This is a genomic window from Streptomyces sp. NPDC002537, assembly GCF_053594975.1.
The window spans coordinates 1-114,909 of the sequence record NZ_JBSFWT010000007.1; the positions used below are offsets into that span (position 1 = coordinate 1).

Below are 114,909 nucleotides of genomic sequence, written 5' to 3' on the forward strand. Positions count from 1 at the left end.
GCCCGATCCTCTCCGCCTCCTCGTACTTCATGAAGTCGCCGCCGGTGCAGTACTTCGACGACGAGGCCCGTGAGAACGTCGAGAAGTTCATCAAGGGCGAGGTCGAGCGCTAAAAGCACTCGGCATCACGGAGCGCCGGGCGGAACGCCGCACAGTGCTCCGGAACCGCCTCGTTGCGTCTGTGGGCCCCGGGTTGCGCACCCGGGGCCCACGCCGTGTGTGAGGCTGGGCGCCATGCCTGTTGTGCGCGATCTGCGCGTCCTGCTCCAACTCCGCGACTTCCGGCGCCTGCTGACCGTCCGGCTGCTGTCGCAGGGGGCCGACGGCGTCTACCAGGTGGCACTCGCCGCGTACGTCGTCTTCTCCCCCGAGAAACAGGCTTCCCCCACCGCCATCGCCTCCGCGATGGCCGTCCTCCTGCTGCCGTACTCGTTCCTCGGACCCTTCGCCGGGGTCCTGCTGGACCGCTGGCGGCGGCGCCAGGTCCTGCTGTACGGCAATCTGCTGCGCACCGGGCTGGCCACCTGCACGGCACTCCTCGTCGTCGCCCGCGTCCCCGACTGGCTCTTCTACGCCTCCGCTCTGTCGGTCACCGGCATCAACCGCTTCGTCCTCGCCGGGCTCTCCGCGTCCCTGCCCCGCGTCGTCGACTCCCACGACCGCCTGATCACGGCCAACGCCCTCTCACCGACCGCCGGTACGCTCGCGGCGACCGCGGGTGGCGGTCTCGCCTTCGCCGTCCGGTTGGTGGCCCCCGAGGGCACCAGCTCCGATGCCCTGGTGGTGCTCCTCGGCGCGGTGCTCTATCTGGGCGCGGCTCTCTGCTCCCTGCGCATGCCCGTCGGCCTGCTGGGACCGGACACCTCCGCGCCCACCGCCGCCTTGCGCATGACGCTCCTGTCCACCGCGGGCGGCCTGGTCGCCGGGCTGCGGCACCTCGCGGAACGCCGTACCGCCGCGCGCGCTCTGACGGCGATGACCCTGATGCGCTTCTGCTACGGCGCCCTGACGATCACCGTGCTGATGCTCTGCCGCCATGCCTGGAGCGGGAACGAGTCCGACGGGCTGGCGCTGCTGGGTCTCGCCGTCGCGGTCTCGGGGGCGGGGTTCTTCGCGGCGGCCGTGGCCACCCCATGGGCCGTGACCCGGCTGGGGCGGCTCGGCTGGATCGCCGTCTGTGCCGCCGCGGCGGCGATTCTGGAACCCGCGCTCGGGCTCCCCTTCGAGCGCGGCCCCATGCTGATCGCGGCCTTCGTCCTGGGCCTCACCACTCAGGGCGCGAAGATCGCTACGGACACGGTGGTCCAGGCGTCGGTCGACGACGCCTTCCGTGGCCGGGTCTTCTCCCTCTACGACGTCCTCTTCAACGCCGCCTTCGTCGGTGCGGCGGGCGTGGCGGCCCTGATGCTGCCGCCCGACGGCCGCTCCTCCGTCCTGGTGGTGATCGTCGCCCTGATCTACGCGGCGGTCGCCGCCTTCATGACGGTGGGCCTTCGCCGCCGGTGAGCGGGGAGCGCGAAGGGGCGGTGTTTCACGTGAAACACCGCCCCTCGGCCATCTCCGTCGCCGGTGTTTCACGTGAAACACCGGCCCGGCACATCAGCCCTGCGTCGCCCACCAGTCCCTGAGAGCGGCCACGGCGGCGTCCCGCCCCATCGGGCCGTTCTCCAGACGCAGCTCCAGCAGGTGCTTGTACGCCTGACCGACCTGCGGGCCCGGACCCATTCCGAGGATCTCCATGATCTCGTTGCCGTCCAGATCCGGCCGGATCGAGTCCAGCTCCTCCTGCTCCTGGAGCCGGGCGATGCGCTCCTCCAGGCCGTCGTACGCGCGGGACAGGGCGTTCGCCTTGCGCTTGTTGCGCGTCGTGCAGTCGGAACGCGTCAGCTTGTGGAGCCGCTCCAGCAGCGGGCCGGCGTCCCGGACGTAGCGGCGTACAGCGGAGTCGGTCCACTCGCCCGTGCCGTAGCCGTGGAAGCGCAGGTGCAGCTCAACGAGCTTGGAAACGTCCTTCACCAGCTCGTTGGAGTACTTGAGCTTGGTCATCCGCGCCTTGGTCATCTTGGCGCCCACCACCTCGTGGTGGTGGAAGGAGACCCGCCCGTCCTTCTCGAAGCGACGGGTCCGCGGCTTGCCGATGTCGTGCAGCAGCGCGGCCAGGCGCAGCACCAGGTCGGGGCCGCCCCCCGGCTGATCGAGAGGGGCTTCCAGGTCGATGGCCTGCTCCAGGACGGTGAGCGTGTGCTCGTACACGTCCTTGTGCCGGTGGTGCTCGTCGCGCTCCAGGCGGAGGGCCGGGAGCTCCGGAAGGACGAGACCGGCGAGACCGGTGTCGACAAGGAGCTTCAAGCCCTCGCGGGGGTGGTCGGAAAGGATCAGCTTGTTGAGCTCGTCGCGGACCCGCTCGGCGGAGACGATCTCCAGGCGCCCGGCCATGTCGGTCATGGCGGTGACGACCTCGGGGGCGACCTCGAAGTCCAGCTGGGCGGCGAAGCGGGCGGCCCGCATCATGCGCAGCGGGTCATCGGAGAAGGACTCCTCCGGCGTGCCGGGGGTGCGCAGGACTCGCGCGGCCAGGTCCTCCAGGCCGTTGTGCGGGTCGATGAACTCCTTCTGCGGGAGCGCGACGGCCATCGCGTTGACCGTGAAGTCACGACGGACGAGGTCGTCCTCGATGGAGTCGCCGTAGGAGACCTCCGGCTTGCGCGAGGTCCGGTCGTACGCTTCCGACCGGTATGTCGTGACCTCGATGTCGAAGTCGGACTTGCGGCATCCCACAGTGCCGAAGGCGATGCCGACCTCCCAGACCGCGTCGGCCCACGGCCGGACGATCTTCAGTACGTCCTCGGGGCGGGCGTCGGTGGTGAAGTCCAGGTCGTTGCCGAGCCGGCCGAGCAGCGCGTCCCGCACCGACCCGCCGACCAGGGCAAGCGTGAACCCGGCCTCCTGGAATCGGCGGGCGAGATCGTCGGCCACGGGGGACACCCGCAGGAGCTCGCTCACGGCACGGCGCTGCACGTGGCTGAGCTCGTTCGTCGACGACTGGAGCTGGCTGTCATTGTTGGCGTTCGGCACAACAGAACAGGGTACGTGGCCGCGCGCCCGCGAGCCTCCCGGTTACGGGCGCACGGCACCAGACCATACAAAGCGGCGCAGCCCGGACATCGGGCCGCGCGGACGATCTTGCAGAGCGGTCCGCGGCACTTCGCCACAGCGGGCCTCGTTACCATTCGTGGACGCATAACCGACGACCACTGACGACGACGAGGGACGGGCGAGCGCGTGGCCGAGGCGGCAGAGTTCCAGGGGACGACCTCCGCTGCTGCCTGCCGGTGGTCCCGGCACATCGCCATGGTGCTCGTCGGTGTGCTGCTGTTCATGGGGCTGGTACAGCTGCCGTCGGCCCCCACGGCGCACGCCGAGTCCGGCGGCTCCCGCACGGTCGACGTCTCCATCGGCTCTGTGACGCCCGTCGCACCGACGCAGAACGACACGATCACGGTCTCGGGCACGGTGACCAACAACGGCGGCTCGACGGTCACCGACGCCCATGTGGGCCTGCGGGTGGGCCCACAGATCAACAGCCGCAGTGACATCGACGACATGGCCGTACGGTCCGGCTTCTCGGGCACCGACGGCTCCGAGATCGGCAACCACACCCAGAAGATCGACAAGCTGCCCCCGGGCGTCAGCCGCGACTTCAGCATCTCCCTCCCGGCGAAGGACCTGGACCTCAGCCGGGACGGCGTCTACCAGCTGGGCGTCTCGCTCTCCGGGCAGTCCTCGGACCAGCCGTACGAGCGGGTGATGGGCATCCAGCGGACCGCGCTGCCGTGGCAGCCGTCCGCGGTCGAGGGCAAGAAGACGCAGCTCACGTTCCTGTGGCCGCTCGTCTCCGCGACCCGTCTGACCGCCCGTACCGAGTCCGACCAGCAGCAGACGCCGATCTTCCCCAATGACGACCTGGCCGCGGAGCTCGCGCCGGGCGGCAGGCTCCAGCAGCTCGTGGCGCTGGGCAAGAACCTGCCGATCACCTGGGTGATCGACCCGGACCTGCTCGCCACGGTCGAGGCCATGACCAAGAGCTACCGGGTCGACGGCCCGGACGGGAAGAGCACCCCGGGCAAGGGCCAGGCGGTCGCCAAGCAGTGGCTCAGCCAGCTCCAGACCGCCGTCGCGGGCGACCAAGTGGTCGCCCTGCCCTTCGGCGACCCGGACCTCGCGTCGCTCGCGCACCACGGCAAGGACGTCTCGGGCACCCTGAGCCACCTGCAGTCCGCCACGGAGCTCGCCGCGACCACCGTGGACACCATCCTCGGGGTGAAGCCGCGCACGGACTTCACCTGGCCCATCGACGGGGCGGTCGACTCCTCGATCATCGACGTGGCGACCTCCGCCGGCGCCCACAACGTCATCGCCCGCAGCGACAGCCTCCGGGAGTCCCGGACCTCGTACACCCCGACCGCGGCCCGCCAGATCGGCGGCGGCAACACGGCCGTGGTCGCGGACGCCCGGCTGTCCACCGGCTTCCAGGGCGATCTGATCCGGGCCGACGACGCCTCGCTCGCCGTGCAGCGGTTCCTCGCCCAGAGCCTTCTGGTGAACAAGCAGGCCCCGGACGACGAGCGCAGCATCGTCGTCGCGCCGCAGCGCATGCCCACCACCAGCCAGGCACAGGCGATGGCGGCGGCCCTCGGCGGCCTCACGGACAATCGCTGGACGCAGCCCATCGACCTGGGGGACGCCGCCAAGGCCAAGCCCGACCCGGCCGCCAACCAGCAGGTGCCCGGCACCGGCGCCTACCCCGACTCGCTCCGCAAGCAGGAGCTGGGCACCGACGCCTTCGAGGAGATCCAGAAGACCCAGGAGGCCCTGGACAGCTTCAAGGTGATCCTCACCTCGCAGGACCGCGTGGTCACCCCGTTCGGCAGCGCGATCATGCGGGAGATGTCCAATTCCTGGCGCGGTGACGCCCGGGGGGCCGCGGAGTTCCGCAACGCCGTGCAGTCGTACCTGTACCAGCTCAAGCGCCAGGTGCAGCTCATCCCGAAGTCCGACGCGACCCTGTCCGGGCGCAGCGCGACCATCCCTGTGACGGTCCGCAACGGCCTCCTGCAGGGCATCTCCGGACTGCGCCTCGTCCTGGAGTCCAGCAGACCGAACCGCCTCAAGGTGGGCGAGGCCCAGCAGGTAAAGATCGACGGCGGCCACAACCAGTCGGTGAAGTTCGAAACGACGGCCAATGCCAACGGTCCGGTCCAGGTCACGGCCCGGTTGTACACGGACGAAGGCCAGCCCTACGGCGAGCCGATGACCTTCACTGTGCATGTCACGTCCATCACCCCTATGGTGCTGATCGTCATCGCAGGTGGCGTACTCCTTCTGGTTCTCGCGGGCCTCCGCATCTACATCCAGCGCAAGCGATCCGCCGCTGGTGGGACGGAGAACGGGGGAGACTCCGGGACCGACGGTCCGGGCGACGACAGCCCCGGACGGCCGGATGCCCCGGTTCCGGACACCGGGTCGGAAAGCACTGACCCATCCGGCTCAGGTGAGAAAGTGGACCGTTGACGTGTAGTGGGGCCGGTCGGCCGCGGACGATGAGGTGGGGTAGCGATGAACGCGCCGTACGACGGTGACCGCGGGCAGGGCGCGGGTGGTGAGCAGCGGGGCGCGTACCCGCCGCCCCCGCCCGTCCCGGACCCGTCCCGCCAGGGCCCGTACGCCCGGGACCCCTACCTCCGGGACGCGTACGCCTCGGATCCGTACCCCGAGCACGACCCGGCCGCGCAGGACCCGATGAACGACGCGCTGTACGACCGTGCCGCGCACCCCTCACCGCCCGGCACCTACCAGAACACCTTCCCGCTCCACCAGCAGCAGTCCACGCCGCAGCAGGGCCCGGACCCGCGACTGTGGGCGGGTGCACCGCAGCAGCCCGAGGCTCCCGCGCGCCCGTACGGTGACGAGCCCACGACGCAGTTCCCCGGTGTCGGCGGCCCCGTCGGCCAGGACGCGGCGGAGGAGCGCCCGGAACGGGACGCCTTCGCGCACCTCTACCGGGACCAGCAGCAGCCGTACGAGCCGCAGCGCCCGGCCGGCCAGCCGATTCCGGGGCCCGGCCAGTACGCGGCCCAGTCGCCGCAGGTCCCGCCGCTCCCGCAGCCCCCCGCGACGGAACCCGATCCCGAGCAGGAGGCTCCCGCGGCCCCCGCGAAGGGCGGCGGCAAAGCGGCGAGCATGCTGAAGTCGAGCGCGGTGATGGCCGCGGGCAGCTTCGTCTCCCGCATCCTGGGCTTCGGCCGCAACCTCGTGATGGCGGCCGCGATCGGCGTCAGCACCCTCAACGACAGCTACCAGGTAGCCAACACCCTGCCGACGATGATCTACATCCTCGTCGGCGGCGGCGCGCTCAACGCCGTGTTCATCCCGCAGCTGGTGCGTTCGATGAAGAACGACGAGGACGGCGGCGAGGCGTACGCCAACCGGCTCTTCACCCTCGTCGTGGTCCTCATGGGCGCCATCACCACCGTCTGTGTGCTGGCGGCACCGGTGGTGGTCCGGGCGATGATGCCCGACAATAGCTCCAGCCCCGGCCAGCTGGACGTCGCGGTGGCGTTCGCCCGCTACTGCCTGCCCACCATGTTCTTCATGGGCGTGCACGTCGTCATCGGGCAGATCCTCAATGCCCGCGGCAAGTTCGGCGCGATGATGTGGACCCCGGTCCTCAACAACATCGTCGTGATCGCCACCTTCGGCGCCTTCATCTGGGTCTACGGCGGCTCCATCACGAGCGGTGTCAGCGCCGCCAACATCCCCTCCGAGGGCGTCCGCCTGCTCGGCCTCGGCACCCTGCTCGGCCTCGCCGTACAGGCGCTGGCCATGTTCCCGTACCTCCGTGAGACCGGGTTCCGGCTCCGGCTGCGGTTCGACTGGCGCGGCCACGGCCTCGGCAAGGCCCTGGGTCTCGCCAAGTGGACGTTCCTCTTCGTCCTCGCCAACCAGCTCGGCATGGTCGTCCTGACCCAGCTCGCGACCCGAGCGGGCGCTCTCGCCGCGAAGTCGCACCACGACGGCACCGGCATCACGGCCTTCAACTTCGCCCTGCAGCTCTGGCAGATGCCGCAGGCCATCATCACGGTCTCGGTGATGACCGCTGTCCTCCCCCGGATCTCCCGCGCCGCCCACGACGGCGACGTGGCCGCCGTCCGCGACGACCTCTCGCACGGCCTGCGGACATCCGCCGTCGCGATCGTGCCCTGCGCCTTCGCCTTCCTCGCGCTCGGCGTGCCCATGGCCACGCTGATGTTCTCCACCTCCGGGACCGGCGGCGCCACGAACATCGGCTTCATCCTGATGGCCTTCGGCATCGGGCTCGTCCCGTACTCCGCGCAATACGTGATCCTGCGCGGCTTCTACGCCTACGAGGACACCCGCACCCCCTTCTACAACACCCTGATCGTCGCCGGCGCCAACTCGCTGGGCGCCGTCATCAGCTACCTCGTCCTGCCGGCGCGCTGGGCCGTGGCGGGCATGGCCGCTTCGTACGGCCTGGCCTACGCCGTCGGCGTCGTCGTCGCCTGGCGCCGACTGCGTACCCGGCTCGGTGGCGATCTGGACGGCGCGCGCGTTCTCCGGACGTACGCCAGGCTGGCCGGTGCGTGCATCCCCGCGGCCCTCATCGGCGGGGCCATCGCGTACGGGATCGGTCAGGTTCTCGGTCGTGGATTCGCCGGTTCGCTCGCAGCTCTGATCGGTGGTGGTCTCATCCTGATCGGCGTCTTCTACATCGCCGCGAAGCGGATGCGCGTCGAGGAGCTGACCGCCATGGTCGGTATGGTCCGCGGACGGCTCGGACGCTGACCGGAGCACAACCATCGCCCGCCGCCGCGTGTCGTGCATAGCGCCGGACTGTGGGCACAATTGTCTTGGCTGTGGACAGGGTGCAACGGATGGGGAGGCGGGAACGACGGTGGCGGAACGGAGCACAGCTGCCGTCGACGTGGCAGCCGGCAGCGACAGCAAGCCGCTGACCGCCAAGGCGGGCAAGGCCACGACCGACGGTGCGCAGGCCGCGAGCAGCACCGGCACGCACAAGGACGCCTCGCGCACGGAGGCCCAGGGCACCACCCGCGATCCGAAGGCTCCCGAGCTCCACAGCGGCCACAAGCTCGCCAAGCGGTACCGCTTGGAGGAGTGCGTCACCCGTCTGGAGGGATTCAGCAGCTGGCGCGCGGTCGACGAGAAGCTCCGTCGTGCGGTCGGCGTCCACATCCTGCCCGCCGACCACCCGCGGGCCCGCCCGGTGCTCGCCGCGGCCCGTTCCGCCGCCCTGCTCGGTGACCCCCGCTTCGTCCAGGTCCTCGACGCCGTCGAGGAGAACGAGCTCGTCTACGTGGTCCATGAGTGGCTGCCCGACGCCACCGAGCTCAGCTCCGTGCTCGCGGCCGGGCCGTTGGAGCCGCACGACGCCTACCAGCTCGTCAGCCAGGTGTCGCAGGCGATGGCCGCCGCCCACCGCGAGGGCCTCGCGCACCTCCGTCTCCACCCCGGCTCCGTCCTGCGGACCGAGACCGGCCAGTACCGCATCCGCGGCCTCGCCGTCATGGCCGCCCTGCGCGGAATCTCCTCCGAGCACCCCCAGCGCACCGACACCGAGGCCATCGGCGCCCTGCTGTACGCCTCGCTGACCCAGCGCTGGCCCTACGAGAGCAACGCCCACGGCCTCCCCGGCCTGCCCAAGGGCACCGGCCTCATCGCACCCGACCAGGTGCGGGCCGGAGTCCACCGCGGTCTCTCCGAGCTCGCGATGCGCGCACTCGTCAACGACGGGGCCACGGCGTCACGGCAGGAGAAGCCGTGCGCCACCCCGGAGGAACTGGCCAAGGCGGTCGCCGCGATGCCCCGCATCCGGCCGCCGGAGTCGTCCTTCGCCATGCCGCCGGGCGGCTACCAGCGCACGACATACCAGCAGGGTGCGTACGGACAGCCGCCGTCACGCAACGGCCGGCCCCAGCCCGCACCGGTGCCACCACCGCCCCCGCTCCAGAGCCGCACAGGAAGGGCGCTCAAGTGGTGCGTCTCCGCACTGCTCATCGCGGCGCTGGGCCTGGGCAGCTGGCAGCTGGCGGACACGCTGCTGAAGGAAGGGGACTCCTCCGGCGGAACCCACTCCCAGTCGGGCGACGGACCGGGCGACAAGAAGCCGGACATAAAGAAGCTGGAGATCAAGGACGCCACGGAGTTCTCTCCACTCGGTGACCCAATTCAAGGGGACAAGGTCTCGAGGGCCGTGGATGGTGATCCCAAGACAGCATGGATCACTAGCCAGTTCAAGACGCATGCCAACTTCGGCAACCTCGACTGGCGCCTACAGGGCAGCGGCATCATCGTCGACCTTGGCGACATCAAGAACGTCTCCGGCGTCGACGTGACCATGTACAGGCCGGGCCAGACCGTGGAGGTGCTCGGCGCCGACCCGTCGGCCTCGATGCCGTCCAAGCCCAAGCTCGACGACTTCCCGAAGCGAATCATCAAGCTTGACCGGGTCGGAGAAGAGCTCAAGGCAAACGCCGACAAGCCGGTGAAGACCCGCTACGTGTTGATCCATATCACCGAGCTGCCGCCCGAACAGCCTGGGGGCGGCACCTACCGAGGCGGCATCTCGGAGATCAGGGTCCTCGGCAACTAGCAGCGCTCCGAGCCCAGGGGGAGGGTCTCGACGTTGGACGACGTCACACGCGACGACAAGAGCGACGCCGATCTCCTCGCCCTGCATGTGAACGGCGACTCCGACGCCTTCAGCGAGCTGGTGCGTCGCCATCGCGACCGCCTCTGGGCAGTGGCCCTCCGCACGCTCGGCGACCGGGAAGAAGCCGCGGACGCCGTGCAGGACGCGCTGGTCTCCGCCTACCGGGCCGCCCACACCTTCCGCGGACAGTCCGCCGTCACCACTTGGCTGCACCGCATCACCGTCAACGCCTGCCTGGACCGGGCGCGCAAAGCCGCCTCCCGGCGCACCGCACCCCTCGCCGAGACCGAACGGCTTGAACAGCTCCTCGAACCCCATGAGTCCGCGGCCGCGCCGGCCGAGCGCGGCGATCTGCACCGCGAACTGCTCCAGGCACTGGCCACCCTCCCGCCTGACCAGCGCGCGGCGCTCGTCCTCGTCGACATGCAGGGCTATCCCGTCGCCGAGGCGGCCAAGGTACTGGACGTCCCCGTCGGCACCGTGAAGAGCAGATGCGCTCGGGGCCGGGCCCGGCTGCTGCCGATGCTCACCCATCTGCGCCCGGATGGCGTGGGTAACCCACCCCTCGGCGGGGGAAGGAACCGGTCGCAGGGGGCGTCCGTCCCACCACCGGCAGGACAGAGTGACGCAGATCCAGTGAAGGGTGGAGGTGGGCGAGCGTGACTTCGACGACCGGCACGGATGAGCACCCGGAGGTCGCCGAGATCTCCGCGCTCACCGATGGGCTGCTCTCCCCGTCACGCACCGCGGATCTGCGGGAGCATCTGGCGGACTGCGGCCTGTGCGAGGACGTACGGAGCTCCCTGGACGAGATCCGGACCCTACTGGGCACGCTCCCCGGCCCGGTCCGGATGCCCGAGGACATCGCGGGCCGCATCGACGCGGCACTCGCCGCGGAAGCGCTCCTCGACTCGACCACAGGCTCCGCCCCTGGCGCCGACGACACGGACTCGCTCGTTTCACGTGAAACGAGCGCAGCCGAGCCTGTTTCACGTGAAACCGCGGCACGCTCCGCGGAAGACGTTTCACGTGAAACCACGATGGCCGCCCACCCCCGTGTTTCACGTGAAACCAACGACCGGCGTCCCACCTCGCGCCTTCGCGCGGCGACCGGCCCTGGTCGGCAGGCGCCGTCCCCTCAGCGGACCCGGCCGGGCCGCTCCCGACACTGGCCGAGGCCCCTCCTCGGCGCCGCCTGCGCCATTGCCGCACTCGGGGCCGGCGTCTTCTTCCTCCACCCCGGGAGCAGCGGCGGACACCAGAACAGCCCTCAGGCGGTCCAGGAGAGTCAACAGCCGGACGTCCTCGCCTCGGGGGATCTCAAGACCCGGGTGCACGAGCTGCTGAAGACGCCGTTCAAGGCCACCGAGTCCCGGGGCAAGAAATCGGAGAATTCTTCCGAGACCACGATGCGCGACTTCGGCGCCACGGCCCCCGCCTGTGTCCAGCAGGGCATCGGCCGCTCGGAGCAGGCCTTGGCCGCCCAGCCCGACAGTTACAAGGGGGCGGCCGCCTACCTGGTGGTGCTGCCCCATCCCGCCGACTCCTCGTTCGTCGACGCCTACGTCGTCGCTTCGGCCTGTGTCTCAGCGGCTCCGCCCGCGCCCGGGGAGGTTCTGCTGAAGCGGACGCTGCCGCGTTCCTGAGCCGCTCCGGACCGAGCTGTCGCCTGTCGGGAATGCTCGCCCCGTAGGATCCGTTGGGTGGGGTGAAACCTCGCAAGGACCCGAGACAGCAGTCGGCAGACAAGGAAGACTCCCGTGAGCGACGTCCGCAACGTGATCATCATCGGTTCCGGGCCCGCGGGCTACACCGCCGCGCTCTACACCGCCCGCGCCTCCCTGAAGCCGCTGGTCTTCGAGGGCGCCGTGACCGCCGGCGGTGCGCTGATGAACACCACCGACGTGGAGAACTTCCCCGGCTTCCGCGAGGGGATCATGGGCCCCGACCTGATGGACAACATGCGGGCCCAGGCTGAGCGCTTCGGCGCCGAGCTGATCCCGGACGACGTCATCGCGGTCGACCTGAGCGACGAGATCAAGACGGTCACCGACTCCGCCGGTACGGTCCACCGTGCCAAGGCCGTCATCGTCACCACCGGCTCCCAGCACCGCAAGCTCGGGCTGCCCCGTGAGGACGAGCTCTCCGGCCGTGGTGTCTCCTGGTGCGCCACCTGCGACGGCTTCTTCTTCAAGGACCAGGACATCGCCGTGATCGGCGGCGGCGACACCGCGATGGAAGAGGCGACCTTCCTCTCCCGCTTCGCGAAGTCCGTCACCGTCGTCCACCGCCGTGACGCACTGCGCGCCAGCAAGGCCATGCAGGAGCGGGCCTTCGCGGACCCGAAGATCTCCTTCGTGTGGGACAGCGAGGTCGCCGAGATCCACGGTGACAACAAGCTCTCCGGCCTGACCCTGCGCAACCTCAAGACCGGTGAGACCTCGGAGCTCCCGGTGACCGGCCTGTTCATCGCGATCGGCCACGACCCCCGCACCGAGCTGTTCAAGGGCCAGCTGGACCTGGACGACGAGGGCTACCTCAAGGTCGACGCCCCCTCCACGCGCACCAACCTGACCGGCGTCTTCGCCGCCGGTGACGTCGTGGACCACACCTACCGGCAGGCCATCACCGCAGCCGGTACCGGCTGCTCCTCCGCACTCGACGCCGAGCGCTACCTCGCGTCCCTCTCGGACGCCGAGAGCGCCCGGGAGCCCGAGAAGACCGCCTGACCCCGCCCCACCCCCGCAAGAAGAGATTTAAGGAGACCTCCGTGGCTCTCAAGGCCGTAACCGACGCTTCCTTCGACGAGGACGTTCTCAAGAGCGACAAGCCCGTCCTGGTGGACTTCTGGGCAGAGTGGTGCGGTCCGTGCCGCCAGATCTCTCCCTCCCTGGAGGCGATCGCCGCCGAGTACGGCGACCAGATCGAGATCGTCAAGCTGAACATCGACCAGAACCCGACGACCGCCGCCAAGTTCGGCGTCATGTCGATCCCGACGCTCAACGTCTACCAGGGTGGCGAGGTCGTCAAGACGATCGTCGGTGCCAAGCCCAAGGCCGCCATCGAGCGCGACCTGGCCGAGTTCATCTCCGCCAAGTAAGCAGCAACCGCTGTTTCACGTGAAACAGGCCCGCCCTCGGTCGAGGGCGGGCCTGTTCGCGTATTCGCCTCGGCCACTGCTACAGCGGGCGAAGGGCAGGTTCCTTCTGTACCGCGCCGAGCAGCCGGTCCAGCGCCAGCTCGACGTCCTCCTTCCAGGAGAGCGCCGTACGGAGCTCCAGCCTCAGCCTGGGATAGCGGGGATGCGGCCGTACGGTCTTGAAACCCACCGCGAGCAGATGGTCGGCGGGCAGCACGCACGCCGGCTCCTTCCAGTGGGCATCGCCGAATGCCTCGATGGCCTTGAAGCCACGCCGGAGGACATCCTTGGCAACGGTCTGCACCATCGCCCGCCCCAGCCCCTGGCCCTGGTGGACCGGAGCGAGCCACGCCGTCATCAACTGCACCGCATCGGCGGCGACAGGACTGGTGGAGAACGCACCCGAGCGGGGCACATAGGCGGGCGGCGCATAGAGCACAAAGCCCACCGGCGCCTCATCGACGTAGACCACTCGACCGCAGGAGCCCCAGTCCAGCAGAACCGCGGAGATCCAGGCTTCCTTCTCCAGCTCCGGGCGGCCCGCCTTCAGCGCGGCTTCACCACTGACGGGGTCCAACTCCCAGAAGACGCAGGATCGACAGCGTGCGGGGAGATCCGGGAGGTTGTCCAGCGTGAGCGGTACGAGCCGACGCCCCATGGAGCCAAATCCTCATTTCCGTCGCGTGCCACACTCCGGGCGGCGCTCAGTGCGCTCCGCTCCCTGAGAAGACTGCCGACGAATCCGCCGACTGCCCCCAGGCCAAGGCCCGTTGCCAACAGTCCGGTCCGGCTCACCGTTCGCATGGACCCGCCCTCCGTGAACCATGTCCAACGTGGATGCGCCATACCCAACGCATCGTATCCGGGCATGGTTGGAGCGAACAGCGGAGAAAGGCAAAGGGCGGGTTGTGTTCCACGTGAAACACAACCCGCCCTGAGGACATCCGTCCCGACCCCTATCCGGCGCCGTGCGCATCCTCGGTGGCGAGCTTCTGCTCCAGCACACGCCCCTCGCCCGGGGCGAGCGTGCCCAGGATTCGCTCCAGATCCTCCATCGAGGCGAACTCGACGACGATCTTGCCCTTCTTCTGCCCGAGGTCGACCTTCACCCTGGTCTCGAAGCGGTCCGACAACCGCGAGGCCAGGCTGGTGAGCGCCGGGGAGACACGCGCTCCGGCACGCGGCCCCTTGGCCTTCGCCGAGCTCCGGGGACCGGAGCCCATCAGGGTCACGATCTCCTCCACGGAGCGCACCGACAGGCCCTCGGCGACAATACGACGCGCAAGGTTGTCCTGCTCCTCCGCGTCGTCGACCGACAGCAGCGCACGGGCGTGCCCGGCGGACAGCACGCCCGCCGCGACCCTCTTCTGCACCGCGGGCGACAGCTTCAGCAGCCGCAGCGTATTGGAGATCTGGGGCCTCGAGCGCCCGATCCGGCCCGCCAGCTCATCATGGGTGCAGCTGAAGTCCTTGAGCAGCTGATCGTAGGCAGCGGCTTCTTCAAGGGGGTTGAGCTGGGCGCGGTGCAGATTCTCCAGCAACGCGTCGAGAAGCAGCTTCTCGTCGTCGGTCGCCCGGACGATGGACGGGATCTTCTCCAGTCCGGCCTCCCGGCACGCCCGCCAGCGCCGCTCGCCCATGATGAGCTCATAGCGCTCCGGGGCCAGCTGCCGTACGACGACCGGCTGGAGCAGCCCCACCTCGCGGATGGAAGTGACCAGTTCCGCCAGGGCGTCCTCGTCGAAGACCTCGCGGGGCTGCCGGGGGTTGGGCGTGATGGAGTCCAACGGCAGCTCGGCGAAGTGGGCGCCGGCCGCACTCTCCACGTCCGCCGTCTCGACCGGGGCGGACGACACGGCTTCCGTTTCACGTGAAACGACGATGTCCTCCGCGGACAACGGCGTCACCACCGGTGCGGGCATGCCACGCTCGGCCGTCAGTACCGGCACCGCGGTCGGCGACGTCGTACCGTGCCCCGCCGGTACCGCGTTGTCCGTGTTCTTGGGTGCCGCCGGAATCAGCGCACCGAGCCCACGGCCCAGTCCCCTACGTCGCTCACTCACTGCAGCCCCTCCGACATGCTGTGCTGGTCCTGCTGTTGCTGACGGCCCACCATATGGGCCTTGCTTCCGTCGTAATGCACGCCGACCCCCCGCAGTGCGATCTCCCGGGCGGCCTCCAGATAGGACAGCGCCCCGCTGGAACCCGGGTCATAGGTAAGAACGGTCTGCCCATAACTGGGCGCCTCGGAGATACGCACCGACCGGGGGATGCTGGTGCGCAGCACCTCATGGCCGAAGTGGCTGCGGACCTCGTCGGCCACCTGGGAGGCCAGCCGGGTCCGGCCGTCGTACATCGTCAGCAGAATCGTCGACACATGGAGCTTGGGGTTGAGGTGCCCCCGCACCAGCTCGACATTGCGCAGCAGCTGCCCCAGGCCCTCCAGCGCGTAGTACTCGCACTGGATCGGGATCAACACCTCGGCACCGGCGACCAGCGCATTGACGGTCAGCAGACCGAGCGACGGCGGACAGTCGATGAGGATGTAGTCCAGCGGCTGCTCATACGCCTGGATCGCCCGGTCCAGCCGGCTCTCCCGGGCCACCAGGGAGACCAGCTCGATCTCGGCGCCCGCCAGGTCGATGGTGGCGGGCGCGCAGAAGAGCCCCTCCACATCGCGCACGGGCTGCACCACATCGGAGAGCTTCCTGCTGTCGATCAGGACGTCGTAGATCGACGGGACGTCGGCATGGTGATCGATGCCCAGCGCCGTCGACGCATTGCCCTGTGGATCGAGGTCGATGACCAGCACGCGGTTGCCGTGCAGCGCCAAGGAGGCCGCCAGATTCACGGTCGTGGTGGTCTTGCCCACCCCGCCCTTCTGGTTGGCGACCACCATCACCCGGGTCTGCTCCGGCCGGGGCATCGGGGCCGGTGGCGTTTCATGTGAAACGGCCTCCCCGGCAGCCAGAGGGCCTGGTTCAGCCCCTGGATCGGAGTCGGCGGGACGGGGACCGGGGACCGGGTCGGCCATCGGCCCCGCGATATTGGCGTCGGACCGCAAGGATTCACTCTCCTCGACATCAGGCTCGCAATAGACAGAGCCTGCCATGCTTTCGGGGTCGTGAACCAGCGAGGCCCGTTCTCCTGTGGATGAATCCACTGCGCCTGTGGATGAACGAGGATCCAGGGTCGTCCGATGGTCGCGCGAGGTGCCTTCCTCCACGCGCCCACGACCGATGATTCCCAGTAGCAAGGAGCGACGTTTCACGTGAAACACGATGCACCGGACGCTCCGCTATGGGACTACGACACTCCGTTATGGATAGTTTTGCCAGCTTGTATGGAGCATTGCGGGGCCGCCGACGCACGGCGGCCCGGCCCGGTTCTCAGCGGCGGCGACGCGTCGCCCGGCCCGTACGGGCGGCCTTCGCCCGCTTCGCCGCGAAGCGCACACCGCCGGGGCTCTCCCCGACCTCGACCCGGACGACTGTGGACAACGGATCGACGATGCCCTCGCCGACCTGGAGCACCGAGGTGCGGACGACCCCGAGCTTGCTCAGCGCCGCTCGGGCCGCCTGGAGCTCTTCCTCCGCCGTGTCGCCCTTGAGGGCCAGCATCTCGCCGTACGGGCGCAGCAGCGGCACGCCCCAGCCGGCGAGGCGGTCCAGCGGTGCCACCGCTCGGGCCGTGACCACATGGACGGGCTGCACCTTGCCGAGCATCTCCTCGGCACGGCCCCGGACGACCGTCACATGGTCGAGCCCCAGCAGCTCGACGACCTCCTGGAGGAACGTCGTCCGGCGGAGCAGCGGCTCCAGCAGGGTAATCTGGAGGTCGGGGCGCACCAGGGCCAGCGGGATGCCGGGCAGTCCCGCACCGGAGCCCACGTCGCACACCGAGACGCCGTCGGGCACGGCCTCGGAGAGCACCGCGCAGTTCAGCAGGTGGCGCTCCCACAGCCGCGGCACCTCACGGGGGCCGATCAGGCCACGCCGCACGCCCGCGTCCGCGAGCAGTTCCGCGTACCGGACGGCCTCCGGCAGGCGGTCGCCGAAGACCGCCCGAGCCTCCGGGGGCGCCGGGGGGAGCTCCGCTGCCTCATCCACGGGGGAACCGTCCTTCCGTACGACGTCTCTGAGAGTCAGAGTCTGAATATCAGGCTGACAAGGATCGGCCCCGCCTGCGAGCAGACGGGGCCGTACCCACTGGAAGTGGGATCGAGGATCAGGCCGGGAGGACGACCACGCGGCGCTGCGGCTCCTCGCCCTCGGACTCGCTGCGCAGGCCGGCGGCGGCCACCGCGTCGTGGACGACCTTGCGCTCGAAGGGCGTCATCGGGTCGAGCTTCACGGACTGGCCGGTGCTCCTGGCCTCCTCGGCGGCCTTGGCGCCCACCTGGGCCAGCTCCTCGCGCTTACGGGCCCGGAAGCCCGCGATGTCGAGCATGAGGCGGCTGCGGTCACCGGTCTCCCGGTTCACCGCCAGCCGGGTGAGCTCCTGGAGCGCCTCCAGGACCTCACCGTCGCGGCCGACCAGCTTCTGGAGGTCGCGGCTGGTCGAGTCACTGATGATCGAAACGGCAGCGCGGTCGGCCTCGACGTCCATGTCGATGTCGCCGTCGAGGTCGGCGATGTCCAGCAGCCCCTCGAGGTAGTCGGCCGCGATCTCGCCCTCCTGCTCCAGGCGGGACAGGGTGTCGGTGCCCTCGGCGGCGACCTCGGTGGTCTGACGCTGCGTGTCCGTCACGGTGGACTCCTTCATTACTTCTTGGACGGGTGCTTGGGCCGCTGCGGGCCCTTGCGCTGCCCGGACTTGGCGTTACGGGAAGAACCGCCGCCCTGCTTGGGCTTGGCGTCCTCGGTCTCCTGCTTCTCCAGCGAAGGCGAGGACTTCTTCTCGGCGTCGCCGGTGGGCTGAGGAGTGCTCGCGAGCTGGCGCTTGGCCTTCGGCTGCCGCTTGGGCTGCTGCCGGTTGGAGCGGGCCACCTCGGCGGCCTTCTTCGCCTCGACCTCGGCCGGGTCCTCCTTGAGCTTGCCCTTGGCCTTCAGCCGCTCCTGGCGCTGTGTGAAGGCGATGCTGCCCGGAGTCGGATTGCGGCGGATGACGAACATCTGCTGACCGAGGGTCCAGACGTTGGTGGTCAGCCAGTAGACGAGGACACCGACCGGGAAGTTGATGCCGAAGACGGCGAACATCACCGGGAAGACGTACATCAGCATCTTCTGCTGCTGCATGAACGGCGTCTTCACCGTGAGGTCGACGTTCTTCGTCATCAGCTGGCGCTGCGTGTAGAACTGCGACAGCGACATCAGCACGATCATGATGACCGTGACGACCCGGACGTCGGTCAGCGTGGCGTTCAGCGCCTCGACCTTCGACGCGGAGTCCATGAACTTCACGGACAGCGGGGCACCGAAGATGTGCGCCTGACGCGCGCTGTCCAGCAGCGGCTTGTCGATGACGCCGACGGTCTTGCCCTGCGCGATGTGGTTCAGGACCTGGTACAGCGAGATGAAGAAGGGCGACTGGGCCAGAATCGGGAGGCAGCTCGAGAGAGGGTTGGTGCCCGTCTCCTTGTAGAGCTTCATCATCTCTTCGGACTGGCGCTGCTTGTCGCTCTTGTAGCGCTCCTGGATCGCCTTCATCTTCGGCTGGAGCGCCTGCATGTTCCGCGTCGCCTTGATCTGCTTCACGAAGAGCGGGATCAGGCAGATGCGGATCAGCACCACCAGCGAGACGATGGACAGACCCCACGCCCAGCCACTGTTCTTGTCGAAGACAAGGCTGTACAACGAGTGGAACTGGACGATGATCCAGGAAACAGCGGTATAGAGGGGACCGAGGATCGTGTCCACGAATCAGGCTCCTTGGGCGTTGGGCTGAGTCTCGGGCTGTGCGGCGGATCCCATGGCGGGATGCCCACCCAGTCGGCTCCTCAGCCGCTGGTGCCAGACCGGACGCTTCCGGGGAGGGACGTGGTCGACGCCACCGAGCGACCACGGGTTGCAGCGCAGGATGCGCCAGGCCGTCAGCGCCGTTCCTTTGACCGCGCCGTGCCGGTCAATGGCCGTGTAGCCATAGTGCGAGCACGACGGGTAGTACTTGCAGACCGGACCCAGGAGTGGGCTGATGGTCCACTGGTAGAGCTTGATCAACCACAGCAGCGGATACTTCACTGTGCGCTCCCTCCCGGGCCTCGGCCGGGGTTCCGGGGGACGTCCCCCGGGGGACCGGAACAGCGCGGCGCCCCTCCCAGCAGCCGCTGCAGTGCGGTGTCGAGGTCGCGAGCCAGCTGATCGTGGTCCGCCTCGCCCGCTCCGGGCAGGGCCCGTACCACCACAAGGCTACCGGCGGGCAGGAGATCCAGCCGGTCACGCATGAGGTGGCGCAGCCTTCGCTTCACCAGATTGCGGACGACGGCGACGCCGACGGCCTTGCTCACGACGAAACCCGCACGCGCCTGGGGAGCAGTCTCCCCAGGTGTGTGCGGGTCCGTGGCGATACGTAGGTGGACGACGAGGAGCGGGCGACCTGCCCGGCGTCCTCGGCGAACCGCGGTCGCAAAGTCCTCGCGCCGCCTCAGCCGAGACTCGGAAGGCAGCACGTCATGGACCTTGACGTCGGGCTGGTCAGGCCGACAGGCGGGCGCGACCCTTGCCACGGCGGGACGCGAGAATCGCGCGGCCGGCACGGGTACGCATGCGCAGGCGGAAGCCGTGGGTCTTCGCGCGACGGCGGTTGTTCGGCTGGAAGGTGCGCTTGCTCACTCGGGGGCTCCAGAAATGAATCGTGTGATGGCGGGACATCGCCTGGCTGTCACCGTGCGCCCACGAGAAGCTCGCAATACGCCCGAGTGCACCGCTTCATGACCACGATCCTCGGCGGAACGCGGCCGTTGCCCATCGGAGGCAGGCGGCAGCAGCCATCGACAACTCGACCTGGTCACGGTACGCGCGGCTACGCCATTCGGTCAAACCGGCAGTGCACCAGGAATACACCGTAGCCTCCCACAGGCCGGGGAGGTGCCATGCCCCGCCTCATGGCACATTTGTACACAGCCCTGTGGACAACGACTTGAACCGCAGACCGTGGCCTGACTACCGTGGCTGAACTCTGGAACCTTCCCGCCCGTCCCGAGAACCACACATTCGTGGGACTCAAGGGCGCCCCCCGCTGACCTGAGAGAGCGTGCCCTGTGGCTGACCTGCCTGCCGATCTTGCCGCAGTGTGGCCGCGCGTGCTCGAACAGCTCCTGGGCGAAGGCCGGGGCGTCGAGGGCAAGGACGAGCACTGGATCAAGCGCTGCCAGCCCCTCGCGCTGGTCGCCGACACCGCGCTGCTGGCCGTGCCCAACGAGTTCGCCAAGGGCGTGCTCGAGGGCCGTCTCGCGCCGATCGTCAGCGAGACCCTGAGCCGGGAGTGCGGCCGCCCCATCCGTATCGCGATCACGGTCGACGACTCCGCCGGCGAGCCGCCTCCGGAGCGCCAGCAGGCCCCTCAGCAGTCGCGCTACGAGGAGCCCGCCGGCCCGCAGCACGCCCCGGGCCAGGGCCGCGACGCCTACGAGAACCGTGACGCACGCGACACCTACGAGGGCTACGACAGCCACGGCGGCTACGAGGGCCAGGGCTACGGCCGCCAGGCGCCCGCCGACGAGCTGCCGTCCGTACGGCCCGCGTACCCCGACTACCAGCAGCCCCGCGCCGAGCCGGGCGCCTGGCCGCGCCACCAGGGTCCGGCCGCGCCCGACCGCGGCGACTACGGCTGGCAGCAGCCGCGCCTCGGTGGTTTCCAGGACGGCGAGCGCGACCCGTACGCCTCGCAGCACGGCCAGCAGCACTCCCCGTACGAGCAGCAGCAGGACTACCGGGCCCCGCAGCCCGAGCGCCTTCCGTACGAGCAGCAGCAGCGCCGCGAACTGCCCGAGAACCACTCCCGGGGCGGCGGCCAGGGCGGCCCGGGTGGCGGCTCCGGCCCGCTCCCGGCGAAGTCCTCGTCCGCCTCGGGTGCCGCCGAGCCGACCGCGCGGCTGAACCCGAAGTACCTCTTCGACACCTTCGTCATCGGCGCGTCCAACCGCTTCGCCCACGCGGCCGCGGTGGCCGTCGCCGAGGCTCCGGCCAAGGCGTACAACCCCCTCTTCATCTACGGCGAGTCGGGGCTGGGCAAGACCCATCTGCTGCACGCCATCGGGCACTACGCGCGCAGCCTCTACCCGGGCACGCGGGTGCGCTACGTGAGCTCCGAGGAGTTCACCAACGAGTTCATCAACTCCATCCGCGACGGCAAGGCGGACGCGTTCCGCAAGCGCTACCGCGACATGGACATCCTGCTGGTCGACGACATCCAGTTCCTCGCGAGCAAGGAGTCGACGCAGGAGGAGTTCTTCCACACGTTCAACACGCTCCACAACGCGAACAAGCAGATCGTGCTCTCCTCGGACCGGCCGCCCAAGCAGCTGGTGACCCTGGAGGACCGGCTGCGGAACCGCTTCGAGTGGGGCCTGATCACGGACGTGCAGCCGCCGGAGCTGGAGACGCGCATCGCGATCCTCCGGAAGAAGGCGGTCCAGGAGCAGCTCAACGCGCCGCCGGAGGTCCTGGAGTTCATCGCCTCCCGCATCTCGCGCAACATCCGTGAGCTGGAGGGCGCGCTGATCCGGGTCACCGCGTTCGCGAGCCTCAACCGGCAGCCCGTCGACCTCGGGCTCACCGAGATCGTCCTCAAGGACCTGATCCCGGGCGGTGAGGACGCCTCGCCCGAGATCACGGCGCCCGCCATCATGGCGGCGACCGCCGACTACTTCGGGCACACGGTCGAGGACCTGTGCGGAGCCTCGCGCAGCCGGGTGCTGGTGACGGCCCGGCAGATCGCGATGTACCTCTGCCGGGAGCTCACGGACCTGTCGCTGCCGAAGATCGGCGCGCAGTTCGGCGGCCGCGACCACACGACCGTGATGCACGCGGACCGCAAGATCCGGGCACTGATGGCGGAGCGCCGTTCGATCTACAACCAGGTGACCGAGCTGACGAACCGCATCAAGAACGGCTGAGAGACGGCCTCTGCGGGCCGCTCACGCACCTCTGAGGGCGCCTCGGGAAGCCTCCCGGGGCGCCTTTCGGCATCTCCGGGACGGTCGGGCGACGACAGCGGGCCGCCACCCGACCACCGCCCCTGTTCGAATACGGAGGCGATGGTGCCGGTTCTCCACAGATTTCCGGCCGACCGGCTGTCCACACCCTGGGGACTGCGAGTTTGTCCAGATCCTGTCCACAGTGGAGCCTGTTGATAGGCCATCAGGGGAGGTCAGCGGCATGTGGATTTGTGGCTGACGGGATTCCACAGCCTGTGGACAGACGATTCACCCACAAGGGCGCCTCCCGGTTGTCCACCGGCCGCCCACAGGGAAGTGGATGTTGTACACAGCCTTTCCACACCCCTGTCCACTGTTCGGTAACGAAACCCCCCTGCTCACCGCCCTGAGTGAAAGGCGTCACACGAAGTTGCCGGGTTGGGCTGTGGGGAACCTGGGTAAAGCTGGGGACAGCGCTGGGGAGAAGTGGGACCCGCCTGTGCACGGGGTGTGCAGAACTTTCCGCGGTCCACAGAAGACCCCGCTTTTCCACCGTCCCCACCCACAGGCCCCGTGGACAAAAAATCCGGGCTGACCTGGGCAAAGGCGGTTTTCCACTGTTTCCACAGGCCCTACTACTACGACCACAGAGATCAACCGGGGAACTCGTTTGGAAGTGGGTCCTGTGCACAACTCGGCCGCGGGCCGCGCCACGCCATCCGAGCCGACTTGACCCCGAGGCGCACCGACTGTCAGCGACGTGCGTCAGACTGGTCTCCGGCAAATCGGCCGACGACGTAGCCAGCAGGGCGAGCCAGCAACAAGCAGGAGGCGGTTCCGGTGAAGATCCGGGTGGAGCGCGATGTACTCGCGGAGGCAGTGGCCTGGGCGGCCCGCAGCCTCCCGGCCCGTCCGCCGGTGCCCGTCCTCGCGGGCCTGCTGCTGAAGGCGGAGGAGGGCTCCCTGAGCCTCTCCGGCTTCGACTACGAGGTCTCCGCACGCGTCTCCGTCGACGCGGACGTGGAGGAGGACGGCACCGTCCTCGTCTCCGGCCGCCTCCTCGCCGACATCTGCCGTGCACTTCCCAACAGGCCTGTGGAGATCTCCACCGACGGAGTGCGCGTCACCGTCGTCTGCGGCTCCTCGCGATTCACACTCCACACCCTGCCTGTGGAGGAATACCCGGCGCTGCCCCAGATGCCGACCGCCACCGGCACCGTCCCCGGCGAGGTCTTCGCCGCGGCCGCCGCCCAGGTCGCCATCGCCGCGGGCCGCGACGACACGCTGCCCGTCCTCACCGGTGTCCGCATCGAGATCGAGGGCGACACCGTCACCCTGGCCTCCACCGACCGCTACCGCTTCGCGGTCCGCGAGTTCATGTGGAAGCCCGAGACCCCGGACATCTCCGCAGTCGCCCTGGTGCCCGCCAAGACGCTGCTGGACACCGCGAAGTCGCTCAGCGGCGGCGACACCGTCTCGATCGCCCTGGCCGGTTCCGGCGCGGGCGAGGGCCTCATCGGCTTCGAGGGCGCCGGTCGCCGTACGACCACGCGACTGCTGGAGGGCGACCTCCCGAAGTACCGCACGCTCTTCCCGACCGAGTTCAACTCCGTCGCCGTGATCGAGACCGCCCCCTTCGTGGAGGCCGTCAAGCGCGTGGCGCTCGTCGCCGAGCGGAACACCCCGGTGCGGCTGAGCTTCGAGCAGGGTGTGCTGATCCTGGAGGCGGGCTCCAGCGACGACGCACAGGCTGTGGAGCGCGTGGACGCCCAGCTCGACGGTGACGACATCTCGATCGCCTTCAACCCGGGCTTCCTGCTCGAGGGCCTCTCCGCGATCGACTCGCCGGTCGCCCAGCTGTCCTTCACCACGTCCACCAAGCCGGCGCTGCTCAGCGGCAAGCCCGCGGTCGACGCCGAGGCGGACGAGGCCTACAAGTACCTGATCATGCCGGTGCGGCTCTCGGGCTGAGTCCGGGTTCCCGGGGCTCCCGCGCCGCCTGTCGGCCGGGAGCACGAGGGTCGCCCCTCGCAAGGCCGCGCTGTGCCGGTGCGACTCTCCGGCCGAGGCCGCCCGACGGATCGCGAAGCCGGGCCGGGCTTGGCTGCCCGCCCGGCTGACCTGCGGAAACTCGGGGAACGAGCGGGTCGGCCGACCACAGCCGACCCCCTCTGCGCCTGAGCGCCCGAGCCCACAGGTGTGCACGGACCCTCGGGCGTAGGCTCGGACCCAGGCACGTTTCGCAATCAAGGCATAGAGGATCACCCATGGAGCTCGGTCTCGTCGGTCTCGGCAAGATGGGCGGCAACATGCGCGAGCGCATCCGCCGCGCAGGCCACACCGTCATCGGATACGACCGCAATCCTGACCTCGGGGATGTCCACAGCCTCAAGGAGCTTGTGGATTCCCTTCCGGCCCCGCGCGTCGTCTGGGTCATGGTCCCGGCCGGCGCCGCGACGCAGTCCACCGTCGACGAGCTCGGTGAGCTGCTCTCCCCCGGCGACATCGTCGTCGACGGCGGCAACAGCCGCTGGACGGACGACGAGAAGCACGCCGAGGAGCTCGCGGCCAAGGGCATCGGCTTCGTGGACTGCGGCGTCTCCGGCGGCGTCTGGGGCCTGGAGAACGGCTACGCCCTGATGTACGGCGGCGACGCCGCGAACGTCGCGCGGGTCCAGCCGATTTTCGACGCGCTCAAGCCCGAGGGCGAGTTCGGCTCCGTCCACGCGGGCAAGGTCGGCGCGGGCCACTTCGCCAAGATGGTCCACAACGGCATCGAGTACGCCATGATGCAGGCCTACGCCGAGGGCTGGGAGCTGCTGGAGAAGGTCGACTCCGTCACCGACGTCCGCGAGGTCTTCCGCAGCTGGCAGGAGGGCACGGTCATCCGTTCCTGGCTGCTCGACCTGGCCGTCAACGCCCTGGACGACGACGAGCACCTGGACAAGCTGCGGGGCTACGCCGCGGACTCCGGCGAGGGCCGCTGGACGGTCGAGGCGGCGATCGACAACGCGGTGCCGCTGCCCGCGATCACCGCGTCGCTCTTCGCCCGCTTCGCGTCCCGCCAGGACGACTCCCCGCAGATGAAGATGATCGCCGCGCTGCGCAACCAGTTCGGCGGCCACGCGGTCGAGAACAAGTAGCAACAAGCAGCAGCCGGGAGAGGTCGGCGCCACCCATGCATGTATCGCATCTGTCGCTGGCCGACTTCCGCTCGTACGCCCGGGTCGAGGTCCCGCTCGACCCGGGCGTCACGGCCTTCGTCGGGCCCAACGGCCAGGGCAAGACCAACCTCGTCGAGGCGGTCGGCTATCTGGCGACGCTCGGCAGCCACCGGGTCTCGTCCGACGCCCCCCTGGTGCGGATGGGCGCGGACCGCGCGATCGTCCGTGCCGCGGTCGTCCAGGGCGAGCGGCAGCAGCTGATAGAGCTGGAGCTCAACCCGGGCCGCGCGAACCGCGCCCGGATCAACCGCTCCTCCCAGGTCAGACCCCGCGACGTGCTCGGCATCGTGCGCACCGTCCTGTTCGCCCCCGAGGACCTGGCGCTGGTCAAGGGCGACCCGGGCGAGCGCCGCCGCTTCCTGGACGAGCTGGTCACCGCGCGCTCGCCCCGGATGGCGGGCGTGCGCTCCGACTACGACCGGGTCCTCAAGCAGCGCAACACCCTGCTGAAGAGCGCCGCCATGGCGCGTCGGCACGGCGGCCGCGGCCTGGACCTCTCCACCCTCGACATCTGGGACCAGCACCTGGCCCGCGCCGGCGCCGAACTGCTGGCGCAGCGCCTCGACTTGATCGCCACGCTGCTGCCGTTGGCCGACAAGGCGTACGAACAGCTGGCGCCCGGCGGCGGCCCGGTCGCGTTCGAGTACCGCGGCCCCGCGGCCATCGAGGGCGCCCACACCCGCGAGGAGCTGTACGAGGCGCTGCTCGTCGCGCTCGCGGAGGTCCGCAAGCAGGAGATCGAGCGCGGGGTGACGCTGGTCGGCCCGCACCGCGACGAACTGCTGCTCAACCTCGGCAGGCTGCCCGCCAAGGGCTACGCGAGCCACGGCGAGTCCTGGTCGTACGCGCTGGCGCTCCGGCTGGCCTCGTACGACCTGCTGCGCTCCGAGGGCAACGAGCCGGTCCTGGTGCTCGACGACGTCTTCGCGGAGCTGGACGCCCGGCGCCGGGAGCGGCTGGCCGAGCTGGTGGCGCCGGGTGAACAGGTGCTGGTGACCGCCGCGGTGGACGACGACGTCCCGGGCGTGCTGGTGGGGGCGCGGTACGCGGTCTCGGAAGGCACGGTGGAACGCCTGTGAGCGACGACCGGGAGAAGCCGAAGACCCCCGAGCCCTCCGGGGTGGATCTGGCGCGGGTGGCGCTGCGCGCCGCGAAGGAGCAGGCGCGGGCGCGGGGCAACGCGGTGCAGCAGAAGAAGCAGGCGCGCCGCGGCGGTCTGCGCTCCGGCGCGCGGGCGGACGGCCGGGACCCGCTGCCGCTGGGCGCCGCGATCAACCGGCTGATCACCGAGCGCGGCTGGGAGACGCCCGCCGCGGTGGGCGGGGTGATGGGGCGCTGGCCGCAGATGGTGGGGCCGGACATCGCGCTGCACTGCGAGCCGCAGAAGTACGACGAGGACGCCCGGGTACTGACCGTGCAGTGCGACTCGACGGCGTGGGCGACCCAGCTGAGGCTGCTGGCGCCCACGTTGGTGGCCCGGCTGAACGAGGACCTGGGCCAGGGCACCGTGAAGACGATCAAGGTGCTGGGGCCGGGCGGTCCGGGCCGCCGGTACGGACCGCTGCGCGCTCCCGGGAGCACCGGTCCGGGCGACACCTACGGGTGATCCGGTGCGTCGCGCTGACGTCTGCCGGGGCCGTGCGGGTGGCCTGGGCACTCGTGTCGTACGGGCGATTTGTGCTGCCAGTTGACCGAGCGGCCGCTCACGGTAGCGGGCGGTTGACAGCCGGAAGCGCTGAGTGCCGCTGTGAGCCTCTTGGGGGCCGGGCCTACATATAGGGAGTCGGCTGATGCCGGTTCAGGGCGGCACATGAGGACTCAGGCACCGCCAAACCCCCATTCATGTCAGTGCTACCGGTAGACTGGTGACAATCCCGCCGGTTCGCGGGACACGTCGACCAACGCAGAACGACGCAGCCGCTCCTGCCTGCCCCGGGTGGGGTCTCCCCGCCGTAGGCGGGGGAAGGCCTGTGCTGTGCCAGAAAGGGCGCTTCGTGGCCGATTCCGGCAACCCCAACGAGAACATCCCTTCCATGAGCGAGGACGCCCCGATGGGCGTCCCCTCGGCTGAGACGTCGTACGACGCCAGCGCGATCACCGTTCTGGAAGGTCTGGACGCGGTCCGCAAGCGGCCCGGCATGTACATCGGTTCCACCGGTGAGCGCGGCCTGCACCACCTCGTGTACGAGGTCGTGGACAACTCCGTCGACGAGGCCCTGGCCGGCCACGCGGACACCATCGACGTGACGATCCTCCCCGACGGCGGCGTCCGCGTCGTCGACAACGGCCGCGGCATCCCGGTCGGCATCGTCCCCTCGGAGGGGAAGCCCGCCGTCGAGGTCGTGCTGACCGTGCTGCACGCGGGCGGCAAGTTCGGCGGCGGCGGCTACGCCGTCTCCGGTGGTCTGCACGGCGTCGGCGTCTCCGTGGTCAACGCACTGTCGACGCGTGTCGCCGTCGAGGTCAGGACGGACGGCTTCCGCTGGACCCAGGACTACAAGCTGGGCGTCCCCACGGCCCCGCTGCAGAAGAACGAGGCGACCGACGAGACCGGCACCTCGGTCACCTTCTGGGCCGACGGTGACATCTTCGAGACCACCGAGTATTCCTTCGAGACGCTGTCCCGGCGCTTCCAGGAGATGGCGTTCCTCAACAAGGGCCTCACCATCTCGCTCACGGACGAGCGCCAGGACCACGTGGACGAGGAGGGCAAGCCTCTCACCGTCCGCTACCACTACGAGGGCGGCATCTCCGACTTCGTCACGTACCTCAACTCCCGCAAGGGCGAACTGATCCACCCCACGGTGATCTCGTTCGAGTCCGAGGACAAGGAGCGGATGCTCTCCCTCGAGGTCGCGATGCAGTGGAACACCCAGTACAGCGAGGGTGTCTACAGCTTCGCCAACACCATCCACACCCACGAGGGCGGTACGCACGAAGAGGGCTTCCGCGCGGCGCTGACGGGTCTGATCAACCGCTATGCGCGCGACAAGAAGCTGCTCCGCGAGAAGGACGACAACCTCACGGGCGACGACATCCGCGAGGGTCTGACGGCGATCATCTCCGTCAAGCTGGGCGAGCCGCAGTTCGAGGGCCAGACCAAGACCAAGCTGGGCAACACGGAGGCGAAGACCTTCGTGCAGAAGGTCGTCCACGAGCAGCTCACGGACTGGCTGGACCGCAACCCCAACGAGGCGTCGGACATCATCCGCAAGTCCATCCAGGCGGCCACCGCCCGGGTGGCGGCCCGCAAGGCGCGCGATCTCACCCGCCGCAAGGGCCTGCTGGAGACGGCGTCGCTGCCGGGCAAGCTCTCCGACTGCCAGTCGAACGAGCCCGCCAAGTGCGAGATCTTCATCGTCGAGGGTGACTCCGCCGGTGGTTCGGCCAAGTCCGGCCGCAACCCGCAGTACCAGGCGATCCTCCCGATCCGCGGCAAGATCCTCAACGTCGAGAAGGCCCGGATCGACAAGATCCTGCAGAACACCGAGATCCAGGCGCTGATCTCCGCGTTCGGCACGGGTGTGCACGAGGACTTCGACATCTCGAAGCTCCGCTACCACAAGATCATCCTGATGGCGGACGCCGACGTCGACGGCCAGCACATCAACACCCTGCTGCTCACCTTCCTCTTCCGCTTTATGCGCCCCCTGGTCGAGGCCGGTCACGTCTACCTCTCCCGCCCCCCGCTGTACAAGATCAAGTGGGGCCGGGACGACTTCGAGTACGCCTACTCCGACCGCGAGCGCGACGCGCTCATCCAGCTCGGCCGGGAGAACGGCAAGCGGATCAAGGACGACTCGGTCCAGCGCTTCAAGGGTCTCGGTGAGATGAACGCCGAGGAGCTGCGCGTCACCACCATGGACGTCGACCACCGTGTGCTCGGCCAGGTCACCCTGGACGACGCCGCGCAGGCGGACGACCTGTTCTCGGTGCTCATGGGCGAGGACGTCGAGGCACGGCGCTCCTTCATCCAGCGCAACGCCAAGGACGTCCGCTTCCTCGACATCTGAGCCCTGTCGGCCCACGAGAAACAGCCGCAGCGCGAAAGGACTTTGAACAGCAATGGCCGACGAGAACCCTGAGACCCCCACCGCCCCCGTGCCCGAGGTGACCCCCGAGGGCACCCCCGCCCCGCTGGAGGGCGTCGGGATGCGTGTCGAGCCCGTCGGGCTCGAGACCGAGATGCAGCGCTCGTACCTCGACTACGCGATGAGCGTGATCGTCTCGCGTGCGCTCCCCGACGTGCGGGACGGCCTCAAGCCGGTGCACCGCCGCGTGCTCTACGCGATGTACGACGGCGGCTACCGGCCCGAGAAGGGCTTCTACAAGTGCGCCCGCGTCGTCGGTGACGTCATGGGTACGTACCACCCGCACGGTGACGCCTCCATCTACGACGCCCTCGTCCGCCTGGCCCAGCCGTGGGCGATGCGGATGCCGCTGGTGGACTCCAACGGCAACTTCGGCTCCCCGGGCAACGACCCGGCCGCCGCCATGCGTTACACCGAGTGCAAGATGGCGCCGCTGTCCATGGAGATGGTCCGGGACATCGACGAGGAGACCGTCGACTTCCAGGACAACTACGACGGCCGCAACCAGGAGCCGACGGTCCTGCCGTCGCGCATCCCCAACCTGCTGGTGAACGGCTCCGCGGGCATCGCGGTCGGCATGGCCACCAACATCCCGCCGCACAACCTGCGCGAGGTCGCCGAGGGCGCCCAGTGGTTCCTGGCCAACCCCGAGGCCACGTCCGAGGAGCTGCTCGACGCGCTGATCGAGCGGATCAAGGGCCCCGACTTCCCGACCGGCGCCCTCGTGGTGGGCCGCAAGGGCATCGAGGAGGCCTACCGCACCGGCCGCGGTTCGATCACCATGCGCGCGGTGGTCGAGGTCGAGGAGATCCAGAACCGCCAGTGCCTGGTGGTCACCGAACTGCCCTACCAGACCAACCCGGACAACCTCGCGCAGAAGATCGCCGACCTGGTGAAGGACGGCCGGATCGGCGGTATCGCCGACGTCCGCGACGAGACCTCCTCCCGTACGGGCCAGCGCCTGGTCATCGTCCTCAAGCGGGACGCGGTCGCCAAGGTCGTCCTCAACAACCTCTACAAGCACACCGATCTCCAGACCAACTTCGGCGCGAACATGCTGGCGCTGGTCGACGGCGTGCCGCGCACCCTGTCGCTGGACGCGTTCATCCGCAACTGGGTCACGCACCAGGTCGAGGTCATCGTCCGGCGCACCCGCTTCCGGCTGCGCAAGGCGGAGGAGCGCGCCCACATCCTGCGCGGTCTGCTCAAGGCCCTCGACGCGATCGACGAGGTCATCGCGCTGATCCGGCGCAGCGACACGGTCGACGTCGCCCGCACGGGCCTGATGGGCCTGCTGCAGATCGACGAGATCCAGGCGAACGCGATCCTGGAGATGCAGCTGCGCCGCCTGGCCGCCCTGGAGCGCCAGAAGATCATGGCGGAGCACGACGAGCTCCAGGCGAAGATCGACGAGTACAACGCGATCCTGGCCTCCCCGGAGCGCCAGCGCGGGATCATCAGCGAGGAACTGACCGCGATCGTCGAGAAGTTCGGCGAGGACCGGCGTTCCGCACTGGTGCCCTTCGACGGTGACATGTCCATCGAGGACCTCATCGCCGAGGAGGACATCGTCGTCACCATCTCGCGCGGCGGCTACGTCAAGCGCACCAAGACCGACGACTACCGCTCGCAGAAGCGCGGCGGCAAGGGCGTCCGGGGCACGAAGCTCAAGGAAGACGACATCGTCGACCACTTCTTCGTCTCCACCACGCACCACTGGCTGCTCTTCTTCACCAACAAGGGCCGGGTCTACCGCGCCAAGGCGTACGAGCTGCCGGACGCCGGCCGGGACGCCCGCGGCCAGCACGTGGCCAACCTGCTGGCCTTCCAGCCGGACGAGAAGATCGCCCAGATCCTCGCCATCCGGGACTACGAGGCGGCGCCCTACCTGGTGCTGGCCACCAAGTCGGGCCTGGTGAAGAAGACTTCGCTCAAGGACTACGACTCGCCGCGCTCCGGCGGTGTCATCGCGATCAACCTCCGTGAGACGGAGAGCGGCGGTGAGGACGAGCTGATCGGTGCCGAGCTGGTCTCCGCCGAGGACGATCTGCTGCTGATCAGCAAGAAGGCGCAGTCCATCCGGTTCACCGCATCGGATGAAGCGCTCCGGCCGATGGGCCGCGCGACGTCGGGCGTCAAGGGCATGAGCTTCCGCGAGGGCGACGAGCTGCTCTCGATGAACGTGGTCCGGGCCGGTACGTACGTGTTCACCGCCACCGACGGCGGCTACGCGAAGCGCTCGAAGGTCGACGAGTACCGGGTGCAGGGCCGCGGCGGCCTCGGTATCAAGGCGGCCAAGATCGTGGAGGATCGGGGCTCACTGGTCGGCGCGCTGGTGGTCGAGGAGACCGACGAGATCCTCGCCATCACGCTCGGCGGTGGCGTCATTCGCACCCGGGTCAACGAGGTGCGGGAGACAGGCCGTGACACCATGGGCGTTCAGCTGATCAACTTGGGCAAGCGCGACGCCGTCGTGGGTATCGCGCGAAACGCCGAGGCCGGTCGCGAGGCTGAAGAGGTCGACGAGTTGACCGACGCAGCCGAGGGCGACGGCCCCCAGACGACCGCGGGCGCGGAGCCCCAGGTCGAGGACACCGAGGAGTAAGTCGTGAGTCGAGCCACGGGCGCCGCGGCAAGCGGTGCGGGTGCCAAGCCCAGAACCGCCGCCCCTGCCGCTGATACCACCGGCGCCCGTGGCTCCGGCACGCCCGGGGCCGACTCCACGTCCAAGGGGGGGACTGTGACGGACACCCGCGACCCGAAGCCCTACCACCCGCCGAAGGCGTACGAGCCGCCGGCGGAGGGTTCCGCTTCGGGTTCCGGTTCCACGAGCTCCAAGGGGTCGAAGGAGGGCAGGGCGGCGAAGACCGCCAAGCCCGTGGCCGAGGAGACCGAGAAGGGCACCGCCGAGGAGACTCCGGCGCCCGCGCCCAAGGCGGCGAAGGCCGCCAAGGCCGTCAAGGACGTCAAGAGCGCCGCGGCCCCCGAGGGCCCGGCCAAGGCGCCGCAGGCCGCCCAGCGGGCCGGGGAGGCCCCGCAGCAGGCACGGGTGCCGCGCCCGGCGGGTCCCGCGGCCCCCGCGCCCGCCGCCCGCCCGGCGCCGCGCACGCGCAAGGCACGGCTGCGGGTGGCCAAGGCCGACCCGTGGTCGGTGATGAAGGTCAGCTTCCTGCTGTCCATCGCGCTGGGCGTGTGCACGATCGTGGCGGCCGCCGTGCTGTGGACGGTCATGGACGCCATGGGCGTCTTCTCGACCGTCGGCGGCACCATCAGCGATGCCACCTCCAGTGAGGGCGGCGGCTTCGACCTGCAGTCCTTCCTGTCCCTCCCGAACGTCCTCCTCTTCACGACGGTCATCGCCGTGATCGACGTGGTGCTGGCGACCGCGCTGGCGACCCTGGGGGCCTTCGTCTACAACCTGTCGGCGGGCTTCGTCGGCGGTGTGGAGCTGACCCTCGCCGAGGACGAATAACGGTGATCGGCACCGGGGGCCCGGACGATTTTGGGACTGGGCCCCAAGTGCGCTAATCTTTCGGTGTCGCGCGGGGCTATAGCTCAGACGGTTAGAGCGCTTCCCTGATAAGGAAGAGGCCACAGGTTCAAGTCCTGTTAGCCCCACCGCACGATCGGCCCGGACGGAGAATTCTCCGTCCGGGCCGATCTGTTTTCCGTGGTGGGGGAGTTGGGCCCGGCCGGTCGCGGAAAGTGGACCCGGCACAGGTCACCGATCGGTATCGGCCGGTGTGTATCATCGGCCACCAGAGGTCCCCTTACGTCAAGGAAAGACGAGGTCGCGCGGTGAAGAAGCTCCTCCTGGTCGCACTGGCCGCCATCGGCGGGCTCCTCGTGTACCGCCAGATCCAGGCGGATCGCGCCGAGCAGGACCTGTGGACGGAGGCGACCGACTCCGTGCCCGCAGGTTCGGGTGTGTAAAACAAAAGAGTCCTGAAGCAGGGTCCCGGCCGCCGACGCGGCCGGGACCCTGTTTTTGCTTGTGCAAATAAAATGATTGCGAACGTGAATCAGCTCGCGGTCAGCGCCCAGATGCCGATCGCGAGGCAGAGCAGCGCGACGATCAGCACGGGAACGGCGACCTTCGCCGGGGGCGGCGGGACCCTGCGATGTGCCGCCGCTGGCGGGCGGTGGAGGCGCGGTACGGGCGTGGGCGGGTGCGTGGGCGCCGGGGGCACGTAACCGGGCAGCGGCCGGTGGGTGGGCGTGGGAGGCGTCGCCCAGGTGCCTTCGAGGTGTGCGGCGGCTCCGGTGCTCCCAGGGCCGCCGTCGCCTCCGGCGGCGCCTCCGCCGTCGCCTCCGCCGTCGCCTCCGGCGGCGCATGTGGGGCCGTCGGGGCCGAACCCCGGTGGCAGGGGCCCGAGATGGTCGAAGACCTCGATCGGTTCGTCGGCCGGCCCCGGCCCCGTCATCAGCTCCAGGGCCTCCGCCAGGGCCTTGCGCGCCCCCGTGGCGGTACGGAACCGCATGCGCGGATCGGGCTGCAGCAGCCCCGCGAGCACCTGCCAGAGCGGTTCCGGTACCTCTTCCGGTGCGGTCGGCGTGCCCTGTTCCAGGAAGCGCTGTACGAGGGCCTCCGCGTCGGGTTTGCAGCCCGTCAGGAGGTACAGGGCCATCAGCCCGACGGCGAAGAGATCCGCGGGGAAGTCGGGTTCGTCGCCCAGCATTTGCTCGGGGGCGAAATAACCGGGCGTGCCCATCACGTAGTTGGTGTCCGTGAGCCTTGGCTCGCCCTTGCGCATGGCGATGCCGAAGTCGGAGAGGCGTACGTGCGGGCGGCCCGTACCGGTCGCCTCCAGAAGGACGTTGGCCGGCTTGATGTCCCGGTGCACCACACCCTCCGTGTGCACCGCGGACAGGCCCGACAGCAGCTGGTCGAGCACCGTGCACACGAAATGCGGCGGTAAGGGGCCGTAGTCGCCGATGAGGTGGGCCAGCGAACCGCCGCGCACCACGTCCATGGTGAACAGCACCTTGTCGTCGTCCGCGGCCCAGCTCCTGGGCGCCAGCACATGGGGATGGTCGATCCGCATACCCTGCTCGCGGACGAACCTCAGCAGGGTGTGGGCATCGCTCTGCTGAAGCACCTTCGCCGCCACGTAGCGCCGCCTGCGGTGGTCCCAGGCCCGCCAGACGGCGCCCACCCCGCCCCGCCCGATCGGGTCGACCAGCTCGTACCGCCCCGCGAAGACCTCACCCATCGCGTCGGCGTCGGTCAGTTCTGGTGCGCCTCGTAGTGGGCGACCGCCTCGGCGGTCCGCCCGGCGCCGTAGACCCGCAGGAATTCGGCGAGTTCGGGGTGGGTCGGGGCGAGGGTCTGCGCGGCGTCGATGATGTCCCCGGCGCCCGCCACCGAGCGCAGCAGCGACTGGATCTCCCGCACCACGCGCCGCACGGTCGGTGCGCCGCTGCTGGCCGTGGTCTGCGTGGAGTTGAGGACGGAGCCGCCGGAGCTCTTCTTGACCTCCTCCATCCGGTCGGCGGCCTCGGCGGCGCTCACGCTGCCGTCGGCGACCTGGCCCGCGAGTTCCTGGAGGGCCTGCACCCGCTGCACCACCGCCGGGTTGCCGATCTTCGCCCGCTGACCGCTCATCAACTGCGAGAGCATGGGCGCGGACAGCCCGAGCACGGAGGCGAGCCGGGCCTGGTTGAGCCCGAGGTCGTCGATGAGACGGCGGAACAGCGCCCCCAGGGGCTCTCCGTACCAGCTCCGCTGGAGCTCCCGTGCGCGGGCGGTGGCTTCCTGCTGTGCTGCGTCCATCTGGCTCTCCCCTTCGCTTCGCTGCCGCGAATCTTGCGGTGCATCCTACGGAGAGTGCCGGGCCCCGGCGATACCCGGTCGGGAAAGGGTGCCGGTACCGGGTATCCTGAGCGGCGAAGGGGCCTTAGCTCAGTTGGTAGAGCGCCGTCTTTGCATGGCGGATGTCAGGAGTTCGAATCTCCTAGGCTCCACAGGAAAAGCCGCAGGGCGGGAGATCATCGATCTCCCGCCCTGCGGCTTCTGCGTTGCCGAGCGACCGTCCGCGCTGGTCCGCGCTGGTCCGTGCCGGTCGTCGCTGGTCAGCGCTGGTCGTCGCGGTCCTCCAAGGCGTCCTCCGCGAAGTCCTCCCGGTCCTGCTTGGCCTGTACCTCGGGGTCGAGGTCGCCCGCGCTGCCGTCCACCGAGGCCAGCGGGGTCCGGTCGGCGACCTCGGTCGGGGCGGGCGGCTCGACGAGCCAGTCGGGGTTGGCCTGCTTGTCCCACCACCTCCAGGCGGCGTACGCGCCACCGGCGAGCAGCCCGAGCAGAGCGAACCGCTTGGCGAACCGCCCCGTACGGGAGCGGCGGTCGCGCCGGGTCACCAGCTTCTCGATCTCCGCGGCGGACACCTGGCCGCGCAGCGCGGCGAGGGCGGCGGCGCCCCGGGCGACGGCCTCGTCGCGCACGGGCTCCGCGGCGGCGCGGGCCTGCACGACCTTCGGCCCCGCGTACTCGGCGGCCTGCCGGGCGGCCTTGCGGGTGCGCGCGGCGGCCCGGACGGCGGCCTCGTCGACCTTGGGGGGCAGGGCGTCACGGGCGTGCTCGAGGCGGGGATGGAGGTGCGTGTCGTACTGCGAACGGGCCTGGTGGGCGGCCTCGACGACCTTGGGCGCGAGGCGGGAGCGGGTTTCGTGCGCGTAGTGCACGGCGGCGTCCTTGGCCGTGCCGGCGTAGGGTGCCACCACTTCCGCGGCGTGCCGCACGCTGTCCTTCGCCGTGCCGGCCGCGGCGCGCACGCTGTCTTTGCGGGTCACGAGATCCTCCTCCTCGGTGGCGTATGTTTTGTCGCCTTTCCACCCAGTGGAAAATCATGCCTGTCGGTGGGTGGTCCGGCATGTGCGAGCGGGCATCCGGGTCATCGAGGGGTGCTCCGGCGCGGGCACAGCCGGTGAACGCCCGCAGGCATCGAAGGGCACTGAGAGGGCATCAGCGGGTTACGAAGAGCTCCGGTCGACAATGCCACGATTTCGCGCCGCGCGCGGGTGTTTGCCCGCTACTCGCCGCGAAGCCGTCCGTGCAAGGATCGGTAGCCGCCAGAGCAGACTTATGGAAGGTAGAACGTGGCCGAGCAGTTGTACGCCACCCTGAAGACGAACCAGGGCGACATCGAGATCCGGCTGCTGCCGGACCACGCGCCCAAGACGGTGCGGAACTTCGTGGAGCTCGCCAAGGGCGAGCGTGAGTGGGTCAACCCGCGGACGGGTGAGAAGTCCGCGGACAAGCTGTACGACGGCACGGTCTTCCACCGCGTCATCAAGGGCTTCATGATCCAGGGCGGTGACCCGTTGGGCAACGGCACCGGCGGTCCGGGTTACACCTTCGCGGACGAGTTCCACCCCGACCTCGCCTTCGCCAAGCCCTATCTGCTGGCCATGGCCAACGCCGGGCCGGGCACCAACGGCTCGCAGTTCTTCATCACGGTGGCGCCCACCACGTGGCTGTACCGCAAGCACACGATCTTCGGCGAGGTGAGCGGCGAGGCGTCCAAGAAGGTCGTGGACGCCATCGCGGCCGCGGAGACCAACGCGCGCACCGAGCGCCCGGTGAACGACGTCGTCATCGAGTCGGTCGTCGTCGAGTCCCGCAAGGGCTGATGTCACCCCCCGGGGCCCGGCCTTCACCCTTCCGAGACGCGGCTTCCGGGAACCCGGCGCCCCGCCCGTCCGTATGACGGGCGGGGCCGCGCGTCACCGACAGGCCCGCCCGTGACAGGCGCAAGGGGAACGCATGAACGACCAGGCTCTCGGCTGCTACCGGCACCCGGACCGGGAGGCAGGCGTCCGCTGCACCCGCTGTGATCGGCTCATCTGCCCACAGTGCATGGTCAGCGCGGCGGTCGGCTTCCAGTGCCCGGAGTGCGTCGGCGGCCATGCGCCGGGCGCGGGCCAGGGCGCTCCTCCGCCGCGGGCGGCCGTGCCCCGCACGATCGCGGGCGGCGCGCACACCACCGACCCCCGCCTGGTGACCAAGATCCTGCTGGGCCTCAATGTGGCCGTGTGGGTGGCGGTGCTGCTCGTCGGCGACCGGCTCGTGGACGACCTGGAGCTGTTCGGCAGGGCGCGGCTGACCTACGGCGGCCCGGTGGAGGGCGTCGCGGAGGGCCAGTGGTACCGCCTGCTGACGTCGATGTTCCTGCACCAGGCGCCGATGCACATCGCCTTCAACATGCTCTCGCTGTGGTGGCTCGGCCCCCCGCTGGAGGCCGCGCTGGGCCGCGCACGCTATCTGGCCCTCTATATGCTGTCCGGCCTCGGCGGCGCCGCGCTGACCTTCCTGATCGCCGATCCGACGCAGCCCTCGCTCGGCGCCTCCGGCGCGGTCTTCGGCCTGCTGGGCGCGACGGCCGTGCTGATGCGGCGCCTCAACTACGACATGCGGCCCGTCGTCGCGCTGCTCGTGCTCAACCTGATCTTCACCTTCGCCTGGGCCAACATCGCCTGGCAGGCCCACATCGGCGGCCTGGTGGTGGGCACGGCGGTGGCGTACGGGCTGGTGCACGCGCCGCGCGAGAAGCGGGTACTGGTGCAGCGGCTGACCTGTGGGGCGGCGCTGCTGGTGATCGTGGGGGCCGTGGTCGTCAGGACGCTCCAGCTCGCCGGGTGATCTTCCACGGGGTGTCCCCCCGGGGCACCGGTGCTCCCCAGGTGGGAGGCCGGGATTCCGGGCGCCGCGCGGCAGGCCCCGGGCGGTGGCCCGGCCGTTTCCACGGTGGTTGTCCACAGCGCGTGCAGGATCTTGTGCATGCCGTGGGGAACAGGCGTCCGGCATTGCACAGGGCTACGTTTCCGCTGGAAGCGGCCCTGTGACGCGGACTACACCGTGCCGGTGATCAGTCACACCGGCGTCAATGACCCGGAAGTTATCCACAGATCTTCTGAGTTTTCCCCACTGTGGACGATGCTGTGGATAACTCCAGGGAAGGCTTCCCGGACGGCTTGCGCGAAGCCCTGCGCAGGCCCTACTTCCACTGCGTGGAGACCACGAATCCCGCCGCGATAAAGCCGAAACCGACCACGATGTTCCAGTTGTGCAGCGACTCGATCGGCATATCGCCACTGGTCACATAGAAGAGGACGATCCAGGCCAGCCCGATCAGGAACATCGCCAGCATCAGGGGTGCGACCCAGCCGCGGCCGCTGCTCAGCTTGATGTTCTGTTGCTGCTTCGCCGGCGGCGGCGTGAAGTCGTCCTTCTTGCGGATCCGTGACTTCGGCACGAGGAACTCTCCTGTCGATGCGCTGCGTGACCGCGCTGGGGATACAAAGGGCTGTCCGCCGAGTCGGGAAGCGCCGGGAACGCCACCTTCCCTCGGGCGTCCGTTAGCGTAGTGCTTCCGCGGCGTCGGAGAGGATAAGGGTACGTTGAGCAATTCTGCGGACTCCACCAGCACGCCTTCCCGGCGATTCCGGCCGGTCCGGCTGCTGACCGGCGGGGTCTTCGCGCTCGCGGGCCTCATCTTCTGGACCAGTTTCAACACCGCGCAGGGCACCAACATCCGCACCGACGACTCGATGCTGCGGCTGTCGGACCTCATTCAGGAGCGCAGCCGGAAGAACGCCGACCTCGACGAGAGCGCGGCGGGCATGCGCTCCCAGGTCGACGCCCTCGCCCGGCGCGACAACGGCAACAGCGCGGCGGAGAACCGGAAGCTCGCCGGGCTGGAGGCGGACGCGGGCACCCAGAAGATCGACGGCGCCGGTCTCACCGTCACCCTCACCGACGCCCCGCCCAACGCCACCCCCCGGATTCCCGGCGTGCCCGACCCGCAGCCGAACGACCTGGTGATCCATCAGCAGGACCTCCAGGCCGTCGTCAACGCCCTGTGGCAGGGCGGCGCCAAGGGCATCCAGGTCATGGACCAGCGGCTGATCTCCACCAGCGCCGTCCGCTGCGTCGGCAACACCCTCATCCTCCAGGGCCGCGTCTACTCCCCGCCGTACAAGGTGACTGCCGTCGGCGACCGCGGCGCGCTGCGCAAGGCCCTGGACGGTTCCCCAGCGATCCAGAACTACCTCCAGTACGTGACCGCGTACGGACTTGGCTGGAAAGTCGACCAGCACGACGCGGTGACTCTGCCCGGCTACTCGGGCACAGTGGATCTGCACTACGCCAAGCCCATGGGGTAACCCGGGAGGGGGTCGGCCGGTGGGAGCGAGGGCCGTCGTCCGGACACTCAGCGAACTGTGCGTCACCATCGGCACCCTGATCGTCCTGCTGGTGGTCTATGTCCTCTACTGGACCGGCGTGCGCGCGGACAGCGCGATGGACAGCGAGATGAACCGCCTCCACGAGAGGTGGGCGGGCGCCGCCGTACCCCAGCGGCCGGCGGGACAGGGCGCCGACGCCGCTGTCGGCACGGGACAGGGCGGCGCGACAGCGGCCCCCCGGGCCGCGGCACCCGGCCCGGGAGCGCGTGCCGGAACGGTTCCGCAGAAGCCGCGCTACACACCCGGCGACTCCTTCGCCGTCATGTACATCCCGCGCCTGGGCTCCGGCTGGGCCAAGCCCGTGCTCCAGGGCACCGGGACCGAGGTGCTGAAGCGGGGCCTCGGGCACTACGACCGGACCGCGCGGCCGGGCGAGACCGGCAACTTCGCGGTCGCGGGCCACCGCAGGACGTACGGCGACCCCTTCAAGGACCTCCCCGAACTGCGCGCCGGGGACGCGGTGGTGCTGACCGACGGGACGACGTGGTTCACCTACCGCGTGGACGGCGCTCCTTATCGCACCCGCCCCGACGACACCGGCGTCATCGACCCCGTGCCCGCCGAGTCCGGCTACCGGGAGCCCGGCCGCTATCTCACCCTCACCACCTGCGAACCGGAGTGGGGCCACAGCCACCGGCTGATCGTCTGGGCACATCTGGACGCCACGGCCCCGGTCGCGGAGGGTAAGCCCAAGGCTTTGCTCAGCTGACCCACCGGCCCCCTCCGCTCCCCTTAGTCTGGTGCTGAAAATCGCTAACCGACTACTACGTCATCGGCAAATGGGGACGGCATGTACGGCTGGATCTGGCGGCATCTGCCCGGCAACGCATGGGTGCGGGCGCTGATCTCGCTGCTGCTCGTGCTGGCGATCGTCTACGTGCTCTTCCAGTACGTCTTCCCCTGGGCGGAACCGCTGCTGCCGTTCAACGATGTGACGGTCGACAACGGAATGGCGGTCAACCGGTGAGTGCGCGCATCCTCGTCGTGGACAACTACGACAGCTTCGTCTTCAACCTCGTCCAGTACCTCTACCAGCTCGGTGCCGAGTGCGAGGTGCTGCGCAACGACGAGGTCGAGCTGAGCCACGCCCAGGACGGATTCGACGGAGTGCTCCTGTCGCCGGGTCCGGGCGCGCCCGAACAGGCGGGCGTCTGCATCGACATGGTGCGGCACTGCGCCGCGACGGGGGTGCCGGTCTTCGGGGTCTGCCTGGGGATGCAGTCGATGGCCGTGGCGTACGGCGGTGTCGTCGGCCGGGCGCCCGAGCTGCTGCACGGCAAGACCTCCCTGGTGACCCACGAGGGCAGCGGTGTCTTCCAGGGCCTCCCGTCGCCCTTCACGGCCACCCGCTACCACTCGCTGGCCGTCGAGCGCGAGAACTGGCCCGTGGAGCTGGAGATGACGGCCTGGACGGAGTCGGGCATCGCGATGGGCCTGCGCCACCGCGACCTGCCCGTCGAGGGCGTCCAGTTCCATCCCGAGTCGGTGCTCACCGAGTGGGGCCACCGGATGCTGGCCAACTGGCTGGAGACCTGTGGCGACGTGGGCGCGGTGGAGCGTTCGGCGGGGCTCGCGCCGGTGGTGGGCAAGGCCGGGGCGTGACCACCCTCCGGCCCGAGCGGCCCTCTCGGGCCGTCTCGCAGCCGCTGCCGCCCGAGGACCGGGCGACCATGCAACTGCGCAGGGTGGAGATCCCGGCCCAGCGGCAGGAGGCCGGGGCCGGGGGCGGGCGTGCCGAGCGGCGCAAGGCAGCCCGTAGGGCCGCCCACGGGGTGCACAGGGCCCGGCGGGCCCACCGGGCGGCAGGAAGGCCCAGGGACGGCTTCGGCGTCGTCGTGTGCCGTCTGCTGGGCGAGCTGTTCATCACCACCGGTGTGCTGCTGCTGCTGTTCGTCGCCTACCAGCTGTGGTGGACCAATGTGATCGCCCATCAGCAGGCGGGCGGTGCCGCCAATCACCTCCGGAAGAGCTGGGACAAGGGCGCGGGCGTCGACCGGGACGCGGGCGCGTTCTCGCCCGGCGAGGGCTTCGCGATCATCTACATCCCCGCGCTGGACGTGAAGGCCCCGATCGCCGAGGGCACCGGCAAGCACCAGGTCCTGGACCGCGGCATGGTCGGCCACTACGGCGAGGGGGCGCTGAAGTCCGCGATGCCCTGGGACAAGCAGGGGAACTTCGCGCTGGCGGGGCACCGCAACACCCATGGCGAACCGTTCCGCTACGTCAACCGCCTGAAGCCCGGCGACAAGATCGTCGTGGAGACGCGGAGCGCCTTCTACACCTATGAGATGACGACCCGGCTCGACCAGACGTCCCCGGAGAACGTCACGGTCATCGCCCCTGTGCCGAAGGGCTCGGGCTTCACCGGGCCCGGCCGCTACATCACGCTCACGACCTGCACCCCGGAGTTCACCAGTACGTACCGCTTGATCGTCTGGGGCAAGATGGTCGAGGAGCGGCCCCGGAGCAAGGGCAAGCCGGACGCCCTCGTCGAGTGAACGAGTCGAAGACACAGCAGAGCGAAGCGGGGTACGACGCGGTGGCACGGATCGACGGCGACGAGCCACAGCGGCCGGCCCCCGGGCGGCGGCGGATCGCGGCCACCGTCGGAGTGATCGGCGAGCTGCTGATCACGGCGGGCGTGCTGATGGCCCTGTTCGTCGTCTACTCCCTGTGGTGGACGAACGTCCTCGCCGACCGCGAGGCGAAGCGGCAGGGCAACCACGTGCGCGACAACTGGGCGAAGAGCGGCCCCGGCGGCCCCGGCGCGCTGGACACTAAGGACGGCATCGGCTTCCTGCACGTGCCGTCGATGAAGAACGGCGAGGTGCTCGTCAAGAAGGGCACCGGCACCGACATCCTCAACGAGGGCGTCGCCGGCTTCTACCGCGACCCCGTGAAGTCCGCGTTGCCCTGGGACAAGCAGGGCAACTTCACCCTGGCCGCGCACCGGGACGGACACGGCGCGAAGTTCCACAACATCGACAAGATCAGCACCGGGGACACCGTCGTCTTCGAGACGCGCGACGTCTGGTACGTCTACAAGGTCTTCGCCGAGCTCAAGCAGACCTCGAAGTACAACGTGGACGTCCTCGACCCGGTCCCCAAGGAGTCCGGCAAGACGCGGCCGGGCCGCTATCTGACCCTCACGACCTGCACGCCCGTCTACACCTCGGACTACCGCTACATCGTGTGGGCGGAACTGGACCGCGAGGAGAAGGTCGACAGCAAGCGCACGCCCCCGCCGGAGCTGCGCAAGTAGCCGAACGTGAGGGGCGGGCCGGAAAAATCCGGCCCGCCCCTCACGTTTGAAACGAAACTTCGGCAGAAGGCCAGAAGGTCAGTGCCTGCGGCCGCCCGGCAGCCCACCGATGAAGCCGGTGTCACCGCCCTGGTCCCCGCCGCCGGGGTTGCCGTCACCGGTCGTGCCGCCCGGGAGCCCCTGCGTCGTCGTCAGGTTGACCGGGGTGTTCTTGTCGACCTGGGAACCGGCGGCCGGGTCGGTCAGGAACACGATGGCGTTGGCGTCCTGCGGGCCCAGGACATTGCCGACCTGCAGACCCGCGTCCGTCAGCGCCTTCCTGGCGTCCTTCAGCTTCTGGCTGGTCAGCGCCGGGACGGTCACCTTCTGGTTCGCCTTGGCCTTGGCGACCGTCAGGGTCACCGTCGAGCCCTGCTTGACGATGGTGTTGCCGTCGGGGCTCTGCCGGATGACGGTGCCCGCCGGCTGGTCGTTCTCCTCCTCGGTCTTCTTCACGACGAAGCCGAGGTCGGTCAGCTGCTTGTTCGCGGAGTCGAAGGGCACCCCGACGACGACCGGCACCTGCTTGTTCGCCTGTGCCTCGACGACCGTCAGCGTGACCTTGGAGCCCTTGTCGGCCTTGCTGAGGCCCTTGGGGTCCTGGTCGAGGACGGTGCCCGGGGTGGCGCTGTCGGTGGCCGGCGCCGTCTTCACCTCGACGACGAAGCCCTTGTCCTCGAGGATCTGCCGCGCCTTGTCCTGCTGCTTCTCGGTGACGTCCGGGACCTCGATCTGCTCGGCGCCCGAGGAGACGGTCACCTTGACCGTGCCACCACGGTCGATCTTGCCGCCGTCCTTGGGGTCCTGATCGCAGATCTTGCCCTTGTCCTGGTCACAGGGCTTGCTGCCGCTCTGGACGACCTTGAAGTCGCCGTTCACGCCCTGCTGCTCGGCGTCCTTGAGCGTCTGCCCGACCAGGTTCGGCACGTTCACCTGGGAGCTGTTGGAGTTCCCGCCGAACAGCGACTTGCCGATGAAGATCGCGCCGACGAGCACCAGGATGCCCGCGACGATCAGCAGGATCGTGGAGAGGCTGCTCTTCTTGCCGCCCCCGCCGCGCCTGCGGCCGTTGCCGTCGTCGTAGCCGCCGTAACCGCCGTCGTCCTCGCGCACCGGCGGCAGCATGGACGTCTGTCCCGCGCCGTGCTCCTGCGAGCGGAGCATGGTCGTCGGCTGGTCCTCGCCGTAGCCCGTGGTGCCGTACGCGGCGGCCGCCACGGCGGCCACCGGCTGGCCCTCCAGGGCCGCCTCGATGTCGGCCCGCATCTCGTCGGCCGACTGGTAGCGGTAGTCCGGATCCTTGACCAGGGCCTTGAGGACGATCGCGTCCATCTCGGGCGTGATCTCGGGGTCGAACGTGCTCGGCGGGTTGGGCTCTTCCCGTACGTGCTGGTAGGCCACGGCCACCGGGGAGTCGCCCACGAAGGGCGGCCGTACGGTCAGCAGCTCGTACAGCAGGCAGCCCGTGGAGTAGAGGTCCGAGCGGGCGTCGACCTGCTCGCCCTTGGCCTGCTCCGGGGAGAGGTACTGGGCGGTGCCGATGACGGCCGCGGTCTGGGTCATCGTCATGCCGGAGTCGCCCATGGCGCGGGCGATGCCGAAGTCCATGACCTTGACCTGGCCGGTGCGCGTCAGCATGACGTTGGCGGGCTTGATGTCACGGTGGACGATGCCGGCCCGGTGCGAGTACTCCAGCGCCTGGAGCACGCCGATGGTCATCTCCAGCGACCGCTCGGGCAGCAGCTTCCGGCCGGAGTGCAGCAGCTCGCGCAGCGTGGACCCGTCCACGTACTCCATGACGATGTACGGGATCGAGACCCCGTCCACGTAGTCCTCGCCGGTGTCGTAGACGGCGACGATCGACGGGTGGTTGAGCGAGGCCGCGGACTGGGCCTCCCGGCGGAACCGGGCCTGGAAGGACGGGTCGCGGGCGAGATCCACCCGCAGCGTCTTCACGGCGACGGTGCGACCGAGCCGGGTGTCGTGCGCGAGGTACACCTCTGCCATGCCACCGCGACCGAGCACCGAGCCCAGCTCGTACCGGCCGCCGAGGCGACGCGGCTCTTCCATAGCTCCAGCCCTTCCGTTTTCCTGACCGCACCGGCGTGGGTCCGGCGGTGTGCTGTCCGGGCATACCGTACCCGGCGGGTTGCGCGCCTTCCGGGCGCCACCGTCACCTGATACACGACCGGTACCGTCACCCACGGCGCGCGGGCGGAAGGGTGAGCGGCATCACTTCGACGTGCTGAGCACCGCCTCCATGACGTTCTTCGCGATCGGCGCGGCGAGCGCGCCACCGGCGATGTCGTCCCGCGCGGTCTCGTTGTCGCCCTCGATCACGACGGCGACGGCGACCGGCGAACCGTTGTCGGTCTTCGCGTAGGAGATGAACCAGGCGTAGGGGTTGCCGCTGTTGTCCACGCCGTGCTGGGCGGTACCGGTCTTGCCGCCGACCGTCACACCGGGGGTGTCGATCTGGGCGTTCTTGCCGGTGCCCTTCTGGACGACCGTCTCCATCATCGACTGCAGCTTCTGCGCGGTCCCCGCGGAGACCGGCTGGCTCATCTGCTTGGGCTGGTGCGTCTCGATCACGTTGAGGTTGGGCGCACGCACCTTGTCGACCATGTACGGCTCCATCAGCTTGCCGTTGTTGGCGATCGCGGAGACGACCATGGCCATCTGGAGCGGGGTGGCGCGGTTGGACGCCTGGCCGATGCCGTCCATGGCGTTCTGCGGCCGGTTGTCCTCGGGGTAGACGCTCTTCTCGGCGCGGACCGGCGTGAGGACCTCTTTGTTGAAGCCGAACTTCTCCGCCTGCTTGCGCATCTTGTCGTTGCCGAGGTCGGCGCTCATCTTGCCGAAGACGGTGTTGCAGGAGACCTGCAGGGCGACCCGCATGGTGGCGTTCTCGCAGGGGATGTCGCCCTCGTTGTTCAGCGGGAGGACGGTGTCCGGCAGGATGTACTTCTTCGGCGAGTCGGTCTTCTGGTCCGGGTCGCTGTACAGCCCGTTCTCCAGCGCCGCGGCCGCGGTGACGACCTTGAACGTGGAACCGGGCGGGTAGGTGGCCCGCAGCGCCCGGTTGAGCATCGGCTGGTTCTTGTCCTTCTCCAGCGCGGTCCACGCGGCGCTGTCGTTGGCACCCGCGATCTTCGACGGGTCGTACGACGGGGTGGACGCCAGCGCCAGGATCTTGCCCGTACGCGGGTCCAGGGCCGCGACGGCGCCGCGCTTGTCGCCCAGGCCCTTGAAGGCGGCCTCCTGGGCCTTGGAGTTCAGGGTGGTGATCACGTCACCGCCCTTCTGGGTCTTGCCGGTGAACATGTCGACGGTGCGGTTGAAGAACAGCTTGTCGTCGTCGCCCGTGAGGACCTTGTCGTAGAGCTTCTCCAGCTGCGAGGCGTCGAAGACCTGCGAGGTGTAGCCGGTGACCGGCGCCCACATCTCGCCGTTCGTGTAGGTGCGCTTGAACTTGTAGTCGATGCCGTTGGTCTCCAGCGAGCCCGTGATCGCCTTGTTGTCGACGATGATGTCGCCGCGCGGCTGGCTGTAGCGGGCGATGGCGACCCGGTGGTTGTGCTTGTTGGTCTTCAGCGAGTCCGCCTGGACGAACTGCAGCCAGTTGTCGCGCAGCAGCAGGGCCAGCACCAGCAGACCGCAGAAGATCGCGATCCGGCGTACGGGCTTGTTCACGGTCGGACCACCTGGGTCATCTCGGCGTCAGTGGAGGGGGCGGGCGCCGGGGCGGGGCGCCGCGCGGTGTCGCTGATCTTGATGAGGATGGCGATCAGGGCCCAGTTGGCGATGACGGAGGAGCCACCGGCGGCCATGAACGGCATGGTCATACCGGTCAGCGGGATCAGGCCCATGACGCCGCCCGCCACGACGAAGACCTGGATGCCGAAGGCGGCCGACAGACCGCACGCGAGCAGCTTGCCGAAGGGGTCACGGGCGGCGAGGGCGGTGCGCACGCCGCGCTCCACGATGACCGCGTAGATCATCAGGATGCCCATGGTGCCGGCCAGCCCGAGCTCCTCGCCGACGGTGCCGAGGATGAAGTCGGAGTTGGCGGCGAAGCCGATGAGGTCCGAATAGCCCTGGCCCCAGCCCGAGCCGAAGACCCCGCCGGAGCCGAAGGCCATCAGCGCCTGGGAGATCTGCTCGCTGGCCGCGGACTTGCCCCAGCCGCCGAACGGGTCCAGCCAGGCGTTCACACGGGCCTGGACGTGCGCCTCGAAGGAGGCGACCCCGACGGCACCGGCCGCGGACATCAGCAGGCCGAAGACGATCCAGCTGGTGCGCTCGGTCGCGACGTAGAGCATCACGACGAACATGCCGAAGAACAGCAGCGAGGTACCGAGGTCGGTCTCGAAGACCAGGATGAGGATGCTGAACGCCCAGACGGCCAGGATGGGGCCGAGGTCGCGGCCGCGCGGCAGGTACATCCCCATGAAGCGGCGGCTGGCCAGGGCCAGGGCGTCGCGCTTCACCATCAGGTAGCCCGCGAAGAAGATCGCCAGGATGATCTTCGCGAACTCACCGGGCTGGATCGAGCCCAGACCCGGGAGGGTGATCCAGATCCGCGCGCCGAACTTCGCCGGGAAGAAGACCGGGGCGATCAGCAGGGCCAGCGCGACGGCCATGGAGATGTACGTGTAGCGCTGGAGGATGCGGTGGTCCTTGAGGAAGACCACGACGGCGCAGAACAGCCCGATGCCGATGGCGGAGTACATCAGCTGGTTGGGCGCCGACGCGACGTACTTGAAGCCCTGGTTCTTGGCGAGGTTCGCCAGCCGCTCCGACTGGTCGAGCCGCCAGATGAGGACCAGGCCGAGACCGTTGAGCAGCGTCGCCATCGGCAGCAGCAGCGGGTCCGCGTACTTGGCGAACTTGCGGATGACGACGTGGCCGACGCCCGCGAGCAGGCCGAGGCCGATGCCGTAGCCCAGCATGCCCGAGGGCATCTCACCGCTGAGGGCGAGGCCCACGTTGGCATAGGCGAAGCACGGGATGATCACCGCGAAGGCGAGCAGCGCCAGTTCGGTGTTGCGCCGGCTGGGCGGGCCCACCGTGCTGATGGTGGTCGTCATGGTGGTACTGGACATGGCTGACATGAGTTGCTGGCCCCCTACGGCTTCACGGAGTGCTGCACTGCGGGACCAACTTCTGCTCTTCCTCGCTGAGGGTGGGGCCCGGGGCGGGCGTCGTGGGAGTGGCCTGGGCGGAGGCGTTCGGCTTGGGTTCCTTGCTGTCGCCCAGGGCGCCGCCGGCCCGCTCGCCGCTCTGCTTCTCCTTGGCCTGCTGCTCCGCCTTGTGCCGCTCGTCCTCCTTCTTGCAGGCACCGGCGAGCAGCCCCAGGTCCTTGATCTTCTGGACCGCCTTGTCCTTGCTGTCGAGCGCGATGGTGTCCTGCACGCGCCCGCGCTGGTCGACCGGGAGGTACTTGAGTTCGATCTCGGGGTGGTCCTGGTACAGCTTGCTGAGGCTGACCCAGGCGAGGTCCTGGTTGATGCCCTGGTAGAGGGCGACGTGGTCGTTGTCCTTGGCGGCCACGAAGTACTGCGTCTGGGTCCAGTTGTAGCCGCCGTAGAGGCCTCCGGCGACGACGCCGAGCACCACGGCCACGATCAGGGACCGCTTGATCCACCGGCCGCGGCGGACGGGCTTGACGTACTCCTCGTCCATGAAGGCGCCGAACGAGCCGTCCGGCGCCCCGCTCATGCCCGGCTCGCCGCTGCCGGGCGGGCCGAAGCCGCCGCCGGGCTGCGGCGGTACGGGCCGGTTGGCGCGGGCGTGCTCGGCGGCCCGCCCGGCCGGGGTGTGCAGGGCGCCGTCGTCGCCCGCCTGGAGCTGGTTCTCGGCGACCGCGCCGACGATCACCGGGGTGTCGTTGAGCTGGACCGCCAGGGTGTCGCCGCCGTCGACGTCGAGGACGTCCGCGACGATGCAGGTGATGTTGTCGGGACCGCCGCCGCGCAGCGCGAGCTCGATCAGCTCCTGGATCGTCTCGTGGGGGCCCTGGTAGCTGGCGAGGGTCTCCTCCATCGTCTGGTGGCTGACGACGCCGGACAGACCGTCGGAGCAGATGAGGTAGCGGTCGCCGACCCGGACCTCCCGGATGGAGAGGTCGGGCTCGACGTGGTCGCCGCTGCCCAGCGCGCGCATCAGCAGGGAGCGCTGCGGGTGGGTGGTGGCCTCTTCCTCGGTGATCCGGCCCTCGTCGACGAGGCGCTGCACCCAGGTGTGGTCCTGGGTGATCTGGGTGAGCACGCCGTCGCGCAGCAGGTACGCGCGCGAGTCGCCGACGTGCACGAGCCCGAGCCGCTGACCGGTCCACAGCAGGGCGGTGAGCGTGGTGCCCATGCCCTCCAGCTGGGGGTCCTCCTCGACCATGGCGCGGAGCTGGTCGTTGGCGCGCTGCACGGCGGTGCCGAGGGACGTGAGGATGTCGGAGCCCGGGACGTCGTCGTCGAGCTCCACCAGGGTGGAGATCACCTCGGAGGAGGCCACCTCGCCCGCGGCCTGGCCGCCCATGCCGTCGGCGATGGCGAGCAGGCGGGGGCCGGCGTAACCGGAGTCCTCGTTGCCCTCCCGGATCATGCCCTTGTGCGATCCGGCGGCGAAACGCAGTGAAAGACTCATGCGCACCTCGCCCGTCGGCTCCGGGTACAGCCCCTTCCCAGACACGCTGCCCACCCTCCGGTCGTCATGGTCCTACTACTTCCGCAGCTCGATGACGGTCTTGCCGATACGGATCGGCGCGCCGAGCGGGATCGGGGTCGGGGTGGTCAGCCTGGTCCGGTCGAGATAGGTGCCGTTGGTCGAACCGAGGTCCTCGACGATCCACTGGCCGTCGCGGTCCGGATAGATCCTGGCATGCCTGCTGGAGGCGTAGTCGTCGTCCAGCACGATCGTGGAGTCGTGGGCGCGGCCGAGGGAGATGGTCTGGCCCTGGAGGGCCACCGTGGTGCCGGTGAGGGAGCCTTCGGAGACCACGAGCTTGGTGGGCGCGCCGCGGCGGCCGCGGTCGGCACGGCGGCCACCGCCGGCCTGCTGCTGGCGCTGCGGTGGCGGCGCGGTCTGCGTCTGCGCGCGCTGGGTCTGGCGGTCGCCGCCGCCACGGCGGGAGCCGCGCTGGGTCACCCGCGTGCCGAAGAGATCGCTGCGGATGACCTGGACGGCCACGATGACGAACAGCCACAAGACGGCGAGGAAACCCAACCGCATGACCGTGAGGGTCAGCTCTGACATTGCCCCCGCTTCACCCTTCGGCTTGCCGATAAACGATGGTGGTGCTGCCCACGACGATGCGCGAGCCGTCGCGGAGCGTAGCGCGCGTGGTGTGCTGTCCGTCCACCACGATGCCGTTGGTCGACCCCAGGTCCTGAATGGTCGCGGGGGTGCCGACCCGGATCTCGCAGTGCCGGCGGGAGACGCCGGGGTCGTCGATCCGTACGTCCGCTTCGGTGCTGCGGCCCAGCACGAGGGTGGGGCGTGAGATCTGGTGCCGCGTGCCGTTGATCTCGATCCAGCGCCGGGTCTGCGCACCGGGCACGGCTCCGGCGGAGGGGCCGGGGCGCGCCGCGGGGCGCCCGCCGCCGGGCGGCGGGGACGCGGGCATGGGCGGCAGGCCCGCGGGCGGTGCCGGGTGGCCCGCACCCTGGGTGACCGGGCCGCCGCCGGGACGGGGTGCGGCCTGGCGCTGTACCTGCGGTTCCTGCGACTCGCTGGCCGCGAGGGTGCGGCTGCGCACCCGGTACAGCCCGGTGTCGAGGTCGTCGGCCTTTTCCAGGTGGACCTTGATGGTCCCCATGAAGGTGTACCGCTGCTGCTTGGCGTAGTCGCGGACCATGCCGGAGAGCTCGTCGCCGAGCTGGCCGGAGTACGGGCTGAGCCGTTCGAAGTCCGGAGCGCTCAGCTCCACGATGAAGTCGTTGGGGACGACGGTGCGGTCGCGGTTCCAGATGGTGGCGTTGTTGTCGCACTCACGCTGGAGCGCGCCCGCGATCTCGACCGGCTGCACCTCGGACTTGAACACCTTGGCGAAGGTGCCGTTCACGAGACCCTCGAGTCGCTGCTCGAAGCGCTTCAGTACTCCCACGGGGCACCTCCTTCCCTCAGTGACGTTCCTGATGCTCGATGTCGTTCCTGATACTGCTTACTGATCGTATCCACGCGTCGGGAAAACGGCTGGTTCCCCTTCGGCGGCAGGAGTGACGAGTGTCGCCTTCGCCTTCGTACCGCACCGCCTTCACTAGGGATCGTAGAGGCGGTTGCGAGCCAGTGTCCCGCAACCGGTGGGGTGCCTGGCGGACCCGCCGGTCCCGTGGGTGCGCTTCCTCTGTACGGCCCTCCCCGCGGCGCCGTCCACGAGGTCGCTCCCGGGGTCCCTCCGGGGCCCGCCCCGTCCGTCCCGGCCCGTCCACCAGCAACGGGTGTGAAGGCACCCGCCACACCGTGCTAATGTTCTCGATGTCGGAAGGCGAACCGCACAAGACCCGGACGGACGAGTCCGGAGAGGTTGCGGGAAGACTGAGGACAACACCCATGCGCGGGTGGCGGAATAGGCAGACGCGCTGGATTCAGGTTCCAGTGCCCGAAAGGGCGTGGGGGTTCAACTCCCCCCTCGCGCACCAGTCGAGACGGACCTCTTCGAAGTGATGTACATCACTCGGAGGGGTCCGTTTCGCTTTGTCCGGATGCTGGTCGACTTCTGGTCGGTCCATGGCGAGATTTGCAGCCCGGGACGCGAAGTCTTGGCCGGAATCGCTGCACACGGTAGTGGCCGGAGTGGGAACATCATTCCGTAGTCACGCTGGGGCTCTGTGTGAAGGGCGTCGAGTCCGGTGTCGTGGGGAGCCTCGTCTGCAACCGGAATGGGGGACGCTGTGGCCTGGGACCAGTCGTCCGTGCTGTCGGAGTGGGTGTTGCCCGCCGGCGTCTGCGCGCCGGTGACCTGGGTGTGTCTGGTCTGGCGCTTCCGTGAGGACGGGCGTCTGCTCGGTACGTTCCGGTCGGCCGCGGCGGCGGTGGCCGTGGTGCTCTGGACGGCCGCGATGGCGGCGCTGGCGAGCGGGCTGCTGCTGCCGCACGCGTCGAGCGTGCCGCCGGCCGCGGTGGGCGCCGTCGCCGGGCTGGGGCTGATGCCCAAGCGCAAGGCGGGCGAATCCGGTGAGCATCCCCTGATGGCCATCGTGACCCTGGGGGACTCCCTGCTGCTCAACAGCCTGGCGATGCGGCTGCGGACGGATCGCGCCGAGTGGTGTCACGCGATGGCGACCGGCTTCCCCGACGGCTGGGACCTCGACGTCTTCGCCGACCGTGTCAGGCGGCATCTGCTCGCGCGGGTCGACACCCCGGGACGTACGGGCAGGACCCGCGCCGATCTGAAGAAGAGGATCGACGAGCGCCACCGCGAGGTGCGGGCCGCGGCGCAGAAGTGGATCACCCTTGAGCAGAAGATCGAGAAGCTGTGCGATCAGCAGGTGCGGGAGCGCACGCGTGACGAGATACGGCAGGCGCGACGGGCGTTCGGCGAGGCCGAGCACCTCTGTGCGTATCTGCTCGACCTGGCCCACGCGCACGGCAAGCGCAGTGACGACAGGGTGATCCTCGCGCTGCGGCGCGAGTTGAGCGCCTCAATGGTGGGTCGGAGCTAACGGCCGGGTCTCCATGGCCTCCATGGGCTCTCTGCATTCGGCCGTGGGCGGTTCGCGGAACGAGACCTCCACACACACGTCGAGGGCGTCGGCGACTGCCGCGAGCGAACGCAGCGTCAGATTCTCGTCACCCGAGAGTATTTGGCTGACTCTGCCGGGGGAGACTCCCATGCGGTCGGCCAACTCCTTGCGGGACATGCCCCGTTCCGCGACGAGCCCGGCAAGGGAGGCCGTTGCGTGGCGCGCCACCCGGGCACCTGCTAAATCCGCCGAGTGGCTCCGCTCCGTACCGTGGCGCCAGGCCATGGCTACCCCCCAAGAGTCGTGTGTGCTTGTGGACGACCGAGTCCGCCGGGCGGCTCCTGAGAGAAAGAATGCCACCTTTAGGCTTAGCTAAAAGCCTTGATTCGGCTAAAGATTGGGCCGGTGGGGTGGGAATCCGCCTGCCCGGTCACGGGTGACCAGGCAGGACGCGGCGAACGGTCGATTTCGGCCAGATGTTGTCAGGTGGCCGTCGCCGGGATGCCGACGGGCCGCTGTCGGGCTGTCAGGCGGTGAAGCGTGCGGCCAGGGTCTTGCCCTTGGCGGTGGCGTCCTCGTGGGCCTGGGTGCGGGAGGCGTCCGACTTGTCGGTCAGGGCGGCCATGGCGGGCACCGAGTGGGCCAGGGTCAGCTCCTGGACGATGAAGTCGACCTCCAGACCGAGCATGCCGTTCAGGACCTTCTCCAGGTAGGTCGTCACGAACTCGGAGTCCTCGCGGGGCGTTCCCGGCGCGTAGGAGCCGCCGCGCGAGGCGACGACGGTCACCGGGGTACCGGCGGCGGAGGGCTTCTCGACACCGGCCGTGCGGCCCATGATGATCACCTGGTCCAGCCATGCCTTGAGGCTGGAGGGGATCGAGAAGTTGTACATGGGGGCGCCGATCAGCACCGCGTCCGCGCGCTCCAGCTCCGCGGCGAGTTCCTCGCGCAGCGCGCCGGCGGCCTTCAGCTCGTCCGTGCGGTCCTCCGGTGCGACGAAGGCGGCGGCGATGCCCGCGGGGGTGATGTGCGGCAGCGGGTCGGCGGCGAGGTCGCGGTAGATCACCGTGCCGTCGGGGTGCTGCTCCTCCCACGCCTTGCGGAAGGCGGCGGTGACCTCGCGGGAGGCGGAGCCCTGCGGGGCGGCGGAGGAGTCGAGGTGCAGCAGCGTGGCCATGGGGTTCTCCTGATGACGGGCGTAGCGCCGGGCGCCGGGCTACGGGGTGTAGTTCCGTACGCAACTATTAATAGCACAGCAGCTTACTTTTCTATAGGGGCAGAGAAAGGGGCAGTACCCTGGAGGCATGGCGGACGGTGGAGTACAGGCGTGCAAGCGTGTCGGCGAGGGCATGACGCGGGTCTTCGAGCTGTTCGGGAAGCGCTGGACGGGGCTCATCGTGGCCACGCTGATGCAGGGGCCGGTGCACTTCGCCGACCTGCGGCGGGCGATCCCGGGGATCAGCGAGCGCATGCTGTCGGACCGGCTCACCCAGCTCGCCGCGGCCGGACTGGTCGTACGGGAGGTGCACACCGGCCCCCCGCTGCGCGTCGCGTACCGGCTGACCGAGGCGGGCGCGGCGCTGGAGCCCGCGCTCAAGGAACTGGGCCGGTGGGCGGAGCAGCACCTCCAGGACGGCGGCTCCTGTCCCGACGCCTTCCGCTGAGCCCGTTGTCAGTGGGAGGCGGTAGTTTCCGGGGAGTCGGGCTTCTTCTGCGGGCGGGAAGCCTGCAGGCGTGAAGTTCTGCGGGCGGGAAGTCTGCGGGCGTGAAGGGGGAGGTGGCGCGCTGTGTCGCGACTGCCGTACGTACCGGGATTCGCACGGTCGGCCCGGACCGGAGGAGGGTCCGGTTCGCCGAAGGCCGCCGGCAAGGCGCTGCGGGCGCGGGTGCCGCGCTCGGAGCACGCCGAGTGGGCCGCCGACGCGGGGCGCCCGGGGGCCGTCGAGACGGTCGAGGCGACGAACGCCGGGCGGCTGCCGGAGCTGACGCCGATACGGGCCGGGCGGATGGCCGCCTCCCCTTTCGCGTTCCTGCGCGGCACCGCGGGGCTGATGGGGTACGACCTGACGCGCACGGCCGTGACCGGGGTCGGCGCGCAGATATGCGGGGACGCGCACGCCGCCAACTTCGGCCTCTACGGCGACGCGCGCGGTGAACTGATCATCGACGTCAACGACTTCGACGAGACCCTGCACGGGCCGTGGGAGTGGGACGTGAAGCGGCTCGCCGTCTCCCTGGTGCTGGCCGGGCGGGAGGCGGGCGCCGGCGAGGACACCTGCCGGACGGCCGCGCGGGACGCCGTGGGCGCGTACCGGCACACGATGCGGCTGCTGGCCGGGCTCCCCGCGGCGGACGCGTGGAACGCCATCGCCGACGAGGAGCTCGTCGCGCACGCCGACGCCCGCGCGCTGCTGGGCACGCTGGAGCGGGTCGCGGCGAAGGCCCGGCGGAACACGAGCGCGCGGTTCGCCGCGAAGGCGACAGAGAAGACCGAGGGCGGCGGCCGGCGGTTCGTGGACGCGCCGCCCGTGCTCAGGCGGGTGCCGGACGGGGAGGCGGTGGCGGTCGCCCTGGCGCTGGGGGAGTACCTGGGGACGCTGCCGGAGGAGCTGCTTCCGCTGCTCGCGCGGTACGAGGTGCAGGACGTCGCGTTCCGCGTGGTGGGCACGGGGAGCGTGGGGCTGCGCTCGTACGTGGTGCTGCTGCTCGATCACCGGGGCGAGCCGCTCGTGCTCCAGGTGAAGGAGGCGAGGCCCTCGGTGCTGCTGCCGTACGCGGAGAAGGCCGGGTTCGCCCCCGCACCGGCGGGGCACGAGGGGCGCCGTGTGGTGCTGGGGCAGAAGCGGATGCAGGTGGTCAGCGATGTGCTGCTCGGCTGGGCGACGGTCGAGGGCAGGCCGTACCAGGTACGGCAGTTCCGCAACCGCAAGGGGAGCGTCGACCCGGCAGCCCTGGCCCCCGCCGAGCTCGACGACTACGGGCGGATGACGGGCGCGCTGCTCGCGCGCGCCCACGCGCACAGCGCGGACCCCCGGCTGATAGCGGCCTACTGCGGCAAATCGGCCGAACTGGACGAGGCGGTCGCCGCGTTCGCGGTGACGTACGCGGACCGGACGGAAGCGGATCACGCGGAGCTGGTGGCGGCGGTGCGGAGCGGCAGGGTGGCGGCGGAGCAGGGCGTGTGACGCGGGTGCCCCGGCTCCCGTGCCGGATGCTGTGACACCGGATGCTGTGACAAGGGTCGCGTGGGGCCGGGGCCGGGCCTTGGGGCGGGCCGGAACGTGCGGGCCCGGGGGGATCGTGGTGCCCCCGAGGTGGTGGGGAAACCGTACGCTGGTCGGGTGACGAATCCGGAAGCCGAGACCCAGCACGCCGAAGAGCCGGGCACGCAGCGCCTGGAGCAGGCCGTCCGCACGGCGGAACTGGCGCTGATCGAGTTCGAGATCGCGGTGGAGACCTTCCGGGTGGAGGTGGAGAACTTCTCCCGGCTGCACCACCAGCGGCTGGGCCCCGCCTACGCGCGGCTCGACGAGCTGGAGGCCCGGATCGCCGAGGCGGTCGCGGCCCGTACCGGCGACGCCGAGGACGTCCGGCGGGCCCGGGAGGCACGTGCCCTGGTGCAGCCGCTGCCCGGCGTCGAGGAGCTGTTCGGCGGCTGGCTGGACTCGGACGGCCTGTCGCCCGAGGCGACCGCCATGCTCACTGAGAAGTCCGTGACCCCGCCGCAGCGGATCCGCCCGAGCGACGAGGCCCGGCGGGCCTTCCGCGAGCTGGTGCGCAAGGCCCACCCGGACCTGGCCCGGGACGAGGCGGACCGGGTGCGGCGCGAGGCGTTCATCGTGCGGGTCAACGCCGCTTACGCGGACGGCTCGGAGGCACTGCTGCTGGAGCTGGCCGAGGAGTGGGCCGCGGGCCCGGTGCCCGAGGAGCGGCGGCCCAGCCGGGCGGAGGAGCTCTACGCCCGGCTGGAGTGGCTGGCCCGGCGCAAGGAACTGCTGTCGGCCGTGGCCGCGGAGCTGGAGGGCTCCGCGATCGGCGCGATGATCAAGATGGCGCCGGACGACCCGGACCGGCTGCTGGAGGAGATCGCCGAGGGGCTGGCCGTCCAGGTCGCCGAACGCGAGGCCCACCTGGCCACGCTGGTCGGGTAGCGTCGGGGGCATGCATTTCGGTTCCGGTATCCCCACGGTCAGTGTCGACGCCCTCGCGTCCGAAGACTTCCTGCTGGACGTCCGGGAGGACGACGAGTGGGCGGCCGGGCACGCCGAGGGGGCGCTCCACATCCCCATGAGCGAATTCGTGGCCCGCTTCGGCGAGTTGACGGAGAAGGCCCCCGGCGGCGGCAGGGTCAACGTCATCTGCCGGTCGGGCGGGCGCTCCGCTCAGGTCACCGCCTACCTCGTCCAGCAGGGCCTGGACGCGGCGAACGTCGACGGCGGCATGCAGGTCTGGGAGGCCGCGGGCCGTCCGGTCGTGGCCGACGACGGCACGCCCGGCACGGTGATCTAGCAGGAGCCCGGGGTCCGGAGCCGCAGTCCGGAGCCCGCGGTCCAGAACCCGGAGCCGGGACGAGGGCGCTCGTGGCCGGGCGCCCTGCCGGTGGTCGGTCGGCGGTCGGTCAGTCCAGCGGGTGGGCGGCCAGCAGGTCGCCGAGAGCCTCTTCGTGGGCCGCCGCGGGCCCGAGGGACAGCTCCAACTGCTTGGCCCACGCGTGATACCGGTGCAGGGCGTAGCCGGTGTCCGCGCCGAAGCCGCCGTGCAGATGCTGCGCGGTCTGGACGACGCGGCGCACGCCTTCGGACGCCCAGATCTTCGCCACGGCGAGGTCCGCGGCGACCGGGAGTGCCCCGGCCGCCCCCGACTCCATGCGCCAGGCCGCCTGCCAGAGCGTGGCCTCCATGGCCCGCAGGTCGATATAGCGATCGGCGGCCTGGACGGCGACTGCCTGGAACGTGGCGATCGGGAAGCCGAACTGCTCGCGCTTGCTCGTGTACGCGCCGGTCATACGGGCCACGGCCGTGCCGACCCCGAGCGCGAGCGCGCCGGTGCCGAGGGTGAGCAGCCCTCGCAGCCGTTCCCACACGCCCTCGCCGACGATCACCTCGTCGCCGCCGACCCGCGCGGAGTCGAGCCGGACCTCCGCGTACCGCTCGCCGTTGGTGGACACCTGGTCGGCCAGGGTGACCCCGGGAAGGTCCCGGTGCACGAGGGCGAGGACGGTGCGTCCGTCGGCGGTGCGGGCGGGCAGGAGCATCCGGTCCGCGCTCTGCGCCCAGGGCACGGCGGTCTGCACCCCGTCGAGGAGCCACTCGGAACCCGCCGACGCGGGCCGGGCGTGCTGCGCGGGCGCCCGGCGGCCCTCGCGCCCGGCCTCACGGCCGATTCCGCTTCCGGCCGGGGTTCCGGCTGGGGTCCCGGTCCCGTTCCCGGTGCCGTTCCTGGTCTTGGTCCTGATCCTGGTCCCGGCGCCGGTCCCGGTCAGCTGCCGTGCGGTGACGGCGAGTTCGGCAGGGTCGTGACCCGTACGGCCGCTGGACGCCACCGTGACGACGAGCTCACCCCGGCCCAGCATGGGCAGCACCCGGGCGGCGGCCCGGTCGTCGAGGGCGCTCAGGGCGAAGGCCGCCGCGCTCGACTCCAGCAGCGGCACCCGGGCCAGGACCTGCCCCGCCTCGCGCAGCACCAGGCACAGCGCGATCGGCCCGAGCCCCGCACCGCCGTGCCGGGGGGCGATGAACAGGCTCAGCAGATCGGCGTCGGCGAGCGCCGCCCACAGTGTCCGGTCGAAGTCCTCCGACACCGCGCCCCCGGTCAGGGCGGGGCTGGGCACGCTGTCGGGGGAGACCCCGGAGAAGACGGCCCTGGCCGCCTCCGCGGCGGCCTGCTGTTCCTCGCTGAAGGTGAAGTCCACTGCCCGTCCTCCCGCGCACCGGCACTGACACCCGGAATCGACACCCGGAACTGATAGTGCGTCAAGGTAGAACAGGTTGCAGGAATAGGGAACAGCGGTGCGGCCCGGCACTCAGCGATCGAAGTCCAACTCCACCTCCTCCGTGACCGGATGCGACTGGCAGGCCAGCACATACCCGGCAGCCAGCTCCTCCGGCTCCAGCGCGAAATTCCGGTCCATCCGCACCTCGCCCCGCACCAGGAAGGCCCGGCACGTCCCGCACACCCCGCCCTTGCAGGCGTACGGGGCATCGGCGCGGTTGCGCAGCACGGTCTCCAGCAACGGCTCACCCTCCCGAACCGGCCAACTCCCGCTGCGCCCGTCCAGCTTCGCGGTCACGCTGCTGCGCGCGGGACCGCCGGGAGCGGGGCCGGTGTCGGCCGGGGAAGCGGCCGACGCGGTCTCGACGTGGAAGATCTCCTGGTGGACGCGGTCCCGGCCGACACCAAGGGTGAGCAGTGCCCGCTCCGCCTCCCGCACCAGGCCGTGGGGGCCGCACAGGAACCAGCCGTCCACCGACTCCACCGGCAGCAGCGCGGGCAGCAGCTCCGTCAGGCGCCGCTCGTCCAGCCGCCCGGACGGCAACCCGGCCTGCTGCTCCTCGCGGGACAGGACGTGCACCAGCTGGAAGCGGTCGGGCCAGCGGTCCTTGAGGTCGGCGACCTCCTCCAGGAACATCGCGGAGGCGGTGGTGCGGTCGCTGCGTATCAGGCAGAACCGGGCATCGGGCACCCGGGCGAGCAGCGTCGAGGCGATGGACAGGACGGGTGTGATCCCGCTGCCGCCGACGATCGCCGCGAAGTACCCGGGGCGCGGCTCCAGGACGAACCGCCCGGCCGGTGCCATCACCTCGACCGTGTCGCCCGCGGAGAGCTCCTTCAGCGCGTAGGTGGAAAACACCCCGCCGTCCACCAGCCGCACGCCGACCCGTAGTTCCGTCGCCCCGGCGCCGCCCGGTGCCGGAGCGGGGCCGCAGAGGGAGTAGGTGCGGCGGATCTCGGTGCCGTCCGCGGTCCGGCGGAGGGCTATGTGCTGGCCCGGTGCGTAGCGGTAGACGTCGCGAAGCTCCTCGGGCACCGCGAGGGTCAGGGCGACCGAGTCGTCGGTGAGCGGATCGACGTGCGTCACGCGCAGGGGGTGGAAGGCGCCGTGGCGGGCCGCTGCTGCCATCTACAACTCCTTGAAGTGGTCGAATGGTTCGCGGCATGTCTCGCAGCGGCGCAGGGCCTTGCAGGCGGTCGACGAGAAGCGGCTCAGCAGCGTGGTGTCGGTGGATCCGCAGTGGGGGCAGGGGACGGGTCCGACCGTCTCCTCGGCGAGCCGGGTCGGCCCCAGGGCGAGCGCCACCGGCCCGGCGGCCCGCGCGCCCGGCCGCGGGGGCGCCACGCCGAACTCGCCCAGTTTGCGGCGCCCTTCGGCGGTGATGTCGTCCGTGGACCAGGCGGGGCTGAGCACCGTGCGCACGGAGACCTCCCGCTGTCCGTGCTCGTGGAGCACCCGTTCTATGTCCGCGGCCATCGCTTCGACGGCGGGGCAGCCGGTGTAGGTGGGGGTCAGTTCCACCTCGACCCGGCCCGGACCGGTCAGGTGCAGGCCGCGCAGGACTCCCAGTTCGGCGAGGGTGAGCACGGGGAGCTCGGGGTCGGGCACGGACCCGGCCAGTGCGAGGAGTCGCTCCTCCAGGGCGGTCGGCTCCCGGGGGGCCGGTGCGGTCACCATGTCGCCCCCGGGTGGCTGCGGTGCAGGTGCTGCATTTCGGCGAGCATCCGTCCGAACGGTTCGGTGTGGATGCCCTGGCGGCCCGCTCCGGCGGACCAGGCGTACGACGGGGGGCCGGTGGGGAGGGCCAGGGTGGCCTGCTCGACGGTCCGGGAGACCAGGGCCAGCCAGCCGTCGCGCAGGCCCGCCGTGTCGAGGTCGAGCCCTTCGACGGGCGCGAAGAGCTCTCCCGTGTATCGCCAGAGGGCGGTCAGCGCGGTCTGCATGCGCCGGTGGCTCTCCTCGGTGCCGTCGCCGAGCCGCAGCGTCCATTGCTCGGCGTGGTCCCGGTGGTAGGCGACCTCCTTGACCGCCTTCGCCGCCAGCGGGGCGAACGGGCCCTCCCCCGTGGCCAACTGGCCGTACAACAGCTCCTGATAGGTGGCGAAGTACAGCTGGCGGGCGATGGTGTGGGCGAAGTCGCCGTTGGGCTGTTCGACCAGCTGGACATTGCGGAAGGCGCGCTCCTCCCGGAGATAGGCCAGCTCGTCCTCGTCGCCGACGAGCGAGAACAGGACACGGGCCTGCCCGAGCAGATCCAGCGCGATGTTGGCGAGGGCGACCTCCTCCTCCAGGACGGGCGCGTGCCCCGCCCACTCCCCCAGCCGGTGGGACAGCACCAGGGCGTCGTCGCCGAGCGCCAGCGCCGCGCCGATGGGGGCGGCGCTGGGCGAGGGGGCGACGGGGGCGACAGGGGTGCCCGGGGGCGTAGGGCTCACAGGTGTCGCACCCCCTCCGGGATGTCGTAGAAGGTCGGGTGGCGATACGGCTTGTCCGCGGCCGGCTCGAAGAAGGGGTCCTTCTCGTCCGGGGAGGAGGCGGTGATCTCGGTGGAGGGCACCACCCAGATCGACACGCCTTCGGAGCGCCGGGTGTAGAGGTCGCGCGCGTTGCGCAGCGCCATCGTGGCGTCCGGCGCGTGCAGGCTGCCCGCGTGGGTGTGCGACAGCCCGCGCCTGCTCCGCACGAAGACCTCCCACAGTGGCCAATCGGCGCTGGTCATACCCGTGCCTCCCCCGGTGTGCCGCCGTGCTTCCGGGCGTGGGCGGCGGCGGCTTCGCGCACCCACGCGCCTTCCTCGTGTGCCTGCTTCCGCCGGCCGATCCGCTCCTCGTTGCACGGGCCGTTGCCGCGCAGCACCTCGTGGAACTCGTCCCAGTCGATGGCGCCGAAGTCGTGGTGCCCGCGCTCCTCGTTCCACCGGAGGTCCGGGTCGGGGAGGGCCAGGCCCAGGGATTCGGCCTGGGGGACACAGATGTCCACGAACCTCTGGCGCAGTTCGTCGTTCGAATGGCGCTTGATCTTCCAGGCCATGGACTGGGCCGAATGGGCGGATTCGTCGTCCGGCGGGCCGAACATCATCAGGGACGGCCACCACCAGCGGTCCACGGCGTCCTGTGCCATCGCGTGCTGCGCCTCGGTTCCCCGGCTCAGGGTCAGCAGCAGCTCGTAGCCCTGGCGCTGGTGGAAGGACTCCTCCTTGCAGATGCGGACCATCGCGCGGGCGTAGGGCCCGTAGGAGCAGCGGCACAGCGGGACCTGGTTGGTGATGGCCGCGCCGTCCACGAGCCAGCCGATGGCGCCGACGTCCGCCCAGGTCAGCGTGGGGTAGTTGAAGATCGACGAATATTTCTGGCGGCCGGAGTGCAGCTTGTCGAGGAGCTCGTCGCGCCCGGTGCCCAGGGTCTCGGCGGCGCCGTAGAGATACAGGCCGTGCCCGGCCTCGTCCTGCACCTTGGCCATCAGGATGGCCTTGCGCCGCAGCGAGGGTGCCCTGGTGATCCAGTTGGCCTCGGGCTGCATGCCGATGATCTCGGAGTGCGCGTGCTGCGCTATCTGCCGGACGAGCGAGGCGCGGTAGGCGTCGGGCATCCAGTCGCGCGGCTCGATGCGCTCGTCGGCCGCCACCGTGGCGTCGAAGACCGCCTCGCGGTCCCGTGTGTCCTGGTCCTGTGTGTCCGGTGCCGTCGTCGTCATGGCATACCCCTGCCTTCCCCCGAGCTCCCGACCGACCGATCGTTCGGTTCAATGGTGGTCCGGCGGATTCGAGGGTGTCAAGCCTGTGGATAACCAGTGCGCGCTGTGCTCCGCGGGGCGGCCTGGGTACGGTTCGGGTGCACAAGAACGGGGTTTCGGGTGCACAAGAACCAGGCAGGACCAGGCAGCGCGCAGGATCGGGGCGGGGTATGGAAGCGGATGACGGACACGACGAGCGGGCCGGTTCCGTCGCCGGGCTCTCCCTGCCGTCGCGCATCGCCATAGCCACCGGCGTCGCCGTGGTGACGGTCGCCGCGGCGGTCCATCTGGCGATGGTGTTCCTGCACGTCGCCCCGCCGAACACGGTCAGTAAGCAACACGCGGCGGCCATTGGTGAGTACATCTATCCGGAGTTCGAGCAGAACTGGAAGTTCTTCGCTCCGAATCCGCTCCAGCAGAACATCGCCGTCCAGGCCCGTGCCGAATTGCGCGGTGCCGACGGCCGGTCGACGGTCACCCCGTGGACCGACCTCTCCGCGCAGGACGGTGCCGAGATACTCCACAACCCCTTCCCCAGCCACACGCAGCAGAACGAGGTGCGGCGGGCCTGGGACTTCTACGTCAGCACGCACGACGCGAAGGAGCAGCCGAACGGCCTGCGCGGAAGCCTGTCCGAGCAGTACGTCCGGCGCATCGTCATGCTGCGGCTGGGCGCCGAGCGGGACAGCCGTCCGGTCGAGCGCGTCCAGGTGCGGTCCGTGACCCGCCAGGTCGCACCGCCGCCGTGGAGCGACGAGAAGGCGGCGGCCAAACCGGCGTACCGGGTGCTGAACTGGTGGCCGGTCACCACCGCCGACCTGCCGGAGGCGAAGAACCGGTGAGTTCCCCGCTGCCTTCCCTCGCGCGCGGCATCGACCGCGTCACCGGCTCCTCCCTGGGCCGCTACCAGACGGCCCTGATACGGATCGGCATCTCCTTCGCCTGGCTGTGCTTCCTGCTCCGGGAGTGGCCCAACCGGCATGAGATGTACGGGCCCGACGGCCCCTGGAGCTGGGACATGGCGCGTCGGCTGACCGCCGACAACCATGCCTTCACCACCCTCGTCTGGTCCGACAGCGAGCTCTGGTTCGAAGCCGTCTATGTCTTCGCCATCGTGTCCAGCGCCCTGCTGATGCTCGGGTGGCGGACACGGACCATGTCCGTGCTGTCCATGATCGGGGTGCTGTCGCTGCAGAACCGCAGCGTCTTCCTCGGCGACGGCGGCGACAACGTCATCCACCTGATGGCGCTCTACACCGTCCTCACCCGCTGCGGACTGGTGTGGTCCCTCGACGCCCGGCGCGCCCGGCGGAGACAGCGGGCCGAAGCGGCCGGCGGAGAGGCCGATGGAGAGGCCGGGGGGAGCGCGAAGCGATCCGGTGCCGATCCGGACGTCACCGGAATCGTGCTGTGGGTTCTGTGCGGTCTCGCACTGGCCGTCGCGCAGGCCCTCGGCCACACCCGGATGTCGTGGACGTCGGACGGCCCGCTCCCGGGCCTCGGCTGGGCGGCGGTCTTCTGGGGGCTGTGGCTCGTCCAGGGCCTGTGGTGGTGCGTGTGCCGCTACGCGCCCGGTGAGCCCAAGTCCGTCCTGGACGTGTTCGCAAACCTGGCGCACAACGCGGCGCTGCTGGTCGTCATGGCGGAGGTCTGCCTGATCTACGCCACGGCGGGCTGGTACAAGATCCAGGGTTCACGCTGGCAGGACGGCACCGCGCTCTACTACCCGCTGCACCTCGACTACTTCTCGCCCTGGCCCGAGCTGTCGCACGTCCTGGGCGGCAACGGTCTGATGGTACTGCTGCTGACCTACGGCACGGTGGCGGTGCAGGCCGCGTTCCCGTTCACCCTGCTGAACCGGCGGGTCAAGAACGTCCTGCTCGCGGTGATGATGATCGAGCACCTCGGCATCGCCGTCACCCTCGGACTGCCCTTCTTCTCGCTGGCGATGATCGTGGCCGACGCGGTCTTCCTGCCCACGTCCTTCCTGCGCCGCCTGGGTACCGCCGTCGGCCGCGTCCCGCGACGGGTGCTGTCCGGCCGCAGTGCGGAACCGGTACCGCCGCAGCGCGACGGTGAGGAGAGCCCCCGCACCCTGGTGGGCTGAGCGGGCCCGACCGGCCGCCGCGGGGCGGGCCCGTAGGCTGAGGACATGACCGAGAACGAAGCCGTGGCAGCCGTACGACAGTGGGGCGAGCTCGCCCCCGACGCCGTATTGCTCGACGGCTTCCACGCCCTGAAGCACGCCCTCCGCTTCGGTGCGGACGTGCGGCTCGCGGTCTGCGGCGACAAGACGGCCACGCTGGCGCTCGCGGCGGGACTGGCCGACGACCTGACCGGGGTGCTGGAGGAGCGGCTCGTCGAGATCCCGGCGCGGAGCCTGCGGGAGCTGCTGCCCCGGGTCCACCCCACGGGCGTGGCCGCGCTGGCGGTCCGGCCGAGCCGTCGGAAGAACCTCGACACCCTGTCGCGGGCGCCCCGGCGGGCACCCGTCGTCGTGCTGGACAACCCCCGCAACCTCGGGAACATCGGTGCCGTCGTCCGTCTCGCCGCCGGTTTCGGCGCCACCGGTGTGGTGACCACCGGCGACATCGACCCCTGGCACCCCAACGCCGTACGGGCCGGGGCCGGGCTGCACTACGCGACCGCCGTCGAGCGCCTGCCGCTGCCCGAACTGCCGCCCGGCCCGCTGTACGCGCTGGACCCGGAGGGCGACGACATCAGATCCGTCGACTTCCCCGACGACGCGCTCGTCGCCTTCGGCTCCGAACGGCACGGGATCTCGCCCGACCTGCGGGAGAGGGCGACCCGGCTGGTCGCCCTTCCCATGCGGCCGCAGGTCTCCAGCTACAACCTCGCGACCAGTGTCGCCATGGCCCTCTTCCACTGGGGCGGCCCCGCCGCGGACCGGCCCGTGGAGTCCCTCGGCTAGGCCGGGCGGCGCACCTCGACCGTACGGAAGCGGCTCGCGACGAACGCGCCGTCGCACAGCGCCGCGTTGGCCGCCGGGTTGCCGCCGGAGCCGTGGAAGTCGGAGAAGGCGGCGGTCTGGTTGACGTAGACCCCGCCGGTGAGGTTCAGCGAGAGCTGGGCGCACTCCTCCAGGCACGCCTCCTCCACCAGCCGCTCGACCTCCGGTGACGTGGTGTACGCGCCGACGGTCATCGCACCCTTCTCGCGCACCGTGCGCCGCAGCAGTTTCACGGCCTCCGCCGCCGAGTCGACGGCCACGGCGAAGGACACCGGGCCGAAGCACTCCGAGAGGTAGGCCGCCTCGGAGTCCGGCTTGGCGCCGTCCAGTTTGACGATCACGGGCGTGCGGACCGTGGCGTCGGGGAAGTCGGGGTTGGGCACCGCCCGGGAGGCGAGCGCGACCTCGCCGAGCTGCGCGGCGGCGTCGACCCGCTCCTTCACCTGGCCGTTGACGATCGCGCCCAGCAGCGCGTTGGCCCGGGCATCGTCGCCCAGCAGACCGTTCACCGCGGCGGCCAGGTCCGCCACCACCTCGTCGTAGGACTTGTGCCCGGCGTCCGTGGTGATGCCGTCACGCGGGACGAGGAGGTTCTGCGGGGTGGTGCACATCTGGCCGCTGTAGAGCGACAGGGAGAAGGCGAGGTTGCTCAGCAGGCCCTTGTAGTCGTCGGTGGAGTCGATGACGACGCTGTTCACCCCGGCCTTCTCCGTGAAGACCTGCGCCTGGCGGGCGTTGGCCTCCAGCCAGTCGCCGAACGCGGTCGAGCCGGTGTAGTCGATGATGCGGATCTCCGGGCGCACGGCCAGGGGCTTGGCGATGCCCTCGCCGTCCCGCTCGGCGGCCAGGGCGACCAGATCGGGGGAGAAGCCCGCGTCGCGGAGGACCTCGCGCGCGACGCGCACGGTCAGGGCCAGCGGCAGCACGGCCCGCGGATGCGGTTTGACCAGCACCGCGTTGCCCGTGGCGAGGGAGGCGAACAGGCCGGGGTAGCCGTTCCAGGTCGGGAAGGTGTTGCAGCCGATCAGCAGGGAGATGCCGCGCGGCACGGGCGTGAACTCCTTGCGCAGCTCCAGCGGCTCGCGCTTGCCCTGCGGCTTGGACCAGTCCGCCGACCGCGGTGTGCGGACCTGCTCGGCGAAGGCGTAGGCGACGGCCTCGAGCCCCCGGTCCTGGGCGTGCGGGCCGCCGGCCTGGAACGCCATCATGTACGCCTGACCACTGGTGTGCATGACGGCGTGGGCGAACTCGTGCGAACGGGCGTTGATCCGGGTGAGGATCTCCAGACAGACCGCGGCCCGCGCCTGGGGGCCGGCCTCCCGCCACTGCGGCATCGCCGCGCGCATGGCGGGCAGCAGTGCTTCGACGCCGGGGTGCGGATACTCGATGCCCAGCTCCGGCCCGTACGGGGAGACTTCGGAGCCCGCCCAGCCGTCCGTGCCCGGCTGGTCCAGCTCGAAGCGCTTGCCGCGCAGCGCCTCGAACGCGGCCTGCCCGTCGGCCGCGCTCAGGCTGCCCGGCACGCCCTCCGCGCCGTACGCCTTCGGGTGCTCGGGGAAGGGCGACCAGTAGACGCGCGTACGGATGGCGTCCAGCGCCTGGTCGAGGGTCGGGAGGTGCTTCTCGATCAACTGGGCGGTGCTGAGTCCGGCGGTCACGGCTGACCAACTCCTCGTCGAGCTGGGCTCGGATGGGACGACAGGCTTCGGGCAACAGAGGTCGGCAACACGCTTCGGGGGGCCTGTGGTTCCCCCGCTGGATACAGTAACCGAACGATCGGTCGGGACAAGGGGGCCCGGCGAACCTGTGGACAACTCATCGGGGAGGATCACCGGCATGACCGTAATCGAGCCGAGCACGACCGTCGCCGTCGTCGGCGCGGGCACCATGGGCCGGGGGATCGCCCAAGTCGCCCTGGTGGCGGGCCACATGGTACGGCTGTACGACACCGCCGAGGGCCGGGCGGACGAGGCCGTACGGGCCATCGGCGCACGCCTCGACCGGCTGGTCGAGAAGGGCGGGCTCACCGCCGCCGCCCGCGACGCGGCCCGCGCCCGGCTGCGCCCTGCCGCACATCTGGACGACCTTTCCGGCTCGGGGCTCGTCATCGAGGCGATTCTGGAGCAACTCCCGGCCAAACAGAAGCTGTTCGCCGACCTGGAGTCGGTCGTTCCAGAGGACTGCCTGCTCGCCACCAACACCTCGTCCCTGTCGGTGACGGCCGTCGCGGGCGCCCTCCGGCTGCCCGGACGCTGCGTCGGCCTGCACTTCTTCAACCCCGCGCCGCTGCTGCCGCTCGTGGAGGTGGTCCGGGGCCACGCCACCGACGAGGCCGCGGCCGATCGCGCGTGCGCCACCATGGCCGCCTGGGGAAAGACGCCGGTGCGCTGCGCCGACACCCCGGGCTTCGTCGTCAACCGCGTCGCCCGGCCCTTCTACGCCGAAGCGTTCCGCCTCCACGAGGAGCGGGCCGCCGACCCCGCCACCATCGACGCCGTCCTGCGCGAGTGCGGCGGCTTCCCCATGGGCCCCTTCGAACTCACCGACCTCATCGGCCAGGATGTGAACGAAGCCGTCACCCGTTCGGTCCATGAGGCCTTCTTCCACGACCCGAAGTTCAGGCCCTCGCTCGCCCAGCGCCGGCTCGTGGAGGCCGGGCTGCTGGGACGCAAGACCGGCCTGGGCTGGTACGACCACACGCCCGGCACCGAACGGCCGCTGCCGCACACCGCCGAGCCGTGCGACACCCCCAAGGAGCTCACCCTCCACGGCAGGCTGCCCAAGGCCTGCGCCGTACTGCACGAGATGATCGAGGAAGCGGGCGTCACGGTCGCCCAGGAGGCCGGGCCCGGCGCGCGCGACGGGTACCTCGTCCTCCCCGGGGGCGCGGAGCTCTCCCTCACCCGGGGCGTCCCCGCCACCTCGGAGCACGCCGGCACCCGCATCCACTTCGACCTCGCCCTCGACTACCGGACCTGCGGCCGGATCGCCCTCGCCCCCTCCGGCACCGCCCACCCGGCGGACGTACGGGCGGCGATCGGGCTGTTCCAGGCGCTCGGCAAGCGGGTGAGCGTCATCGGCGACGCGCCGGGCATGATCGTGGCCCGTACGGTCGCCATGCTCGTCGACTTCGCCGAGGACGCCGTCGGGCGCGGCGTCGCGAGCCCCGCGGACATCGACACCGCCATGCGGCTCGGTGTGAACCATCCCCGCGGCCCGCTGGACTGGGGGCGCGCCCTCGGCCCGGCGTGGGTGTGCCGGGTGCTGCGGAACCTGCACTTCGAGTACCCCGACGGGCGTTACGCCCCGTCCCAGCCGCTGCTCCGCCGTGCAGCCGTCGAAGAGAGCCTGCTGTAATCATGACCATGGCCAAGCGCGACACCTACACGCCCGAATCGCTGCTCGCGGTCGCCGTCGAGGTGTTCAACGAGCGGGGCTACGACGGCACGTCCATGGAGCACCTCTCCAGGGCGGCCGGAATCTCCAAGTCCTCCATCTACCACCATGTGAAGGGCAAGGAGGAGCTGCTGCGGCTGGCGATAAGCCGGGCCCTCGGCGGGCTCTTCGCCGTCCTGGACGAGCCGCGCGCCGTCGAGGGGCGGGCGGTCGACCGGCTGGAGCACGTCACCCGGCGCACCGTGGAGGTCCTGACGGCGGAGCTGCCCTATGTGACGCTGCTGCTGCGGGTGCGGGGCAACACGGACACGGAGCGCTGGGCGATGGAGCGGCGCCGCGAGTTCGACCACCGGGTCGCGGAGCTGCTGAAGCAGGCGGCGGCCGACGGCGACCTCCGGGCGGACGTCGACGGACGACTGGCCACCCGGCTGCTCTTCGGCATGATCAACTCCGTGGTGGAGTGGTACCGGCCGGAGCGCGGCGGGGTGACCAGCGCGGAGGTGGCGGACGCGGTCGTCCGCACGGCGTTCGCAGGGCTGCGCACCGACGACTGAGCGCTTCGCTGGAAGTCCGGTACGTCGTCTGCGGGTGCGTCGTGGCCGGTCGTGCCCACGCGGCAGAGCCGCAGACCGACGCTTCCCCGCGCCCCTTCGGGGCACTGCCGAACCGCACCGGACTTCGCCAGGCCCGCTCAGCAGGGCTGCGCGCCCGGACGGCCGGCGGCGCTCAGGACTCCCCCGGCACCCGGCCCTCCTCCAGGTCCGTCTCCTCGAAGACCAGGAGGGTGCGGGTGCTGAGCACCTCGTCCATGGCCTGGATGCGGGTCAGCACCAGCTCGCGCAGGGCGTGGTTGTCCTTGGTGTGGACGAGCAGCAGGACGTCGAAGTCCCCGCTGACCAGGGCGATGTGGGCGGCACCCGGCAGGGCGCGGAGCTTTTCGCGGACCGTGCGCCACGAGTTCTGGACGATCTTCAGCGTGATGTACGCCGAGGCGGTCTGGCCCGCGCGCTCCTGGTCGACGCGGGCGCTGAAGCCGCGTATCACCCCGTCGTCGATGAGCCGGTTGATGCGTGCGTAGGCATTGGCGCGCGACACGTGCACCTGCTCGGAGACGGACCGGATCGAGGCCCGGCCGTCGGACCGGAGCATCCGCAGGATCGCGCGGTCGATCTCGTCGAGCGGGCGGGCGGGTGGCCTGCCGCCCGATAAGGCCATCTGTTCGTCCGGCATACCGCCCCGCCTCCCCTTCGTGGACGTCCTGTCCATATCTCAGGCTGTGGAGAACCGTTTGTCCACAGGCTCGGGCCGCCTGTAGCCAAAATGTGCCGACGACCGAACAATCGGTAGGGAGGGCGTGCGGCGTGCTGTGCCGTGCGGCCGGTGAAGCCCGTCCTTTAAGGAGGTGCTCGTCATGACGGTTCTGGAGCAGCCCGGCTCGTACCGGCCCTCCCCGCCCCCTGCCTGGCGGCCCCGCACCGACCCCGCGCCGCTGCTGCCGGACGCGAAGCCGTACCGCCTGCTGGGCACCGAGGCGGCCGCCGGGCTCGACCCGGAGCTGTTGCGGCGGCTGTACGGGCACCTGGTCCGCGGCCGGAGGTACAACGGCCAGGCCACCGCGCTCACCCGGCAGGGGCGGCTGGCCGTGTATCCCTCGTCCACCGGGCAGGAGGCGTGCGAGGTCGCCGCGGCGCTCGCCCTGGAGCAGCGGGACTGGCTCTTCCCCAGCTACCGCGACACTCTCGCGGCCGTCGTCCGCGGGCTCGACCCCGTGCAGGCCCTCACCCTGCTGCGGGGCGACTGGCACAGCGGTTACGACCCGCGCGAGCACCGGATCGCCCCCCTGTGCACGCCGCTGGCCACCCAGCTCCCGCACGCCGTGGGGCTCGCGCACGCCGCGCGGCTCAAGGGGGACGACGTGGTGGCGCTCGCCATGGTGGGCGACGGCGGCACCAGCGAGGGGGATTTCCACGAGGCGCTCAACTTCGCGGCCGTCTGGCGGGCTCCGGTCGTCTTCTTCGTGGTGAACAACGGCTTCGCGATCTCCGTGCCCCTGGCGAAGCAGACCGCCGCACCGTCCTTCGCCCACAAGGCGGTCGGCTACGGCATGCCCGGACGGCTGGTCGACGGCAATGACGTGGCCGCCGTCCACCAGGTCCTCTCCGAGGCGGTGCGCCGCGCTCGCGGCGGCGCGGGCCCCACTTTGGTCGAGGCCGTCACCTATCGCATCGATGCCCATACGAATGCCGACGACGCCACCCGTTACCGCACCGACGCCGAGGTCGAGGCCTGGCGCGCGCACGACCCGATCGACTTGCTGGAGCGGGAGTTGACCAGCAGGAACCTGATCGACGAGGACGCTGTGGGAGCCGAGCGGGAAGGCGCCGAGCGGCTGGCCGCCGAGCTGCGCGAGCGGATGAACGAGGAGCCCGCCCTGGCCCCCATGGGCCTCTTCGCCCACGTCTACGCCGAGCAGACCGCCCAACTGCGAGAGCAGGCCGACCTCTTGCGGGCAGAGCTCGCCGCCGCGGCGGAGCCGGAGCAGCGGAAAGAGGTGCGGTGATGACCACAGCGGCTGTCAGGGCGGGCCACCAGCCGGCCACCATGGCACAGGCGCTGCGCCGGGCGCTGCGTGATGCCATGGCCGACGATCCGGCCGTCCACGTCCTCGGTGAGGACGTCGGCGCCCTCGGCGGCGTCTTCCGGGTGACGGACGGGCTGGCCAAGGAGTTCGGCGAGGACCGCTGCACGGACACGCCCCTCGCCGAAGCGGGCATCCTGGGGGCCGCGGTGGGGATGGCGATGTACGGGCTGCGGCCCGTCGTGGAGATGCAGTTCGACGCCTTCGCCTACCCCGCGTTCGAGCAGCTCGTCAGCCATGTCTCCCGGATGCGCAACCGCACGCGCGGGGCGGTGCCGATGCCGGTCACCGTGCGGGTGCCCTACGGCGGCGGGATCGGTGGTGTCGAGCACCACAGCGACTCCTCCGAGGCGTACTACATGGCCACACCGGGCCTCCACGTGGTCGCACCGGCGACCGTCGCCGACGCGTACGGGCTGCTGCGTGCCGCGATCGCCTCCGACGATCCGGTGGTGTTCCTGGAGCCCAAGCGGCTGTACTGGTCGAAGGACCATTGGGACGCCGCGAGGCCCGAGCCGGTGCCCGGCATCGGGCGGGCTGTCGTGCGGCGCCCCGGCTCGTCCGCGACGCTCGTCACCTACGGGCCGTCCCTGCCGGTCTGCATGGAGGCCGCGGAGGCCGCGGTGGCGGAGGGCTGGGACCTCGAAGTCGTCGACTTGCGGTCGTTGGTGCCGTTCGACGAGGAGACGGTGTGCGCGTCCGTACGGCGCACAGGGCGGGCCGTGGTCGTCCATGAGTCGGCCGGATTCGGCGGTCCGGGCGGCGAGATCGCGGCACGGGTCACGGAGCGGTGCTTCCATCATCTGGAGGCGCCGGTGCTGCGGGTCGCCGGGTTCGACATCCCGTACCCGCCGCCGATGCTGGAGCGGCACCATCTGCCCGGTGTGGACCGGGTGCTGGACGCGGTCGCACGGCTGCAGTGGGAGTCGGAGTGGACCGCCGCGGGCCATGAGGAGGGCGGGCGCTGATGGCTGTGGTGCGGGAGTTCCGGCTGCCGGATCTGGGCGAGGGCCTCACCGAGGCGGAGGTCGTGCGCTGGCTGGTGGAGGTGGGCGACGTGGTGGTGGTCGACCAGCCGGTGGTCGAGGTCGAGACGGCGAAGGCCATGGTGGACGTGCCGTGCCCCTACGGGGGTGTGGTGACGGCCCGCTTCGGCGAGGAGGGTACGGCTCTGCCCGTAGGGGCACCGCTGTTGACGGTCGCGGTCGGCGAGCCGGTGCCGATGGGGTCCGAGGGGCCCGAAGGCTCCGACGGGGCTGCCGCGAGTGCCAAGGGGGAGGGCTCGGGGAACGTGCTGGTCGGCTACGGCACGCAGGCGCCCGCGCGCCGACGCCGCCGGGTCCGTACGTCCCCCAACGGCCGGAGGCCCAGGGAAGGGGCGCCTACGGAGTCCACGTCCACAGAGTCCACGTCCGCGGAGCCCACGTCCACGTCCACGGAGACCGTTCCCCTGCGGGCCGCGCCCGCAGCCGTCCCTGCGGGCGCATCCACGACCGCGGCAACGGCCGCTCCCGCAACGGCCGCTCACACAGCCGTCTCCGCGACCACCCCAGCGGTCGCTCCCGCGCCCAGGGCGGTGATATCCCCGCTCGTCCGGAGGATCGCCCGGGAGCGAGGTCTGGACCTGGCCCGGATACGTGGCAGCGGCCCGGACGGGCTGATCCTGCGGGCCGATGTCGAACGGGCCGTCGCCGAGCCGCGGGAGTCGCCGGAAGCGGCTCTCCCGGGCACCGGTCCCGGAAGGCGACGGGAGCCCGACGCCCAGCGCATACCCCTGCGCGGGGTGCGCGGCGCCGTCGCGGAGAAGCTCGGCAGGAGCCGACGGGAGATCCCCGACGCCACCTGCTGGGTGGACGCCGACGCCACGGAGCTGCTCGCCGCCCGCCGGGCGATGAACGCCGCGGCGGAGACGGAGGTTTCCCTGCTCGCCCTGCTGGCGCGCATCTGCACCTCGGCGCTGTCGCAGTACCCGGAGCTGAACGCCACGGTGGACACCGAGGCGCGGGAGATCGTGCGACTGCCGGGCGTGCACCTGGGGTTCGCCGCGCAGACCGGGCGGGGGCTTGTCGTCCCCGTCGTCCGGGACGCGCACACCCGCACCACGGTCGGGCTGTCCACGGAGATGGCCCGCCTCACCGAGGCCGCGCGGGCGGGTGCCCTGACCCCGGCGGAGCTGACCGGGGGCACGTTCACCCTGAACAACTACGGGGTGTTCGGCGTCGACGGCTCCACGCCGATCCTCAACTACCCGGAGGCGGCGATGCTCGGAGTGGGCCGGATCGCGCCGAAGCCGTGGGTGTGGGAGGGCGAGTTGGCCGTGCGACAGGTGGTGCAGCTGTCCCTGACGTTCGACCACCGGGTGTGCGACGGCGGGACCGCGGGCGGGTTCCTGCGGTACGTGGCGGACTGCGTGGAGCGGCCGGCGATGCTGCTGCGGTCGGTCTGAAGGACGGCCGGTCGAGCGGACATACTCGGTGGGTGACTGATTACGACGCCGTAGTGCTTGCCGGAGGGGCGGCCGCGAGGCTCGGCGGGGTGGACAAGCCCGCCCTGCGGGTGGGCGGGCGCACGCTGCTGGACAGGGTGCTGGCAGCCTGCGCGGACGCCGGTGGGACCGTCGTCGTCGGGCCGCGCCGGCCGACCGTACGGGCCGTGCGGTGGACCCGGGAGGAGCCTCCCGGCGGCGGTCCGCTCGCCGCGATCGCCGCGGGGCTCCGGCACACGTCGGCCGCCACCACGCTCGTGCTCTCCGCCGACCTGCCGTTCCTGCGTGCCGGTACCGTGCGGGCGCTGCTCGCCGGAGCCGCCCGCGGCGGGCCGGACGTGGAGGGGGCGCTGCTCACGGATGCCGACGGCAGGGACCAGCCGCTGGTCGCGGCCTACCGCACCGAGCCGCTCCGCCGTGAACTCGCGCTGATCGCCACCGAGCACGGCTCGCTGACCGGTCTCCCGCTGCGGCTGCTCACGGCCGAACTGGCACTCCGGCGGATTCCGCACCCGGATGCCTCGTTCGACTGCGACACCTGGGAGGACGTCGCCATCGCCCGCGCGCGCATCAGGGACCATGGGAGCGTGCTGGATGAATGGATCTCCGCGGCGAAAGCCGAACTCGGTATCGACCTCGACGTCGACACGGCCGCCCTCCTGGACCTCGCGCGCGACGCCGCGCACGGCGTGGCCCGCCCCGCCGCGCCCCTGACGACGTTCCTCGTGGGCTACGCGGCCGCGCAGCGGGGCGGCGGTCCCGAGGCGGTCGCCGAGCTCACGCGGAAGGCGGCCGTGCTGGCCCGGCGCTGGGCGGCGGAGGCGGAGGGCCCCGGAGGGGCCGGGAACAAGGCCGAAGGGTCGGAATGACCGACAGAGAAGCGGATTCCGGGCTCGACCGCGCCGCCGACGAGGCACTGGCGCTGTTCGCCGACGACCGGCGGAGCGGTGGCCGGGGCCGTGACCACGACCGCGATCACGGCCCCGCCGATCGCCGGGCGGCGGGCTTCCCTGGCGATGAAGTGCCCTGCGAATACTTTCCCTTTGGTGATATGCCGGTGGGGAGTGGTGTGACCGGTGGCGGGCGGGGGGCCGTTCCCGCGGGGAGCGCGCCGGGTGGCGGCCCGGCGGGGGCATACGAGTTCCTGTTCAGGGCCGACCCCTTTCACGAGAGCGGTGTCCACAGGACCGACCGCCTCGGAAGCGGCCCTTCCGCCGCGGAGTCCGCGCCCCGTCCTGCTGTCGCCGCGGAGTCCGCTCCGCGCTCCGCTTCCACGCCGGGCCCCACCGCTTCTCCCGGACCTGTCGCTTCTCCCGAGTCGGGCCCCGCGATGGCTGACAGCCACCCCCCGCACCCCACCACCCGTACCTCCTGGTCGCGTGCCCGAGCCGTCGCCGCGCGCGCCGGTGAGCCGCTGCCCGCCGAGGAACGGACCCTCGACGAGGCCCTGGGGCAGGTGCTGGCGGCACCCCTGGACGCGCTCACCGACCTCCCGCCGTTCGACACCTCCGCCATGGACGGCTGGGCGGTCTCCGGCCCAGGACCCTGGCGGCTGCCGGAGGAGGGGGTCGGCGTACTGGCCGGAGCCGACAATTCCGGTGCGGTGCCGCTCCGCGACGGGCACGCCGTCCGGATCGCCACCGGCGCGCGCGTACCGCCGGGGGCCACCGCCGTGCTGCGCAGCGAACACGGCGTGGTGCGGGGCCAGGGCGAGCTCTACGCCGCCCGGCACGTCTCCCACGGCCAGGACATCCGTCCCCGCGGCCAGGAGTGCCGGACCGGCGACCAACTGCTGCCCGAGGGCACGCCCGTCACCCCCGCCGTGGCCGGCCTCGCCGCCGCCGCGGGCTACGACCGGCTGCCGGTCACCCGCCGTCCCCGCGTCGAAATCCTCGTCCTGGGCGATGAACTGCTACGTGAGGGGCTGCCGCAGGGCGGCCGTATCCGGGACGCCCTCGGGCCCATGCTCGGCCCCTGGCTGCGCGCGCTCGGCGCCGAGGTGACCGCGACGCGGCGGCTCGGTGACGACGCGGACGTGCTCCACGACGCGGTCACCGCGTCCACGGCGGACCTGGTGATCACCACGGGCGGTACGGCCTCCGGACCGGTCGACCACGTGCACCCCATGCTGCGGCGCGTCGGGGCGGAGCTGCTGGTCGACGGCGTCGCGGTACGGCCGGGGCACCCGATGCTGCTGGCCCGGCTCGCGCCGGGGCGGCACCTGGTGGGGCTGCCCGGCAACCCGCTGGCCGCCGTCGCGGGGCTGGTGACGCTCGCCGAACCGCTGCTGCAGGCGATGGCGGGGTGCGGCCCGGGCGTCGGCCGGGCGGTCGTCAGCGAGGCCGTGGAGGGGCATCCCCGGGATACGTGGCTGGTGCCGGTGGTGTGCCTGCCCGGGGGGCGGGTGCGAGCGCTGCGGTTCCACGGGCCCGCGATGTTGCGGGGGTTGGCGGGGGCGGACGGTGTCGCCGTGGTGCCGGCGGGCGGGGTGGCCGCGGGGGACGAGGTCGGGCTGCTGCGGCTGCCGTGGCCGACGGACGGTCCGTCCGCGTAGCCCTGGGCCGGGCGGGCTGAATCTCAGCCCGCCCGGCGACTGAGGACGCGGCCGCAGGCGGCGACAGGCCCGCGCCTGTCACACCGGTTCCGGCGGAGTCGCCTGCCTGATCGTGATGATCCGGTCGGCCAAGTGCAGCGTCGCCGCTTCGGGGTCCGTGAAGTGGAGGAGACGGTGGCCGCGGACGACGGCCACGACCAGGTCCTCGCAGTCGCGGGGGGAGTGGCCCGCCTCGCCGCGGGTGACCGGGCGTTCGACGACGTCGAGGCCGTTGCCGTACGTCAGGAGGTCCTCCAGCACCGTGCCGACGTTCGGGCTCAGCATCGACATGCCGAGCAGCCGTCCCGCCGAGCTGGAGCTCGTCACGACCGTGTTGGCGCCGCTCTGCCGCAGCAGCGGCACGTTCTCGTCCTCCCGGACGGCGACCACGATCGTGGCGGCCTTGTTGAGCTGCCGGGCGGTCAGGGTGACCAGGGCGGCGGTGTCGTCCCGCTCGGTGCAGATCACGACCTGCGAGGCGCGCGGCAGCTCGGCGCGCTGGAGGGTCTCGGAGCGGGTGGCGTCGCCCAGGACGCCCACCAGGCCGTCGCTGGACGCGGCGTCCACGACCTTCTTCTGCGGATCGACCACGACGATCTTGTCCTTGGGCTTGCCCTGACCCACCAGGGTCTCGATGGCGTGCCGTCCCTTGGTGCCGTATCCGACGACGACGGTGTGCTCCCGCATCCGCGACCTCCAGCGGTGAATGCGCACCTGCTGGCGCGTCCGTTCGGTCAAGACTTCCAGAGTCGTTCCGACCAGGATGATCAGGAACAGCACGCGCAAGGGCGTGATCACGAAGATGTTCGTCAGCCGCGCCCCGTCGCTCACGGGCGTGATGTCGCCGTAGCCCGTCGTCGACAGTGTGACCGTCGCGTAGTAGGCGGCGTCCAGGAAGCCGACGCGGCCGTCGGCGTTGTCGTGGTAGCCCTCGCGGTCGAGGTAGACCAGCAGGGTCGTGGCGCCGAGCACCACCAGCGCCATGATGAGCCGGCGCAGCACCTGCCGCAGCGGGGCCGCCACGTTCTGGACGGGCATCACGATGGCGCGTCCGGCCTCGGCGTCCTCCTCCGCCTCGCCCCGGGTGCGCTGCCAGAGCGACCGGAAGAGCGAGAGCCGGGTCGGTGACTTTCGGGTGTCCGGGCGCTCCGCGTTTGTTGCCATGCGTCCATGTTCCGGGATGCCGCGGGAGAACCCGGGAGTAGCCTCGCGGGCATGCATGCCATCACCATTCCCGAACCCGGTGGGCCCGAGGCCCTCGTCTGGGCAGAGGTTCCCGATCCCGTCCCCGGCAGCGGGGAAGTTCTGGTCGAGGTCGTGGCCAGTGCCGTCAACCGCGCCGATGTGGCGCAGCGTCAGGGCTTCTACGACCCGCCGCCCGGCGCCTCCCCGTACCCCGGTCTGGAGTGCTCCGGCCGGATCGCCGCGCTGGGCCCCGGTGTGAGCGGCTGGGCGGTCGGCGACGAGGTGTGCGCGCTGCTGGCGGGCGGCGGTTACGCCGAGAAGGTCTGCGTGCCGGTCGGTCAACTGCTGCCCGTGCCCGAGGGGCTGGACCTCGCCACGGCGGCCGCGCTGCCCGAAGTGACTGCGACCGTCTGGTCGAACGTCTTCATGGTGGCGCACCTGCGCCCCGGCGAGACCCTGCTCGTCCACGGTGGCGGCAGCGGCATCGGGACGATGGCCGTCCAGTTGGGGAAGGCGGTCGGCGCGCGCGTCGCCGTCACCGCGGGCGGCAAGGAGAAACTGGAACGCTGCCGCGAGCTGGGTGCCGACATCCTCATCGACTACCGCGAACAGGACTTCGTCGAAGAGCTCCGCAAGGTCACCGGCGGCGTCGGCGCGGACGTCGTCCTCGACATCGTCGGGGCGAAGTACCTGGCGCGGAACGTGGACGCGCTCGCCGTCAACGGGCGGCTCGCCATCATCGGCCTCCAGGGCGGGCGCAAGGCCGAACTGGACCTCGGCGCGCTGATCACCAAGCGGGCAGCCGTGATGGGGACGACCCTGCGGGGACGGCCGCTCGCGGAGAAGGCGGCGATCATCGCGGCCGTGCGCGAGCACGTGTGGCCGCTGATCGCCGGGGGCCGGGTGCGGCCCGTCGTCGACCGGACGCTGCCGCTGCGGGAAGCGGCGGCGGCGCACCGCATCCTGGAGGAGAGCGCGCACGTCGGAAAGATCCTGCTGACCGTCTGACGGCCCGACCGTCCGACGGCTCCGGAGGCCCGTCACCCGTTCGGCCGTCCAGCGCGCCGCCCGGCAGGCCCCGTGTGAGGGTGAGGGCGTGGACGGTGGAGTACGCGCGGCCGTCGTGGCCGGGACGCTGCTGGTGGGACTCATAGTGGTCGCGCCCGGCGCGCAGTGCGCCGGGCGCCCCGGCCCGGACCCCCACCGTCCCGCCGGCCGTACCGCCGGCAAGGTGCACATACGGGCGACCCCCACGCCCTCTCCTCCGGGTGGTGACGGCAGACTCGCGGGGAGTGCCGCCGGCGAGGGTCGTACGCACCCCGGCCGCGCCGAATCCCCCGAATCCACCGAACCCGCCGAAGCGTCGGAATCCCCCGGGGACGACGCGGAGGGCGCCGACACCGACCAGGCCCCCGACGCATCCCCTTCTGCCGTTCCCTCGCCCCACAGGAGGGCCGACGCGGCCCGTCGGCGTCCTTCGGTCCCCCCGCCCCCGCCGCCTCCGGACGACGGACGCGAGCGCGCGCGCCGCGAAGCCATGGACTACGGGGACCGCGTCATGCGCGTCCTCCCCCTGGGCACCGGAATGACCCTCACCGGCCTGGGTCTCGCCTTTTTCGCCCTGCGGCTGCGCCGAACCAAGTGACGGACCAAGTGACGGACCGAGTGACGCACCGGGCAAGGCGGCGCATGGAGTGAAAAAGGGGCGCGCGGCGGGGCGTGTAGCACGGTGGATCAGGCGTGTACGGGGGCATCACCAGGGGGAAATCACTTGTGCGAGAGAATGGCGGCATGGATATGCCGAGGAACGAACGGTCGCAGGAGAGCCCGCACGTCCTGGTCGTAGGACCGGACGGCATGGCTCTCGGTAGCGCCAGTCCCGGCGGCGGGACTGGTGACGACGAGTCGCGCGAGGTCCCGGTGACGGAGATGGTCGAACAGCCCGCGAAGGTCATGCGCATCGGCAGCATGATCAAGCAGTTGCTGGAGGAGGTGCGGGCCGCTCCCCTGGACGAGGCGAGCCGCGTGCGCCTCAAGGAGATCCACCACAGCTCCGTCAGGGAGCTGGAGGACGGGCTCGCGCCCGAGCTGGTGGAGGAGCTGGAGCGGCTGTCGCTCCCCTTCACCGACGAGACGATCCCCACCGAGGCCGAACTGCGGATCGCGCAGGCACAGTTGGTCGGCTGGCTGGAGGGGCTCTTCCACGGCATCCAGACCACGCTGTTCGCGCAGCAGATGGCCGCGCGGGCCCAACTGGAGCAGATGCGCCGGGCCTTGCCGCCCGGTGTCCTCGGGGACGACGACGAGGGTCAGCACCCGCACGGCGGGGCGCGCTCGGGTCCGTATCTGTAAGAGAACCCCCTGTGCCACGAAAACGCCGGGCGGGCTGGAGGATCCAGCCCGCCCGGCGTTGTGCTGTTCTCGCGTTCCCGCGAAGCGTGTTCCTACGAAGCCGGGTCGCCCGTCGACACCGTCAGGACGAACTCGTCGCTCGGCGACTTGGGGTCGAAGGGGTCGCCGTCCTTCGGGGTCTGGCTGAGCACCGTGCCCTTGCCCCAGGTGTTCTCGGGCTGCGGGTCGATGCGGTACTTCCAGCCGGCCGCCTGCAGGCACGCCTTGACCGAGTCGACGTAGAAGTAGCTGAAGTTGGGCGCGGTCTTCTTCGACTTGTCGCTGTAGTACTCGTACGCGTTCGTGCACTTCTGCTTGTCGATGGTCTTCGTCTTGTCGCCCTCTTTGTGCTGCGACTGGGTGCCACCGGAGGTGCCGCCCGACGTCCCACCCGAAGTGCCGCCGGAGGTCCCGCCGGAAGTGCCGCCCGCGGGGGCGGCCGTCGCCTGGTTCCCCTTGCCCTTGTTGCCGGCGTTGTCGGCCTGGTTGCCGGAATCGCCGCCGCCGTTCAGCGTGATCGCCGCGATCACACCGATGACCGCGAGCACGGCGACGACGGCGGAGCCGATGAGCACCGGCTTGTTGCTCTTGCCACCGCCCGAGGGCGGCACGGGCGCGGGAGCAGGCGCCGCCGCGTACGGGGGAGGCGTCCCCGGGCCGCTCTGGCCGCCCTGGAAGGGCTGTACGGGGGTCGCGTAGGCCTGGGGGCCCGGCGGGGGCGTGGAGGGCCCGTAGCCGCCGCTGTAGGGGCTCTGCTGCGCGGGCGGCTGGTACGGCGTCCGGACGTCCTGCGGGCCCGGCGCCGCCTGCTGGTCGACGGGCGGGAAGACGGCCGACCCCACGCCCGCGCCGCTGCGCGGCGGCGGGCCGCCCGCGACGATCACCGGCGAGGCGGCGGACTGGGCGGTGCCCACCACGCGCGCGCACTCGTCCCGCATGGACTCGGCGCTCGGGAAGCGCTCGTTCGGGTTCTTCTTCAGCGCGCGGGCGACCAGCGCGTCGACGGCCGGGGGGATCGACCGGTTGATCGAGGAGGGTGCGACCGGCTCCTCCTGGACGTGCGCGTACGCGATGGCCAGCGGGGAGTCGGCGTCGAAGGGCAGCCGTCCCGTCAGCAGCTCGAAGAGCATGATGCCGACCGAATACAGGTCGGAACGGGCGTCCACGCCCCGTCCGAGCGCCTGCTCGGGCGAGAGGTACTGCGGCGTGCCGACGACCATGCCCGTCTGCGTCATGGAGGTCACACCGGACTGCATGGCCCGCGCGATGCCGAAGTCCATGACCTTGACCACGTTGCGCTTGGTCACCATCACGTTGCCGGGCTTGATGTCCCGGTGGACCAGCCCCATCTCGTGGCTGACCTCCAGGGCGGCCAGCACGTCGGCCGTGACCTTCAGCGCCTTCTCGGTGGGCATCGCGCCGTACTGGCGGACGTCGGCGTCGAGCACGGAGCGCAGCGGCTGGCCCTCGACGTACTCCATGACGATGTACGGCATGGTCGACCCGTCCAGGTCGTCCTCGCCCGTATCGAATACCGAGACGATGTTGGTGTGTGTGAGCTTGGCGACGGCCTGTGCCTCGCGCCGGAACCGCTCGCGGAAGGACGCCTCGCGCCCGAGCTCCGTGTGCAGCGTCTTGATGGCCACCTGGCGGTCCAGGACGCTGTCGTAGGCCAGGTGCACGGAGGCCATGCCGCCCTCGCCGAGCAGGTCGCGGAGCTGGTACCGGCCGCCGCCGACCGACCGGCCCGCATAGCGGCCCTGAGCGCCGTCCTGGCTCATCGTTCCACTTCCCCCTCGGCCGCACTGCCTGCTGTACTGGTCCGGTCCTGGCCGGCTCCGTCGATAGATCCCGGCCAAGTTTGCCCCAGGCCACGGGCACGTCAAGCCGCGTGCCCGTTCCGTGACGGGATGCGCGACAAGCCGTCACGAGATTTGCCTTGCTCAGGCCCGTACAGGTTTGATAGCGCGTCCATCCCGGACCGGCACGCGGCCTGGAGCCTGTAGCGTGCCTTAGCGGAAGACCGTTTTCCCCGCGCAGCGACTCCCACGCGCAGCGGCCAGACACGACGGCGAGGACTGATGGCACAGACGCAGAGCGCCCAGGGTCCGTCCGACCCTGACGCCAACGGGGGCGGTATGCCCGATGTGCCTGAAATGTGGGGTAATGGCGGGCTGGTCGGCGACGGCCGCTACCGCCTCACCCACCGGCTCGGGCGCGGTGGCATGGCGGAGGTGTTCGCCGCCGAGGACGTACGGCTCGGCCGTACGGTCGCGGTGAAGCTGCTCCGCGCCGACCTCGCCGAGGACCCGGTTTCGAAGGCGCGCTTCACCCGCGAGGCACAGTCGGTCGCCGGGCTCAACCACCACGCGGTGGTCGCGGTGTACGACTCCGGCGAGGACGTCGTCGGCCGCAATGTCGTGCCGTACATCGTCATGGAGCTGGTTGAAGGCCGCACTATTCGCGACCTGTTGCTCAACGCCGAGGCACCGCCGCCCGAGCAGGCCCTGATCATCGTCTCCGGTGTGCTGGAGGCCCTGGCCTACAGCCACCAGCACGGCATCGTGCACCGGGACATCAAGCCCGCCAACGTGATCATCACGAACAACGGCGCGGTCAAGGTCATGGACTTCGGCATCGCCCGCGCCCTGCACGGCGCGGCGTCCACGATGACGCAGACCGGCATGGTCATGGGCACGCCGCAGTACCTCTCGCCCGAGCAGGCGCTCGGCAAGACGGTCGACGCGCGCTCGGACCTCTACGCGACCGGCTGTCTGCTGTACGAACTGCTGGCGCTCCGTCCGCCGTTCACCGGCGAGACCCCGCTGTCGGTGGTCTACCAGCACGTCCAGGACAACCCCGTGCCCCCGTCGCAGGTCCTCGGCAGCGTGCCGCCGGAGCTGGACGGGCTGGTCATGCGCTCCCTCGCGAAGGACCCGGACGACCGGTTCCAGAGCGCGGAGGAGATGCGCGGCCTGGTGCAGTACGCGCTCCAGATGCTGCACGACGCCGGCGCCCACACGGGCTCCTGGGACACCGGTCCGGTGGCGCACGCCACGGCCGCCACGCAGGCCCTCGGCATGGGCGCCGGGATGGCGGGCACCACCGCCATGCCGCACCCGATGCACGGCGACACCTCGCAGCAGCCGCTCATCCCGACCCGCAACGGCGACGACGGCGGCTTCGACGGCTACGGCAACGGCGGCCGGGGCCGCGGCAACGGTGGCGGCGGCAAGGGCAAGATGGTGCTGATCGCCGTGCTCGCGGTGATCGCCGTCGCGGTGGGCGTGATGTACGCGATGAGCATGACGAACTCGGCCAATAAGGGCGAGACGAACACGACCGACAAGCAGTCCGTCACGCCCTCGCCCTCCGATTCGCCCTCCACGCCGGAGACCCCGAGCCAGCGGTCCCGTGCGCCCCAGGGCGACAGCACCGGCGGCCGCGAGCGGGGCACCGGTCCGACGGACAACGGGAACGAGGAGCCGACCACCGGCCCGACGTCGGGTCACCACACGAGGCCCCCGACGACCGAGCCGACGGGCGGCCCCACGACCGGTCCGACGGGGGACACCAACCCGACGAAGAACCCGACCGACGACCCGAAGCCGCCGTCGCCCAACCCGCCGTCGCCCGGTACCGGCGGCCTCCCCGGGGGCCTCACGAGCTGACCGGCCGCCGCACGGCCGCCACTTGGGCCCGTCTCCCTTCCCGGGAGGCGGGCTCAGTCCGTGAAAGCGGTGCGCACGGACTCGTAGGCCCGCGTCCACCACACGGCGAGCGCCGCGGACGCGGGGAAGCCGGGGTCGGCTCGGCGGTCGCCCAGCTGGTAGCGCCAGCGCAGCATCCAGAAGTCGTTGAGCCGTTCCCACCACACCCGGTGCACGGCGGCCGCCAGTTCGGCCGTTCCCGCGCCGGACACGCGCCGGTACGCGCGCGCGTAGGGGCGTATCTTCGCCAGATCCAGCGTGCCGTCGGGCCGCAGGAAGAAGATCACCGCGGCCCGTACGGCCTCTTCGGCACGGGGCTGGACGCCCAGCCGGTCCCAGTCGAGGATCGCGGCGGGTTCGCCGCCCCGGTAGAGCACGTTGAGCGGGTGGAAGTCGCCGTGCACCCAGCCGCGGGCGGGTGTGGCCGCCGGGCGGCGGTGCGCGTGCCGCTCCAGCAGGGCGCGGCGTTCGACGAGGCGGTGCTCGGCGAGTTCGTCGAAGGAGTCGCGGGGGCGGCGCCGTACGAGCGCGAGGAGCTCCTCGATGAGGGCATACGTGTCCTGGGGATCGGCCGAGGCGTCCCGGGTCGCCGCTCTGGGGTCCGCGGAGGGGTGTTTCGGGCTCCTGGGCCAGCCGGAGGCTCCCGGGCCCGCAGAAGCCCCTCCAGGGCCCTCCGGGGGCCCGTCGGGCGGCTCTTCCGAGCAGACTTTCGCCAGACAGGTGTGCACCTGCCCGAGGAGGGTGCCCAGGCGGCGGGACTGGGCGCGGGTCAGCTCGCCGCCGTCGTGGTGGCGGCCCTCGACCCAGGGGTGCAGGGCGTAGCAGCGGCCGTCGAGGACGGTGACCGTGGAGCCGCCGGTGTCGGTGACGGGCGGGGCGACGGGCAGCCCGAGCGCGGCCAGCCGCAGGGTGACGCGGTGCTGGCGGGCGATGGCCGCGTGGTCGCCGTCGAGGTGGTGCTTGAGGAAGAAGTTCCCGCGGGTGGTGGTCAGGCGGTAGCCGCGGTTGAGCAGGCCCTCGGTCAGCGGGACGCAGGCCAGCGGGGTCCCGGCGTTGCCGTAGAGCCGCAACAGGGCGTGCAGCGTGCCGTTGTCGGGCGCGCGGAGCCCGCCGTCCCCGCCGACTCCGCTGTGAACAGTGGTGGCGACGAGCGGGGAGACAAGTGAGCGCGGCACGCTCCAAATGTTAGATCAGGCTGAGTGTGCGACCTGTCGTGCGGGGACGCCTTCGAGGTGATGCACGGTGATGAACTGCGGTTCGATGCACAGGTATTCGGGAACGAAGGGTGCGTTGTCCGCCGCGCGCGGGGGCCTGCCGAAGCGGTCGAGTTCGGCGGGGGACGGGGTGAAGAGCCGTGCGGTGCCCACGAATTGCACGGTCCAGACGTCCTCCTGGGACGCGTGGCGGTCGCCGAGGTTGTCGGCGCCGTACGCGACCACGTTCCCGTCGCACGCCTGCGCGTAGCCGAAGCCGCTGTGCAGCCGCAGGACGACGCCGCGGTCGCTCACGATGTGGCGGGCGACGGTCACGAAGGGCAGCGCCCGCATGCTCACAGAGAGCCTGCCGTAGGGCATGCGCGCGAGCAGTTCGAGCGCGCGGTATTCGTCGTAGTCGTCGGTGGGCCCGGTAGGCACGGTGAGCATGGGCACCACTGTGCACGGTGGCGCCCGGTGTCCGTAGAGGCACCCGCCCCTATGCGGAGGGACGTTGGTCCCGAAACGGGGAAAACCGCGGTACCGGAGGCCCTGGCCGGGGCCTCAGTTCTTCCGGGCCTGCAGGCGGGCCACGTACGCGGCCGCCTGGGAGCGCCGCTCCATGCCCAGCTTGGACAGCAGGCTGGAGACGTAGTTCTTGATGGTCTTCTCGGCGAGGTGCAGCCGTTCGCCGATGGCGCGGTTGGTCATCCCCTCGCCGATGAGGTCGAGGATGCGGCGCTCCTGGTCGGTCAGGTTCGCCAGCCGGTCGTCGCCCTTGGGGTCCTTGCCGTCGCGCAGCCGCTCCAGCACCCTGGCCGTCGCCACCGGGTCGAGGAGGGATTTCCCGGCCGCCACGTCACGCACCGCGGAGAGCAGCTCATTGCCACGGATCGCTTTCAGTACGTAGCCGGACGCACCTGCCATGATGGCGTCGAAGAGCGCCTCGTCATCGGCGAAGGAGGTGAGCATCAGACATTTGATGTTCTCGTCCTGGGAACGGATTTCCCGGCAGACTTCCACCCCGCTGCCATCCGGAAGGCGAACGTCCAGAACGGCGACATCCGGACGGGTGGCGGGAATGCGCACCAAGGCGTCCGCGGCCGTGCCTGCCTCGCCCACGACCTCGATGTCCGCCTCCACGGAGAGCAGCTCGTGCACGCCGCGGCGGACCACTTCGTGGTCGTCGAGCAGAAATACCGTGATTTTTCGCTGTTCGGGCACAGTGCCAGAGTCTCACATCAACTCTTCCCCTGCTCTTGCCCTCCGGGATAACGTGCGGTCGTTCCGGCGGCCTGCACGGCCGTGCTCACAAGGACGTGACCAGGAGCGTTGTCCCGCTTTCTCGATTTACTTGGAAATCCAAGCAAAATTGCAGGTCAGGCGGGGTTTCGCAGGAATGCGGCCTTCTGGGTAACGTGCTTATTGCAGGCCATTGGCCGGGGCGCCTGTCACGCCCGGTTCCGGCCTCGGCACACCCACCCCGTGTGCCGTCGGGGACCGGGCGAGCATTTCCCTGCCTCACGGCGGGGGGACCCCTTCCGGCCGCCGGCGACCCCGGGGGCCGGACAGACGGAGGAGCACACGTGACTGTGGACAGCACTGCCGCGCGCAAGCCGCGACGGGGCAGCAGCAAGCGCGCCGGCGCCAAGGCCGCCCGGCCGGGCGAGCCCGAGCTCGTACAGCTGCTGACGCCGGAGGGCGAGCGGGTCGAGCACCCCGACTACTCCATCGACCTGACGCCCGAGGAACTGCGTGGCCTGTACCGCGACATGGTGCTGACCCGCCGGTTCGACGCCGAGGCCACCACGCTGCAGCGCCAGGGCGAACTGGGCCTGTGGGCCTCCCTGCTGGGCCAGGAGGCCGCGCAGATCGGCTCCGGCCGGGCCACCCGGGACGACGACTACGTCTTCCCGACCTACCGCGAGCACGGCGTCGCCTGGTGCCGCGGGGTCGACCCGACCAACCTGCTGGGCATGTTCCGCGGTGTCAACCACGGCGGCTGGGACCCCAACGAGAACAACTTCCACCTCTACACGATCGTCATCGGCTCGCAGGCGCTGCACGCGACCGGTTACGCCATGGGGGTGGCCAAGGACGGCGCGGACTCCGCCGTGATCGCCTACTTCGGCGACGGCGCGTCCAGCCAGGGCGACGTGGCGGAGGCGTTCACCTTCTCCGCCGTCTACAACGCCCCCGTGGTCTTCTTCTGCCAGAACAACCAGTGGGCCATCTCCGAGCCCACCGAGCGGCAGACCCGCGTCCCGCTCTACCAGCGCGCGCAGGGCTATGGCTTCCCGGGCGTGCGCGTCGACGGCAACGACGTGCTGGCCGTCCTGGCGGTCACCAAGGCCGCCCTGGACCGTGCCCGCACCGGCCAGGGACCCACGCTGGTCGAGGCGTTCACCTACCGCATGGGCGCCCACACCACCTCCGACGACCCGACGAAGTACCGCCGGGACGAGGAGCGCGAGCAGTGGGAGGCCAAGGACCCGATCCTGCGGCTGCGCACCTACCTGGAGCGCGAGGGCCACGCCGACGAGGCGTTCTTCGCCGGCCTGGAGACCGAGTCCGACGCGCTCGCCAAGCGGGTGCGCGACGTCGTCCGGACGATGCCGGACCCCGACAACATGGCGATCTTCGAGCACATCTACGCCGACGGCCACGCGCTGGTCGACGAGGAGCGCGCGCAGTTCGCCGCCTACCAGGCTTCGTTCGCCGAGGAGAGCCACTGATGTCCGTAGAGAAGCTCTCCATCGTCAAGGCGATCAACGCCTCGCTCCGCACCGCCCTGGAGACCGACCCCAAGGTCCTGATCATGGGCGAGGACGTGGGCAAGCTCGGCGGCGTCTTCCGCGTCACCGACGGCCTGCAGAAGGACTTCGGCGAGGACCGGGTCATCGACACGCCCCTCGCCGAGTCCGGCATCGTGGGCACCGCGATCGGCCTGGCCCTGCGTGGCTACCGGCCGGTCGTGGAGATCCAGTTCGACGGTTTCGTCTTCCCCGCGTACGACCAGATCGTCACCCAGCTCGCCAAGATGCACGCCCGCGCGCTCGGCAAGATCAAGCTGCCGGTCGTCATCCGCATCCCCTATGGCGGCGCGATCGGTGCCGTCGAGCACCACAGCGAGTCGCCCGAGGCGCTGTTCGCCCATGTGGCAGGCCTGAAGGTGGTCTCCCCGTCGAACGCCTCGGACGCCTACTGGATGCTCCAGCAGGCCATCCAGAGCGACGACCCGGTCATCTACTTCGAGCCGAAGCGCCGCTATCACGACCGGTCCGAGGTCGACACGGACGCGATCCCCGGCCCGCTGCACACCGCGCGCACGGTCCGCGAGGGCACGGACCTCACCCTGGCCGCGTACGGCCCGATGGTGAAGACCTGTCTGGAGGCCGCCGCGGCGGCCGCCGAGGAGGGCAAGTCCCTGGAGGTGCTGGACCTCCGGTCGATGTCGCCGATCGACTTCGACGCCGTCCAGGCGTCCGTCGAGCGCACCCGCCGGCTGGTCGTCGTCCATGAGGCCCCGGTCTTCCTCGGCACGGGCGCCGAGATCGCCGCCCGGATCACCGAGCGCTGCTTCTACCACCTGGAGGCCCCGGTGCTGCGGGTCGGCGGATATCACGCGCCGTACCCGCCGTCCCGGCTGGAGGACGAGTACCTTCCGGGACTGGACCGGGTGCTCGACGCCGTCGACCGCGCGCTGGCGTACTGAGGGGTTCGAGGAGAGTCGTGACCATGACTGCAAGCACTGTGCGCTTCCGCGAGTTCAAGATGCCCGACGTCGGTGAGGGGCTCACCGAGGCGGAGATCCTCAAGTGGTACGTCGCCGTGGGGGACACCGTCTCCGACGGCCAGGTGGTCTGCGAGGTGGAGACCGCCAAGGCCGCCGTCGAGCTGCCGATCCCCTTCGACGGCGTCGTGCACGAACTGCGCTTCCCGGAGGGCACGACGGTCGACGTCGGCCAGGTGATCATCTCCGTGGACACCAACCCCGGTGCGGGACCGGCCGATGCCGCTCCCGCCGCCGCGGCGCGGGCCGCCGAGCCGGAGGCGCCCGCGGCGCCGGAGCGGCAGGCGGTACTGGTCGGGTACGGCGCCGCGCCGTCCTCCACCAAGCGCCGGCCCCGCAAGGCGCAGCCGTCCCCCGTGGCGGCCGCCGTGCAGGCGGAGCTCAACGGCCGTACGGCCCCGGCCGCGCCGGTGACGCCCGCGCCGATAGTGCCCGAGCCCGCCGCCCCCGTGCCCGTCGCCGCCCGCCCGCTGGCCAAGCCGCCCGTGCGGAAGCTCGCGAAGGACCTCGGCATCGACCTGGCCACCGTCGTCCCGACCGGTACCGACGGCGTCGTGACCCGCGAGGACGTGCACGCCGCCGCCACCGCGCGCCTCGCGCCCGCCCCGGCCGCGGAGGAGCCGGCGGCGGTCGTGGCGGAGCCCGTGGCGGGTGGCGTACGGGACCTCGCCGCGCGCGAGACCCGCATCCCGGTCAAGGGCGTCCGCAAGGCCACCGCCCAGGCGATGGTCGCGAGCGCCTTCACCGCGCCGCACGTCACGGAGTTCGTCACCGTCGACGTGACCCGCACGATGAAGCTCGTGCAGAAGCTCAAGGAAGACCCGGACATGGCCGGGCTCCGGGTGAACCCGCTGCTGCTGGTCGCCAAGGCGCTGCTCGTCGCGATCAAGCGGAACCCGGACGTCAACGCGTCCTGGGACGAGGCCAACCAGGAAATCGTCCGCAAGGACTATGTGAACCTGGGCATCGCGGCCGCCACCCCGCGCGGCCTGATCGTGCCGAACATCAAGGACGCGGGCGTCAAGACCCTGCCCGAGCTGTCGGCGGCCCTGGGCGAGCTCGTCGCCACCGCGCGGGAGGGGAGGACGAGCCCGGCGGACATGTCCGGCGGCACCGTCACCATCACCAACGTCGGCGTCTTCGGCATCGACACCGGTACGCCCATCCTCAACCCCGGCGAGTCCGCGATCCTGGCCTTCGGAGCCGTCAAGCTCCAGCCGTGGGTCCACAAGGGCAAGGTCAAGCCGCGGCACGTGACGACCCTGGCGCTGTCCTTCGACCACCGCCTGGTCGACGGCGAACTCGGCTCGAAGGTGCTCGCCGATATCGCGGCCGTACTGGAGAACCCGCAGCGGCTGATCACCTGGGGCTGATTCCCGGAATCCGCGAAAGCGGTTGAAAGAGAAACAAACAATGAAAGACGGAGGGCCCGAACGCCTCTCTCCTCACCCCCCTCCAGCGAGGAGAGAGCAGCGTCCGGGCCCTCTGTCCTGATGCGGAGCGGCCTCGGGTCACCACCCTGACAGAGGGTGGAATAGCCCGTGCTGGGCAATTTACTTAAGATTGACCGACACTTGCAGTGTCGGATTTGGAGGCCGAGTGGAAGGCGTCGACCGGGTGGACGGCGAATCCATCAGCCGGCTTCTCCGTGCCTGGCGCGCCCGCGTCGACGCCCGGACCGTCCGGGAGCTCCGCGGCACCTTTCCGCCCCCCGGCCGGCGGCTCTCCCAGGCGCACGTGGCCCGGCTCACCGGGGTGAGCGAAGGGTGGTACCGCGCGCTGGAGGCGGGCCGCCGCCAGGACTTCTCGGAGAGCTTCCTGCTGCGCGTCGCGGAGGCGCTGCGGCTCAGCGACGCGGAGACCCTCACCCTCTTCCTTGCCGTCTGCGGCCGCCGCCCGCCCGAACTCTCCAGGGCGCAGCGCGAATTGCCGCACGGCGTCAAAGCGCTCCTGGAACAGCAGGTCTCGTACCCCGCATATCTCTCCGACGTCGCCTGGAATATCGTCGCCACGAATTCCCTCATGGGCGAGTGGTTTCCCTGGGCGCTGCGCCCCGGCGCCAATCTCATGCGCTGGGCCCTGCTCGATCCCGAGGCCCGCGAGCAGATGCTCGACTGGGAGGACAGCTGCGCCCGCGTCTATCTCGCGATGCTGCGGGTCGCGGCGAACAGCGACCCCGCCAACGCGGAACTGCGCGGTCTGGTGAAGGACATCCTCGACGCGGACGCGGACTGCCGGCGGATCTGGGCCGCGGAGCACGACGTCGTCGAGCACCGTGACGGGCACGTGTTCCGGTTGCGGCTGCCGTACCACGCCCGCGCCGAGGTACGGGTGACCACGCACGTACTGCTCCCCATACAGCGCCCCGACCTGCGCTTCGTCTTCATCACGCCGTTGGACGGCTGGTCGGCGTAAGGCTGTTCGTGGACATTTGCTGGACGGCAGACGCGGTCCGGGATGCGGACACCCCCTCCTCACGCATACGTGTTGTATCTAAGCTGTGCGCATGCCGACCGCTCCCCCTGCCGACCTCCCCCTCCCGACGAAGCTCCCCGCCAAGCAGCCCCCCGCCGCCGATCGCGTCTACGTCCACGTCAAGGAAGCCGTACTCCACCGCCACTACGAAGGCGGGACGTTGCTCACCGAAGGGGACCTGGCCGAGGCGGTCGGGGTGTCCCGGACGCCGGTGCGCGAGGCACTGCTGCGGCTGGAGGCGGAAGGGCTGCTCAAGCTCTATCCGAAGAAGGGCGCGCTGGTCCTCCCGGTGTCCGCGCAGGAGATCGCGGACGTGGTCGAGACCCGGCTGCTCGTCGAGAAGTACGCCGCCGCCAAGGCCGTCCCCGCCTCCGAGCGGCTCATCACGCGCCTGGAGGAGCTCCTCGACGACATGGCCCGCCAGGCGGCCGCCGGTGACCTGGCCGCCGTCTCCGTCAGCGACCGCGCCTTCCACGCGGAGATCGTCAGCAGCGTGGGCAACCAGATCCTCTCGCGCCTCTACGACCAGCTCCGCGACCGGCAGTTGCGCATGGGTGTGGCCGTGATGCACGCCCATCCCGACCGCATCGCGAAGAACCACGCGGAGCACGGCGAGATCCTGGAGGCCCTGCGCGCCGGGGACGCCCAGGCCGCCGTCGACATCGTCGACCAGCACGTCAGCTGGGTGCGCAACCTCGCGCAGGGAGAGGTCCGATGAGCCGGGCGGCACCGATAGGGCTGCCCGGCGACCCGCCCGGCGGACGGCGTGCCGTCGCCGTCTGGGGCCTCGGCGTCGGGGTCTACTTCGTCGCGATCATCTTCCGCACGAGCCTCGGCGTGGCCGGGATCGACGCGGCGGAGCGCTTCCACATCAACGCCTCCGCGCTGTCCACCTTCTCCATACTCCAACTGCTCGTCTACGCGGGCATGCAGATACCCGTCGGCCTCATGGTCGACCGGCTGGGCACGAAGAAGGTGCTGGGCCTCGGCGTCGTCCTGTTCACCGCCGGGCAGCTGGCCTTCGCGCTCTCCCACTCCTACGGCACGGCCCTCGCCAGCCGCGCCCTGCTCGGCTGCGGCGACGCGATGACGTTCATCAGCGTGCTGCGGCTCGGCGCCCGCTGGTTCCCCGCCCGCCGCGGCCCGATGATCGCCCAGGTGGCGGCGCTGTTCGGGATGGCGGGCAACCTCGTCTCCACCGTCGTGCTCGCCCGGCTGCTGCACAGCGCGGGCTGGACGCCGACGTTCGCGGGCAGCGCGGCGGCCGGGGTCCTCGTCCTCGTCCTGCTGCTGCTCTTCCTCGAGGACCACCCGGCGGGCCACGAACCGCCGCCCGCCGCCGCGCACTCGGGCAAGGGTTTCGTACGGCAGCAGATCGCCCTCGCCTGGCGCGAGCCCGGCACCCGGCTCGGCATGTGGGTGCACTTCACCACGCAGTTCCCGGCGATGGTGTTCCTGCTGCTCTGGGGCATGCCCTTCCTGGTCGAGGCACAGGGCCTCACCCGGGGCACCGCGGGCCTGCTGCTCACCCTGGTCGTGCTGTCCAACATGGCCGTCGGGCTGGTCTACGGCCAGATCATCGGCCGCCACCACGCCGCCCGGCTGCCGCTCGCCCTCGGCACGGTCGCGGCGACGGCCCTGCTGTGGGCGACGGTCGTCGCCTGGCCCGGCGCGCACGCGCCCATGTGGCTGCTGGTCGTGGAGTGCGTCGTCCTCGGTGCCTGCGGGCCCGCGTCGATGATCGGCTTCGACTTCGCGCGCCCCGCGAACCCGCCCGAGCGCCAGGGCACCGCCTCCGGCATCGTCAACATGGGCGGCTTCGTCGCCTCGATCACCACCCTGCTGGCCGTCGGCCTCCTGCTGGACGCGACCGGCCAGGACTACCGCCTCGCGTTCTGCTCGGTGTTCGTCCTGGAGGCACTGGGACTCTCCCAGATCCTGCGACTGCGCACGCGCGCCCAACGCCGCGAGGAGGAGCGCGTCGTGGCCTCCCGGGTGGAAACGGTGCACGTACCGGCGTGACCGCGCGGCCTGTGGCCCGGCCGGTGCAGAGGCCGGTGCGAGGCCGGTACGGTGCGGGCCCGCGACCTGCCTGCGGTCAGTACGGAGCGCGGCCCGTACAGCGCGCGGCCCCGTCGGCGGTTTCGGCGCGCACCGTCCCGGTTCCGGCCCCGGCGGCGCGGCGCCGGCTACGGCGTGATCGCGAATTCCCGGAGGATCGTCCGGGCCAGCCGTGGTTCGCCCTCCACCTTGATGCGGTCCGCGACCGCGTCCGGCCGCACCCGCCCGCAGGCCAGGCGCGCGTACGTCTCCCAGTCCATGGCCAGCGTCACCGTCGGACCGAGCGACACACTGCTGTCGATCTTCCCGCGGCCCTGGGCGTCGACCCGCACGGTCCGCAGGAACTCCAGCGGGCCGTGCACGTCGAAGACGACCGCCGCGCCCGGCGGGGCGGTCGCGTCCTTGGCCACGACCTTCGGCAGCGCGTTCAGCAGGAAGTCGCGGGTGATGGCCGCGGCGGGGGAGTCCAGGTTGCCGGGCATGCCGAGGGCCCGGCGCAGGTCCTGCTCGTGCGTCCATACGTCGAAGGCCCGCACGGTGAGGGCTCGTTCGAGCGGCTGGTCGTTGCCCGAACCCAGCGGCCAGCGGACCGGCGCCTGCGGGCTGCGGTTCTCGTTCCGGAGCTGGCGGCAGCGCCGGAGGATGATGAGGTCGAGTTCCGAGGTCATCTCCAGGGCGGTGTGGCAGCGCCGCACGTCCACCTGCACCTCGATGTAGCGCGAGAACTCGTCGGTGACGTGGTAGAGATCGCGCGGCAGCGTATGGATCGGCCGTGGTTCGCCCAGGAATTCGGTCTCGACACCGATGACATGGGAAACCACATCGCGAACGGACCACCCGGGGCACTCGGTGGGTGTGTTCCAGTCGCTCTCGGCAAGCGGTTTCACCAGCTCGTGGATCGCTTCGATGGAGTGGGTCCAGGCGTCGATGACGGGCTGAAGACTGGGGTGGACGGTCACGGAATCCCTCGGGCGGTGCGTGCGCGGATTGGCTGCTCGTGCGTCGGCTGCGGGGCGAATGCTCTCTGGGTGTTCAGCAGTTAAGTTACGCTGCGCACGGTCAGGCTGACAGTGGTTTCGGACCCTGAGAGTGGTGGTACTGTGCGCGTCTCCTTGATCCAAATAGACGTCGCCGACGGCGAGTCGGCCGGCGCGCGGCGTGCCCGCGCGGCCCGGCTCGTACGCGAACAGCGCGGCAGTGACCTCGTGGTGCTGCCCGAACTGTGGCATGTGGGGGCCTTCGCCTACGAGTCGTTCACCACCGAAGCCGAGCCGCTCGACGGCCCCACCGCCGGGGCGATGGCCGAAGCCGCACGGGACGCGCGTGTCTGGCTGCACGCCGGTTCGATCGCCGAACGCGACCCCTCCGGGCGGGTCTTCAACACCTCCCTCGTCTTCTCCCCCGAAGGGGAACTGGTCCGTACCTACCGGAAGATCCACCGCTTCGGCTTCGACCAGGGCGAGGCCGTCCTGATGGGCGCGGGCACCGAGGTCGTCACCGTCCCCCTCCCGGACACCACGCTGGGCCTGGCCACCTGCTACGACCTGCGCTTCCCCGAGCTCTTCCGGGCCCTCGTCGACGCCGGTGCCCAGACCCTCGTCATCCCGGCCGGCTGGCCGGAGCGCCGCCGCGGCCACTGGACGCTGCTGGCGCGCGCCCGCGCGGTCGAGAACCAGTCCTACGTTCTCGCCTGCGGCACGGCGGGTACGCACGCGAACGTCCCCCAGGCCGGGCACAGCATCGTCGTCGACCCCTGGGGCGAGGTCCTGGCCGAGGCGGGCGCCGGGGAGCAGGTCCTCACGGTGGACCTGGACACGGCGCGGGTGGCGAAGACGCGCGAGGACTTCCCGGCGCTCAAGGACCGCGTGCTCGGGCGTCAATCGCCCTGCTGACGCTCGGGATCCAGCAGTCTCTTGGCCACTTCGTCGTTGTGGCCCGACACCCATGCCCAGGTCTTCCCGGCCACGGCCTCACGTGAGTGCAGCACCTCCTGCTGCCGGCGCAGGAACTCGCGGTAGGCACTGCTGTGCGCGTACATGATGTGCTCCAGCGTGAGGTCGCCGACGGTCGCGACGGCGCGGACCGCGTCGGTCCGCTGGAGCCGGCGCGTGCAGCGGATGTCCGCCCGCAGCGGGATGCCCGCGCCGAGCCGGTGGACGAAGGGGTTGACCAGGGCCAGCTCCAGCGCGTCGAGGACGAACGAGCGGCGGATGTCCTCCTCGATGCTCCAGGCGAGGACGGCACACGAGCCGAGGTCCATCACGAAGACCGTGTAGAGGGTCCCGGAGGGGCTGCCGCTCCTCGGTGTGCCGAGGAGCGTGTAGTCGACGGCCAGCGTCCTGACGGCTCCGGACGGCCGTCCGGCGTGCGACGGCGGACGGTTCTTCCGCGACGTGCGCCGGGCGCTGTGCGCGTAGTAGGTGGACGGGGCGATCCCCAGCGTGCGGCAGATCGGCTCGACCCCGAACTCCTGCCGGCGGTGGTCGACGAACGCGATCAGCGTGCCGAGCGCGGGTCGGGCTCCCGGGCGATAAAACCCCCTGCCTCCAGCAGGATCTTGTTGGCCCGCTTCACCTCGGCGAGCTCCTTCTCCAGCGCGGTGATGCGCTGGGCGTGCGCGGTGGACCTGCCCGGCCGCATCCCGGAGTCGATCTCCCCCTGGCGTATCCACGCGCGGAGCGTCTCACGGCCGATGCCGAGCTCCTGGGCGACCTTCGAGATCGAGCCGTAGGGCGTGCCGTTGCGGCGGCGCACGTCGTGGACCATGCGCATCGCCTCCCGCTTCAGCTCGGGCGGGTATTTCCTGCGCGCGGGCATGGACAACCTCCATTCCAGGCTTGGGAGTCTCCAGAAAGCCTCATTCCAATCTGCAATCCCTACGAAAAACCAGCCTGCCCTGTTCAGTTGGGCGGCGGGTACCTTGCGAACCCTGGCGAAACCCTGGCGAAATTATGGATGAGGCATGTGCCACGAAGCCGCCTGCATAGGGTTCCAGCGCGGAGTTGCCAAGGTCCGCGAAACATGTGCTGTCCACCCGTGCCGTACCCACTCGTTCACACGCACGGAGGTGACAGGCATGGCAGCTGATCGACGGCAACCATGCGCATGGCGAAAGACCCCGGCCGGGACCGTTCTCGCCGTGGTGTCGTTCCTGACCAACATCGCTCGACTGGTCCTCGAGCTGGTCGGGCACCACGACGGGTCCTGACGGGGGTCTCCTCGCGAATTCCGGGGGGCCGTGCTGTCGCGCGGCTCCCCGGCCCATGTCCCGAGCAGGGCTCCGGACATGGGCAACTCTAGGTGCTCCGGCAGCCCCGCGGAGCGGAAAACAGGGCAACGGACCCGGCTGTCCGTGTGATGTCCCCTTACCGTCCGCCAGGCCAAGCTCCTGTGACCGCGCGTTCATACCGGGATGGCACCCTTGAACCATGAACGCTGCCTCGCCCGCTCCCCGCCGTGCCCGTGTCCGCGCCCCCGAGCTGATCGGCAAGGGCGGCTGGCTCAACACCGGCGGCAGTGAACTCGGCCTCGCCGACCTGCGAGGACGCATCGTCGTCCTCGACTTCTGGACCTTCTGCTGCGTGAACTGCCTGCACGTCCTGGATGAGCTGCGGGAGCTGGAGGAGAAGCACCGGGACACCCTGGTGATCATCGGGGTGCACTCGCCGAAGTTCGTGCACGAGGCGGAGCACCAGGCGGTGGTGGACGCCGTCGAGCGGTACGGGGTACACCACCCGGTGCTGGACGACCCGGAGCTCGCCACCTGGAAGCAGTACGCGGTCCGGGCGTGGCCCACGCTCGTCGTCATCGACCCCGAGGGCTACGTCGTCGCCCAGCACGCGGGCGAGGGACACGCGCACGCCCTGGAGACACTGGTCGGGGAACTGGAGGCGGAGCACGCCGCGAAGGGCACGCTCCGGAGGGGCGACGGGCCGTACGTGGCGCCCGAGCCGGTCGCCACGGACCTGCGCTTCCCCGGCAAGGCCCTGCCGCTGCCCGGCGGCACCTTCCTCGTCTCCGACTCCACCCGCCACCAGCTCGTGGAGCTCGCGGCCGACGGCGAGACCGTCGTGCGCCGCGTCGGCACCGGGGAACGCGGCTTCGGCCCCCGGAGCTTCAACGAGCCGCAGGGCCTCGCCCTGCTGCCCGACGGCAAGGTCGCCGTCGCCGACACCGTGAACCACGCGCTGCGCACGTACGACCCGGAGACCGGCGAGATCGCCACCGTCGCCGGAACGGGCAGGCAGTGGATGCAGGGGCGGCCCACCTCCGGGCCCGCCCTCGACGTCGACCTCTCCTCCCCCTGGGACGTGGCCTGGTTCGCCGACCGCCTCTGGATCGCCATGGCGGGCGTGCACCAGCTGTGGACGTACGACCCGGAGACCGGCACGGTCGAGGTCGCGGCCGGCACGACCAACGAGGGCCTGGTCGACGGCCCGGCGCGGGAGGCCTGGTTCGCGCAGCCGTCCGGGCTCGCGGCGGCCGGGGACCGGCTGTGGGTGGCCGACTCCGAGACATCGGCCGTGCGCTGGGTCGAGCGCGCCGGTGAGGACGACGGGGAAGGCGACGGTGAAGAATTCGCCGTCCGCACCGCCGTCGGCACCGGCCTCTTCGACTTCGGGCACCGGGACGGCGACGCCGCGCAGGCGCTCCTCCAGCACCCCCTGGGCGTCACCGCCCTGCCCGACGGCTCCGTGGCCGTCTGCGACACCTACAACCACGCGCTGCGCCGCTACGACCCGGCGACCGGCCAGGTCACCACGCTCGCGACCGACCTGCGGGAGCCGTCCGGTGCCGTGCTCGCGGGCGACGACATCGTGGTCGTGGAGTCCGCGCGGCACCGCCTTACGCGGCTGCGGCTGCCCGAGGAGGCCGTACGGGTCGAGTCCGTCGCCCACCGCACGCAGCGCGCCGCGACCGACGTCGCCCCCGGGCGGCTGCGGCTCGACATCGTCTTCCAGGCCCCGGCCGGCCAGAAGCTCGACACGCGCTACGGCCCGTCGACGCGCCTGCTCGTCAGCTCCACCCCGCCGGAGCTCCTGGCGGAGGGCGCGGGCACGGGCACGGACCTCGGGCGCGACCTGGTCCTCGCGGACGGCGTGACCGAGGGCGTCCTGCACGTCTCGGCGATGGCCGCCTCGTGCGACGACGACCCGGCCAACGAGTACCCGGCCTGTCACGTCCACCAGCAGGACTGGGGCGTCCCGCTGCGCGTGGCCGAGGGCGGGGCCGCGCGGCTGCCGCTGGTGCTCGCCGGGCTGGACGGCTGAGCCGCCGCCCTCAGCCCGCCGTCACCACTTGAGCGCGGCGCTCGAATCGGTCAGCCAGTACGTGACCCGCGCCGAGTCGTCGACGTGCACCGTGCCGCCGGGCAGGGCCACGGATGCCGGGTCGCCGATGCTGCCGCCGCCGCTGTCCGGGCCCTGGAAGGAGACGGAGAGCTTCTTTGCCTCCCGCCCGGGGCCCGCCGAGCCGTCCGCGGCGGAGGTGACGACGGCGGCGTACGCGGACTTGCCGGGGGCGATCGTGGTGACGGACCCGCCCTTGCTCTCCTCCACCACGCCCGCCGTGGCCTGGTCGGCGTCGAAGCGCAGGAACGGGAAGCCGTAGGCGTGGCAGGCGGCCTTGGAGGTGTTGGTCGCCACCAGCAGCAGGTGGTTCACCGGCGTCCGCACCGCCTTCGCCTCGACCTTCACCTCGGCGGCCGTGCACGCGGACTTGGTGTTCTTCCGGCCGCCGTTCTTCTGGCCGTCCGCCTGCCGGTCGTCCGCCGCGGACGCCTCGGTGCCGTCCTGCGCCTGCCCGCTGTCCGCCGACGTGTCGGCCTTCCCGCTGGTCTTGGCCCCCGACCCGTCGCCGCCACCGCAGGCGGTGAGGACGAGGGCGGCCGTTGCGGTCAGCACGGCCGCGGCGATGCGCGCGGGGCGGGTACGAGACATGGAGGATCCCCCGATGGGATGTCGGCCGGTTGGTACGGCATGGATCATTCCGCAGCGGGCTGCCGTACGGCTAACGCGCCGCTAACGTTTTGCGCACCCCTGGGACACCGCGGCGGAACGGCCCCGGCGGAGCGCCTACTCGGGGCGCCGCTGCGCGAAGAGCTTGACCAGGTCGGTCATGACATAACGGCCCGTCGACTCCTCGTCGACCAGGTGCATTTCGGCCAGCCGGTCCAGACCGTACCGTGTCACGTCCGGGTCCGCACCCGCCAGCGCGGCGAGCGCGGAGGCGTCCACGACGCGCGTGAAGCCCGACCCCAGCGTGCTCAGCAGCCGCGCGTCGTCCTCCGACAGCCGGGCCACGGAGGCCCGCAGGGCCGCCGCCACGCCCGTGTCCTCGGCGGAGAGCAGGGCCAGCCGCTGCCGCTCGTCGCGCAGGGCCGCGGCGAGCCGGGCCAGGCGCCAGCGCGGCCGGGCGGTGAGCTGCGCGGCCGCGGCGCGCAGGGCGAGCGGGAGGCCCTCGCAGAGGGCGGCCAGTTCGGCGGCCGCCTCGGGGTCCTCCGCGACCCGGTCGGGCCCGAGGACCGTGCCCAGGAGCGCCACGCCCTCCTGCGCACCGAGCGCCCGCAGCCGCAGCGGCCGGGCGGAGTCCGTGGCCACCAGACCGTCGAGCCGGCTGCGGCTGGTGACGATCGTCGCGCACTCCGCACCGGCGGGCAGCAGCGGCCGCACCTGCGCGGAACTGCGCGCGTTGTCGAGGACGACCAGCAGCCTCCGGCCCGCCACGATCGACCGGTAGAGTGCGGACGCGGCCTGCGGCGAGGCGGGGATACGGTCGCCCGGCGTGCCCAGCGCCAGCAGGAACTCCCGCAGCACCTCGCAGGACTGCGCCTCCTCGCCGCCGCTGAACCCCCGCAGGTCGGCGAAGAGCCGCCCGCCGGGGAACGCGTCCCCGTGGGCGTGCGCCCAGTGCGCGGCGAACGCCGTCTTCCCCACCCCGGCGGGCCCGGTGACGAGGGCGACCTCACCGGAGGCGAAGTCCCGCCGCGCACCGCCCAGCAGCCGGGTCAGCTCGGCGAGTTCCCGGTCCCTGCCGAGGAACCCGGCGGGCCGCCGCGGCAGCAACTGCGGCGTCGACCACGGATCGGTACGGGGCTCCGGCGGCGCGCCCGCCGGGAAGCCGTCCGCCGCGGGCGCGAGCAGCCGCCCGTACGCCGTCCGCAGCCCCTCGCCCGGGTCCACGCCCAGGTCGTCCGCGAGCCGCCGCCGCGTCCGGTGGAACCACTCGATCGCCTCGGACCTGCGGCCCGCCCGGTGCAGGGCCAGCATCAGCGCGGCGACGAGGGACTCCCGCAGCGGGTGCGCGACGGCCTCCGGCAGCAGCGCGGCGGCCGCGCGGTCGTGGTCCCCCAGCGCGCCGTAGGCCCGCGCGAGGGACTCGACGGCGTGCAGCCGCCGCTCCTCCAGGGCATGCGCGGCCGCCGCGAAGGGCGGCGTCGGCACCGTGCCCGTCAGCGCCGGGCCGCGCCACAGCCCGAGCGCCGCGCGCAGCAGCCCGGCGGCCTCCGCCGGCGCCTCCTCCGGCCGTGCGCGGGACACCAGTTCACCGAAGCGGTAGGTGTCGACGGTCGCCTCCGGCAGCCGCAGCACGTACGCGGAACCGTGCGTCGCCAGCGCCACCCCGTACGCGTCCGCGCCCGCCTCCGCGAGCGTCGCGCGCAGCCGGGACACATGGCCCTGGACGACCGTACGGGCGTGGGCGGGCGGCTCGTCCTCCCAGACCGAGTCGATCAGCTGCGCCACGGAGACCGTCGTGTTGGGCTGCAACAGCAGCATGGCGAGCACGCTGCGCCGTTTGGCGGGGCCCAGCAGGAGCTCACCGGAGGCGGCGGTGGCGGCAGTGACCGGGCCCAGCAGGGAGAACTCCAAATCAGCCCTCCAGGAAGGCCGTCAGCGCGGCGGCCAGCAGATGCGGGTCGTCCGCGCCGCACAGCTCGCGCGCGGAGTGCATGGACAGGCAGGCGACGCCGATGTCGACGGTGGCGATGCCGTGCCGGGCGGCGGTGATGGGGCCGATGGTGGTGCCGCAGGGCATCGAGTTGTTGGAGACGAAGTGCTGCCAGGGCACGCCCGCCCGCTCGCACGCGGCGGCGAACACGGCCCGGCCGGTGCCGTCGGTCGCGTACCGCTGGTTGACGTTGACCTTCAGGATCGGGCCACCGTTGGGCATCGGGTGGTGGCCCGGGTCGTGGTGCTCCGCGTAGTTGGGGTGCACGGCGTGGCCGGTGTCGGAGGAGAGGCAGACGGTGCCCGCGAAGGCGCGCGCCTTGTCCTCGTAGGTGCCGCCACGGGCGAAGACGGATCGTTCCAGCACGGTGCCGAGGAGCGGGCCGTCGGCGCCGGTGTCGGACTGGCTGCCGTTCTCCTCGTGGTCGAAGGCGGCCAGCACCGGGATGTACGGCAGTCCGTCGCCCGCCACCGCGGCGAGGGCGGCCGTACCGGCGTGCACGGACAGCAGGTTGTCCAGGCGCGGCGCGGCGAGCAGCTCCCGGTCGCGGCCCAGGTAGGCGGGTGCCTCGACGCTGTGGACCATCAGGTCCCAGCCGGTGATGTCCTCGGCGGCCAGGTCGGTCTCCTCCGCGACGAAGCGGATGAGGTCGCCCTCGCGCGGCTCGCCGATTCCCCAAATGGGCGTCATATGGCGCTGCTTGTCGAGCTTGAGGCCCTCGTTGACGCCGCGGTCCAGGTGGATGGCGAGCTGGGGCACGCGCAGCAGCGGCCGGTCCACGTTGACGAGATGGTTGCTGCCGTCGCGCAGGGTCACCCGGCCGGAGAGCCCGAGGTCGCGGTCGAGCCAGGTGTTGAGCAGGGTGCCGCCGTAGAGCTCGACGGCGACCTGCCGCCAGCCGTGCGCACCGGTGTCGGGCAGCGGCTTGACGCGGAGGTTGGGGGAGTCGGTGTGCGCGCCGACGATGCGGAAGGGCGTGGCGGCGCTCGCCCCCTCGGGGACGTACCAGGCGATGATCGCGCCGCCGCGCAGCACGAACTTGCCACCGGCCGAGGCGTCCCAGGCGTCGGTCTCCACGAGTTGGCGGAAGCCCGCCTTCTCCAGACGCGCGGCCGTGTTGGCCACCGCGTGGTACGGGGAGGGGCTGGCGGCGAGGAAGGAGATGAGGTCGTCGGTGTGGCCGCGGTCGAAGCGGTGCGCAGGGCTCATGCGCTCAGGATAAGGACAACGGGCCCGCCGTCCCCGGGAGGGAGAGCGGGCCCGTGGCCGATGTGTGACGGCGGTGCCGCCGGAACCGGACGGTCCGGTCGGGACCGTCCGGCGAACCCCGGATCAGCGGGCTCAGAAGGCGGACTCGTCCAGCTCCATCAGGGAGTTGTCGACCGTCTCCGCCAGGCCGCGCTCCAGGGAGACGCCCGGCAGGACGTTGTGGGCGAAGAACTTCGCCGCGGCGATCTTGCCCGCGTAGAAGGACTTGTCCTTGGCGGAGGCGCCGGAGAGCTTCTCGGCGGCCACGGCCGCGCCCCGGAGCAGCAGGTAGCCGACGACGACGTCACCGGAGGCCATCAGCAGGCGGGTGGTGTTGAGGCCGACCTTGTAGATGTTCTTGACGTCCTCGCCGGTGGCGGTGAGGTCGGTGATCATCGTGCCGACGATCGCCTCCAGGTCCACCGCGGCCTTGGCGAGCTCGCCGCGCGCGGCGGCCAGGTCCTCGCCGCCCGCCTCGGTGGCGAGGAACTTCTTGATCTCCTCGGCGAGGGTGTTCAGGGCCTGGCCCTGGTCGCGGACGATCTTCCGGAAGAAGAAGTCCTGGCCCTGGATGGCGGTCGTGCCCTCGTAGAGGGTGTCGATCTTCGCGTCGCGGATGTACTGCTCGATCGGGTACTCCTGGAGGTACCCGGAGCCGCCGAAGGTCTGGAGCGACTGGGCGAGCTGCTCGTAGGACTTCTCCGAGCCGTAGCCCTTGACGATGGGCAGCAGCAGGTCGTTGAGGCCGTGCAGGGCCTTGGTGTCCTCGCCCGCGGCCTCCTTGACCATGATGTCGTCCTGCACCGCGGCGGTGTGCAGGACGAGGGCGCGCATGCCCTCCGCGTACGCCTTCTGCGTCATCAGGGCGCGGCGCACGTCCGGGTGGTGGGTGATCGTCACCTTGGGCGCGGTCTTGTCCATGAAGTTGGCCAGGTCCGGGCCCTGCACGCGCTCCTTGGCGTACTCCAGCGCGTTGAGGTAGCCGGTGGAGAGGGTGGCGATGGCCTTCGTGCCGACCATCATCCGGGCGAACTCGATGATCATGAACATCTGGCGGATGCCGTCGTGCTTCTCGCCGATGAGCCAGCCCTTGGCGGGGTGCTTGTCGCCGAAGGTCATCTCGCAGGTGTTGGACGCCTTGAGGCCCATCTTGTGCTCGACGTTGGTGGCGTAGACGCCGTTGCGCTCGCCCAGCTCACCGGTCTCGAAGTCGAACTCGTACTTCGGGACGAGGAAGAGCGACAGGCCCTTGGTGCCCGGACCGGCACCCTCGGGGCGGGCGAGGACGTAGTGGAGGATGTTCTCCGCCATGTCGTGCTCGCCGGACGTGATGAAGCGCTTCACGCCCTCGATGTGCCAGGAGCCGTCCTCCTGCTGCACGGCCTTCGTGCGGCCCGCGCCCACGTCCGAGCCCGCGTCGGGCTCGGTGAGCACCATGGTGGAGCCCCACTGCTTCTCCACCGCGATCTTCGCGATGTGCTTCTGCTGCTCGGTGCCCTCCTCGAAGAGGATGCCCGCGAACGCGGGGCCCGAGGAGTACATCCAGATCGCCGGGTTGGAGCCCAGGATGGACTCGGCGTAGGCCCAGATCAGCGAGCGCGGCGCGGTGGTGCCGCCGATCTCCTCCGGGATGCCCAGGCGCCACCACTCGGCGTCCATGTACGCCTGGTAGCTCTTCTTGAAGGTGTCCGGGACCGGCGCGGTGTTGGTCTCGGGGTCGAACACCGGCGGGTTGCGGTCGGTGTCGGCGAAGGACTCGGCCAGCTCGTTCTCGGAGAGCCGCGTGATCTCCGAGAGGATGTCCTTCGCGGTGTCGATGTCCATCTCCGCGAACGGGCCGGTGCCGTACAGCTTGTCGCGTCCGAGGACCTCGAAGAGGTTGAACTCGATGTCGCGGAGATTCGACTTGTAGTGGCCCATGACAACGGCTCCGTAAGGGTGGGAGTGAACACTCAAACTTCGTACCGGGCAGTAATCTGCATGATGCTACCCACGAGTAATAAGATGCAACCCCTGATCGCCCAACTGTGACCAGTCTCAAGCGGGCGTCCGCGCGAGCACCGGGTGCGGCGTCGTTGACCGGCCGCCGGCCGTGCTGTTACCCATGCACGGGGGAGCATGGGAGGGCGTGAAGAAGCATGCGGAGCGAGCCTGTGCGACAAAGGGCGGTGTCCAAATACCTGCGGGTCGCCGATGACGTTCTCGCCCAGATCCGGGCGGGCGGGCTTCTGCCCGGGCAGCGCGTGCCCAGTGAGAGTGAACTGATGGCCCGCTACGGCGTCTCGGTGGGTACGGTGCGCAGAGCCATGGCGGAGATCCGTGCCAGTGGGCTGGTCGAGACCCTCCACGGCAAGGGGTCCTATGTCAGGGTGCGGCCTCCGGTGCGCCGGAAGTCGTCGGACCGCTTTCGCTGCTCGCACGGAACCGAGGGCAGGGCTGTCTGCCCCGTGGAGGCGGAGCCGGCCGGGGGAGCCGTGAAAGTGAGTGTCCTTTACGCCGGGCCTGTCGCGGCGCCTCCGGACATCGCGGACCGGCTCGGCGTACCGCCCGGCAGTCAGGTGCTCGCCCGGCGGTACTTGTACTTCAGCGATGGCACGCCGACCGAAGAGGCGACGTCGTACATCCCCTGGGACGTGACCGGGAAGGTCCCTGGGCTGCTCGCCGGGAATCCGGGGCCGGACGACGGGACTCATGTCTGCCCCGAAGGCCATGGGCGTGAGTTCACGGGATTCGTGGATACGGTGCGGGCCAGGCTGGCGGCGAAGGACGAATGCGCCATGCTCGGGCTGAGTCCGGGCGCGCCGGTCATGCTGCTGACGCGGGAAGTGGTTTCCCGGGAGGGCCGGATCGTCGAGGTCTGCGAGTCCGTGATGGCCGCGGATCGGTTCGTGCTCGAGTACCGGGTCCCCATGGCCGACTGGCCATCTGAATAAACTTGCGAATTCCCTTTCGGGGAGGGTTTGTTGACGGTGGCTGCTCCGGGTGGTGGACTCCACGAGTCCACTCATATGCATGAGCGCATGACCTTCTGGCGCCGATGGCTGCGGTGAGTGAGGGGGTGACGGGTGTGCATGAGGTCCGGACGCGCGTGTTGACGGCGGTGGTGCCGGTCCGGCTGAACCGGGGCGATCATGTTCGGGCACATGAGGCCTGCCATGCCTCGGCGATGTTGTGGAACCGGGCAGTGGCCTGGGTGCGCGGCGAATGGCGGGCCGGGCGGTCGCCGGGGCGGGAGGACATCCGCCGCTATGTCACCTCGCTGCCGCCCGAGGCGCGGCCGGTGCACGCACACACCGCACAGGCCGTCGCCTATGACCTCGCCGATGCGATCGCTCTCGCCCGAACCAACAAGGCGCAGGGGATGGCGGGGGTGAAGTTCCCCTGGCGGGAGAAGCGCTACCGGCGGTTGGTGTTCACCACGGGCTCCGGTTGGAAGATCACCTCCAACGGGCGGCTGGCTCTGTCGCTGGGGCGCGGGCGGGAGCGGATCGTACTGGCGGTGCCGGAGCTCACCGACCGGAGAGGTGTTCTGGTCACACCTGACCGGTGGGGCGAGATCAAGCTGTGCTGGGACATCGCGGCTCGCTGCTGGTCCCTGCGCATCGCCCACCGCGTGCCCGATGACGGGTTGCCGGAAGTGGCTGCCCGCGACGATGCGGAGGTTTCCGCGGTCCAGGTGGTGACCATCGCGGTCGACGAGGGGATCGTCAATCCGATGACGCTGGCCGCCCGGACTCCGCAAGGTGCCTACGAAGTGGTGGTGATCAACGGTCGCTCGGCCCGTGCCGTCAAACAGCGCCGTAACAAGGGAATGGCGCGGTTGCAGTCCAAGTCGTCCCGTTGCCGCAGCGGCTCGCGTCGGCACCGCAAGCTCGCCACAGCCCGGAAAAAAGTGAAAGCCAGGACCGACCGGCGCCTCCGCGACTTCAACCATCAGGTGACCGCGAAGGCCAACCGCTTCATTCGCGAACAAGTGGCCGCGCACGAACAGGAAGCTCCGGCCGGGACCCGGGTGGTGGTGCGGTTGGCCGTCGGGGACGTACGCGGTGTCGAACGGAACACGGGAAAGAAGCGCCGCACGTCACGTTCGACCCGTCAACAGCTCTCCCAGTGGGAGCGAGGCACCCAGGAACGGTTGCTCGCCTACAAAACGGGCCTCGCGATACGGCACATCTGCGAGGCGTACTCCTCGCAGACCTGCCCGTACTGCCTGACACGACGCAAGGTTCGCGGTCGTTCGTACGTGTGCGTCAACGAGACCTGCGCCTCGGTGCTCCACCGGGACGCGGTGGGCGGGGTGAACATCCACACCCTGGCCGTCAATGACGGGACGTACGTCCCGGTCGCACCCGAGAGCGGGATTCGGGTGAAGTATCTACGGGCCCAACCCGGCTGGTCTGCAGATCAGCGGGAACGGCATGGCTTCCACCAGCGCGCGCAAGACCGTGCCGGTGTGGGGCGCAGCCGCGAAGCACGTAGTAGCGCCCAGAACCGGGCCACCCGCGCTGACCTGCATGTTGGTGCGCGTGTTGCTGTCGTCCCCCGTGCGGGGAACATCACGTGTCGTGACGGTGGTGTCGCCACCTCCTGAGGTGCCGGTCGGGCGGCCGCCCGTACCGCCGCGGACCACACGTGCAGGACAGAAACTCCGGGGCTACTGGCCGGGGAGGTTCACTGAGTACGCTTTGGTCCATGTACGGCTACGACCAGAACGCGGGAACGCAGGGCTACGCGCCGCCGCAGCAGCCCGGGGGCTACGGCGAGCAGCCGCTCTATCCCGAGCCGTCCCCGCCGTCGCTCGCCGACGCGGTGCGGGCGTTCACCACGGGGTCGATGTCCGCGGAGGACTTCCAGGTCGTCTTCGCGGGTTCCAAGGTCTACTGCCCGCGCGGTGACAACCCCGGCTTCCTGGCGCTGCACAACACCCAGCAGCCGGTGATCCCGATGTTCACCTCGCTCAAGGAGCTGCGGCGGTACGCGGGCAAGGAGTCCAAGTACTTCGTGATCACCGGTGCCGAGGTCATAGACCTGCTGCCCACCGGCTACGGCTTCGTCCTCGACATGGAGGGCGACCACCGGATGGTCTTCGACGCGAAGGCGGTCGAGCAGATGGTCGACTTCGCGATGCGCCGGATGTATGGCTGACGGGGTCGCCTAGGAAGTGGCCCGCTTGTAGAGCGTCGCGACACCGTCGCCGAAGTACGAGCTGTACGACGTGTCGTCGTCGCCGCCCTCCTGGTGGCCGCCCACGACGCCGTTGACCGTGCCCAGGCCCGTCGCCGGGTCGACGTCCGTGAGGATCGGGCCGCCGCTGGTGCCGTTCGTGAGGCCCCGGCAGTCGAAGCGCAGTTGCGTGGAGCCGTACATGTCCGTCGTGTTCTGGCAGGCCACCGGGGTGTCCCGGTCGGCCGGGTAGCCGATCAGCCGCGCGGGCCGGTGCGGGGCGGGCTTCAGGGCGAGCTTCTCGGCGCCCGTGATCCGCTCCATGGGCGTGCTGTCGCCCATTCTGCGCATGCGCAGGAAGGCCACGTCGTGGTCCGGGTCGCGGTCCGCGGCCCACTCCGGGTCGATGTCGATCGACTTCGGCACCCACACCCCGTACGGCGCCACCCCGTCGTGGAAGCCGGGCGCGAACGCGATGTCCGTGCGGAAGCCGTCCTGGTGCACGCAGTGCGCCGCGGTCACGATCAGATCGCCCTTGGGGCTGTGCACCACGCTCGCGGTGCAGCCGTGGCCCGGGGTGCCCTGGCCCGTGTAGAACAGCGGCCCGACCGCCGGTGACGGCCTGGTCTCCGCCGCCTCCAGCGGCTCCGAGGCGGGCAGCGGGTCCGGGCGGTCCGACCGTACCGCCCGGGTCTCCGGCGCGGCGGGCGCCGATCCCGTACGGACCGCCGCCAGCAGCGCCTTCGCCGACTCGTCGCCCTGTGCCTCCGGCTGTATGTAGTGCCCGGAGGCGTCGCCGTCCGCGACCGGTCCGCCCGTCGCGACCCCGTGCTTGGCCACCAGCAGCGCGATGCCGCCCAGGACCAGGACGGTGGCGATGAGGGCGGAGAGGGCGGCGGGGCCGGGTCCGCCGGCTTTCAGGCGCATTGATCCAGTGTCCATGGTCGGCGTGCGCTCCCGGCGTGCGGGAATGCGGGCACCTTGCCAGTTGTTCACCGTTCAACTAACTTGGGGGCAGAACACACCGAGGAGGCTGTCATGCCGGCTGTGACCGTAGAGAACCCGTTGACCCTGCCGCGCGTCTCCGCTCCGGCGGATGCCCGGCAGCGGCCGGTGCTGCACGTCGCGACCGCGCCGTCCGGTTTCGAGGGCGAGGGCTTCCCCGTCCGCAGGGCCTTCGCGGGGATCAACTACGCGTACCTGGACCCGTTCATCATGATGGACCAGATGGGCGAGGTGGAGTACGCGGCGGGCGAGCCCAAGGGCACGCCCTGGCACCCGCACCGGGGCTTCGAGACCGTCACGTACATCATGGACGGCACCTTCGTGCACCGGGACTCGCACGGCGGCGGCGGGGTCATCACCGATGGCGACACCCAGTGGATGACGGCGGGCTCGGGCCTGCTGCACATCGAGACCCCGCCCGAGTCGCTGGTCATGAGCGGCGGCCTCTTCCACGGCCTCCAGCTGTGGGTGAACCTGCCGAAGCGGGACAAGATGATCGCGCCGAAGTACCAGGACATCCGGGGCGGCAGCGTGAAGCTCCTCGCCTCCGGGGACGGCGGTGCGCTGCTGCGGCTGATCGCCGGTGACATCGCGGGCCACCAGGGCCCCGGCGCCACGCACACCCCGATCACGATGATGCACGTGTCGGTGAACCCCGGTGCCGAGGTCACCCTGCCGTGGCGCGCGGACTTCAACGCCCTCGCGTACGGCCTCGCCGGCCGGGGCAGCGCGGGTGCGGAGCGGAGGCCGTTCCGGACGGGGCAGTCCGTCGTCTTCGGCGACGGCGAGTCGATCACGATCCGGGCGGACGAGACGCAGGAGTCGCGCAGCGCGAACTTCGAGGTCGTCCTGCTCGGCGGACAGCCGATCCGCGAGCCGATGATGCACTACGGCCCGTTCGTCATGAACACCCACGCCGAGCTGGCGCAGGCCTTCGACGACTACCAGTCGGGCAAGCTCGGGATCATCCCGGCGGATGTGTGACCGAGGTCCGGGGCGGAGCCCCGTGCGACGGGCCCGCGCCTGAGGTCAGACCTCGGCCGGCACCGCCGCCCCGTCCACCTCGTACAGCTCGAACCAGATGTTCTTGCCCTCGCCCCGCGGGTCCACCCCCCACGCTCCGGCCAGGAGTTCCATCAGGACCAGGCCGCGGCCGGAGGACGCCATCTCCCCGGGGTGCCTGCGGTGCGGCAGTTCGTCGCTGGCGTCGGCCACGTCCACCCGGACGCAGCGCGCCCCCCGCTCGCCCGTGATCTGCGCGGACAGCAGCGCGTCCCCGTCCGTGTGGACGAGCACGTTGGTGACCATCTCGGAGACCATCAGCACCGCCGAGTCGATCTGGTCCCCGTCCGGCCAGTCGTGCATGAGGACGCGCAACTGCTGCCGGGCCTCGGCGATGCGCTCCGGTTCGGCCTGGGCGATGGACATCACGGTGCGCCGCACGGGATGCGGCACGGTGGCGGGCACGCCGCCGGGGGCCGTGCCGTCGCGGGACAGCAGCAGGACGGCGATGTCGTCCTCGCGCCGGTCCACGAGCGGGCCGGTCGTGTAGTGGGAGGACGGTCCGTGCACGCCCTGGACGAGCGCGTCGGCGAGCGCCTCCAGCCGGTCGTCGCCCGCGCCGTCCGGTTCGAACGAGTGGCCCTCGATGATGCCGCGCAGCCGCGCCCAGCCGGTCTCCAGGTCGTGGCCGCCGGTCTCGATGAGCCCGTCCGTGCAGACCAGCATCGTCTCGCCGTGTTCGAGGACGAGCCGGGTGGTCGGGTAGTCGGTGTCCGGGTCGATGCCGAGCGGCAGGCCCCCGGCCGTGGAGCGGATGAGCATGGTGCCGTCGGCGAGCCGGATCGCCGGGTCGGGGTGCCCGGCGCGGGCGATGGTGAGCCGCCCGGTGCCGGGGTCGACCTCGGTGTACAGACAGGTCGCGAAGCGCGGGTCCGTGTCGTCGCCCTCGGTCTCGCTGGCGTTGATGCCCGCCAGGAAGCGCGAGGCGCGGGAGAGGACCGCGTCCGGGTGGTGCCCCTCGGAGGCGTACGCGCGCAGTGCGATCCGCAGCTGCCCCATCAGCCCCGCGGCCCGGACGTCGTGCCCCTGCACGTCCCCTATGACCAGGGCGATCTTCCCGTTGGGCAGCGGGATCATGTCGTACCAGTCGCCGCCGACCTCCAGCCCGCCGCCGGTCGGCACATACCGCGCGGCCACCGACATCCCGGGGATGTCCGGCTGGAGCGTCGGCATCATCGAGCGCTGGAGTCCCACGGTCAGCTCCCGCTCGGACTCGTGGACGCTGGCCCGGCCCAGCGCCTGCGCGAGCATCCGGGCCACCGTGGTGAGCACGGACCGCTCGTCGGGGGTGAAGGAGACCGGCACGCTGAACCCGGCCATCCACGCGCCGATGGTCTGCCCCGCGTTGATCAGCGGCAGGAACGCCCACGACCTGCGGCCGAAGTGGGCCACCATCCGCCAGGCCTCGGGGAAGCGGCGCTCGTAGTCCTCGGGGGAGGGCAGGTAGATCGCCCGGCCGGTGCGGATGACCTCGGCGGCCGGGTAGGTAGCGTCCAGCGGCAGGTCCAGGAAGGGGTCCGCCTGGCCGGGGCCGTAGCCGTGGTGGCCGATGACCCGGACCCGGCCCGCCTGCGGGCTGAAGACCGCCAGGCCCGACGGCACGAAGCCGGGCATCGACAGGCCCGCCGCGACCCGCAGCACCTCCGCCGTCGACCTGGCCTCCGCGAGCGCCCGCCCGGCGTCCAGCAGAAACGCTTCTCTGTTGCGCCGCCAGTCGCCCGTCACGGAGGTACGGGAGGTGGACGTCCCCTGCAGCGGCTGGGGGACCTCCTCCAGGGTGCCGACGAGGACGTGCTCGCCCTCGTGCACGTACGGCTTGGTGCGGGTGCGCAGCGTCCGCAGCACCCGGCCCTCCTCGTCCACCACCCGCATCCGGGCCTCGGCGAGGGTGCCCTCCGCCACCGCTAGGCTGATGATCCCCTGGAGCTCCACCCAGTCGACCGCGTGGAACCGGGCGCGGGTCGCGGATTCCGTCAGCTCCACCCGAGCGGCGGGGAGGCCGAGCAGGCGGGCGGCCTCGGCATCGAAGGTGACGACGCGCGTGGCGTTGTCCCAGTGCCACAGGCCGGTCGCTACGGCGGCCAGTACGTCCTCGGTGCGCATTGCCCCACTTTATGTGGGTATCGCCAGTGGACACCACCGAGGCCGCTCGCGGTAGTGGGTAGGCTTGCACAGGGGCTGCTACGTCGTTGACCCGGCGCCCCCAACGATCAACGACCTCGATCAAGGCCTCGATCGACGACCTCGATCACACCTCGACCAACGACTTGGATGAACGATGCATCGGTACCGGTCCCACACTTGCGGCGAGCTCCGTGCGGCTGACGTCGACACGGACGTGCGACTGAGTGGCTGGCTGCACAATCGGCGCGACCTGGGCGGCATCCTCTTCATCGATCTCCGCGACCACCACGGTCTGGTCCAGCTCGTCGCCCGTCCCGGCACCGCCGCGAACGAGGCCCTGAGCCACCTCACCAAGGAGACCGTCGTCCGCGTGGACGGCAAGGTCATGAGCCGCGGTGCGGACAACGTCAACCCCGACCTGTCCACCGGTGAGATCGAGATCGAGGTCACCGAGGTCGAGGTGCTCGGCGCCGCCGAGCAGATCCCGTTCACCATCAACGCCGACGACGGTGTGAACGAGGAGCGCCGCCTGGAGTACCGCTTCCTCGACCTGCGCCGCGAGCGCATGCACCGCAACATCATGCTGCGCTCGGCGGTCATCTCCGCCATCCGGCAGAAGATGACCGCGCAGGGCTTCAACGAGCTGGCCACCCCGATCCTGTCCGCCACCTCCCCCGAGGGCGCGCGCGACTTCCTGGTGCCGTCCCGGCTGCACGCCGGCAAGTTCTACGCGCTGCCGCAGGCGCCGCAGCAGTTCAAGCAGCTGCTGATGATCGCGGGCTTCGACCGCTACTTCCAGATCGCGCCCTGCTTCCGTGACGAGGACGCCCGCGCGGACCGCTCGCCGGGCGAGTTCTACCAGCTCGACATGGAGATGTCCTTCGTCGAGCAGGAGGACGTCTTCCAGGTCATCGAGAAGGTCATGACCGAGCTCTTCGAGGAGTTCGGCAACGGCCGCCACGTCACCTCGCCGTTCCCGCGCATCCCGTTCCGCGAGGCCATGCTGAAGTACGGCTCCGACAAGCCGGACCTGCGCGCCAAGCTGGAGCTGGTCGACGTCTCCGCCGTCTTCGCCGACAGCGGCTTCAAGGCGTTCGCCGGCAAGCACGTCCGCGCGCTGGCCGTGCCGGACACCGCCGGCCAGAGCCGCAAGTTCTTCGACGGCCTCGGTGAGTACGCGGTCGAGCAGGGCGCGAAGGGTCTGGCCTGGGTCCGCGTCGGCGAGGGCGTCCCCCAGAGCCTGGACGGCCTGGGAGGTACCCCCACGCTCTCCGGCCCGATCGCGAAGTTCCTCACCGAAGAGGACGTCAAGGCCCTCACCGAGGCCCTGAACCTGGCCCCCGGCCACGCCGTCTTCTTCGGCGCGGGCGAGTTCGACGAGGTCTCCAAGATCATGGGCGCGGTCCGCGTCGAGGCCGCGAAGCGCGCCGGCCACTTCGAGGAGAACGTCTTCCGCTTCTGCTGGATCGTCGACTTCCCGATGTTCGAGAAGGACGAGGAGACCGGCAAGATCGAGTTCTCGCACAACCCCTTCTCCATGCCGCAGGGCGGCCTGGAGGCGCTGAACACGATGGACCCGCTGGACATCCTGGCCTGGCAGTACGACATCGTCTGCAACGGCACCGAGCTGTCCTCCGGCGCGATCCGCAACCACGAGCCCGAGGTCATGTACCGCGCGTTCGAGATCGCCGGTTACTCGAACGAGGATGTGGAGCGCGAGTTCGGCGGCATGCTCCGCGCGTTCAAGTTCGGCGCCCCGCCGCACGGCGGCATCGCGCCGGGTGTCGACCGCATCGTGATGCTGCTGGCCGACGAGCCGAACATCCGCGAGACGATCGCGTTCCCGCTGAACGGCAACGCGCAGGACCTCCTGATGGGCGCCCCCAGCGAGGTGGACGAGTCCCGTCTGAAGGAGCTGCACCTCTCGCTGCGCAAGCCGCAGTCGGCGAAGCCGGCCAAGTAGCCGGACGCCGGCGCCTTCGATCGCCGGGTGGGCTCGATCTTCGAGCCCACCCGGCGATCGCCGTTTCCGGCTACGGACGGGCAGCTTCTGGCCCCCGATCCGTACCTCACTCTGGGTACCCGGCCGGTGACTGATCAGAAGCGGTACCGAGTGGGCATCCTCAAGGGGTGAGCAAAGAAAATCCCCCCACGCTCCCCGTCTCCGCCGACTCCGAGTCAGAACCCGTGAGCTATGCCGTGGACACGCGCACCAATCGCCTCGGCCAAGTCATGGACCGGCACGCCGGATACGTACAGCTACGACCCCCGCAGGGCGGCGTCGAGTGGGACTGCCCGCCCGAGTGCGCCCGGCCCGCGTCCGAGGCGGAGACGCTGCGTGCGCGTGTCGCGCGGCTGAACGCCGAGAGCAGGTGGGGGCATTGACCGCGCGCACCGTCTTCTTCTTCGGGAACTGGACGCTGCAGCCGGACCGGGAGCCGGACGCCGAGCCGATCACGTACGCGATGCAGTGCGCGGTCTGCGAGGCGAGTTCGGAGGCGGTCGAGGACTTCTCGGACGCGCAGGGCTGGACGTTCCGGCATGCCGGGCGGAACCCGTCCCACCACACCTACCGGGAGGTGATCACGCGGCCGTGGCGGGCCTGGATGGCGGAGCCACCGCCCACCGTGGCCGGAGCCTGAGCCGACAGCGCACCGGGTGCCCCCACGGCGAACGCCGAAATCGCCGCGCGGGCACCCCCTGCCCCTCGGATACGCTAAAGGCCTCCATACCACCCGCGACCAGGGAGCAGCCGGAAATGGCTCGACACCTCATCACCAGCGCCCTTCCGTACATCAACGGGATCAAGCACCTGGGCAACATGGTGGGGTCCATGCTCCCGGCGGACGTGTACGCCAGGTACCTCCGCCAGACCGGCCGCGAGACCCTCTACATCTGCGCCACCGACGAGCACGGCACGCCCGCCGAGCTGGCGGCCAAGGAGGCCGGTCTGCCGGTCGCCGAGTTCTGCGCGCAGCAGCACGAGGCCCAGAAGGCGATCTACGACGGCTTCGGGCTGTCCTTCGACTACTTCGGCCGCAGCTCGTCCCCCGAGAACCGCGAGATCACCCAGCACTTCGCGCGGAAGCTCAAGGAGAACGGTTTCATCGAGGAGCGGGCGATCCGCCAGGTCTTCTCGATCACCGACGAGCGCTTCCTGCCGGACCGCTACATCGTCGGCACCTGCCCGCACTGCGGCTACGACAAGGCGCGCGGCGACCAGTGCGAGAACTGCACCCGGGTG

The 114,909-nt window shown here is 70.8% G+C and carries 104 protein-coding genes, 3 tRNA genes, 2 pseudogenes and 1 other annotated feature (1 of these 110 only partly in view); of the genes and pseudogenes, 65 read left to right on the forward strand and 44 right to left on the reverse strand.

Annotation, left to right across the window (positions count from 1 at the left end; translation table 11 throughout):
* A pseudogene (locus tag ACWD4A_RS04985) lies at positions 1-113 on the forward strand (inositol-3-phosphate synthase); the annotation flags it as partial.
* A 121-nt stretch (positions 114-234) separates the two neighbouring features.
* Positions 235-1,506, forward strand: a complete 1,272-nt coding sequence (locus ACWD4A_RS04990) for an MFS transporter (protein ID WP_451189636.1) — start codon at positions 235-237, stop codon at positions 1,504-1,506.
* A gap of 93 nt (positions 1,507-1,599) precedes the next feature.
* Here the strand turns inward: ACWD4A_RS04990 and ACWD4A_RS04995 are convergent, their stop codons facing one another.
* Positions 1,600-3,075, reverse strand: a complete 1,476-nt coding sequence (locus ACWD4A_RS04995) for a CCA tRNA nucleotidyltransferase (protein WP_451189639.1) — start codon at positions 3,073-3,075, stop codon at positions 1,600-1,602.
* A 207-nt stretch (positions 3,076-3,282) separates the two neighbouring features.
* Here ACWD4A_RS04995 and ACWD4A_RS05000 point away from each other — a divergent pair, with 207 nt between their 5' ends.
* From ACWD4A_RS05000 to trxA, 7 genes are all read left to right on the forward strand, one after another.
* On the forward strand, positions 3,283-5,571 hold the full coding sequence (locus ACWD4A_RS05000; protein ID WP_451189642.1) for a DUF6049 family protein: 2,289 nt from the start codon (positions 3,283-3,285) through the stop codon (positions 5,569-5,571).
* Between the two features lie 45 nt (positions 5,572-5,616).
* Positions 5,617-7,863 (forward strand): murein biosynthesis integral membrane protein MurJ, encoded by a 2,247-nt coding sequence (gene murJ / locus ACWD4A_RS05005; protein ID WP_451189644.1) that lies wholly within the window; start codon positions 5,617-5,619, stop codon positions 7,861-7,863.
* A 109-nt stretch (positions 7,864-7,972) separates the two neighbouring features.
* Positions 7,973-9,691, forward strand: a complete 1,719-nt coding sequence (locus ACWD4A_RS05010) for a protein kinase family protein (RefSeq protein ID WP_451189646.1) — start codon at positions 7,973-7,975, stop codon at positions 9,689-9,691.
* A gap of 33 nt (positions 9,692-9,724) precedes the next feature.
* Positions 9,725-10,414 (forward strand): RNA polymerase sigma factor SigM, encoded by a 690-nt coding sequence (sigM, locus tag ACWD4A_RS05015; RefSeq protein ID WP_451189648.1) that lies wholly within the window; start codon positions 9,725-9,727, stop codon positions 10,412-10,414.
* A complete protein-coding gene (locus tag ACWD4A_RS05020) occupies positions 10,411-11,397 on the forward strand; it encodes a hypothetical protein (protein ID WP_451189650.1) in 987 nt (328 codons plus the stop codon). Before sigM ends, ACWD4A_RS05020 begins: the two co-directional genes overlap by 4 nt.
* 114 nt (positions 11,398-11,511) lie before the next feature.
* Positions 11,512-12,480: a thioredoxin-disulfide reductase gene (gene trxB, locus ACWD4A_RS05025; RefSeq protein WP_451189652.1), complete on the forward strand. Its 969-nt coding sequence runs from the start codon at positions 11,512-11,514 to the stop codon at positions 12,478-12,480.
* A gap of 41 nt (positions 12,481-12,521) precedes the next feature.
* Positions 12,522-12,851 carry a thioredoxin gene (gene trxA / locus ACWD4A_RS05030; RefSeq protein WP_451189655.1) on the forward strand — a complete coding sequence of 110 codons (330 nt, stop codon included), beginning with the start codon at positions 12,522-12,524 and terminating at the stop codon, positions 12,849-12,851.
* 79 nt (positions 12,852-12,930) lie between these two features.
* Here trxA and ACWD4A_RS05035 read toward each other — a convergent pair whose 3' ends face one another.
* From ACWD4A_RS05035 to rpmH, 9 genes and pseudogenes are all read right to left on the reverse strand, one after another.
* Entirely contained in the window at positions 12,931-13,548 is a 618-nt protein-coding gene (locus ACWD4A_RS05035; RefSeq protein WP_451189657.1) for a GNAT family N-acetyltransferase, read from the reverse strand.
* 298 nt (positions 13,549-13,846) lie between these two features.
* Positions 13,847-14,953: a ParB/RepB/Spo0J family partition protein gene (locus tag ACWD4A_RS05040; RefSeq protein WP_451189660.1), complete on the reverse strand. Its 1,107-nt coding sequence runs from the start codon at positions 14,951-14,953 to the stop codon at positions 13,847-13,849.
* A complete protein-coding gene (locus ACWD4A_RS05045; protein ID WP_451189662.1) occupies positions 14,950-16,002 on the reverse strand; it encodes a ParA family protein in 1,053 nt (350 codons plus the stop codon). Before ACWD4A_RS05045 ends, ACWD4A_RS05040 begins: the two co-directional genes overlap by 4 nt.
* A gap of 277 nt (positions 16,003-16,279) precedes the next feature.
* Entirely contained in the window at positions 16,280-16,999 is a 720-nt protein-coding gene (gene rsmG / locus ACWD4A_RS05050) for a 16S rRNA (guanine(527)-N(7))-methyltransferase RsmG (RefSeq protein WP_451189663.1), read from the reverse strand.
* A 118-nt stretch (positions 17,000-17,117) separates the two neighbouring features.
* Entirely contained in the window at positions 17,118-17,639 is a 522-nt protein-coding gene (locus tag ACWD4A_RS05055; protein ID WP_451189665.1) for a Jag family protein, read from the reverse strand.
* 14 nt (positions 17,640-17,653) lie between these two features.
* Positions 17,654-18,748, reverse strand: a complete 1,095-nt coding sequence (gene yidC / locus ACWD4A_RS05060; protein WP_451189666.1) for a membrane protein insertase YidC — start codon at positions 18,746-18,748, stop codon at positions 17,654-17,656.
* A gap of 3 nt (positions 18,749-18,751) precedes the next feature.
* Complete coding sequence (gene yidD, locus ACWD4A_RS05065; protein ID WP_451189668.1) at positions 18,752-19,069, reverse strand: membrane protein insertion efficiency factor YidD; 318 nt, start codon at positions 19,067-19,069, stop codon at positions 18,752-18,754.
* Between the two features lie 62 nt (positions 19,070-19,131).
* Positions 19,132-19,497, reverse strand: a pseudogene (gene rnpA, locus ACWD4A_RS05070) (ribonuclease P protein component); the annotation flags it as partial.
* 25 nt (positions 19,498-19,522) lie between these two features.
* Entirely contained in the window at positions 19,523-19,660 is a 138-nt protein-coding gene (rpmH, locus tag ACWD4A_RS05075; protein WP_003949374.1) for a 50S ribosomal protein L34, read from the reverse strand.
* A 428-nt stretch (positions 19,661-20,088) separates the two neighbouring features.
* Between rpmH and dnaA the strand changes: the two genes are divergently transcribed.
* From dnaA to ACWD4A_RS05125, 10 genes are all read left to right on the forward strand, one after another.
* Positions 20,089-21,945 carry a chromosomal replication initiator protein DnaA gene (dnaA, locus tag ACWD4A_RS05080; RefSeq protein ID WP_451189670.1) on the forward strand — a complete coding sequence of 619 codons (1,857 nt, stop codon included), beginning with the start codon at positions 20,089-20,091 and terminating at the stop codon, positions 21,943-21,945.
* Between the two features lie 861 nt (positions 21,946-22,806).
* Entirely contained in the window at positions 22,807-23,937 is a 1,131-nt protein-coding gene (gene dnaN, locus ACWD4A_RS05085) for a DNA polymerase III subunit beta (protein WP_451189673.1), read from the forward strand.
* A 296-nt stretch (positions 23,938-24,233) separates the two neighbouring features.
* Complete coding sequence (gnd, locus tag ACWD4A_RS05090) at positions 24,234-25,109, forward strand: phosphogluconate dehydrogenase (NAD(+)-dependent, decarboxylating) (protein WP_451189675.1); 876 nt, start codon at positions 24,234-24,236, stop codon at positions 25,107-25,109.
* A 35-nt stretch (positions 25,110-25,144) separates the two neighbouring features.
* Positions 25,145-26,269 (forward strand): DNA replication/repair protein RecF, encoded by a 1,125-nt coding sequence (gene recF / locus ACWD4A_RS05095; RefSeq protein ID WP_451189677.1) that lies wholly within the window; start codon positions 25,145-25,147, stop codon positions 26,267-26,269.
* Complete coding sequence (locus ACWD4A_RS05100) at positions 26,266-26,796, forward strand: DUF721 domain-containing protein (RefSeq protein WP_451189679.1); 531 nt, start codon at positions 26,266-26,268, stop codon at positions 26,794-26,796. The genes recF and ACWD4A_RS05100 overlap by 4 nt, the downstream gene beginning before the upstream one ends.
* 364 nt (positions 26,797-27,160) lie before the next feature.
* Positions 27,161-29,203: a DNA topoisomerase (ATP-hydrolyzing) subunit B gene (gene gyrB, locus ACWD4A_RS05105; RefSeq protein WP_451189681.1), complete on the forward strand. Its 2,043-nt coding sequence runs from the start codon at positions 27,161-27,163 to the stop codon at positions 29,201-29,203.
* Between the two features lie 52 nt (positions 29,204-29,255).
* Complete coding sequence (gene gyrA / locus ACWD4A_RS05110) at positions 29,256-31,886, forward strand: DNA gyrase subunit A (protein ID WP_451189684.1); 2,631 nt, start codon at positions 29,256-29,258, stop codon at positions 31,884-31,886.
* Positions 31,887-31,889: 3 nt separating this feature from the next.
* On the forward strand, positions 31,890-32,753 hold the full coding sequence (locus ACWD4A_RS05115; protein ID WP_451189687.1) for a DUF3566 domain-containing protein: 864 nt from the start codon (positions 31,890-31,892) through the stop codon (positions 32,751-32,753).
* Between the two features lie 72 nt (positions 32,754-32,825).
* Positions 32,826-32,899, forward strand: a tRNA-Ile gene (locus ACWD4A_RS05120).
* Between the two features lie 180 nt (positions 32,900-33,079).
* Positions 33,080-33,214 carry a DLW-39 family protein gene (locus ACWD4A_RS05125; RefSeq protein ID WP_003958712.1) on the forward strand — a complete coding sequence of 45 codons (135 nt, stop codon included), beginning with the start codon at positions 33,080-33,082 and terminating at the stop codon, positions 33,212-33,214.
* 89 nt (positions 33,215-33,303) lie between these two features.
* Here the strand turns inward: ACWD4A_RS05125 and ACWD4A_RS05130 are convergent, their stop codons facing one another.
* The gene (locus tag ACWD4A_RS05130) at positions 33,304-34,494 is read right to left on the reverse strand and encodes a serine/threonine-protein kinase (protein WP_451189689.1); all 1,191 of its coding nucleotides are present in this window, start codon (positions 34,492-34,494) and stop codon (positions 33,304-33,306) included.
* 14 nt (positions 34,495-34,508) lie between these two features.
* Entirely contained in the window at positions 34,509-35,054 is a 546-nt protein-coding gene (locus ACWD4A_RS05135) for a helix-turn-helix domain-containing protein (protein ID WP_451189692.1), read from the reverse strand.
* A 118-nt stretch (positions 35,055-35,172) separates the two neighbouring features.
* On the opposite strand from ACWD4A_RS05135, the gene ACWD4A_RS05140 reads away from it, so the two are divergent.
* A tRNA-Ala gene (locus ACWD4A_RS05140) sits at positions 35,173-35,245 on the forward strand.
* 108 nt (positions 35,246-35,353) lie between these two features.
* On the opposite strand, the gene ACWD4A_RS05145 is transcribed toward ACWD4A_RS05140, so the two are convergent.
* Positions 35,354-36,067: a DUF5324 family protein gene (locus tag ACWD4A_RS05145; RefSeq protein ID WP_451189694.1), complete on the reverse strand. Its 714-nt coding sequence runs from the start codon at positions 36,065-36,067 to the stop codon at positions 35,354-35,356.
* Between the two features lie 306 nt (positions 36,068-36,373).
* On the opposite strand from ACWD4A_RS05145, the gene ACWD4A_RS05150 reads away from it, so the two are divergent.
* Both ACWD4A_RS05150 and ACWD4A_RS05155 read left to right on the forward strand, forming a co-directional pair.
* Positions 36,374-36,907 carry a peptidylprolyl isomerase gene (locus ACWD4A_RS05150; RefSeq protein ID WP_451189696.1) on the forward strand — a complete coding sequence of 178 codons (534 nt, stop codon included), beginning with the start codon at positions 36,374-36,376 and terminating at the stop codon, positions 36,905-36,907.
* Between the two features lie 133 nt (positions 36,908-37,040).
* Complete coding sequence (locus ACWD4A_RS05155; protein ID WP_451189698.1) at positions 37,041-37,916, forward strand: rhomboid family intramembrane serine protease; 876 nt, start codon at positions 37,041-37,043, stop codon at positions 37,914-37,916.
* A 355-nt stretch (positions 37,917-38,271) separates the two neighbouring features.
* Here ACWD4A_RS05155 and crgA read toward each other — a convergent pair whose 3' ends face one another.
* Positions 38,272-38,529 carry a cell division protein CrgA gene (gene crgA, locus ACWD4A_RS05160; protein WP_451189700.1) on the reverse strand — a complete coding sequence of 86 codons (258 nt, stop codon included), beginning with the start codon at positions 38,527-38,529 and terminating at the stop codon, positions 38,272-38,274.
* A 145-nt stretch (positions 38,530-38,674) separates the two neighbouring features.
* Here crgA and ACWD4A_RS05165 point away from each other — a divergent pair, with 145 nt between their 5' ends.
* The 6 genes from ACWD4A_RS05165 (at position 38,675) to ACWD4A_RS05190 (ending at position 42,782) form a co-directional block, all read left to right on the forward strand.
* Positions 38,675-39,439 carry a DUF881 domain-containing protein gene (locus ACWD4A_RS05165; RefSeq protein ID WP_451189702.1) on the forward strand — a complete coding sequence of 255 codons (765 nt, stop codon included), beginning with the start codon at positions 38,675-38,677 and terminating at the stop codon, positions 39,437-39,439.
* 19 nt (positions 39,440-39,458) lie between these two features.
* Complete coding sequence (locus tag ACWD4A_RS05170) at positions 39,459-40,229, forward strand: class E sortase (protein ID WP_451189703.1); 771 nt, start codon at positions 39,459-39,461, stop codon at positions 40,227-40,229.
* Between the two features lie 81 nt (positions 40,230-40,310).
* Complete coding sequence (locus ACWD4A_RS05175; RefSeq protein WP_366002130.1) at positions 40,311-40,487, forward strand: hypothetical protein; 177 nt, start codon at positions 40,311-40,313, stop codon at positions 40,485-40,487.
* Positions 40,484-41,122 (forward strand): aminodeoxychorismate/anthranilate synthase component II, encoded by a 639-nt coding sequence (locus tag ACWD4A_RS05180; RefSeq protein WP_451189705.1) that lies wholly within the window; start codon positions 40,484-40,486, stop codon positions 41,120-41,122. Before ACWD4A_RS05175 ends, ACWD4A_RS05180 begins: the two co-directional genes overlap by 4 nt.
* The gene (locus ACWD4A_RS05185; RefSeq protein ID WP_451189706.1) at positions 41,119-42,018 is read left to right on the forward strand and encodes a class E sortase; all 900 of its coding nucleotides are present in this window, start codon (positions 41,119-41,121) and stop codon (positions 42,016-42,018) included. The genes ACWD4A_RS05180 and ACWD4A_RS05185 overlap by 4 nt, the downstream gene beginning before the upstream one ends.
* Before the next feature lie 41 nt (positions 42,019-42,059).
* Complete coding sequence (locus ACWD4A_RS05190; protein ID WP_451189882.1) at positions 42,060-42,782, forward strand: class E sortase; 723 nt, start codon at positions 42,060-42,062, stop codon at positions 42,780-42,782.
* A gap of 78 nt (positions 42,783-42,860) precedes the next feature.
* On the opposite strand, the gene pknB is transcribed toward ACWD4A_RS05190, so the two are convergent.
* From pknB to ACWD4A_RS05220, 6 genes are all read right to left on the reverse strand, one after another.
* Positions 42,861-44,891, reverse strand: a complete 2,031-nt coding sequence (gene pknB, locus ACWD4A_RS05195) for a Stk1 family PASTA domain-containing Ser/Thr kinase (RefSeq protein WP_451189708.1) — start codon at positions 44,889-44,891, stop codon at positions 42,861-42,863.
* Between the two features lie 162 nt (positions 44,892-45,053).
* Complete coding sequence (locus ACWD4A_RS05200; RefSeq protein ID WP_451189710.1) at positions 45,054-46,514, reverse strand: peptidoglycan D,D-transpeptidase FtsI family protein; 1,461 nt, start codon at positions 46,512-46,514, stop codon at positions 45,054-45,056.
* Positions 46,511-47,926 (reverse strand): FtsW/RodA/SpoVE family cell cycle protein, encoded by a 1,416-nt coding sequence (locus ACWD4A_RS05205; RefSeq protein WP_451189711.1) that lies wholly within the window; start codon positions 47,924-47,926, stop codon positions 46,511-46,513. The genes ACWD4A_RS05200 and ACWD4A_RS05205 overlap by 4 nt, the downstream gene beginning before the upstream one ends.
* Positions 47,927-47,957: 31 nt before the next feature.
* Positions 47,958-49,463, reverse strand: coding sequence for a Stp1/IreP family PP2C-type Ser/Thr phosphatase (locus ACWD4A_RS05210; protein WP_451189713.1), 1,506 nt, complete (start codon positions 49,461-49,463; stop codon positions 47,958-47,960).
* A gap of 75 nt (positions 49,464-49,538) precedes the next feature.
* Positions 49,539-50,072, reverse strand: coding sequence for an FHA domain-containing protein FhaB/FipA (locus tag ACWD4A_RS05215; protein ID WP_451189715.1), 534 nt, complete (start codon positions 50,070-50,072; stop codon positions 49,539-49,541).
* 10 nt (positions 50,073-50,082) lie between these two features.
* Positions 50,083-50,922 carry an FhaA domain-containing protein gene (locus ACWD4A_RS05220; RefSeq protein ID WP_451189718.1) on the reverse strand — a complete coding sequence of 280 codons (840 nt, stop codon included), beginning with the start codon at positions 50,920-50,922 and terminating at the stop codon, positions 50,083-50,085.
* Positions 50,923-51,370: 448 nt separating this feature from the next.
* On the opposite strand from ACWD4A_RS05220, the gene ACWD4A_RS05225 reads away from it, so the two are divergent.
* Both ACWD4A_RS05225 and ACWD4A_RS05230 read left to right on the forward strand, forming a co-directional pair.
* A tRNA-Leu gene (locus ACWD4A_RS05225) sits at positions 51,371-51,457 on the forward strand.
* A 240-nt stretch (positions 51,458-51,697) separates the two neighbouring features.
* Entirely contained in the window at positions 51,698-52,480 is a 783-nt protein-coding gene (locus ACWD4A_RS05230) for a hypothetical protein (protein WP_451189720.1), read from the forward strand.
* Here ACWD4A_RS05230 and ACWD4A_RS05235 read toward each other — a convergent pair.
* Both ACWD4A_RS05235 and ACWD4A_RS05240 read right to left on the reverse strand, forming a co-directional pair.
* Complete coding sequence (locus ACWD4A_RS05235) at positions 52,460-52,786, reverse strand: helix-turn-helix domain-containing protein (RefSeq protein WP_451189722.1); 327 nt, start codon at positions 52,784-52,786, stop codon at positions 52,460-52,462. The genes ACWD4A_RS05230 and ACWD4A_RS05235 overlap by 21 nt on opposite strands.
* 241 nt (positions 52,787-53,027) lie before the next feature.
* Entirely contained in the window at positions 53,028-53,678 is a 651-nt protein-coding gene (locus ACWD4A_RS05240) for an FMN-dependent NADH-azoreductase (RefSeq protein ID WP_451189724.1), read from the reverse strand.
* A 127-nt stretch (positions 53,679-53,805) separates the two neighbouring features.
* Between ACWD4A_RS05240 and ACWD4A_RS05245 the strand changes: the two genes are divergently transcribed.
* The 4 genes from ACWD4A_RS05245 (at position 53,806) to ACWD4A_RS05260 (ending at position 57,010) form a co-directional block, all read left to right on the forward strand.
* A complete protein-coding gene (locus ACWD4A_RS05245; RefSeq protein ID WP_451189726.1) occupies positions 53,806-54,165 on the forward strand; it encodes a winged helix-turn-helix transcriptional regulator in 360 nt (119 codons plus the stop codon).
* A gap of 123 nt (positions 54,166-54,288) precedes the next feature.
* The gene (locus tag ACWD4A_RS05250) at positions 54,289-55,686 is read left to right on the forward strand and encodes a DUF2252 domain-containing protein (RefSeq protein WP_451189728.1); all 1,398 of its coding nucleotides are present in this window, start codon (positions 54,289-54,291) and stop codon (positions 55,684-55,686) included.
* 156 nt (positions 55,687-55,842) lie between these two features.
* On the forward strand, positions 55,843-56,652 hold the full coding sequence (locus tag ACWD4A_RS05255) for a hypothetical protein (protein ID WP_451189731.1): 810 nt from the start codon (positions 55,843-55,845) through the stop codon (positions 56,650-56,652).
* A 10-nt stretch (positions 56,653-56,662) separates the two neighbouring features.
* Positions 56,663-57,010: a rhodanese-like domain-containing protein gene (locus ACWD4A_RS05260; protein WP_451189732.1), complete on the forward strand. Its 348-nt coding sequence runs from the start codon at positions 56,663-56,665 to the stop codon at positions 57,008-57,010.
* Positions 57,011-57,119: 109 nt separating this feature from the next.
* Here ACWD4A_RS05260 and ACWD4A_RS05265 read toward each other — a convergent pair whose 3' ends face one another.
* The 6 genes from ACWD4A_RS05265 to paaA form a co-directional block, all read right to left on the reverse strand.
* Positions 57,120-58,412: an acyl-CoA dehydrogenase family protein gene (locus tag ACWD4A_RS05265; protein ID WP_451189735.1), complete on the reverse strand. Its 1,293-nt coding sequence runs from the start codon at positions 58,410-58,412 to the stop codon at positions 57,120-57,122.
* 111 nt (positions 58,413-58,523) lie between these two features.
* Entirely contained in the window at positions 58,524-59,621 is a 1,098-nt protein-coding gene (locus tag ACWD4A_RS05270; RefSeq protein ID WP_451189737.1) for a 2Fe-2S iron-sulfur cluster-binding protein, read from the reverse strand.
* Positions 59,622-60,170, reverse strand: a complete 549-nt coding sequence (gene paaD / locus ACWD4A_RS05275) for a 1,2-phenylacetyl-CoA epoxidase subunit PaaD (protein WP_451189739.1) — start codon at positions 60,168-60,170, stop codon at positions 59,622-59,624. It abuts the gene before it with no gap.
* Entirely contained in the window at positions 60,164-60,865 is a 702-nt protein-coding gene (gene paaC, locus ACWD4A_RS05280; protein WP_451189885.1) for a 1,2-phenylacetyl-CoA epoxidase subunit PaaC, read from the reverse strand. The genes paaD and paaC overlap by 7 nt, the downstream gene beginning before the upstream one ends.
* 59 nt (positions 60,866-60,924) lie before the next feature.
* Complete coding sequence (paaB, locus tag ACWD4A_RS05285; protein ID WP_451189740.1) at positions 60,925-61,212, reverse strand: 1,2-phenylacetyl-CoA epoxidase subunit PaaB; 288 nt, start codon at positions 61,210-61,212, stop codon at positions 60,925-60,927.
* Complete coding sequence (gene paaA / locus ACWD4A_RS05290; protein WP_451189742.1) at positions 61,209-62,186, reverse strand: 1,2-phenylacetyl-CoA epoxidase subunit PaaA; 978 nt, start codon at positions 62,184-62,186, stop codon at positions 61,209-61,211. The genes paaB and paaA overlap by 4 nt, the downstream gene beginning before the upstream one ends.
* A 209-nt stretch (positions 62,187-62,395) precedes the next feature.
* On the opposite strand from paaA, the gene ACWD4A_RS05295 reads away from it, so the two are divergent.
* From ACWD4A_RS05295 to ACWD4A_RS05305, 3 genes are read left to right on the forward strand one after another with little or no spacing between them, the layout of a single operon-like run.
* Positions 62,396-63,067 (forward strand): DUF5819 family protein, encoded by a 672-nt coding sequence (locus tag ACWD4A_RS05295; protein ID WP_451189744.1) that lies wholly within the window; start codon positions 62,396-62,398, stop codon positions 63,065-63,067.
* On the forward strand, positions 63,064-64,332 hold the full coding sequence (locus ACWD4A_RS05300; RefSeq protein WP_451189746.1) for an HTTM domain-containing protein: 1,269 nt from the start codon (positions 63,064-63,066) through the stop codon (positions 64,330-64,332). The genes ACWD4A_RS05295 and ACWD4A_RS05300 overlap by 4 nt, the downstream gene beginning before the upstream one ends.
* Positions 64,333-64,377: 45 nt before the next feature.
* Positions 64,378-65,157, forward strand: coding sequence for a TrmH family RNA methyltransferase (locus ACWD4A_RS05305; protein ID WP_451189748.1), 780 nt, complete (start codon positions 64,378-64,380; stop codon positions 65,155-65,157).
* Here ACWD4A_RS05305 and paaN read toward each other — a convergent pair.
* On the reverse strand, positions 65,154-66,854 hold the full coding sequence (gene paaN / locus ACWD4A_RS05310; RefSeq protein WP_451189750.1) for a phenylacetic acid degradation protein PaaN: 1,701 nt from the start codon (positions 66,852-66,854) through the stop codon (positions 65,154-65,156). The two genes, ACWD4A_RS05305 and paaN, sit on opposite strands and share 4 nt — an antisense overlap.
* 178 nt (positions 66,855-67,032) lie before the next feature.
* Here paaN and ACWD4A_RS05315 point away from each other — a divergent pair, with 178 nt between their 5' ends.
* Positions 67,033-68,553 carry a 3-hydroxyacyl-CoA dehydrogenase gene (locus ACWD4A_RS05315; RefSeq protein ID WP_451189752.1) on the forward strand — a complete coding sequence of 507 codons (1,521 nt, stop codon included), beginning with the start codon at positions 67,033-67,035 and terminating at the stop codon, positions 68,551-68,553.
* 2 nt (positions 68,554-68,555) lie between these two features.
* Entirely contained in the window at positions 68,556-69,146 is a 591-nt protein-coding gene (locus ACWD4A_RS05320) for a TetR/AcrR family transcriptional regulator (protein ID WP_451189754.1), read from the forward strand.
* A gap of 172 nt (positions 69,147-69,318) precedes the next feature.
* On the opposite strand, the gene ACWD4A_RS05325 is transcribed toward ACWD4A_RS05320, so the two are convergent.
* On the reverse strand, positions 69,319-69,822 hold the full coding sequence (locus ACWD4A_RS05325; protein ID WP_451189756.1) for an Lrp/AsnC family transcriptional regulator: 504 nt from the start codon (positions 69,820-69,822) through the stop codon (positions 69,319-69,321).
* Between the two features lie 181 nt (positions 69,823-70,003).
* On the opposite strand from ACWD4A_RS05325, the gene pdhA (ACWD4A_RS05330) reads away from it, so the two are divergent.
* The 5 genes from pdhA (ACWD4A_RS05330) to ACWD4A_RS05350 all read left to right on the forward strand — a co-directional run bounded on the left by pdhA (ACWD4A_RS05330) (position 70,004) and on the right by ACWD4A_RS05350 (position 76,269).
* Complete coding sequence (gene pdhA / locus ACWD4A_RS05330) at positions 70,004-71,152, forward strand: pyruvate dehydrogenase (acetyl-transferring) E1 component subunit alpha (RefSeq protein ID WP_451189759.1); 1,149 nt, start codon at positions 70,004-70,006, stop codon at positions 71,150-71,152.
* Positions 71,152-72,198, forward strand: a complete 1,047-nt coding sequence (locus ACWD4A_RS05335) for an alpha-ketoacid dehydrogenase subunit beta (protein WP_451189760.1) — start codon at positions 71,152-71,154, stop codon at positions 72,196-72,198. Before pdhA (ACWD4A_RS05330) ends, ACWD4A_RS05335 begins: the two co-directional genes overlap by 1 nt.
* Positions 72,198-73,676: a dihydrolipoamide acetyltransferase family protein gene (locus ACWD4A_RS05340; protein WP_451189762.1), complete on the forward strand. Its 1,479-nt coding sequence runs from the start codon at positions 72,198-72,200 to the stop codon at positions 73,674-73,676. The genes ACWD4A_RS05335 and ACWD4A_RS05340 overlap by 1 nt, the downstream gene beginning before the upstream one ends.
* 32 nt (positions 73,677-73,708) lie before the next feature.
* Positions 73,709-74,584: an NTP transferase domain-containing protein gene (locus ACWD4A_RS05345; protein WP_451189763.1), complete on the forward strand. Its 876-nt coding sequence runs from the start codon at positions 73,709-73,711 to the stop codon at positions 74,582-74,584.
* A gap of 182 nt (positions 74,585-74,766) precedes the next feature.
* Positions 74,767-76,269, forward strand: a complete 1,503-nt coding sequence (locus ACWD4A_RS05350) for a molybdopterin molybdotransferase MoeA (protein WP_451189888.1) — start codon at positions 74,767-74,769, stop codon at positions 76,267-76,269.
* A gap of 78 nt (positions 76,270-76,347) precedes the next feature.
* On the opposite strand, the gene ACWD4A_RS05355 is transcribed toward ACWD4A_RS05350, so the two are convergent.
* Complete coding sequence (locus tag ACWD4A_RS05355) at positions 76,348-77,472, reverse strand: potassium channel family protein (RefSeq protein WP_451189765.1); 1,125 nt, start codon at positions 77,470-77,472, stop codon at positions 76,348-76,350.
* A 51-nt stretch (positions 77,473-77,523) separates the two neighbouring features.
* Here ACWD4A_RS05355 and ACWD4A_RS05360 point away from each other — a divergent pair, with 51 nt between their 5' ends.
* From ACWD4A_RS05360 to ACWD4A_RS05370, 3 genes are all read left to right on the forward strand, one after another.
* Entirely contained in the window at positions 77,524-78,501 is a 978-nt protein-coding gene (locus ACWD4A_RS05360; protein WP_451189767.1) for an NAD(P)H-quinone oxidoreductase, read from the forward strand.
* Between the two features lie 88 nt (positions 78,502-78,589).
* Positions 78,590-79,138: a hypothetical protein gene (locus tag ACWD4A_RS05365; protein WP_451189769.1), complete on the forward strand. Its 549-nt coding sequence runs from the start codon at positions 78,590-78,592 to the stop codon at positions 79,136-79,138.
* Positions 79,139-79,284: 146 nt separating this feature from the next.
* On the forward strand, positions 79,285-79,845 hold the full coding sequence (locus ACWD4A_RS05370) for a bacterial proteasome activator family protein (RefSeq protein ID WP_451189771.1): 561 nt from the start codon (positions 79,285-79,287) through the stop codon (positions 79,843-79,845).
* Between the two features lie 92 nt (positions 79,846-79,937).
* Here the strand turns inward: ACWD4A_RS05370 and ACWD4A_RS05375 are convergent, their stop codons facing one another.
* Entirely contained in the window at positions 79,938-81,665 is a 1,728-nt protein-coding gene (locus ACWD4A_RS05375) for a protein kinase domain-containing protein (protein ID WP_451189772.1), read from the reverse strand.
* 300 nt (positions 81,666-81,965) lie between these two features.
* On the opposite strand from ACWD4A_RS05375, the gene ACWD4A_RS05380 reads away from it, so the two are divergent.
* Positions 81,966-83,555 carry a protein kinase domain-containing protein gene (locus ACWD4A_RS05380; RefSeq protein ID WP_451189775.1) on the forward strand — a complete coding sequence of 530 codons (1,590 nt, stop codon included), beginning with the start codon at positions 81,966-81,968 and terminating at the stop codon, positions 83,553-83,555.
* Positions 83,556-83,608: 53 nt separating this feature from the next.
* Here ACWD4A_RS05380 and ACWD4A_RS05385 read toward each other — a convergent pair whose 3' ends face one another.
* The 3 genes from ACWD4A_RS05385 to ACWD4A_RS05395 all read right to left on the reverse strand — a co-directional run bounded on the left by ACWD4A_RS05385 (position 83,609) and on the right by ACWD4A_RS05395 (position 86,011).
* A complete protein-coding gene (locus ACWD4A_RS05385) occupies positions 83,609-84,676 on the reverse strand; it encodes a phosphotransferase (RefSeq protein WP_451189890.1) in 1,068 nt (355 codons plus the stop codon).
* Positions 84,677-84,784: 108 nt separating this feature from the next.
* Entirely contained in the window at positions 84,785-85,237 is a 453-nt protein-coding gene (locus ACWD4A_RS05390) for a pyridoxamine 5'-phosphate oxidase family protein (protein WP_451189777.1), read from the reverse strand.
* A 114-nt stretch (positions 85,238-85,351) separates the two neighbouring features.
* Positions 85,352-86,011, reverse strand: a complete 660-nt coding sequence (locus ACWD4A_RS05395) for a response regulator (protein WP_451189780.1) — start codon at positions 86,009-86,011, stop codon at positions 85,352-85,354.
* A gap of 362 nt (positions 86,012-86,373) precedes the next feature.
* On the opposite strand from ACWD4A_RS05395, the gene pdhA (ACWD4A_RS05400) reads away from it, so the two are divergent.
* The 6 genes from pdhA (ACWD4A_RS05400) (at position 86,374) to ACWD4A_RS05425 (ending at position 93,077) form a co-directional block, all read left to right on the forward strand.
* Positions 86,374-87,522, forward strand: a complete 1,149-nt coding sequence (gene pdhA, locus ACWD4A_RS05400) for a pyruvate dehydrogenase (acetyl-transferring) E1 component subunit alpha (RefSeq protein WP_451189782.1) — start codon at positions 86,374-86,376, stop codon at positions 87,520-87,522.
* A complete protein-coding gene (locus ACWD4A_RS05405; protein WP_451189784.1) occupies positions 87,522-88,502 on the forward strand; it encodes an alpha-ketoacid dehydrogenase subunit beta in 981 nt (326 codons plus the stop codon). The genes pdhA (ACWD4A_RS05400) and ACWD4A_RS05405 overlap by 1 nt, the downstream gene beginning before the upstream one ends.
* Before the next feature lie 23 nt (positions 88,503-88,525).
* Entirely contained in the window at positions 88,526-89,953 is a 1,428-nt protein-coding gene (locus ACWD4A_RS05410) for a dihydrolipoamide acetyltransferase family protein (protein WP_451189787.1), read from the forward strand.
* Between the two features lie 226 nt (positions 89,954-90,179).
* Entirely contained in the window at positions 90,180-90,995 is an 816-nt protein-coding gene (locus ACWD4A_RS05415; protein WP_451189789.1) for a helix-turn-helix transcriptional regulator, read from the forward strand.
* A gap of 91 nt (positions 90,996-91,086) precedes the next feature.
* Positions 91,087-91,773, forward strand: coding sequence for a GntR family transcriptional regulator (locus ACWD4A_RS05420; protein WP_451189791.1), 687 nt, complete (start codon positions 91,087-91,089; stop codon positions 91,771-91,773).
* Complete coding sequence (locus ACWD4A_RS05425; RefSeq protein ID WP_451189792.1) at positions 91,770-93,077, forward strand: MFS transporter; 1,308 nt, start codon at positions 91,770-91,772, stop codon at positions 93,075-93,077. The genes ACWD4A_RS05420 and ACWD4A_RS05425 overlap by 4 nt, the downstream gene beginning before the upstream one ends.
* Positions 93,078-93,244: 167 nt before the next feature.
* On the opposite strand, the gene ACWD4A_RS05430 is transcribed toward ACWD4A_RS05425, so the two are convergent.
* Positions 93,245-94,075: a maleylpyruvate isomerase family mycothiol-dependent enzyme gene (locus ACWD4A_RS05430; protein ID WP_451189794.1), complete on the reverse strand. Its 831-nt coding sequence runs from the start codon at positions 94,073-94,075 to the stop codon at positions 93,245-93,247.
* Between the two features lie 141 nt (positions 94,076-94,216).
* Here ACWD4A_RS05430 and ACWD4A_RS05435 point away from each other — a divergent pair, with 141 nt between their 5' ends.
* Positions 94,217-95,008 carry a carbon-nitrogen family hydrolase gene (locus ACWD4A_RS05435; RefSeq protein WP_451189795.1) on the forward strand — a complete coding sequence of 264 codons (792 nt, stop codon included), beginning with the start codon at positions 94,217-94,219 and terminating at the stop codon, positions 95,006-95,008.
* Here the strand turns inward: ACWD4A_RS05435 and ACWD4A_RS05440 are convergent.
* Both ACWD4A_RS05440 and ACWD4A_RS05445 read right to left on the reverse strand, forming a co-directional pair.
* Entirely contained in the window at positions 94,993-95,376 is a 384-nt protein-coding gene (locus ACWD4A_RS05440; protein ID WP_451189797.1) for a hypothetical protein, read from the reverse strand. The two genes, ACWD4A_RS05435 and ACWD4A_RS05440, sit on opposite strands and share 16 nt — an antisense overlap.
* A 165-nt stretch (positions 95,377-95,541) precedes the next feature.
* Positions 95,542-95,655: a sequence feature (AL1L pseudoknot), on the reverse strand.
* Positions 95,613-95,933 carry a transposase gene (locus tag ACWD4A_RS05445; RefSeq protein WP_451189799.1) on the reverse strand — a complete coding sequence of 107 codons (321 nt, stop codon included), beginning with the start codon at positions 95,931-95,933 and terminating at the stop codon, positions 95,613-95,615. Its footprint overlaps the feature before it by 43 nt.
* Positions 95,934-96,192: 259 nt before the next feature.
* Between ACWD4A_RS05445 and ACWD4A_RS05450 the strand changes: the two genes are divergently transcribed.
* Both ACWD4A_RS05450 and ACWD4A_RS05455 read left to right on the forward strand, forming a co-directional pair.
* Positions 96,193-96,324, forward strand: a complete 132-nt coding sequence (locus ACWD4A_RS05450) for a hypothetical protein (protein WP_451189800.1) — start codon at positions 96,193-96,195, stop codon at positions 96,322-96,324.
* 220 nt (positions 96,325-96,544) lie between these two features.
* Positions 96,545-98,386, forward strand: coding sequence for an NHL domain-containing thioredoxin family protein (locus ACWD4A_RS05455; RefSeq protein ID WP_451189801.1), 1,842 nt, complete (start codon positions 96,545-96,547; stop codon positions 98,384-98,386).
* 21 nt (positions 98,387-98,407) lie between these two features.
* Here the strand turns inward: ACWD4A_RS05455 and ACWD4A_RS05460 are convergent, their stop codons facing one another.
* The 4 genes from ACWD4A_RS05460 to ACWD4A_RS05475 all read right to left on the reverse strand — a co-directional run bounded on the left by ACWD4A_RS05460 (position 98,408) and on the right by ACWD4A_RS05475 (position 104,231).
* Positions 98,408-99,055, reverse strand: coding sequence for a DUF4232 domain-containing protein (locus tag ACWD4A_RS05460; protein WP_451189802.1), 648 nt, complete (start codon positions 99,053-99,055; stop codon positions 98,408-98,410).
* A gap of 135 nt (positions 99,056-99,190) precedes the next feature.
* The gene (locus ACWD4A_RS05465; protein ID WP_451189804.1) at positions 99,191-100,984 is read right to left on the reverse strand and encodes a BTAD domain-containing putative transcriptional regulator; all 1,794 of its coding nucleotides are present in this window, start codon (positions 100,982-100,984) and stop codon (positions 99,191-99,193) included.
* A 1-nt stretch (position 100,985) separates the two neighbouring features.
* Complete coding sequence (locus ACWD4A_RS05470; RefSeq protein WP_451189806.1) at positions 100,986-102,272, reverse strand: M18 family aminopeptidase; 1,287 nt, start codon at positions 102,270-102,272, stop codon at positions 100,986-100,988.
* Positions 102,273-102,404: 132 nt separating this feature from the next.
* On the reverse strand, positions 102,405-104,231 hold the full coding sequence (locus tag ACWD4A_RS05475) for an acyl-CoA dehydrogenase (protein WP_451189807.1): 1,827 nt from the start codon (positions 104,229-104,231) through the stop codon (positions 102,405-102,407).
* A gap of 218 nt (positions 104,232-104,449) precedes the next feature.
* Between ACWD4A_RS05475 and ACWD4A_RS05480 the strand changes: the two genes are divergently transcribed.
* From ACWD4A_RS05480 to ACWD4A_RS05490, 3 genes are all read left to right on the forward strand, one after another.
* Positions 104,450-105,244 (forward strand): GntR family transcriptional regulator, encoded by a 795-nt coding sequence (locus ACWD4A_RS05480; RefSeq protein WP_451189809.1) that lies wholly within the window; start codon positions 104,450-104,452, stop codon positions 105,242-105,244.
* A 104-nt stretch (positions 105,245-105,348) separates the two neighbouring features.
* On the forward strand, positions 105,349-106,902 hold the full coding sequence (locus ACWD4A_RS05485) for a zinc ribbon domain-containing protein (RefSeq protein ID WP_451189812.1): 1,554 nt from the start codon (positions 105,349-105,351) through the stop codon (positions 106,900-106,902).
* A 101-nt stretch (positions 106,903-107,003) separates the two neighbouring features.
* A complete protein-coding gene (locus ACWD4A_RS05490; protein WP_451189813.1) occupies positions 107,004-107,456 on the forward strand; it encodes an SseB family protein in 453 nt (150 codons plus the stop codon).
* 9 nt (positions 107,457-107,465) lie between these two features.
* Here ACWD4A_RS05490 and ACWD4A_RS05495 read toward each other — a convergent pair whose 3' ends face one another.
* A complete protein-coding gene (locus ACWD4A_RS05495) occupies positions 107,466-108,401 on the reverse strand; it encodes a trypsin-like serine peptidase (RefSeq protein ID WP_451189815.1) in 936 nt (311 codons plus the stop codon).
* A 111-nt stretch (positions 108,402-108,512) separates the two neighbouring features.
* On the opposite strand from ACWD4A_RS05495, the gene ACWD4A_RS05500 reads away from it, so the two are divergent.
* On the forward strand, positions 108,513-109,463 hold the full coding sequence (locus tag ACWD4A_RS05500) for a pirin family protein (protein WP_451189817.1): 951 nt from the start codon (positions 108,513-108,515) through the stop codon (positions 109,461-109,463).
* 45 nt (positions 109,464-109,508) lie between these two features.
* Here ACWD4A_RS05500 and ACWD4A_RS05505 read toward each other — a convergent pair whose 3' ends face one another.
* A complete protein-coding gene (locus ACWD4A_RS05505; RefSeq protein WP_451189820.1) occupies positions 109,509-111,644 on the reverse strand; it encodes an ATP-binding SpoIIE family protein phosphatase in 2,136 nt (711 codons plus the stop codon).
* 175 nt (positions 111,645-111,819) lie between these two features.
* Between ACWD4A_RS05505 and aspS the strand changes: the two genes are divergently transcribed.
* The 4 genes from aspS to metG all read left to right on the forward strand — a co-directional run.
* Positions 111,820-113,628, forward strand: a complete 1,809-nt coding sequence (aspS, locus tag ACWD4A_RS05510) for an aspartate--tRNA ligase (protein ID WP_451189823.1) — start codon at positions 111,820-111,822, stop codon at positions 113,626-113,628.
* Positions 113,629-113,795: 167 nt separating this feature from the next.
* Positions 113,796-114,050, forward strand: coding sequence for a hypothetical protein (locus tag ACWD4A_RS05515; RefSeq protein WP_451189825.1), 255 nt, complete (start codon positions 113,796-113,798; stop codon positions 114,048-114,050).
* A complete protein-coding gene (locus ACWD4A_RS05520) occupies positions 114,038-114,307 on the forward strand; it encodes a DUF7848 domain-containing protein (protein ID WP_451189828.1) in 270 nt (89 codons plus the stop codon). The genes ACWD4A_RS05515 and ACWD4A_RS05520 overlap by 13 nt, the downstream gene beginning before the upstream one ends.
* 116 nt (positions 114,308-114,423) lie before the next feature.
* Positions 114,424-114,909, forward strand: the start of a protein-coding gene (gene metG, locus ACWD4A_RS05525; protein WP_451189830.1) for a methionine--tRNA ligase. 1,230 nt of this gene lie beyond the right edge of the window; the window shows 486 of its 1,716 coding nt (coding positions 1-486); the start codon lies at positions 114,424-114,426; its stop codon lies off the right edge, out of view.

Coding starts and splice junctions, on each gene's coding strand:
- ACWD4A_RS05410 (WP_451189787.1), top strand. CDS start 88,526: ATGACTGCAAGCACTGTGCGCTTCCGCGAGTTCAAGATGCCCGACGTC.
- ACWD4A_RS05175 (WP_366002130.1), top strand. CDS start 40,311: ATGTACGGCTGGATCTGGCGGCATCTGCCCGGCAACGCATGGGTGCGG.
- gyrA (WP_451189684.1), top strand. CDS start 29,256: ATGGCCGACGAGAACCCTGAGACCCCCACCGCCCCCGTGCCCGAGGTG.
- ACWD4A_RS05335 (WP_451189760.1), top strand. CDS start 71,152: ATGACCACAGCGGCTGTCAGGGCGGGCCACCAGCCGGCCACCATGGCA.
- ACWD4A_RS05475 (WP_451189807.1), bottom strand. CDS start 104,231: ATGGGCCACTACAAGTCGAATCTCCGCGACATCGAGTTCAACCTCTTC.
- ACWD4A_RS05215 (WP_451189715.1), bottom strand. CDS start 50,072: ATGTCAGAGCTGACCCTCACGGTCATGCGGTTGGGTTTCCTCGCCGTC.
- ACWD4A_RS05480 (WP_451189809.1), top strand. CDS start 104,450: ATGCGGAGCGAGCCTGTGCGACAAAGGGCGGTGTCCAAATACCTGCGG.
- ACWD4A_RS05490 (WP_451189813.1), top strand. CDS start 107,004: ATGTACGGCTACGACCAGAACGCGGGAACGCAGGGCTACGCGCCGCCG.
- ACWD4A_RS05450 (WP_451189800.1), top strand. CDS start 96,193: ATGGCAGCTGATCGACGGCAACCATGCGCATGGCGAAAGACCCCGGCC.
- ACWD4A_RS05440 (WP_451189797.1), bottom strand. CDS start 95,376: ATGGACCTCGGCTCGTGTGCCGTCCTCGCCTGGAGCATCGAGGAGGAC.
- ACWD4A_RS05495 (WP_451189815.1), bottom strand. CDS start 108,401: ATGCGCCTGAAAGCCGGCGGACCCGGCCCCGCCGCCCTCTCCGCCCTC.
- ACWD4A_RS05155 (WP_451189698.1), top strand. CDS start 37,041: ATGAACGACCAGGCTCTCGGCTGCTACCGGCACCCGGACCGGGAGGCA.
- ACWD4A_RS05485 (WP_451189812.1), top strand. CDS start 105,349: ATGGCTGCGGTGAGTGAGGGGGTGACGGGTGTGCATGAGGTCCGGACG.
- ACWD4A_RS05230 (WP_451189720.1), top strand. CDS start 51,698: ATGGGGGACGCTGTGGCCTGGGACCAGTCGTCCGTGCTGTCGGAGTGG.
- ACWD4A_RS05315 (WP_451189752.1), top strand. CDS start 67,033: ATGACCGTAATCGAGCCGAGCACGACCGTCGCCGTCGTCGGCGCGGGC.
- ACWD4A_RS05360 (WP_451189767.1), top strand. CDS start 77,524: ATGCATGCCATCACCATTCCCGAACCCGGTGGGCCCGAGGCCCTCGTC.
- ACWD4A_RS05380 (WP_451189775.1), top strand. CDS start 81,966: ATGGCACAGACGCAGAGCGCCCAGGGTCCGTCCGACCCTGACGCCAAC.
- ACWD4A_RS05350 (WP_451189888.1), top strand. CDS start 74,767: ATGCCGGTGGGGAGTGGTGTGACCGGTGGCGGGCGGGGGGCCGTTCCC.
- paaB (WP_451189740.1), bottom strand. CDS start 61,212: ATGACCAGCGCCGATTGGCCACTGTGGGAGGTCTTCGTGCGGAGCAGG.
- ACWD4A_RS05245 (WP_451189726.1), top strand. CDS start 53,806: ATGGCGGACGGTGGAGTACAGGCGTGCAAGCGTGTCGGCGAGGGCATG.
- murJ (WP_451189644.1), top strand. CDS start 5,617: ATGAACGCGCCGTACGACGGTGACCGCGGGCAGGGCGCGGGTGGTGAG.
- ACWD4A_RS05045 (WP_451189662.1), bottom strand. CDS start 16,002: ATGGCAGGCTCTGTCTATTGCGAGCCTGATGTCGAGGAGAGTGAATCC.
- paaA (WP_451189742.1), bottom strand. CDS start 62,186: ATGACGACGACGGCACCGGACACACAGGACCAGGACACACGGGACCGC.
- ACWD4A_RS05240 (WP_451189724.1), bottom strand. CDS start 53,678: ATGGCCACGCTGCTGCACCTCGACTCCTCCGCCGCCCCGCAGGGCTCC.
- gnd (WP_451189675.1), top strand. CDS start 24,234: ATGGAGCTCGGTCTCGTCGGTCTCGGCAAGATGGGCGGCAACATGCGC.
- ACWD4A_RS05405 (WP_451189784.1), top strand. CDS start 87,522: ATGTCCGTAGAGAAGCTCTCCATCGTCAAGGCGATCAACGCCTCGCTC.
- ACWD4A_RS05135 (WP_451189692.1), bottom strand. CDS start 35,054: ATGGACGCAGCACAGCAGGAAGCCACCGCCCGCGCACGGGAGCTCCAG.
- ACWD4A_RS05505 (WP_451189820.1), bottom strand. CDS start 111,644: ATGCGCACCGAGGACGTACTGGCCGCCGTAGCGACCGGCCTGTGGCAC.
- ACWD4A_RS05470 (WP_451189806.1), bottom strand. CDS start 102,272: ATGAGCCCTGCGCACCGCTTCGACCGCGGCCACACCGACGACCTCATC.
- ACWD4A_RS05305 (WP_451189748.1), top strand. CDS start 64,378: ATGACCGAGAACGAAGCCGTGGCAGCCGTACGACAGTGGGGCGAGCTC.
- ACWD4A_RS05210 (WP_451189713.1), bottom strand. CDS start 49,463: ATGAGTCTTTCACTGCGTTTCGCCGCCGGATCGCACAAGGGCATGATC.
- ACWD4A_RS05370 (WP_451189771.1), top strand. CDS start 79,285: ATGGATATGCCGAGGAACGAACGGTCGCAGGAGAGCCCGCACGTCCTG.
- ACWD4A_RS05390 (WP_451189777.1), bottom strand. CDS start 85,237: ATGCTCACCGTGCCTACCGGGCCCACCGACGACTACGACGAATACCGC.
- ACWD4A_RS05205 (WP_451189711.1), bottom strand. CDS start 47,926: ATGTCCAGTACCACCATGACGACCACCATCAGCACGGTGGGCCCGCCC.
- pknB (WP_451189708.1), bottom strand. CDS start 44,891: ATGGAAGAGCCGCGTCGCCTCGGCGGCCGGTACGAGCTGGGCTCGGTG.
- aspS (WP_451189823.1), top strand. CDS start 111,820: ATGCATCGGTACCGGTCCCACACTTGCGGCGAGCTCCGTGCGGCTGAC.
- ACWD4A_RS05355 (WP_451189765.1), bottom strand. CDS start 77,472: ATGGCAACAAACGCGGAGCGCCCGGACACCCGAAAGTCACCGACCCGG.
- ACWD4A_RS05375 (WP_451189772.1), bottom strand. CDS start 81,665: ATGAGCCAGGACGGCGCTCAGGGCCGCTATGCGGGCCGGTCGGTCGGC.
- ACWD4A_RS05325 (WP_451189756.1), bottom strand. CDS start 69,822: ATGCCGGACGAACAGATGGCCTTATCGGGCGGCAGGCCACCCGCCCGC.
- ACWD4A_RS04990 (WP_451189636.1), top strand. CDS start 235: ATGCCTGTTGTGCGCGATCTGCGCGTCCTGCTCCAACTCCGCGACTTC.
- ACWD4A_RS05445 (WP_451189799.1), bottom strand. CDS start 95,933: ATGCCCGCGCGCAGGAAATACCCGCCCGAGCTGAAGCGGGAGGCGATG.
- ACWD4A_RS05320 (WP_451189754.1), top strand. CDS start 68,556: ATGACCATGGCCAAGCGCGACACCTACACGCCCGAATCGCTGCTCGCG.
- ACWD4A_RS05295 (WP_451189744.1), top strand. CDS start 62,396: ATGGAAGCGGATGACGGACACGACGAGCGGGCCGGTTCCGTCGCCGGG.
- pdhA (WP_451189759.1), top strand. CDS start 70,004: ATGACGGTTCTGGAGCAGCCCGGCTCGTACCGGCCCTCCCCGCCCCCT.
- ACWD4A_RS05460 (WP_451189802.1), bottom strand. CDS start 99,055: ATGTCTCGTACCCGCCCCGCGCGCATCGCCGCGGCCGTGCTGACCGCA.
- ACWD4A_RS05425 (WP_451189792.1), top strand. CDS start 91,770: ATGAGCCGGGCGGCACCGATAGGGCTGCCCGGCGACCCGCCCGGCGGA.
- ACWD4A_RS05260 (WP_451189732.1), top strand. CDS start 56,663: ATGCATTTCGGTTCCGGTATCCCCACGGTCAGTGTCGACGCCCTCGCG.
- ACWD4A_RS05130 (WP_451189689.1), bottom strand. CDS start 34,494: ATGGGTGAGGTCTTCGCGGGGCGGTACGAGCTGGTCGACCCGATCGGG.
- ACWD4A_RS05270 (WP_451189737.1), bottom strand. CDS start 59,621: ATGGCAGCAGCGGCCCGCCACGGCGCCTTCCACCCCCTGCGCGTGACG.
- ACWD4A_RS05500 (WP_451189817.1), top strand. CDS start 108,513: ATGCCGGCTGTGACCGTAGAGAACCCGTTGACCCTGCCGCGCGTCTCC.
- ACWD4A_RS05455 (WP_451189801.1), top strand. CDS start 96,545: ATGAACGCTGCCTCGCCCGCTCCCCGCCGTGCCCGTGTCCGCGCCCCC.
- recF (WP_451189677.1), top strand. CDS start 25,145: ATGCATGTATCGCATCTGTCGCTGGCCGACTTCCGCTCGTACGCCCGG.
- paaD (WP_451189739.1), bottom strand. CDS start 60,170: ATGGTGACCGCACCGGCCCCCCGGGAGCCGACCGCCCTGGAGGAGCGA.
- ACWD4A_RS05340 (WP_451189762.1), top strand. CDS start 72,198: ATGGCTGTGGTGCGGGAGTTCCGGCTGCCGGATCTGGGCGAGGGCCTC.
- ACWD4A_RS05235 (WP_451189722.1), bottom strand. CDS start 52,786: ATGGCCTGGCGCCACGGTACGGAGCGGAGCCACTCGGCGGATTTAGCA.
- ACWD4A_RS05035 (WP_451189657.1), bottom strand. CDS start 13,548: ATGGGGCGTCGGCTCGTACCGCTCACGCTGGACAACCTCCCGGATCTC.
- ACWD4A_RS05420 (WP_451189791.1), top strand. CDS start 91,087: ATGCCGACCGCTCCCCCTGCCGACCTCCCCCTCCCGACGAAGCTCCCC.